Below are 115,056 nucleotides of genomic sequence, written 5' to 3'. Positions count from 1 at the left end.
CTTGCTGGTCACATGCACGGCCGGCGTCGCGCCGCCGTTCCATTGACCGCCGATCGCGCGCTCGATCTGGGCCGCGAGCTGCAGCAGCAGGCCGTCGTCGGCCTGCTTGCCGATCGCCTGGATGCCGAGCGGCAGGCCGTGCTCATTGGTGGCGAGCGGCAGCGAGATCGCCGGGACGCCGCAGAGATTGGCGAGCGGTGTGAACGCGAAGTTGCGCCACAGATTCTCGAACCAGTCGAGCACGTCGGGATTGTCGCTGATGGTCAGGTATTCGGTGGTGCCGATCTTCGGCGTCGGCAGTGCCGTGACCGGCGTCAGGATGATGTCCCAGTCCTCGAAGAACGCGCCGAAGGCGCGCGACGTCGTATTGAACACCGCCTGCATCGCTGCACGCTCGGCGAAGCTGGTGCCCTTGCCCGCTTCCCAGATGCGGATGTTGATCGGCTCGATCAGGTCGGCTGGCGGCCGCTCGAGCTTGCGTGATGCGAGCAGGTTGTTGATGACGATCGCGAAGTTCGAGATGTAGCAGGTGGTTTGCGCCGCGAACGCCTGGCGGTAATCGACGTCGGGCAGCGCGTAGCCGATGTGGTGGCCGAGGCCCTCGAGGATTTTGCCCACACGCTCCAGCTCAGAAGCAATATGCGGCGTGGCGCGGTAGTCGCCCCATTGATGCGACAGCGCAATCCTGAGCTTGCCGGGATCGCGCTTGATCAGCTCGACATAGGGCTCCGGCGTGGTCCAATACGGCATGAACTCGCCGGGCGCGCCGCCGCGGCAATGATCGACGAATGCCGCGGTGTCGCGCACGCTGCGCGACTGGCAGCCCTGGATCGAGACCAGGCCGCTTAGATCCGACAGATGCGGCGCGATCGAAAACACGCCGCGCGAGACCTTCAGCCCGATATTGCCGTTGACGCCGGCGGGAATGCGGATCGAGCCGCCGCCGTCGGTCGCATGCGCGATCGGCACCACGCCGGCGGCGACCATTGCCGCACTCCCGGCCGACGAGCCGCAGGTGGTATAGTCGGTATTCCAGGGGTTGCGCGTGACGTAGACGGCCGGGTTCTCGGCCGAGCTGCAGACGCCGAACTCCGGCGTCGTGGTGCGGCCCATCAGATTGAGGCCGGCCTTGCGCATCTTCGCCGTCAGGTGCGTGTCGGCGGCGGGTCGGTTGCCGCGCATGAACAGCGAGCCCTGCTCCTGCAGCCGTCCGGCCATGGTCGGCCCGAGATCCTTCATCAGGAACGGCAGGCCGGCGAAGGGGCCTGCGAGATTGGCGCCTGCCTTGCCCGGATCTTCCACGGCATCGGCGAAGACTTCGACCACGCCGGACAGCGCGGGATCGACTTTTGCGATTGCCTCGGCGGCCTGCCTTGCCAGCTCCGCCGCCGTCAGCTCGCCGCTGCGAACGCGCGCCGCCAGCGCCATGCCATCATGCCGGGCCCACTCGTCCCAGCTCATCGCCAACGTCATCTGTCTTCCGATCCTTGCGCGCCGACCATCGATGCTACGCGTCCGAACGGTGCGATGATCAGGCGCTGTTCCACTTCCGGCGCCGCGAACCTTAGTTTGCACGAGAGCCAAGTCAATCAGTCGCCCTGCATGCTGCCATACGATCCTATCATGCGGCGCGGCCGACGACCGTCCACAATGAAGCCGACATACGAGCCGTTCCGGAAAACGGGACCGCAGCCCGCGGCGCCGGACGTTGACGCTCGTCAAGGCCAGCGCATGGCGCGCGTGCTTGATGGGGTCATGGATATCCTGACCTTCGGTGCGGCGGGCGCAGCGCTGCTCGTTACGCCCGGCCCAACGAACACGCTGCTCGCCACTGCCGGTGCGAGTCGTGGCGTGCGCGCCTCCGTTCATCTGCTGCTCGCCGAGCTTGCCGGCTATCTGCTCGCGATCGCGACGCTGCGCATCACGCTCGGTCCGCTCGTCGCGACCGCGCCGCTGGTCGGACAGGCTCTTCGTGTCGTGGTCGTGCTCTATCTGCTGCACCTCGCTGCCGCGCTCTGGCGCCACGGCAGCAGCAGCGCAAGCGATGCGGCGCCGGTCACCCTGCGCGGCGTTTTCATCACGACGCTGTTCAATCCAAAGGCCATCATCTTCGCTTTCACCTTGCTGCCGCTGGAAGGCGATGCGGCGAGCCTATGGCCGTTCTTGGTCGTGCTCGGACTCTCGACTGCGACGATCGGAGGAGCCTGGATCGTGCTCGGCGCGACGCTGCGCTGCGGCCTCGGGCATGTCGTGCCGGCGTCGCTCGGCTATCGCTGCAGCGCTGCGGCCCTGGCGCTGCTGGCCTGTGTGATCCTGGCGCCCGCCCTTGGCGCGCTGTGAACGGTTCCGCGTGTTACTGGTGCTGCCAGCGGGCGCGCGCGCAGGCTAGACGACGCGGCCTGCAGCATTCGATTCGGATGCCGCAGGCCGCGTCGCGAAGCTATCAAGGACCTAGTTGAAGGCCATCGGCGCCGCGCTGGCCATCCAGCCGTCCGGCCGCGTGTTGCGGGCGAGCCGCTGGTAGCTCGGCGCACGGGCCTCGCGCGTGACACGAGCCGCCGCGCCGAACATCGCGGAACCGCCATTCGGGTTCACGATCGTGTAGCCGGCGATCGAGCGGGGATGTTCGCGGGTGACGTGGCCGCCGGAATTGCCGTCATGCACATACCAGATGTTGCCGGCGACCTGCTGCTGCAGGATCATGACGTGGCCGGACCGGACGGCAGCCATTCCCGGTGCGGGAGCTGCGCGCGGAAAGCGACGCCAGTTCGATGCCAGATTCAGCTCGGGAACGACCCGGCCGAACGTGTAGAGCGACGCTTCGCAGCCGCAAAAGGCATGCGGACATCCCGATGGGCGGCCGCCGACGACGCGACCTTCGCCGGGAATCGAGGCCATCGCGTTCATGTAGGAGTGGTGACGGTGCGAGTAGTGATGATGATGGTGACGAGGACGCGCCTCGGCTTGAACGGAGAGAGCCAGCAATGCGGCGACGACAATAACAACGCGGTACATTCGGAGGACTCCTGTACGCTGTGAAATCCCCCTGCCGCGCGCCAATCAACGTCCAAACATGTCCTCAAGGTGACCGAATCACCCCTGAGCCATGCAAATGCGGGACGGCGCTGCCCGCTCAGACTGGTTCCAAATCATTCGGAATGATTGACTCTCGACGTCGAGGATGACTCACAACAAATGAATGTTCCGCTTTGGGAAGTTCAGACTACCTACTAACAGCGCGGCGACCGCGGCTGGCCTTCAGTCGTCCTGATAGCTGCAAGGATGCAATCAGGATAAGCAATCAGGACAAGTAACATCCTCCACGCGTGCGGCGCTCTTGGACATTCCGTTCCAGACCACGACAGGAGATCGTCATGATCACGTTCCGCGGCAGCTGCCTCTGCGGCCAGGTCGGCTTCGAGGTCGACGGGCCGTTCGACAAATTCCTCAATTGCCATTGCTCGCGCTGTCGCAAGGCCAGCGGCACGGCGCACTCCTGTGAGGTCATCGTCAAGGCGGCGGCGCTGCGCTGGCTGCGTGGCGAGGCGAACGTCACGCGGTTCGACTTGCCCCGGGCGCGCAGTTTCGCCACCGCCTTCTGCAGCACTTGCGGCAGCCCGATGCCACATCTGACGCGCAGCGGCCGCGAGGCGATCATTCCCGCCGGAGGCTTCGACGAGCCGCTCGGCGCCGTTCCCGATCGCCACGTGCATTGGGCGTCCCGCGCCGACTGGTACGTCGATGGTGATGGGCTGCGCGTCGAGGACTGACGCGATCAAGAATGCCGCTCGTCGGGCGACTCATGCCCCTCACGCCGAGATCGGACAAGCCTGTCGAGGCGTCAGATACGCCCGATCCCCGCTGCGTCCGGAATCCGATTTCACGAGCAAGTTCAGGCTGATTTGGGCTGTCCAGTCCCGGCAGAAAAAATATCCCGCTTGGCAATTTCGGAAAATCATGATTGTTTGTCGCTGTCCCGCCTCATCGACGAGGGGCGCTGCGCGGTCGTCACGAAGCGTGGAGGTGGGATGTGATGGGCGGGCCGGTTTGCAGCGTGGTCATTCGCGCGGACGAACAACATCGGCTCGCACGGTCAAGTCGCGTGGTCCTGATACTCCGATGCCAGTATCAAGCCTGCGCCGGCGCCAACGGCGCCGCGTGGGTGACGGTGACCAGAAAGCCCGGCGCACCGGGGAGAATGCGAAGCAGCCGTTAAAGCCATCGCGCAGGGAGGGCCGGATCGTCCGGCTGGACCTGTGGTACCTGCCGCCTGCATTTTTTGAGCAGGCGGGCCACGGGCCTCAGTCGAGGTCCGGCCTTCCCTGCACCCTCGCTTTGGAGAGGGTGACTGCAAGAGCAATACTCGGACGCGAAAGCGGGTGCGAGGATGAGCTGCCACGCCGGCAAACTTCGTGGCCATCCCGCGCAGCGATGACGCAGTGATAAGGTGACAGGCCCACCGAATACTCCCGTGTCGTCCCCGCGAAAGCGGGAACCCATAAACACCGAAGCCTGCGCTGGACCGAGCTGGAGCCACAGCCGCGCATCATCACAGACGCCGCGGAGTATGGATCCCGGCGTTCGCCGGGAAGACAGCGGAGGATACGGCGAGCGATGACAACGCGGCACGGAAGCCCCTTTCCCATTGACCCCCTTCTCGATTGGCCTATCTCTTCAACACCGCAAAGAAACGGAACTGGATACCCTGATGACCGCACATCCGCGCAACTTCGATGCCGCCATCGATCCCGTCAAGCTCGACCGCCTGGCCGAGGTGGCGGTGAAGGTTGGCCTGCAATTGCAGCCGGGTCAGGATCTGCTGCTGACCGCGCCGTCGGTGGCGCTGCCGCTGGTGCGCAAGGTCGCCGAGCACGCCTACAAGGCCGGTGCGGGAATCGTGACCTCGTTCTTCTCCGACGAGGAGCTGACCTTGGCGCGCTACCGTTTCGGTCATGACAACAGCTTCGATCGCGCCGCCGACTGGCTCTACCAGGGCATGGCCAAGGCATTCTCTGAGAATACGGCGCGGCTCGCCATCGTCGGCGACAATCCGATGCTGCTGTCGGGACAGGATCCGGCCAAGGTGGCACGTGCCAGCAAGGCGAACTCCAAGGCCTACCAGCCGGCGCTGGAGAAGATCACCAATTTCGAGACCAACTGGAACATCATCGCCTATCCGAGCCCGTCCTGGGCCAAGCTGGTTTTCCCGGACGTGCCAGAGGAGGTCGCGGTGGCGAAGCTCGCCGATGCGATCTTCGCCGCGTCGCGCGTCGACCGCGAGGATGCCGTGTCCGCCTGGGAGCGCCACAACGCGGTGCTGCGCGAGCGCACCGGGTGGCTCAACGGCCAGCGCTTCAGCGCGCTGCATTACACCGGACCCGGCATGGACCTGACGATCGGTCTCGCCGACGACCACGAATGGGAGGGCGGCGCCTCGACCGCCAAGAACGGCATCACCTGCAATGCCAACATTCCGACCGAGGAAGTGTTCACGACGCCGCATTGCCGCCGTGTGTCGGGTCACGTCGTCAGCTCCAAGCCGCTGTCCTATCAGGGCACGCTGATCGACAACATCCAGGTCAGGTTCGAGGAGGGCCGCATCGTCGAGGCCAGGGCCTCGAAGGGCGAGGAGGTCCTGAACAAGGTGCTCGACACCGACGAGGGCGCACGCCGGCTTGGCGAGGTCGCGCTGGTGCCGCACTCCTCGCCGATCTCCAAGAGCGGCCTGTTGTTCTACAACACGCTGTTCGACGAGAACGCCGCCTCGCACATCGCGCTCGGCCAGTGCTACTCGAAATGCTTCATCAACGGCACCTCGCTGTCGCCGGAGCAGATCGCCGCCCAGGGCGGCAACCGAAGCCTGATCCACATCGACTGGATGATCGGCGCGGCCGACACCGACATCGACGGCCTCCATGAAGATGGCCGTCGCGTGCCGGTGTTCCGCAAGGGCGAGTGGGCCTGATGCATGACGGGCCGGCGTCACGCGTGCACCGGCCCGAAACGAGCCGCGAGCGATGCTCGCGGCGGTGTCGTCGTCGGCCGAACGTGCCTACTGCTTGGCGCTGCCGGTGGTGGCCTGCACGTCGATCGTGATCCGCTCCGACATGACCGGCTTGTTGTGCGGGATGTGGCTCCAGTCGCCGAGCACGAGCTGCAAGGTGTGCTTGCCCGGCGTGAGATTGACCGAGGCTTCGGTCTGGCCCTTGCCGAAATGCACGTGGCCGGCATCGACCGGGATCGCCTCGTTGAGCGAGTCGCCCTCGAGCGCGGGCGCGTCGATCAGCAGGTGGTGGTGGCCGGTGTTGGGGGCCTCGGTGCCGGACGGGGCAACGCCCATGCCGGACAGGCCGAAGCGGATCAGGACCGGCGAGGAGACGGTGTCGCCGTCCTTCAGGTTGATGAAGTAGGCCTTGGCGTTGTCGGGGGCGGGCGTTTCGCCCGCCATGACGAGGCTGGCGGTTGCAAGGGTGGCGGCGGACAGCTTGAGGGCGAGTGCGAGGCTCAGTCGGCGCATCCTGGGAAATCCTTATCTCTGCGAAGGCGGCAAATCTTTAAAGGCGACGGCACAACTCAGGATGGGCAGGGCGACCAGAGGGAAGCCTGTCCGCATCTTGCGGTGCGGTCAAAGAGTAGATCAGCAGGTTTGGCGAGGCCGCGAACAAATTGCGGCGTTCGCGTGGAGTTTATAGCGCTTGCGTGTTTGTGATGCGACGGCTGGTCGCGGCGATCGGTTCAAATCTTAACGACTTCGGAAAGCAGCCATTAGGTGCAATCGGCTACGGTCGCGGGCTCACGCCGCCGTTCAGCCGGTCATTTCAATCCGATGCATTTGAGGTCCAAGATGTCCCCGTCCTTGATCGAAACCGCCAATCTCGCCGTCGACCTGGCGCCCGCTCCGATCGAGCCGTCCTGGATCATCGAGGGCAGTCCGACCGCGACCTCCTGCACCATCGCGCGCAGCAGCGACGGGCTGGGCTCGACCATCGTCTGGCATTGCACCGAGGGCAAGTTCAACTGGTACTACGATTTCGACGAGACCATCCTGATCCTCGAAGGCGCGATCGTGCTGGAGAGCGATGGGCTCCCGGCGAAACGCTACGGACCGGGCGACGTGATCTTCTTCCGCGACGGCGCGCATGCCAAATGGCATGTCGAGGGCCACGTCAAGAAGCTGGCCTTCTGCCTGAAGACGCAGCCCTACCTGCTCGGCCTCGCGGTGCGGGTCATCAACAAGCTCAAGCGCATGTTCCTGACGCCGGAAGGCCGCCGCGGCACCAGCCTCGCGGGCGCCTGAGCTCATATTGTCCTGAGCATGATCTTCTCCGAAAACCGGCCTCCACTTTTCCGGATCATGCTCTAGACCCCGTCGAGGATGATCACGGTCGGGACCTGTGGCAGCAGCTCGCGCGACATCTTCAAGCTGCGCTCGGCGCGGCGGTCGATCTCGAACTGCTGGCCGATCTTGCGCATGAACTCGTCGAGCGGCGTCGCGAAGCGGTGCATCGGCAGCACCACCGAGGCGCGCAGCCGCCTGGTGATCTCCGAGATGCCGTCGAGCGACATCGTGTAGGTGCCGTCGATCGGCACCATCACCACGTCGAGCCGGCCGATCGCGGCGAAATGCGTCTCGTCGAGCTTGACGTGCAAATGGCCGAGATGGCCGATGCAGAGGCCGGCGACCTCGAAGATGAAGATCGAGTTGCCGTCCTTGATCATGTCGGCGCCGATGGAATCGCTGAAATAGCGGCGGATGTCGGTGGTGATGTTGCGGATCAGCACGTCGCCGATCCGCTCGAAGATCTGGGCCGGCTTGCCGTCGTCGCCCCAGCCGCGCAGCACGTGTGGGATGCGCGGATCGGGCGCCAGCGTGTAATGCGTCGAGTGCGCCCGGTTCATGGTGATCACGTCGGGCAGACGTCCGACTTGATAAGCGCCGCTGTAGTCGGTGGCGATGCGGATGCCCATCGGCGTGTCGATGAAGTAGGTCGAGTGGCCGGCATAGGTGATCGTCACCTCGTTGCCGGCCGCCGCCGTCCGGCGCAAGCTGACGGGCGTGGCGCGCGGCGGGGCGCTGGCCATCGCCAGGCACTCGCTGGTGCGCGGCCCCGATTGTGCCACAGCGGGCGATGCGAACGCGACCAGGACGGCAAGCAGCGAGACCAGCGGGCGCAGCATGGCGGTTCCTCTTCAACAGCGCGTGTGAGTGTAGCGAGGAATCCGGATCAGAACTATCCTCGGCGCGACGTCCGGCTGGACAGGGCGGCGCAACGATGCGGGAGGATGGCATGACGGATCGGGTGTTGCGGCCGCTGCGGGAGATCGATGCAGGCGTGCTCCGCATCGCCTATTTCGAGAGCGGGCCGGCCGTCGGCCCCGTCGTCATCCTGCTGCACGGCTATCCCTACGACATCCACTCCTATGTCGAGGTCGCGCCGCGCCTCGCCGCGCAGGGCTGCCGCGTCATCGTCCCCTATGTGCGCGGCTATGGCCCGACGCGGTTCCGCGACGCATCGACGCCGCGCTCGGGGCAGCAGGCTGCGATTGGCGCCGACCTGATCGCGCTGATGGATGCGCTGGCGATCCCGCGCGCGGTGTTCGCCGGCTATGATTGGGGGGGCCGCGCGGCTTGCGTCGGCGCGGCGCTGTGGCCCGAGCGCTGCGCGGGCCTGGTCTCCGTGAACGGCTATCTGATCCAGGACATTGCGCGGGCATTGGAGCCGGCGCCGGTGCCGCGCGAGTTCGCGTTCTGGTATCAATGGTACTTCCAGACCGAGCGCGGCCGCGCCGGGCTTGCCGCCAACCGCGCCGAGATCGCCCGGCTGCTGTGGCAGCAATGGTCGCCGCACTGGCGCTTCGACGACGCGACCTTCGCGCGCGCGGCGGAGGCGTTCGACAATCCCGATCACGTCGACGTCGTGATCCACAGCTATCGCCATCGCTACGGGCTGGCCGATGGGGATCCGCGCTATCAGGAGCTGGAGCGGCGATTGGCGCGCCAGCCCGTCATCACCGTGCCCACGATCACGCTCGATGGCGACGCCGACGGCGTGATCCCGGCAACGGACGGTCAGGCGCATGCTGCGAAGTTCAGCAACCGGATCGGCCATCGCGTGATCGCGCGGGCCGGCCACAATTTGCCGCAGGAAGAGCCGGCGGCGTTCGCCGCCGCCGTGATGGAGGTGCTGCGCTGAACGCTTCAGGTTCGTGCCGGCCTCAGCTTCCAGGCCGCGAGCAAGAGGCCCGCCGTCATCAGGCCGCAGACGATGGCAGCCTCGGGCAGCGCGAGCGCGAGTGCCGCGGTCGCCGCCCAGCCGATCGAGGAGAACGCCTCGGCAAAGGTCGCCAGCCGCGACGAGGTCTGGCGGCGGCGGAACTGGCTGCGCCGCGCCTGGATCCGGAACCAGAGCTGGATGGCCGTGGAGGAGATGGTCGCGACCAGAACGGCAACGGCCGTGATCATCGCCTGCGCCGGCGCGACCCAGCCGAGCGCGAGCACGAGAGGCGCGAAGATCACCGCGATCGTGATCAGCACGACCTCGACCTTGGCGCGCACGATGCGCGTCGCCGGCAGCGGCGCCGTCGCCACCAGTTCGGGCGCGTCCTCGCCGGAGATGGTGAGCCAGGCGAGGCCGCCCGCGAGCTGGCCCGCCGCCATCACGACGACCGGCGTGATCAGGAACACCGCCTGCGAGCTGTCGGAGTAGCTGCGCCACAGCAGCAGCGCCGGAGGCACCAGATAGAGCAGTTGCATCAGCGTCTGCGAGATCAGCCAGGGATCGCGCCGCAGCAGCATGAACTCCTTGCGCCGCAGCGCCTGCTGCTGCGAGCCGCCCCGAAACGACCTGACGCGTGCGCCGGCGCGGCTGGAGATGCCCTGGGCCGCGGCGCTGATCGCGGTGTCGGCGAAGCGCGGCGAGAACACCATCATGACGACGCCGAGCAACAGCAGGCCTGCGGCCAGCAGGATCAGCAGCGCCTGGCCGTCGCCGAGCGCCGCGCGGGCCGGCAGCCAAAGGATGCTGTCGGGATCGGGCGCGATGGCGGCTGCGGCATCCGAGGTGAGCACGGCGAAGCGCGACAGCGTGCCGTAGGACACGATCGCGGCGATCTGCAGCACGATGACGAAGCCGGCGCCGATCACGGCGGCCAGGATCTGGGCCACCAGCCGCGTTCGCGCCGGGCCAATCAGGCGGAACAGGACGATCGTGATCGCAATGGCGATCGCCGCCGCCGACAGGCCGACGGCCGCGACCACGACGAACGCCGCGAGCCAGCGTGCGCCGCCCTCGATCAGCAGCACGTCGACGAAGGGCGTCGCGAGCAGCAGCGCCATGCTGGTCACGGAGAGCGCGATCGCCGCGATCCGAACGGAGAAGATCTCGGCCAGCCGCACCGGCGACGACATGATGAGATCGAGGTCGGCGCGCGCGTAGAACACGCGGGTGACGGATTCGATCGCCTGCGACAGCATCAGCGCCCAGGACAGCATGATGGTCGCGGTGATGACGATCAGCGCGGTCTTGTCGAGCGGCAGCTCGAGATCGGCGTAGCGGCCGACCACGACCCAGGCCGGCAGATGCATCAGGGCGCCGAACAGCACGAGACCGATGACGGCGGCCCGCGTGCGGCGGCGCCTGCCGGCCGTGATCATGCCGAGCCATTCCCGCCAGGCGAGCCTGAGCTCGTGACGGGCGAACCAGGCGAGCGTCGCCGCCCGCGTCATGCCGCGGACTCGACGTCGACCAGCGCGATGAACAGCTCCTCCAGGCTGGTGTCGGTGCGTCCGTTCTGCTGGCGCAGCTCGGCCAGAGTGCCTTCGGCGACGACGCGCCCGGCGGCGATCACGCCGATCCGGTCGGCCATGCGCTCGGCGACTTCGAGAATGTGCGTGGTCATGATCACCGTGCCGCCGCGGCGGACGCGCTCGGCGAGCAGGCCCTTGACGTGCCGCGCCGACACCGCGTCCAGGCCCGTCAGCGGCTCGTCCAGGATGATCAGCCGCGGGTCGTGGATCAGCGCGCCGGCGAGCGCCACCTTCTGGCGCATGCCCTTGGAAAAGCCTTCGCAGCGCTCGTGCAGATGCGGCTCCAGCCCGAGCGAGGCCAGAAGTTCGGTTGCCGCGTTACTCGAGGTCGCGGGATCGATGCCCCACAGTCCGGCGACGAACTCGAGATATTCGAGCGGCGTGAGCTTGTCGTAGATCATGGGCTCGTCGGAGACCCAGGCCATCACCTGCTTGGCCGCGATCGGGTCGCGCAGCGCATCGATGCCGAAGATCTCGATCCGCCCGGCATCCGGGCGCAGCAGGCCCGCGACCATGCGCAGCGTCGTCGTCTTGCCGGCGCCGTTCGGGCCGACCAGTGCATAGAATTCGCCCGAGCGCACCACGAGGTCGAGTGCATCGACCGCCGGCCGCTCGAAACACTTCGTCAATCCTCGCACGGCGAGGGCGGGGCTGCCTGGGGTCATGACGGCACTATCGCCTCGATCGGTTCGCGTCTGCAATGTGGATGCAACTCGTTGCGGCGCGGTGAACGAGCCGCCGCATCGTGTCCTTCGGTGCCGGCCGGTTCCGTCGGCGCACTGTCCGCATTCCTGCCGTGCTCGTCCCGCGAACTCGGGGCCACGTCTCAAGTTGTGGGCGCGCGGCAACGATGCGGCGATCGTCAATGGTTCACGGAAGCCGTCCCCTCAGGCGACAGCGCTCGGACCTCCGCCATCAGGGGCAAGGCCTGATACCGGGAGATGCCGGTCTCGTCGATCACGAACAACGGCCGCACCTGCCGCGCATCGCTGTCCTGGATCATCGCCATGCGCTGATTGTCGAGCATGAGCCAATGCCCGTCGAGGCGCGCCGCCGCGACGGCATGATCCTCGCCCCGGACGACATCGTGCAGGATCACGATCCGCAGATCGTCGGAGGCAATGCCAGCCATCCGAAGTGCGACGAACTTGGCGATCGCGTAGTCCTCGCAGTCGCCGGCACGGCGTTCGAACGTAGCGAGAGGGGAGGCCCACACGTCCATCTGGCCATATTGAGCGAGATCACTGGCCGGCCGGATGGCCAGATTGACCGCGCGATTGATCTCGCCGAGCCTGGCCCGTCCCGCGCGGAGACGGCCCTGATCGATGATCGCCAGCAGGCTGAGGGCGGCGGGGGAGACGCAGCGCTCGCGGTCGCCGTCGCACAGCGCAAGCTGCACGCGCTCGTCTTCGAGCTTGCGCGCGAGCGCCAACCACTTGTCGCGCAACGCGCCGGCCTCCAGGCCGACCCGCGGCAGGCCGAATGGCTCCGCCGTATCCTCGATGGCGGCTGCAAGCCCCAATGGCTGCGCGACAGGACCGGCGCTCGCTGGGCTGCCGATCCATATGGCGGCGCTGGCGGCCGCGGCCGCCAGCGAGGCGCGCATCAGCGCGAGAAAATTCATGTGACGCCCCGTGCCCGGATCTCGGCCGGCGCGACGCAGCGCCTGACGGAACCGGATGCTTGTTGGGGGTCAGCATGGGTGCGGAGGCTTGGCCTCTGCTTAAAACCGGCAATCCGGCGACCAAATCGCAGGATTTACGCTGAACGTTGTGTTGCTCCGATGCGACAAATCCTAGCGAAAGCTGAGCGAGGGTCGCGAAGGTCAGGAGGGCTCGCGGTGAAGTTGTGCTTCGAACTCAGCCGCAGCTCCTGCCAAATTGATGCAATTCGCCGATTCTTGTTCTCCCACCCGCAGTCCTCCACTTGAAATCCGTTGTCAGGGGTAAGCCGATGCGGATGTTGATGTCGGCAAAGGTATTGGATGGTCTATGAATACTTACAATTACTTTGGCTTTCTGAAGCGAGGTGAATTTTGACTTAGCATGTCTCGGTCGGGGCCAGCTTTAAAGAGGGCGGAAACTCGACAACATCGTAGCGATCCCGCGGAAGCCGCCGTTTTTGGCCACCTGAAGCACAAGCTGAAGGTGGTTCCGCCAGACACTTGCCAGTGATATGCACGCCTTGAGCACTCATTCTTATGTATTCATTAACCATAGTCGGTGGCCCCGTGAATTACGCTGGCAATTCTGACGCCGCGCTTTTCTCCGAAGGCCGGGGCGCCTCTTCGCACGGTCACGTGCGGCTGGAGGCCCCGCATGCCCATGCGCCGACGGACGCCATCGTCGTTCCGGACGCGCATTTTCTGTTCAATGCCGATTTCAAGCGGTCTGGCCTCGACCTGATCCTCTCGTCCGATGGGCGCGAGATGGTGCTGCTGGACTATTTCAAGGGCGAGAAACGGGCGCCGCTGGCGTCGCCCGATGGCGCGCATCTGACCGGCGACCTCGTCAATGCGCTCTCCGGCGCGGTGCAGGTCAGCCAAGCCGGGGCGGCTGCGAACGTGAGCAAGGTCATCGGCCATGTGACCAAGCTGCAGGGCACCGCGACCGTCATCCGCAACGGCGTTTCGATCCTCCTTCACAACGGCGACAACGTCGAGAAGGGCGACGTGGTCCAGTCCGGCTCGGATTCGACGCTCGGCATCACCTTCATCGACGGCACCGTGTTCGGCCTGTCGTCCAATGCGCGGATGGTGCTGAATGAAATGGTGTACGACCCCAACGGGTCGAACAATTCCTCGCTGATCAGCCTCGTTGCCGGCACGATCTCGTTCGTGGCCGGCGAGACCGCCAAGCACGGCGACATGAAGGTCGACACGCCCGTGGCGACCATGGGCATTCGCGGCACCGCCGTGCTGGTCGAGATCGACTTCACGGTGCCGGGGCAGGGCGGTCTGCCCGATGCCAAGTTCCAGGTGCTGGTCGAGCCCGATGGCCGCACCGGCTCCTACGTGCTGTTCGACAAGACGACGCTGCAGCCGATCGCTGTGGTGAATCAGGCCGGGCAGCAGATCCAGATCAGCAACGGAATCGTGAATCAGAGCGCTGTCCCGCTCACGCCAGACATCCAGAAGCTCATCAACGACGTCTTCACGCTGAAGTTCACCGACAATACCAATCCGAAGTCGACAACCCATTTCACCGACATCGGGGTGCCGCAGACGCTGACGCCGCTGACCTTGCCCAATGGCACCAGCGCGACGCCGACCTATCAGGTGACCGACAATACGGGCTCGACCCCCACGACGAGCTCGACGTCCGAGCAGCTGTCGCACATTCCGGGTGCGCCGGAGGTCAGGATTCTCGACGCCGGCGGCCGGCTGACCACGACCTTCGGTCTGGCCGAGCGGGCCGGTCAGACGGGCAACGGCGCCGACCTCGACACCGTCCTCACCCGCGTCAATTTCCTCGACGTCAATAACATCGACCGGCCGACGGTCTCGGTGAGCTTCAAGTCCTATGCGTTCAAGAGCGCGCAGCAGGCCGACGTCACGGCATCGCTGAACGCCCTGCAGTTGCAGGATGTCATGGCGACGGCCGTGAAGATCACGGTGGTGCCGGATCCGACCAACAAGAATTTCGGCTCGGCAATGCTGAGCTACAGTGTTCCCGACAACTACTTCGACTTTCTGGCCGCGGGCGAGATGCTGACGTTGACCTACGTCGTGCGCGTCGACAACAATTTCGCGCCGTCGAACGAGTTTACCGAGGTGCCGATCACGATCACGGTGACCGGCACCAACGACAAGCCCGAGATCACGGCGAACGTCCCGACCATCGCGTTCGAGGGCGGCACCAGCGTGCCCGGCGGGCCGCTCACCTCCGAGGACCCGACCTCCGGCACGCTGACGTTCAAGGATGTCGACCTCACCGACACCCATAGCGTGTCGGCCAAGCTGACCGGCGCGGTTCTTGAAGGCGGCGGCAGCATTCCGCCGGCGCCACTGGCGCTGTTCGAGCAGGCGCTGACGGCATCCCTGGCCTCCGACAGCACCGGCAGCGGCACCGGCAAGATCAACTGGAGCTTCGCCAACCTACCGGTCTATGTCGCCGATTTCATTCCCGCGGGTCAGAAGGTGACGCTCACCTACACGGTGACCGTGACGGACTCGCATGGCGCGACGTCGACCCAGACGATCACGCTGACGATCACCGGCACAGACGATCCGGCCGTGGTCTGGATCGCCACGACCCAGCCCGGCGAAAGCAGCGGCGGCCAGGTTCATCTGTGGAGCGACGGCGCGAACTGGGCAACCGGCCTGGCTCCGACGGCCACCGACGACGTCATCATCATCACCGATCAGCTGCATGGCCTGACACCCGCCTTTCCGGTCACGATCGACGACGATGCCTATGCCAAATCGGTCACGCTGAACGATTTCGGCGGCGGCGCCGTTCCGGAGCTGCACAATTACAGCACGCTGACGATCGCCGGCGCGCTGACGGCCAAGGCCGACTCGCGCATCTACAATTTCTCGGACGCGACGATCAGCGTTGGCGGCTCGGCGCAGATCCTGGAGCAAAGCGAGCTGCACAATGCCGGCACGGTGCTGCTGGCGGGCGGCGGCGTGTTCAGGGCGAACGCCGGCATCTTCAACACCGGAACGATCGAGCTGTCTGGCGGTACGCTGACCGTGCACGGCGACGTCACCAACGGCGGTGAGGACAGCTCCGGCCTCATCCAGATCGACCTGGGCGCGACGCTGACCCTGGAGGGTGGCAGCATCGACGGCGGCGCCATCGTGATCGAGGGCGCGCCGATCGTTCAGAACTTCGGAACGTTGGAGAGCGGCGGGGAGACACCCCAACCTGCCAACGGCCTGCTCGTTCTGAAGGGCGGAGCCGCGATCAGTGATGGCGAGCTGAAAAATTTTGGCTCGATCGAGGTCTCCGGCAGCGGCAACACCCTCTCGGACGAAGCCGTCACGAATGCCGGCCTGATCGATGTCGAGGCCGATGGTGAGCTTACGCTAAACGGCGGCACCAGCATCGATAATGCAGGTGGCAATATCACGGTCGAGGGCTCCGCGACCCTGACGCTATCGCATGCGGATATTACTGGCGGCACGCTGACCAACGAGTCCGGCGGAACGATAGCCCTGACCGGCCACGCCGCGCTGAGCGGCGGCACGCTCGACAATTTCGAGACGATCGCCGTGTCCGGCAGCGGCAACGCGTTCGAGGACGAGACGATCACGAATGCGAACGCCGCCGCCATCACCATTGCGGCGGGCAGCGCGTTGTCTCTGTCCGGCACAAGCATCGCCGGCGGCGCTATCAGCAACGAAGGGACGATCTCCGTCGACGGCGACAGCACGATCGAGGGCAGCGCCGTCGCGGGCGGTACGCTGCTGATCGGCGAGACCGGCGCGTTCGCGGAGATCACGGCCATCCTGACGGTCCAGGGCAGCGCGTCATTGACCGACGTCGATATCGTCATCGGCGACGGCTCGATGCTTCAGGTCGCTGCAGAGGAGAGCGCAACACTGATCGGCGTCAGCGTCGACAACGGCGGCACTGTCCAGGTGGACGACGGCGCGCTGCTGCTGATCGAGGACAGCACGATCACCGGCGGCGATCTCGTCAACCACGGCATCGTGCATGTCGAGACCGCGGCTGCGACCACCTTCGACAACGTTACCATCGATAACACGGACGGTCAGATCATCATCGATGAGGATGGTGAGATGCCGGTGGAATCGATCCTGGTGCTCGACGGGAGCACGACGCTCACCGGCGGCACGTTGGAAATTCGGAGCGTCGGCACGCTGGAGATCGCCGGCAACGATGTGACCCTGTCCGGAATGGACGTCTGGAATTTCGGCGTCTGCACCGTCGACCTCGGTGCGATCCTCGACCTTGCCGATACCAAGGTGAGTCATGACGGCACGCTCTACATCTACGGCACGATCTCCGCGAGCGGGCTGAGCGGCATCGGCGGAACGATCTTCAACTATGGCACGATCGAGATCACGGCGGGCAAGTTCGAGATCGCCGGCGACGTCGAAGGCTCCGGGATCATCAAGGTCGATGCCGGCGCAACGCTGACGGTCGATGGTCACGTGGACCAGACGATCGACTTCGGCAGCGAGGGGAGCAGCGAACTCGTCATCGATGATGCCGGCTTCTCCGCCAAGATCGCCGGCCTCGGCGTCGACGACAAGATCGATCTGCAGACGATCAAGTGGAGCGAGGCGACAACGGCGTCTTACGATGCCGAGACGGGCGTGCTCACCGTCATCGACGGCGAAGGGCACAGCATTGCCCTGACGCTCGAAGGCGACTTCAGCGACTTGCATTTCGCGGGCAGCAATGACGGGCATGACGGAACGCTGATCACGCTGACGGCCGAAGACACGGCGCCTGTGATCGCGGATTCCGGCCGGCCCGGTACAATCACCGAAGCGGCCGCTCAAACAGGGGCGTCCGATCAGCACAGCGTCGCCGGCAGCGTCAAGTTCACCGATGTCGACCTGACCGATCGGCCAACCGCATCGATCGGGGCGCAGAGCGTGACTTGGACTGCGGCCGATCAGCAGAAAGATTTGTCGAGTCAGCTGACGCCGGACCAGATCGCAGCGCTGGAACAGGCGCTGCACTTGAGCCAGGGCGGCAACGCCAACAATGGCAAGGTCGACTGGACTTATGCCATCACCGACGGCTCGCTCGATTTCCTCGGCGCCGGCCAGACCGTCACGGTCACCACCACGGTGACGCTCGACGACCATCAGGGCAAGAGCGCGACCTCGACGATCGTCGTCAACATCACCGGGACCAACGACCTGCCGGTCGTGACGAGCGAGGTGCAGTCGGCCGAAATCGCCGAGCGCGCGGCGATGTCCGGCTCGGATCTGCTCGACACTGTAAGCGGCACGATCGCTTTCGAGGATGCGGACATCACCGATGCGCATGTCTTGAAGGTGACCGGCGTCGCGACCTCCGGCAACGACCACGGGCTGCCGTCGGATCTGTCCGTGCTCAAGAGCTGGCTGTCGCTCGGCTCGCTCACAGAATCCGGCAGTGGTGCGGGATCGCAGGCCTGGACCTTCGCTGCCAATGACAAGGTGTTCGACTATCTCGGTGTCGACGAGCATGTCACGCTGACCTACACGGTCGCGATCGACGACGGTCACGGCGTCGTGGTCGATGTGCCCGTCACCATCACGGTCAACGGCGCAGAGGATGCGCCCGTCATCACAGGTGAAACGAACCCGACGGTCCAGACCGTTATCCTGGCCGAGCAGGCGAGGGTGCTCGCAAGCACCGCCAGCACCAATGCCGAGGGCCTGCCGACCGAAACGTTCGATCGCGTGTCGGCCGGCAACATCTCCGATAACGGGCGCGGCCATGGCAGCTTCTACAGCCAGGCGCTGCACGCGACGTTCACGGCCAGCGGCAATGCGGGGATCGTGCACGGCTCCTCGCCGGTGTCGGCAGCGCCCTACATGGTCGACGGTGTGGACAAGACCAACTATCTCAGCATCGGCAGCCACGCCCAGGAGACCATCACCTTCGACAGCGTCAAGAACAGCTTCGGGCTGTATTGGGGCTCGGTCGACAGCTACAACAGCATCTCCTTCTACAACGGCAACAAGCTGGTCGCCTCCTACTCGGGCAGCGACGTCGCGCCGCTGCTCGCCAATGGCGGACAGACTTCGCTGGCCTCGAATGGCTATGTCGAGTTCCTCGGCCTGTCCCCGTTCAACAAGGTGGTGCTTGCCAGCAGCCAGAATGCGTTCGAGCTCGACAACGTCTCGGCGGGCTACATCCCGGATCAGCCGGTGAAATTGGCGAGCGGCATGTCCGGTACCTTGACGGTGCTCGACAGGGATGTCGGCAACACGCTGACCGCTTCGGTGGTCGAAAATGGCGTGATCAAATACAATGGCTCTCTGAGCCTGCCTTCGAATGCCCACGTCCAGGCGCTGGCCGATGCCCACGCGATCACCTTCGACAGCACGAGCTCCGATGGCGGCTCCGATGTCCTGCACTGGACATATCATCCGGTCGACGTGAACCTGGATTTCCTCAATTCCGGCGACGCGCTGACCATCACCTATCAGGCGAAGGTCAGCGACGGCCACGGCGGCACGGCGACCAAGGCACTGACCGTCACCTTGGCGGGCAATGGTGCATCGACGGTCAACGGCACGGACCAGAGCGACAATTTCGTCAATGTCGGCGGTGGCGTGACGATCTTCGGCAAGGACGGCAACGACACCTTCGTCTTCAACCCGCATTTCGGCAGCGCCACGATCGGCGATTTCAACGTCAACAAGGACATCGTCGAGATCGATCACTCGCTGTTCGCCAGCGTTGCTGCGCTCGTGGCCTCGGCGCAGTCCGCCAATGGCGGCCACGACACGATCATCACCGACGCAGCCCACGATACGCTCACCCTCAAGGGGGTGACGCTTGAGCAGTTCAAGGCGCATCACGACGGTTTTCACCTCGTCTGAGCCCGCGCGTCCGCCGCGCGATGCGGACGGCGGCGTCGCCGAGCGGAACGCGGTCCGGATAACCGGACGACTCGGATCGCCGGCTTCGGCGTGATATCGGATGCTGCATGAAACGATTGAGAGCAGTACCTCGGTGGTTCGCGCGCAAGTTCGGCTATGCGCGCATGATCTGCCTGCTGCTGCTGATCGGCTTCGCGGCGCTACGCGTCGCAGACCCTGCCCTGGTGCAGGAGCTGCGCGTCCGGACCTTCGATAATTTCCAGGTGCTGAGTCCGCGGATCAAGACGCTGCGGCCGGTGACCATCGTCGATATCGACGAGAAGAGTCTCGCGAATCCCAAGCTCGGTCAGTGGCCCTGGCCGCGCACGCGGATCGCCGAGATCATCGACACTCTGACCCGACTCGGCGCCGTGGTAATTGCCTTCGACGTCGTGTTTGCCGAGCCGGACCGGCTCAATCCCGGGCTCGCGGCCGAGACTTTTTCAAATCTCGACGAGCCGACGCGCGAGAAGCTGAGGAAATTGCCATCCAATGACCAGGTGCTCGCCGACGCGCTGAAGCGGTCGCGCGTAGTGCTCGGCGAATCCGGTGGTCCTGAGGCTCGTGCAGGCCTCGACAAGACTTTGCCTGTGACAGGCATCGCGACGCTGGGCCACAGCCAGGATGCAACGCCATTCATGTGGAATTTTCCCGGGCTGCTGCGCAACGTCCCCGTGATCGAGCATGCGGCCGCTGGTCGCGGCCTGTTCACCATCAAACCGGAGCGCGATGGCATCATTCGCCGGGTGCCGATGATCATGCTGGCTCAGGGGGATATCATGCCTTCCCTGAGCTTCGAGATGCTGCGGGTCGCGACCCGCACGGATACGATTCGGATCAGGACTGACAAGAGTGGCATCATCGGTCTTGGTCTGGGTGCTGTACAGATTCCGACCGACGCGAATGGGCAGCTCTGGCTGCACTATGCCGAGAGTGACCCATCGATCTACGTGTCGGCCATTGACGTTCTGGAGGGTCGGGTGCCGCCGGAGAAGATCGCCGGCAAACTGGTGCTGATCGGGCCATCGGCCACCGGCCTGAACGACATCAAGACCACGCCGATTTCTCCGGCCATGCCGGGCGTTGAGGTGCATGCTCAGGTGCTCGAGAGTGCTCTGACCGGTGCGATTCTGACGCCGCCCTATTGGGGACTCCCGGCCGAGTTCTTCGGTGCGCTCCTTCTCGGCCTGCTCGTGATCGTCTTCGCGCCGCAACTCGGCGCCGTCGCTCTAGTGGTGGTCGGGGCGCTGTTCGCGGCCGCTCTGCTCGGGATTTCCTGGTACTTCTACACCCAGCATCGGCTGCTGATCGACTTCACCTATCCGATGCTGTCGACGACGGCGATCTATCTGACGCTGATCTTCGCTAACTTCGTCCGCGAGCAGAACCAGCGTCGGCAGATGCGCTCGGTGTTCGGACAATATCTGTCGCCGGTGCTGGTCGAGCAGCTTGCCCAATCACCGCCGACGCTGGGCGGCGAGGAGCGCGAGATCACGGTGATGTTCTCGGACGTGCGCGGCTTCACCACGATCTCGGAGAGCTACAAGCACGATCCGCAGGGCCTGACACAGCTGATGAACCGCTTCCTCACGCCGCTGACCAACGCGATCATCGCTCGCAAGGGCTATGTCGACAAATACATGGGCGACGCCATCATGGCGTTCTGGAACGCGCCGCTCGCCGACAAGGATCATCAGATAAATGCCTGCGAAGCGGCGCTCGACATGCTCGAGCGGATCGATCAGGTGAACGGCGAACGCGAGCAGGAGGCCGAGCATGGCGGCCACGTCTACATTCCGCTCAAGGTCGGAATCGGCCTCAACACCGGCATCGGCGTGGTCGGCAACATGGGCTCCGACCTGAAGTTCAACTATTCGGCGCTTGGCGACAGCGTAAACCTCGCCTCGCGCCTGGAGGGCCAGACCAAGGAGTACGGCTTTCCGATCATCGTCGGCTCGGCGACTGCGATGGCCGTGAAGGACCAGTTCGCGATTCTCGAGCTCGACTTCATCATGGTCAAGGGTAAGACCGAGCCGGAGGTGATCTACGCCATCGCCGGCCGCGAGGACGTGATGTATTCCGAGCGCTTCCAGTTGCTCCGCAACCTCACCATCGAGATGCTGGCGAGCTATCGCAGCCGCGATTGGGAAGGGGCGCTGGCCGCGATCGAGCGCGGCCGCAAGAGCGACCAGGGACAAGACTTGGCCAAGCTCTATGATCTCTATGACGCACGCATCCGCAACTATCAGGTCAATCCGCCGCCCGAGGATTGGAACGGGGCGTACGCACTGCTGACGAAGTAGCCGGTGCCCCGTTCCCGAGTTCGCATCATATCGCGGCGGCCTCGTTGGCCAGGTTCGGTGCCCGCGCGATGAGTATGCTCATCACTTGCAGACCACATAAGCCGAATAGGGCGGGCAACGCTTGCTGCGCTCTTCCGTGCCGGGGACGGGGCGGGTGGAATGCCGTGGCGGGAGGCTTCGCTTGGCACGCGGCAGCTTGCCCGCATCGTGCTTCGATGACGATGGGACGAAGCGGGTTCCAGGCCCATTGGATGATGTCTGGGCGTCCACCGCCGCGAGCTTGCCGATGAATGCGAGCGACAGGATGACGAGCTTGACCGAACGATAGCGCGCTCCAGTCTGCGGGACTGGTACAAGGATAGCGCAATCGAGCAGGCGTCGAGCGCATTGCGTTTGTTGCGAGGTTGCAACAGGGGGATAAGAAGCAACTTGTGTCATGTGACGTCGATTGCATGAATCTGCGCGAACTTGTAGCATGTCTCTACCGAAGATAGAAAGTGCTGCAGATGGGGGGCATCGATGCAGTCTTCTGAGGACAGGAGTGCGGCTGGTTTGACGCAGGGCAGGCCGGCACGGGGTGCGATCAAGCGTTTCACTCTACCAGTTGCGGGCAGCCTCATCGCTGCTGTGGCTTGTGTGCTCGGGGCCGGCGCGGTGTCGGCCGCGGATCTCCCGGTCAAGGCGCCGCCTCCGCCGGTCTCGCTGTGGGAGTTCGAGGTCGGCGCCCGCTATTTCTACAGTTCGGGCCGCACCCGCTACACGTTGGGCGATCCTTTCGTCGCTGGCCAAACCAATTCTCTGCTGACCTACAAGAATCTCAACAGCCATGCCGGCGAGGGGTTCGCCAGGGCCGATCACAGTCTGGGTTTCTTCGCCAAGGGCTTTGCGGGCGGTGGCAACATCTTCAGCGGCAGGCTCAACGACGAAGACTTCCCGCCAGCCGTCATTCCGTACTCGAATACGGACAGCAGCGTGAACAGCGGCAGGCTTTGGTACGGCACGATCGACGCCGGCTACAATTTCTGGAGGGGGCCGGCGTTCAAGGTCGGCGGCTTCATCGGCTACAACCATTTCTACGAAACCGTCAACGCATACGGATGTATCCAGGTCGCGACCAATCCGTTTATCTGTGGTCTCGATCCTGTTGCGGGGGGCGTGCTGGTGCTCAGCAAGACCGAGAACTGGGATTCGCTCCGTGTCGGGTTGAACGGCGTCTTCAAGCTCGGCCAGAACTGGAACGTCACCCTCGATGGCGCCGTTCTGCCCTACGTCCGGCTGAGCGGATTCGACAATCACTGGCTGCGGCCCGACATCAATCCGCTTCCGCAATCTGGAAATGGCTGGGGCTACCAGCTCGAGGGCATTGTGTCATACGACGTGACGAGAAATTTCAGCGTCGGCGTCGGTGGCCGCTATTGGTACGCCCGGACGACCAGTGGGACCACCCAATTTCCTGGAGTCCCGGGGTCGCCCACGACCTTCAGCTACGAGCGGTACGGCGGCTTTCTCCAGGCCTCCTACAAATTTGACTCGGGCGCCTTCGGGAAATGAAATATTGGCTATCGTGCTGAAGAGAAAGCCCGGCAAAACGCCGGGCTTCCTTCTTTGCGAGCACGACAGCCGCCGGCCCGGTCAGTTATTCCGCCCCGATCGTCGTCAGGTCCTGGAACCAGTGTTGCGCCTGCACGAACTTCTTGACCTTCGGCGATAGCGCGTGCGGATTGGTGTCGTGCACGACCCAGACCAGCACCGCATCGTCGACCACAGCCGCATGCGCCTGCGCGATCAACTCGTCCTGCTTGGCCGGATCGAACGTCTGCTTGGCTTCAGCAATCAGCGCATCGACCTTGGGATTCTTGTAGCCGCCCCAGTTGACGCCAACGGGCGCGATCTGGTCGGAGGCGAAGAAGCGGACGATCGCGTAGAGCGGGTCCGATGTGACATAGGCGATGTTGTTGGCGGTGATGCCGGCGTTCATCTCGTCCGCCGCGCCCTTGCGCCAATGCGTGTACAGCGTCTCCAACTCGACGACCTTGAAGTCGATGTCGATGCCGATCTCCTTGAAGCTCTGCTGCAGATATTCGTTCATCGGCAGCGACAGCATCTGGCCGGTGCCGCCCTGCGCGATGATGAAGGTGGTCTTGAGCGGCTTGTCCTTGGAGTAGCCGGCCTCCTCGACCAGCTTCTTGGCGGCGGCGACATCATATTTCAGCTCGAAGCTCGGCTTGCCGAACCACGGGCTCGACGGGTCGACCTGGCCCTTGGCCGGCTTGGCGAGGCCGTTCATCAGCCCGACGACCTCGTCGCGGTTGATGGCGAGGTTGAGCGCCCTGCGCAGCCGGATGTCGGTCCAGGGCGATCCCGGCAGCACGCTGAGGTGGTAGTTCCAGACATGCGGCGTGACGTTGTCGACGAGCTTCATGCCGGCCGCCTTGAGCTGCGGCACGGCGTCCGGCGCCGGCGTCTCGATCAGGTCGACCTGGCCGGCGAGCAGCGCATTGGTGCGGGTCAGCGCCTCCGGCATCGGCACCAGCACCAGCTTGTCCGTCCTCGGCAGCCGGTCCTTGTTCCAATATTCGGAATTCTTCGTCAGCTCGGCGAGCTCGCGCGGCACCAGCTTGGTCAGCTTGAACGGCCCGGTGCCGGAGGGCTGGCTGGCGAACTTGTCCCAGTCCTTGCCGAGCTTCTCATACTGCGCCGGGCTCGAAATCAGGAACCACAGCATCTGATAGGGAAAGAACGAGTCGACCGTCTTGGTGGTGATCTCGACCGTGGAGTCGTCGATCTTGGCGTAGCTCGCCACCGACGGAAGGCGCGTCTTGACCTGCGCGCTCTGCCGCTTGTCGAACTGCGGTGCCTTATCGTTGAGCACCTTGTCCAGATTCCAGATCACCGCGTCGGCATTGAAGTCGCTGCCGTCGTGGAACTTGACGCCCTTGCGCAGGGTGAAGCGCCACTTGGTCTTGTCGGCGTCATCGACCTTCCACTCGCTGGCGAGGCCCGGGATCAGCTTGCCGGGCTTGTCGGCTGTGCTCATGTCCCACGCGACCAGCGGATCATAGATCGTATAGCCGGTAAACTGATAGGCGCCGGCGCCGCGATCGGGCTGGCCGGTCGTCAGCGGGATGTCGGCCATCGAGATGCCGTAGCGTAGAACGGTTTCGGCCCGCGCCGCGCCGGCCGAGAGGCCGAGCACAAGCGCGGTGGCAAGCAGTGAGTTGAGGATACGCATGCGGGTGAAGCTCCGTGGCAATCGGATCAATTCGATCCGCGAAACTTGCAATCCGGGTGCCAAGCCCCGGTCGTGATCATTTGAGTACAAACGGTTGTGACCTCGCGTCGCAGGGCCGTGCGCGAAGGCACCGCTGGCATAGCCGTTGCATAACGATGCACAGAATTTAGCCAGCTTGATCGGAGATGTTGATCGTGCTTTCGCGTATTGCGACCTCAATGAAGGAACGTGCGGCTGTTGCGGCTGCCATGATGACGACGGTCTCGGCCCTCGCGCTGCCGGCGCAAGCCAGCGCGGAATCCGTGCTGCGCATCGGCATGACTGCGGCGGACATTCCGCGCACGCTCGGCCAGCCCGACCAGGGCTTCGAGGGTAACCGCTTCACCGGCCTCACCATGTATGACGCGTTGACGGCGTGGGACCTGTCGTCGGCGGACAAGCCGAGCGTCGTCATTCCCGGCCTTGCCACCGAATGGAAGGTCGACGACGCCGACAAGACCAAATGGACGTTCAAGCTGCGTCCCGGCGTCACCTTCCATGACGGCGCGCCGTTCAACGCCGATGCCGTGGTGTGGAACGTCGAGAAGGTGCTGAAGCAAGACGCGCCGCAGTTCGATCCGAGCCAGGTCGGCGTCACCGCCTCGCGCATGCCGACGCTGGCGTCTGCGCGCAAGATCGACGACCTCACGGTGGAGCTGACGACCAAGGAGCCGGACAGCTTCCTGCCGATCAACCTCACCAACCTGTTCATGGCGAGCCCGACCAAGTGGCAGAAGCTCTATGAGGCCGCGACCGGCGCCGACGACAAGGCGAAGTCGCAAGCCGCCTGGGCCGCCTTCGCCAAGGACGCCTCTGGCACCGGCCCGTGGAAGATGACCAAGTTCACGCCGCGCGAGCGGCTCGAGCTGTCGAAGAACGAGGCCTATTGGGACAAGGCGCGCGTGCCGAAGTCCGACAAGATGATCCTGCTGCCGATGCCGGAAGCCAATGCGCGCACCGCGGCGCTGCTGTCCGGTCAGGTCGACTGGGTCGAGGCGCCGGCGCCGGATGCGCTGCCCGAGATCAACCAGCGCGGCTTCAAGCTCTACGCCAATGAGCAGCCGCATGTCTGGCCCTGGCAGTTCTCGCGCGTCGACGGCTCGCCGTGGAACGACATCCGCGTCCGCAAGGCCGCCAATCTCTGCATCGATCGCGAAGGCCTGAAGGATGGTCTGCTCGCCGGACTGATGGTGCCGGCGACCGGCACCTTCGAGAAGGGCCATCCCTGGCGCGGCAACGTCACCTTCGAGATCAAGTACGACAAGGCGGCCGCACAGAAGCTGATGCAGGAGGCCGGCTACGGCCCGAACAAGAAGCTCGAGGTCAAGACGCAGACCTCGGCGTCGGGCTCGGGCCAGATGCAACCGCTGCCGATGAACGAATATCTGCAGCAGGCGCTGGCCGAGTGCTATTTCGACGTCAAGCTCGACGTCATCGAGTGGAACACGCTGTTCACCAACTGGCGCCGCGGCGCCAAGGATCCCTCCGCCAACGGCGCCAACGCCACCAACGTCACCTACGCGGCGATGGATCCGTTCTTCGCGCTGGTGCGCTTCCTGCAGTCCTCGATGGCGCCGCCGGTGTCCAACAATTGGGGCTTCATCAATAATCCGAAGTTCGACGAGCTGGTGAAGAAGGCGCGCCAGACCTTCGATCCCACCGAGCGCGACAAGGCGCTCGCGGAGCTGCATGCGGCCTCGGTCGATGATGCGGCGTTCCTTTACGTCGCCCACGACGTCGGCCCGCGCGCCATGAGCCCGAAGGTCAAGGGCGTGGTGCAGCCGAAGAGCTGGTTCATCGACTTCTCGCCGATCTCGGTGGAGCCGTGATCTTGATAGAGGGGTAGTCTCTGCACGTGCGCCGTTGCGCTCCCTCCCCCCTTGTGGGGGAGGGGCGGGGAGGGGGGCCTCCGGCGGCAGTCTTCGCGTGGACCCCCACCCCCGACCCCTCCCCGCAAGGGGGAGGGGAGTCTTCCATCACCACCTTCTCCCGTATGGGTGAAGGAAGAAACAGGTGACTCGTGCTCTCTTATGCTGCCAGGCGGATGGTCTATGCGATTCCGATCATCATCGGCGTCGCGCTCGTCTGCTTCATGCTCGTTCACATCACGCCCGGCGATCCCTTGGTCGCGGTGCTGCCGGCCGACGCGTCGCAGGAGCTCGCGCAGCAGCTCCGCGTCGCCTATGGCTTCGACAAGCCGCTGCCGGTGCAGTTCGGATTGTGGCTGTGGCGCGCGGTCAATGGCGACCTCGGCAACTCCATCGCCACCGGCCGTCCCGTGCTGGCGGAGGTGCTGCGCGCGGTGTCCAACACGGTGACGCTCGCAATCGCCGCCGCCATCATCGGCTTCTCGCTCGGCCTGTTCTTCGGCCTCGTCGCCGGCTATTTCCGCGATACCTGGATCGACAAGGTCGCGACGTCGATCGCGATCGCCGGCGTCTCGGTGCCGCATTACTGGCTCGGCATGGTGCTCGTCATCATCTTCTCGGTCGAGCTGAACTGGCTGCCCGCGGTCGGCGCGGGTCCGTCCGGCTCGGGCGCGTGGTCATGGGACTGGGCGCATATCCGCTTCCTGGTGCTGCCCGCGATCACCACGTCGGTGATCCCGATGGGCATCATCACCCGCACCGTGCGCGCGCTGACGGGCGACATCCTGAGCCAGGATTTCGTCGAGGCGCTGCGCGCCAAGGGGCTGCGCGAGACCCATGTGTTCCGCCATGTGCTGAAGAACGCCGCACCGACGGCGCTGGCGATCATGGGGCTGCAGCTCGGCTACATGCTCGGCGGCTCGATCCTGATCGAGACCGTGTTCTCATGGCCAGGCTCGGGCCTGCTGTTGAACTCGGCGATCTTCCAGCGCGACCTGCCGCTGCTGCAGGGCACGATCCTGGTGCTGGCGATGTTCTTCGTCATCCTCAACCTCGTGGTCGACATCGCGCAGGCCGCGATCGATCCGCGCATCAAGCGAGGCTAGTGCGGTGAGCGTCAGTCCCACGAGCACGATGAACGACGCCTCTCTGCAGGCCGCCCCGGTGGCGAATGCACGCGGCTATTGGGCAACCGTCGGCCGCCGCATCATCAGGGACAAGGTCAGCATGGTCTGCGTCGCGATCCTGCTGCTGATCCTGCTCTCCGCATTGCTCGCGCCCTACCTGCATCTCGCCGACCCCTATCAGGGCTCGATGATCCGCCGTCTGCGCCACATCGGCACGCCGAGCTATCCGCTCGGCACCGACGAGCTCGGCCGCGACATGCTGGCGCGGCTGATCTATGGCGGCCGGCTGTCGCTCTTGATCGGCATCTCGCCGGTGATCCTCGCCTTCGGCATCGGCACCCTGCTCGGCCTCGTCGCCGGCTATGTCGGCGGCTGGGTCAACACCGCGATCATGCGCACCATCGACGTGTTTTACGCCTTCCCCTCGGTGCTGCTGGCGATCGCGATCTCCGGCGCGCTCGGCGCCGGCATCACCAACTCCATCGTCTCCTTGACCATCGTGTTCGTGCCGCAGATCACCCGCGTCGCCGAGAGCGTCACCACGGGTGTGCGCAACCGCGATTTCGTCGAGGCGGCGCGGGCCTCCGGTGCCTCATCGTTCACGATCATGCGCGCGCACATGCTCGGCAACGTGCTCGGGCCGATCTTCGTCTACGCCACTGGCCTGATCTCGGTATCGATGATCCTCGCTGCGGGTCTCTCGTTCCTCGGTCTCGGCACCAAGCCGCCGGAGCCGGAATGGGGCCTGATGCTGAACACGCTCCGCACCGCGATCTACGTCAATCCGTGGGTGGCGGCGCTGCCGGGCGCGATGATTTTTGCTGTCTCCATCTGCTTCAACCTGCTCAGCGACGGCCTGCGCAGCGCCATGGACATCCGGAGCTGATGATCATGAGTGAAGCAACGGCAGTCACCGGCCTGGAGCCGATCGAGGACCTCGGCGGCAAGGCGCAGCCGCTGCTGCGGGTCGATGGTCTCACCAAACATTTCCCGGTGCGTGGCGGCCTGTTCGGCGCACGCAAGACGGTGCGCGCGGTCGATGATGTCTCGTTCGTCATCGGCAAGGGCGAGACCGTCGGCATCGTCGGCGAGTCCGGCTGCGGCAAGTCGACGACGGCGCGGCTTTTGATGCACCTGATGGAGCGGGATGCCGGCGAGATCATCTTCGACGGCCGCCAGGTCGGGCATGAGATGTCACTGCGCGAGCTGCGTCGCGGCATGCAGATGGTGTTCCAGGATTCCTATGCCTCGCTCAATCCGCGGCTGACGATCGAGGAGTCGATCGCGTTCGGGCCGAAGGTGCACGGCATGACCGACATCGCGGCGCGCTCGCTCGCCCGCGAGCTGCTCGGCAAGGTCGGCCTGCGGCCCGAAACCTTCGCCAACCGCTATCCGCACGAAATCTCCGGCGGCCAGCGCCAGCGTGTCAACATTGCGCGGGCGCTGGCGCTGTCGCCGCGGCTCGTCATTCTCGACGAGGCGGTGTCGGCACTCGACAAATCGGTCGAGGCGCAGGTGCTCAACCTGCTGATGGACCTCAAGCGCGAGTTCGGCCTGACCTATCTGTTCATCAGCCACGACCTCAACGTCATCAACTACATCTCCGATCGCGTATTGGTGATGTATCTCGGCGAGGTCGTCGAGCTCGGCCCGGTCGAGCAGGTCTGGGCCAAGCCGGCGCATCCCTATGCACGGGCGCTGCTGGCGGCGATGCCGTCATCCGATCCGGACCGGCGCACCGAGACGCCGCCGCTCTCCGGCGATCCGCCGAATCCGATCGATCCGCCGGCCGGCTGCCGGTTTCATACCCGCTGTCCGTTCGCGGAGGTGCTCTGCTCGAATGTCGCGCCAAGATTGACGGAGCTGGATACAATGGGCCATCAGGCCGCCTGCCACATGGCGATATCAGGTTCGGGACACAGCCGTGCGCCGGCCGCCTGAAGGGCAGACACCAGCAGCGAGAAGCGGAATGACCAGACCCACGCCCCAACAAGTCAGTGCCATCGCGGAGGCCTCCGGGCTGCCCGTCGACAAGGAGGTTGCGACCCGCATCGCCGACTCGATCGGACCGGCCTTCGACAACTTCGCCGCGGTCGCCGGCACCCTGCCGTTCGACCTGGAGCCTGCGAGCTACGTCGTGGCGCAGACGCTGAAGGTGGGCCGATGAGCACCGAACCTTCCTTGATGACCCTGACCGACGTCGCGAAGGCGATCGCTGACAGGAAGCTCTCTTCGGTCGAGGTGACGCGCTCCTGCCTGCACCGCATCGCGCAATGGCAGCCGAAGCTGAACGCCTTCATGGCGATCGAGTCCGAGCCGGCGTTGAAGGCGGCCGCCGAGGCCGATTCCGCCCTGGCCAAGGACGGCCAGAAGGGCCCGCTGCATGGCGTGCCGCTCGCCCACAAGGACATGTACTACGAGGCCGGCCACATCTCGACCTGCGGCTCGCTGATCCGGCGCGACTTCGTGGCGACGACGACGTCGACCGCGCTGCAGCGGCTGAAGGATGCCGGATCGATCCGGCTCGGCACCTTGCAGATGGCCGAGTTCGCCTATGGCCCGACCGGCCACAACGCGCATTACGGTCCGGTGCACAATCCCTGGAAGCTCGGCTACGTCACCGGCGGCTCGTCGTCCGGCTCCGGCTCGGCGGTCGGCGCGCGTCTCACCTTTGCGGCGCTCGGCTCCGACACCGGCGGCTCGATCCGCATGCCCGCGAATTTCTGCGGCGTCACCGGCCTGAAGGTCACCTGGGGCCGCGTCAGCCGCGCCGGTGCGATGCCGCTGTCGCAGTCGCTCGACACGGTCGGACCTCTTGCTCAGACTGCCGAGGATTGCGCGTTGCTGCTCGGGCTGATGGCTGGTCCTGATCCCGAGGATCCGACCGCCAGCGCCGCGCCCGTGCCGGACTATGTCGCGGCCACCCAGGCCTCGATCAAGGGTCTCAGGATCGGCGTGCCCAAGGCGTTCTATGTCGACGACCTCGATCCTGAGGTGGCGCGCTGTCTCGATGCGACGATCGCGGTCCTGAAGACCGAGGGCGCCGATGTGGTTCAGGTCGAGCTGCCGGATCAGCGCCAGCTCACCGCGGCCTGCCAGCTCGTGCTAGCGGTCGAGGCGGCCGCCTTCCACAAGCGCTGGATGATCGAGCGGCCGCAGGACTACGGCCCCCAGGTGCTGATGCGGCTGCAGAACGCGCTGGCCGTCTCCGGCGTCGCCTATCTCGAAGCGCTGCGTTGGCGCGGTGCGGCTCTGGCGGCGCATGTCGCAGCGACGTCAGGCGTCGATGCGGTGGTCGCACCGGTGTCGCCGCTGGTGACACCTTCGATCGTCGAGAGCGACGTTGGCGGCGCGCCGGGTGCGGAGGCCGTGATCCAGCGCATCACCCGCTTCACCCGCCCGGTGAACTATCTCGGCCTGCCATCGCTGGCGATCCCGACTGGCTTCACGTCGACGGGTCTTCCGGTCGGCATGCAACTGATCGGCCGCGCGTTCGATGAGGCTACGATCCTGACCATCGGCGCCGCCTTCCAGCGCGCGACTGATTTCCACGCCAGGGTGCCGACGCTGCCATGAGGGAGACCTGTGCATCCCGCTCGATGGTCTCGCCCTCCCCTGGAGGGGGAGGGTCGATTGCGCATGGCATGCGCAATCGGGGTGGGGTGACGGTCTCTCCCCTTCGAAGCGAGTCCATGGAGGGGCTGTCACCCCACCCCGTCTCGCATTCCGCTGCGCTTCATGCGAGCCGGCCCTCCCCCTCCAGGGGAGGGTGGCAGCTCACTTCGCAATTGGCCACGGCGTTCCTGACGGCAAGGTGAGATAGCCTCCCCATGACCAACCTCGTCGAGATCGACAATCTCACCATCCGCTTCACCGGCGAGCGCACCGTGCATGCGGTGAACGACGTCAGCCTGTCGCTCGGCGACGGCGAGGTGCTCGGCCTGCTCGGCGAGTCCGGTTCGGGCAAGAGCGTGACCATGCGGGCGCTGATGCGGCTGTTGCCGAACAAGCGGACGCAGATCTCCGGCAGTGTCAAGGTGCTGGGCCGCGACGTGCTGGCGATGAACGACGAGGAGCTGTCGCAGTTTCGCGGCCGCTCCGTGTCGATGATCTTCCAGGAGCCGGGACTTGCGCTCGATCCGGTCTATACCATCGGCCGGCAGATCGCCGAGACCGTCATGCGGCACGAGGGCAAGAGTTTTGCAGAAGCGCAGGCGCGGGCGCTGGAGATGCTCGACGTCGTCAGGATTCCCTCGGCGAAGCGTCGCCTGGAGTCCTATCCGCACGAGATGTCCGGCGGCATGCGCCAGCGGGCGATGATCGCGCTGGCGCTGGCGTGCCGGCCGAAAGTGCTGCTGGCGGACGAGCCCACCACCGCACTCGACGCCACCGTGCAGATCCAGATCCTGCTGCTGCTGCGCGAACTGCAGCGCGAGTTTGGCATGTCCGTCATCTTCGTCACCCACGACATCGGCGTCGCGATCGAGATCTGCGACCGCCTCGCCGTGATGTATGCCGGAGAGATCGTGGAGCAGGGCAGCTTGCGCGAGATCGTGCGCCAACCCATGCACCCCTACGCGCGCGGCCTACTGGCTTCGACGATCCACGGTGCCAGGCGCGGCGAGCGGCTGCAGACCATTCCCGGCACGCCACCCTCGCTCGACCGGACGCCGCGGAGCTGCTCGTTCGCACCGCGCTGCAGCCTGGCGCAGCCGCGCTGCTCGGAGGCGATGCCGCCGAACATTGCGCTCGGGCCGCGGCGGCTGGCGCGCTGTATCCTGGCCGAGGCGCCGGCAAGTGTGGCGGCGACGTAACGGTTCGCCCGAAACGCGCTACTCACCGGCCGAAACCGTGCATCGCGTGTCGAAGCGTCGCGGCGGCCTCGCTAAGGTGCTGGCACGCGTGGGACCGATCGTCCGCGCCGGATGAGGACTCGCCATGCACGTATCGAACGAAGGTATCCTGGTCATTCTGTTCGTTGGCCTGGTTGCAGGCTGGCTCGCGGGCAAGATCGTGCGCGGCACCGGCTTCGGGCTGGTCGGCGACATCGTCATCGGCGTGCTCGGCGCTTTGGTCGCGAGCCTGATCTTCCCGCGGCTTGGCGTCCGGATCGGGACCGGCCTCGTGTCGGAAATCGTCTATTCCGCGCTCGGCGCCATCATTCTTCTGCTGGTGGTGCGGCTGGTGCGGACCGGCGGGCGGCTCTAGGGCTTGCGATCCGGCGCGGCTGAACGTTTGCACTGCGCCACGCGACATACCCAAGCACATAGCTAATTTACGCTAAAGTGAGCATCGTTGGACGCTCACCGCAGGAATCAGTATATTTCGCCTTGTTTGCCGCCAGTTTGTGCTTTTGATCGGCGGTCATGCAGCTCATTTGATCAATTGAAGAGATGGTGGTGATGGCGGCCGCACCTCACGTGAGGCAATCCGAGCTCAGCGATGCCTTGCGCGGTTGCCGCAGCGCCTTCATCGGCGTTGGGGCGATGAGCTGCATCATCAACCTGCTCTACCTCACCGGCTCGATCTTCATGCTCGAGGTCTACGACCGGGTGCTGCCCAGCCGGTCCGTGCCGACCCTGATCGGCCTGATCATCATCGCCGCCGGGCTTTACGCCGCTCAGGGCGCGCTCGACATGATCCGTAGCCGTATTCTCGGCCGCATCGGCACCGCTCTGGATGAGAGCCTGAACGCGCGGGTGTTCGACACCGTGGTGCGGTTGCCGCTGGCGGCCGGCGGTCGCAACGAAGGGCTGCAGCCGTTGCGCGACCTCGACAACATCAGGAGCTTTCTCGGCAGCCAGGGGCCGGGCGCGTTCTTCGATCTGCCGTGGCTGCCGCTGTATCTGGCGATCTGCTTCGCCTTTCACGTGATGCTCGGCGTCACGGCGCTGGCCGGCGCCATCATCCTCGTCACCCTGACGCTGATCACCGAATTCCTCACCCGCACTCCCGCCAAGGAGGCGATGGGGCTCGCCGCCCGCCGCAATGATCTCGCCACCGCAAGCCGGCGCAACGCGGAGGTGCTGGTCGCGATGGGCATGACCGGGCGCATGCTGTCGCGCTGGAGCGAGACCAACGAGAAATATCTCGCCGGCAACCAGCGCGCCAGCGACGTCGCCGGCGGCCTCGGCGCCATCGCCAAGGTGCTGCGCATGATGCTGCAGTCCGCGGTGCTCGCGGTCGGCGCCTATCTCGTGATCCATCAGGAGGCGACCGCGGGCATCATCATCGCCGGCTCGATCCTGAGCGCGCGGGCGCTGGCGCCGGTCGATCTCGCGATCGCGCATTGGAAGAGCTTCGTTGCCGCGCGCCAGAGCTGGCGCCGTCTCAGCCATCTGTTGCAGACGATGCCGCAGCGACCGGCGCCGACCCTGTTGCAGCCGCCGGTCGGCAAGCTCTCGGTCGAGGCCATCTCGATCGTCGCGCCCGGCGATCAGAAGGCGATCGTGCAGGACGTGAGCTTCGCGCTGTCCGCCGGCAACGGCCTTGGCATCATCGGCCCGAGCGCGTCGGGCAAGTCGTCGCTGGTCCGCGCGCTGGTCGGCGTCTGGCGTCCGGTGCGCGGCCATGTCCGGCTCGACGGCGCGGCGCTCGACCAATGGTCGACGGACGAGCTCGGCCGCCACATCGGCTATCTGCCGCAGGATGTCGAGCTGTTCGGCGGCACCGTGGCGCAGAACATCTGCCGCTTCGATCCGAAAGCCTCCGCTGACGGCATCATCGCCGCCGCCAAGGAGGCCGGCGTGCACGACATGATCATCAAGATGCGCGACGGCTACGATACAGAGATCGGCGAGCAGGGCGCCGCGCTCTCGGCGGGCCAGGCGCAGCGCGTGGCGTTGGCGCGCGCGCTCTATGGCAACCCGTTCCTGATCGTGCTCGACGAGCCCAACTCCAATCTCGACACCGAAGGCGACGAGGCGCTGTCGCGCGCGGTGCGCTCGGCGCGGGCGCGCGGCGCGATCGTGGTCATCGTCGCACACCGGCCGATCGGCATCGAGGCGGTCGATCAGGTCCTGGTCATGAAGGACGGCCGCGCGCAGGCCTTCGGTCCGAAGGAGACGGTGCTGGCGCAGGTGCTTCAGCCGCGCCCGCCGGCACCGATCAAGATCGTCTCGGAGGCCGGAGTGACGAAGTCATGAGCAGTCAGGTCGTCGCTGGTCCTCTTCCGAGGGCGCGCAAGCCGGAGAGCGTGCGCGAGTCGATCCGGCGTCACCTGCTGGTCGGCATGGGCGTCGTCGTTGCAGTCGCCGGCGGGCTCGGCGGCTGGGCCGCGACGCAGCAGATTTCCGGCGCGTTGATCGCGCCGGGCCAGATCGTGGTCGAATCCAACGTCAAGAAGGTGCAGCATCCGACCGGCGGTGTGGTCGGCGAGCTCAGGGCGCGCGACGGCGACGTCGTCAAGTCCGGCGACATCGTTGTCAGGTTGGACGACACCGTGACCAAGGCGAGCCTCGCCATCGTCACCAAGAATCTCGACGCGCTGCAGGCGCGCGCCGCCCGGCTCGAGGCGGAGCAGCGCGGCTGGGCCAAGATCCTGTTCCCGCCGCAGCTGCTGCAGCGGTTGAGCGATCCCGACGTCAACAGCCTGCTCGCCTCCGAGACCAAGCTGTTCGAGGTCCGCGTCAACGGCCGCGTCGGGCAGAAGGCGCAGCTGCGCGAGCGCGTCACCCAGCTGAACGAGGAGATCGAGGGCCTCTCGGCGCAGGTCAGCGCCAAGGACCAGGAGATCGCGCTGGTGCAGAAGGAGCTCGATGGCGTGCGCCAGCTGTATGAGCAGCATCTGGTGCAGCTGTCGCGCCTGACCGCCCTGGAGCGCGACGCCGCCCGCCTCAATGGCGAGCGCGCGCAGTTCATCGCGGCCCGCGCCCAGGCCAAGGGCAAGATCAGCGAGACCGAGCTGCAGATCATCCAGGTCGACAAGGACATGGTGAGCGAGGTGTCCAAGGACCTGCGCGAGACCACCGACAAGATCGGCGAGTTTGTCGAGCGCAAGGTCACCGCCGAGGACCAGCTGCGCCGCGTCGACATCCGCGCGCCGCAGGACGGCATGGTGCTGCAGTCGACCGTCCACACCGTGGGCGGCGTCATCACCGCGGGCGACGCCATCATGCTGATCGTGCCGCAGAGCGACGACCTCCAGGTCGAAGCCAAGGTCAATCCGCAGGACATCGACAAGCTGCAGGTCGGCCAGAAGACCTTGCTGCGGCTCTCCGCCTTCAACCAGCGCACCACGCCGGAATTGAATGGCGTCGTCAGCCGCGTCTCGCCCGACGTCACCACCGACCAGCGCACCGGCCAGAGCTATTACACCATCCGCGTCTCGATGCCGCCGGAGGAGATCGCCCGGCTCGGCGACGTCAAGCTGATTCCGGGCATGCCGGTCGAAGCCTTCGTCCAGACCGGCGACCGCACCGTGATCTCCTACCTGATGAAGCCGCTGCACGACCAGCTGATGCGTGCGTTCCGGGAGAAGTGAGGCAAGGGCGACACGCCGCTGCTTCGAGACCATTGGCGCTGCCCCAAACTCAGTGTCATCCCCGCGAACGCGGGGATCCATAACCACCGGCGGACATTGGCTTGCGTCGCAGGTTCAACGCGCAGCGTGCCCCAAGCGGGATCACGCGGTATGGGTCCCGGGTCGGCGCATCGGCCGCGCTGCCGCGCCGCCGCTGCTTGCCCGGGGACGACACCGGAGCACTTACTGTTCGAGCTTCGCGAGCAACAGCTCCAGCGCGCTTTTCGCGAACAGCTGCATGTTGGCAAAGCGGTCGCTGCGGCCGCTCTCCAGGGTGACCACAGCGGTCGCGGGGCCGGCCACCGCGAAACAGGCATGGCCAGCGGCGTCGCCATAGCGGTTACCGGTCGGGCCGGCCGCGCCGGTCTCCGACAAGCCCCAATCGGTCGCAAAGCGTGTCCTGATCTGCCGCGCCAGCAGCTCCGCATAAGGCTCCGACGCCGAGCGAATGCCCTTCATCGCCTCGTCCGGAATGTCCATCAGCACGCGGCGGGCGTCGCGCGTATAGACCACGGCGCCGCCGAGGAAATAGGCGGAGGCGCCGGGCACCGCGAGCAGCGCCGCCGCGATCAGGCCGCCGGCGGAGGACTCCGCAACGGCAATGGTCTGCTTGTTGGCGATCAGCCGCGCCGCGACCTTCTCGGCGACAGCGATGAGGTGCTGCATGGCGGTCATCCTTCGGCAGCGTCGACACCCGCTGCCGCCGGCTGCTGTTCATTCCTCACCATCATGCGCCGAAAGCGCGCGCCAAGGAAGGCGCAGCCCCTCGCAGCGATCACGCAATGACCGGCTCGCGCGCCGCGACGGCCTGGCGGCCGCCGCGATAGACGGTCATCGCTGCGATGATACCGAGCACGGCGGCGCACATCAGCCAGTAGCCGGGCGAGGCCTTGTCGCCGGTCTTGTTGATGAGCCAGGTCGAGACCGCCGGTGTCGCGGTGCCGAACAGGCCGGCCGCCAGCGCAAAGGCGATCGAGAAGCAGGTGGTGCGGACATGCGCAGGCACGATCTCGACCAGGCAGCCCAGCATGGTGCCGCTGTAGACGCCGAAATAGAACGAGAACAGCATTTCGACCGCGAGCAGCTTGCCGAAGCTCGGCGCCGCCGCGAGCCAGTGCAAGGCGGGATAGGCGGTCAGCAACGCCAGAGCCGCGATGGTCACCAGCACCGGCTTGCGTCCGATCCGATCCGACACCGCGCCGCCAACCGGATTCCATAAGAAGTTGGTCACGGCGACCAGCAAAGTGACGAGCAGTGAATCCGCCGCCGACAGCTTCAGTTCCTTGCCGAAACCGGGACCGTAGACGGTGATGAAGTAGAACATCGTCGTGGTCAGCACCGCGATCATCATGCCGAGGATCACGATGCGCCAGTTCTCCAGCGCCGAGGCGAACACTTCGCGCGCGGTCGGGTGCTTCTTCATGGCGAGGAAGGCCGGCGTCTCCTCCAGCGTGCGGCGCAGGAAGAAGATCAGCGGAATGATCAGGCAACCGATGAAGAACGGGATGCGCCAGCCCCAGGCCGCCACCATGTCCGCCGGCATGGCCTGGTTGAGCACATAGCCGATGACCGACGCGACGAAGATCGCGACCTGCTGGCTGGACGACTGGAACGAGGTGTAGAGGCCGCGATTGCCGGGCGTGGAGATCTCGGACAGATAGACCGACACGCCGCCGAGCTCGACGCCGGCCGAGAAGCCCTGCAACAGCCGCCCGAGCAGCACGATGATCGGGGCCGCGATGCCGATCGTCGCATAGGTCGGGCAGAACGCGATGACAACGGTGCCGACCGCCATGATGCCGAGCGTCACGATCAGGCCCTGGCGCCGGCCGATCTTGTCGACATAGGCACCGAGCACGATCGCGCCGACCGGCCGCATCAGGGCGCCGAGCCAGAACACGCCATAGGCGTTCAGCAGAGATGCAGTCTCGTTCTCCGATGGGAAGAACGCCTTGGCGATGATCGGGGCATAGAACCCGAACAGGAAGAAGTCGAACTGCTCGAGGAAATTGCCGCTGGTGGCGCGCAGGATCGCGCCGATGCGCGAATGGATCGTAGCCGGCTGCGGGATTGACGTTGAGGACACGCGGGGAAACTCCTACCGTCGAGAGGCTCGTGCGGAGGATTTCTACGCCGGCCGAGGGGAAAGGTGCGACAATCTGCCACACCAGGCCCTGGCGGCCAATAGCTTTGCGCTCAAGGCGCCCTAGGCCTGAACAGAATTGCCGGCGGCCGACTTCTGCTGCGTTGCATCCTTCAGCCATTGCCGGAACGCCTTCAGCTTCGGCGGATCGGTTCGTCCCTCCGGGGTCACCAGATAGAACCCGGCGTCGCTCGGCAGCGCCATCTTGAACGGCACCACCAGCCGGCCCTTGGCGATGTCGTCCTGGACGTAGGCTGTGCGGCCGATCGCGACGCCGAGCCCGTCGATCGCAGCCTGGACGGTCATCAGCGACAGGTCGAAGCTCAGCCGGCCCTGCCTCGACATCTCCACCGGCAGACCCGCCGCGGTCAGCCAGAGCCGCCAGTCGTCGTCATAGCCGCCGCTCGCCTGCAGCAGCGTGTGATGCGCGAGGTCCTCCGGACAGCGTAGCGGCTTGTCGCCCTGCAGCAGCGCCGGACTGCACACCGGAAACAGCTCGTCGGCCATCAGCCATTCGGCCCGAACGCCCGGCCAGTGGCCGCGGCCATAGCGGATCGCAGCGTCGACGTCGTCCTTGCGGAAGTCGACCAGGGTGGTCGAGGTCGTGATCCGCACGTCGATGCCGGGATGGGCTTCCTGGAATGCCGTCAGCCGCGGCAGCAGCCATTTGGCGGCCAGCGAGGCGATGGTGGAGACCGTCAGCACCTTGGCGTTGTCCTTGCGCACCAGCCGCTCGGTCGCCAGCCGGAGATCGTCGAACGCCGCCCGCACCAGCGGGAGATAGTCGCGGGCCTGCGGCGTCAACGCCAAGCTTCGGTTCTGGCGGACGAAAAGGCGCAGCCCGAGCTCATCCTCCAGGCGCTTGATCTGATGGCTGATCGCGGTCTGCGTCACGTTCAGTTCGGAGGCCGCGCGGGTGAAGCTCAGATGCCGCGCCGCGGCCTCGAACGCCCGCAATCCATTCAGCGACGGCAGCCGGGTCACTCAGGGTCTCCCGTTTACATGACGTTATATCATCCGAAGCGGTAGTAAATGTCGTTTGTAGATGAAAGGCAAGCCTCCGATAGTGCACGCTCAGTGCAATACAGGAGGCTTTCATGTCATTCTACGTCTCCTCGTCAATGACGAAACATCATACTCCCGGCTTCTGGTCGGGGGTGGCCGAGCTGCTCGCCGCCTGGCGCCTCCGCTACCGCACACGGCACGAGCTGGCGCAATGGTCGGAGCGCGACCTGCACGACCTCGGCCTGTCCCGTAGCGATATCGCCGCCGAGATCGACAAGCCGTTCTGGCGGGGTTGAGCCCCTCACTCGTCCCGCCGCGCCGGCGCCGCTCCGCAAAGGAGGGCGCCGGCAATTTGATCTCCGCCGGAGTCCGTCATGCCGACGTCCGCCGTTGCCGATTTTGCCGCCGCATCCAACGCCATTCACACCCGGCGTGGCGAGGAGGTGCGGCTGCGCTTCGTGACATCGGCTGATGCCGAGGCGCTGCAGACCTATGTGCGCTCCTTGAGCCCGCGCTCGCGTCACAAGCGTTTCCTCGGCGCGCTGAGCGAACTGCCTCCGGCTGTGCTCGACGATTTCGTCGCGCTCGGCCGCAACGACCGTTACAGCCTGATCGGCGTGATGGATCACGACGGCGTCGAGAGCATCGTAGCCGAAGCGCGCTACGCGCTCGACCGCGATACCGGCCGCGTCGAGTTCGGCCTGTCGGTGCAGGACCGCTGGCAGGGCCACGGCATCGGCCCGGCGCTGATCGCGAATCTCGAGCACCGTGCGGTTGCGCTCGGCGGCGTCACGCTGTCGGGTGACGCGCTGCGTACCAACGACGTGATGATTGCGCTCGCCAGGAAGTCCGGCTTCGATCTTCGCCAGTATCCCGATGACTGGACCTTGGTGCGGTTCGAGAAGGAGCTGAGGCACCGGTCTACGGAATCGCCAAGCGGTGGCCTGAGGGTAGTGGACCGTGAGCCACGCATCATAGCACATTCATGATATGACGTCCGTCCTGCCACGCGCAGGCGGGGTATCCCATACGCTGCGGTCTGTCCACGTTCCTCTCCGCGAGCTGCGCGTACTGGATCGCCCGGTCAAGCCGGGCGATGACAGTCGTTGTGAGGCGAGCATCGGCAATCGAATGACTACGCCGCGCCTCAAAACATCTCCACCCACGGCCTGAGCTCGATCTCCCAGCTCCAGGCGCTGCGCGGCTGCTGCAGCACGCTCCAATAGCTGGCAGCGATGGCGTCCGGGTCGAGCATCGAGTCCGGGCGCTCGGCGGGCTCCTGCCTTGCCGCACTCCTGATCCCGCCGTCGATGACGAAATGCGCGACGTGGATGCCCTGCGGCGACAGTTCGCGCGCCATGCTCTGGGCGAGGCCACGCAGCGCGAACTTGCCCATCGCGAACGGCGCCGACTGGGCGTAGCCCTTCACGCTGGCGGAGGCGCCGGTGAACAGGATGGCGCCGTGCTTGTTCGGCAGCATGCGCTGTGCCGCCTGCTGCGCCACCAAGAAGCCGCCGAAGGCGCTGACGGCAATCGACTGCTGCACGTCGGCCGGCACGAGATCGGTGAGCGCTCCGCGCGCCCGCGCGCTGGCATTGTAGACCACGAGATCAGGCGCGCCGATCTCGCGCTCGACGATGCCGAACAGCCGCTCGACTTCCTCCGGATTGGTCGCATCGCAGGGGTAGGCGCGGGCGCCGGTCTCGTTGCAGAGCGCGCCGAGCTTCTCGATCTTGCGCGCAGCCAGCGCCACGCGGATCTTCTCGCGCGCGAACAGCCGCGCCAGCGAGGCCGAGAGCCCTTCGCCGGCACCGACGATGAGGGCGATCTTGTAGGCTGGGATGTCCATGGGCAGGTCCTTGGGCCAAAGCGTCCGCAGGAATCAAGCTAATGCACCGGCGGCCGACTTCCTACGGCTCGTCCCCACATTTTTGCCGCGCGCCCTCAGGTGGGGCGCGGCTGCAATCCGGCGAGGCAACCAATCTCCTCCAGCACGACGTCGAGTCGGCTGCGATCGTGCAGGAACGTGTATTTGCCGCGGAGCATGGCCAACGAGCGCGCATGATATTTCTGCGGCTTCTGTGTCCACGTGAAGTCACCCAGCTGCACGCTGAAGACGTCGCGCTGTTCCGCCAGTGCCTGCTCGTTGGCGAGCGTCCACGGCATGAACAGCGCGCCGACCTGGCGGGTCAGGATCGGCATCAAGGTCAGTGACAGTTCCGGCCACAGCTCGAACTCGCCTTCGGCGCGCGGCCATAGCATGCGGTGGATCCAGGCCAGCACATGCGGCGCGCGGCCTTCGATCAGGGCGCCGGCGGTCGGATCGGTCCACAGCTCGTAGAGCTGGCCCCACAGTCCGAAATCGCCGTAGGCCGGACGGTGGCCGAACAGATACGGCCTGACCGAGAGATGTCGTTCGAGCAGGTCGAGCATTTCGGCAAAGCCCTGCTCGATCTGCGGCGCGTTGATCTCGTTCGAGCCGACATACCAGAGCCGCTCGACCATGCGGGCGCGGACTTTATCCGCCACTTTGCCGCACTCGGCCTCGTCCGCCCTGGGGGCGCGGATGCGGGCGATGCGTCCGGCCGAGGCGCGCTGATCGAGATCGCGGGCCCAGCGATAATGGAACATCCACTTGTTGCCCCACTCGTCGCCGAACTCCTCGATCAAGGCCGAGATGAAGCTCGTCAGCGCGTCGCCGGGATGAAGCGTGGGTTGCGGAAAGTCGAGCTCCAGCGCGTCGATGATCGGCGTCGAATCCTGCATCGGCATCTCGTCGGGGCCGACCACCAGCGGAATGATCGGCAGCTTGGCGTGCCGCGCGAACTCCGCCTCGCTTTCCGCATTGCGCAATATCCATTGATGCGGAATGCCCTTGTAACGCAGATACGATCGCACCTTGACCGAATAGGGCGACATCTCCGCCCCGAAGATGCGATAAACCTCCGTCGGCTGATTGGTCATGGATCTGCTCCCGGTTCGGCGCACGCCGCTGCTTGTTGTGTATCCCATCAGGCGCAACCTGTCGAAGAGTCCATCAGAGACTTGCGGAAACGAACGAGGGCTTAACGATCATGCATCAGTTCCTGAAACGCGATGACGTGATGACCGGCGGCGCGAGGCCGGAGTTGCTGGCGCCCGATACCACGGGGCTGAACTTCTATCGCGCCGATCCGGCGCTCACCGATCTCCTGCGCATCCATCTGCCCGAGACGCTGTTTCGGCACCTCGTGCCGCATCTCGACCGTCTCGGCGAGCTCGCCGGCTCCTATCTCGACGAATGCGCCCGCTTGGCTGACCGTCATGGCCCCGTGCTGCACCAGCGCGACCGCTTCGGCCGCGACGTGCAGTGGGTCGAGTATCATCCCGCGTATCGCGAGCTGGAGCGCGCCGCCTTTGGCGAGTTCGGCATTCATGCGATGTCGATCCGCAAGGGCATTCTCGGCTGGCCGAGCAAATATCCCGTCGCGGCAAAGCACGCCTTCACCTTCCTGTTCAACCAGGCGGAGTTCGGTCTGGGCTGTCCGATCAATGTCACCGATGGCTGCGCCAAGCTGCTGGCGAGCTTCGGCAGCGACGGGCTCAAGGCCAAGTACCTCGATGGCCTGACGCAGACCGACATGAGAAAGCTGACCCAGGGTGGCCAGTTCATGACCGAGAAGGAGGGCGGCTCCGATGTCGGCACCTTGACGACGGTCGCCGTCCCGGAGGGCGACCATTGGCGCCTGCATGGCGAGAAATGGTTCTGCTCCAATGCCGATGCGAAAGTGGTGATGCTGCTGGCGCGGCCGCAAGGTGCCGAAGCGGGAACGCGCGGCGTCGGCCTGTTCTTGATGCCGCGCTTCCTCGATGACGGCAGCCAGAACCATTATCGGATCGTGCGCCTCAAGGACAAGCTCGGCACCCGCTCGATGGCCTCGGGCGAGATCAAGCTGGAGGGCGCGATCGCCTATGCGGTCGGGCGGCTCGATCGCGGCTTCGTGCAGATGGCCGAGATGGTCAACTCGTCGCGTCTCTCCAACGGCGTCAAGTCGACTGCGCTGATGCGGCGGGCCTGGCACGACGCGATCACGGTCGCGCGCAACCGCGTGGTGTTCGGAAAACGCATCGTCGACCTGCCGCTCGGGCGTCGGCAATTGATGAAGATCCTGCTCGCGACCGAGCAGGCGCTGTCGATGAGCTTCCTCACCGCCGACGCGCTCGACCGTGCCGAGGCCGGCAGCCAGGAGGCCGCGGCGCTGCTGCGCATCCTGACGCCGACATTGAAGTTCCGTGCCACGCGCGACGCGCGCAAGGTCTGCGGCGATGCCTTGGAGATGCGCGGCGGCATCGGCTATGTCGAGGAGTTCGTCACCGCGCGGCTGCTGCGCGACGCCCATCTCGGCTCGATCTGGGAGGGCACCGGCAACATCGTCGCGCTCGATGCGCTGAAGCGCGCCGTGGGCCGGCACGGTGCGGAGGCCGCGCTGGCAGCCGACCTGCATGCGCGGCTCGACGACAGCGCCGCCGTGCCGCAGGCCTGGCGCGATCAGCTGCATCGACTCGTGGATCGTGCCGTGGGCTTTGCGCGCGAGGTCGCTGGACGCGCCGACAATGAGTCCGAAGCGCGCCGCGCCACCAGCCTGCTGTATCACGTGGCGAGCGCCGTCTCGACGACCTGGGAAAGCGCGCGCATCCACGTGATGCGCGGCGACGCGCGCAGGCTGTTGCTGGCGAAGCTCGTCGTCGCGCACCGGCTGACGCCGTCCGATCCGTTCCGGCTTGCGGAAAATAGGATGGATGATGCGATCGCCACGCTGCTGCTCGGCGAACGTACCGCTGACATGGAGGAGGTTGGCGAACTGCTGTCAGCGGCGTAGGCTTGCCGCGACCAACAACAAACAAGATCGGGAGAACGCCAATGAAAGCCGCCGTGCTGATGGAGGTCAACAAGCCGCTGGTGATCGAGGACATCAGTGTGCCCAAGCCGGGGCCGCGGGAAGTGCTCATCCGCACGGCGGTGGCCGGTCTCTGCCATTCCGACCTGCACTTCATCGAAGGCCTGTATCCGCATCCGCTGCCCGCCGTGCTCGGCCATGAATCGGCTGGGATCGTCGAGCAGGTCGGCGCCGACGTAACCTATGTGAAGCCGGGCGATCATGTCGTCACGTGCTTGTCCGTGTTCTGCGGCACCTGCGACAACTGCACGACGGGCCGCCCGGTGCTGTGCACCGATACGACGGTGAAGATGCCGCCCGGCGCCTCCAACCGGCTGTCATGGGGACGAAGTGAGAAGCTGCACCAGTTTCTCAACCTCTCGTCCTTCGCCGAGCAGATGCTGGTGCACGAGAATGCGATCGTGAAGATCCGCCCGGACATGCCGCTCGACCTCGCGGCGCTGATCGGCTGCGGCGTCATCACCGGCTATGGCGCCGTCGTCAACACGGCGCGGGTGCAGGCCGGCGAGACCGTGGCCGTGATCGGCTGCGGCGGCGTCGGCATGGCTGCGATCAACGGCGCCGAGATCGCGGGCGCGGGCCGTATCATCGCCATCGATACCAATCCGGCCAAGCTGCAGCTTGCGACGAAACTGGGTGCGACTGACATCATCAATCCCGCTGAGGGCGACGTCGTGGCGCAGGTGCGCGAGCTCACCAAGGGCGGCGTGCATCACGCCTTCGAGGTGCTCGGGCGCAAGGAGACCGCCGAGCAGGCCTTCGCGATGCTGGCGCCCGGCGGCACCGCGACCATCGTCGGCATGATCCCGTTCGGCCAGAAGATCGAGCTGCACGGCTTCGACTTCCTGCGCGAGCGCCGCATCCAGGGCTCGTCGATGGGCTCGAACCACTTCCGCGTCGACATGCCCCGTCTCGTTGAGTTCTATCTGCGCGGCAAGCTGCATCTGGAGGACTGGATCTCCGCCAAGCTGAAGCTGTCCGAGATCAACGAGGGCTTTGCCAACATGAAAGCCGGCAAGACGCTGCGCAGCGTGATCATGTTCGACGCGTGAGGTGGGTGGTCGGGTGTGAGGCAGGTGATGAGGTTCGGCGGGTCTGCCTATTAGTTACCCGTCATGCCCGGGCTTGACCCGGGCATCCAGCCTCTCTGGAAGATGGATGGCCGGCCTGGCCATGACGATGTAGGACGACGGCGGAATTTGGCTAGGCGTTGTTGAAGAAGCCCGATCGCGAACTAGTCCGCAAACAGCGGCGGCGGAACGAAGCCGCCGAACTCGCGCTCGATCAGCTCGGCGAGCTTGAGCGGCGTGCGGTCCTCGAAGTACGGGCCGACGATCTGCACCCCGACCGGCAGGCCGTCGGCAAGCCCAAGCGGAATCGCGGTGGCGGGCAGTCCGGGCAAGGTGGCGATGCCCGGCCAGGCGAGCTGATCGGTGTAGCAGTGCTCGACGCCGTCGATGCTGATGCGGCGCTGCTCCTGGTCGGCCGAATGGTCGTGCGGATAGGCCGGCGTCGGCATGATTGGGCAGATCACGGCATCGAAATTCTCGAACAGCGTTCGCCATTGCGCGCGCAGCCGCGCCCGCGCCCCGCCGGCCTGCACCCAGTCGCGATGGCTGAGCGCGATGCCGCGCAGCCGCTCGGCCGCGAGGCTCGCTGCCTCCTTCGGCAATTGCGCGGCCGCGTGGCTGGCGCCGGCGTGGACCTCCGCCGGCATGGTGGCGCCGATGAAGCCGAGCAGCATGCGCATGTAGAGCCGGCTCGATGCGGCGAAGTCCGGCAGCAGCGGGCTCTCCGTCGTGACGCTGACGCCGGCCCGCGCGAGGTCGGCCGCCAGCCGCTCGATCGCGCCGCGCACGGCGCTGTTGGTCGGCAGCAGCGGATCGCTCGCGACCACCAGCACGCGGAAATCCTGCAGGCGACCGTGACGCGGCGGCGGCAGGTCGAGGCGAAACGCCTTGCCGGCTTCGAGCGGGTCGGGGCCTGCGATCACATCGAGCAGCAGCGACAGATCAGCGGCCGAGCGGGCCATCGGGCCGACGACGGCGAGGTCCGCCTCGCCCGGCAGCGGCTGAAACGGCGGTGGCGTGTGGCCGCGCGAGGCCGCGAGGCCGTAGGTCGGCTTGTGCGCGGTGACGCCACAATGAAACGCGGGGACCCGGAGCGAGCCGCCGATATCGGAGCCGAGCGACAGCGAGCCGTAGCCGGCCGCCAGTGCCGCGGCCGATCCGCCGGACGAACCGCCTGGCGTGCGGTCGAGATCGTAGGGATTGTTGGTGGTGCCGTAGATGTCGTTGTAGCTCTGCCAGTCGCCGAGCCCGAGCGGCACGTTGGTCTTGCCGAGCACGATGCCGCCGGCATCCTTCACGCGCGTCACGGTCAGCGCATCCTCGGCCGCGATGAAATCCCTATGCTGCGGAAAACCCCAGGTCGTCGGCAGGCCGGCGACGTTGTAGGATTCCTTCACCGTGAGCGGAAGGCCGAGCAGGGGCCGCCGTTCGCCGCGCGCCAGCGCCGCGTCGGCGACGTCAGCGGCAGCGAGCGCGCGCTCGAAATCGCGCACGCAGACGGCGTTGATCTCGGAGTCATGACGTTCGATGCGGTCGATGGCGAGCCTGGTCAGCTCCACCGACGAGATCTGACGATCTGCCAATGCCTTCGCCGTGTCGACGGCGGTTGCGAACGTCCATTGCGGTGCGGCCAAGGTCGATCCTCCCGGTACGATGTTTGCCGGGAGTCTTATCCGATGCGGATGGCGATCGCTTGACCAAAATTGCGGACTATCCTCTAGCCCGGCAGCATCCGCTGCATGACGCGGTCGCGATAGATGAAGACGTGCGCGATCGCGGCGGCGACGTGAACGACGATCAGGATCAGCAGCAGCCATTCGGATGCCTGGTGCAGCCCGTCGATGGCGCGGTTACCGGCCGGGTTGCGCGCGGCCAGCATCGGCACCGGAAGCAGGAAGAAGAACGACACGCTCCAGCCGCGGAAGGAGGCGAACAGCCAGCCGGTGATGGTGCTCGCCAGCACCATCACATAGAGCATCCAGTGCACGACCTCCGAGCTCAGCCGCTGCCAGGGCGGCAGTGAGCTCTCCGGTGCGACGGGGTGGGTGAGCCGCCAGAAGAAGCGCACCAGGATCAGCGCGAGGATGGTGAGACCGAACGAGATGTGCAGGATCATCGGCGCGCCGGGGGGTGTGTTCGCGTGCAGGTCCGGCATCAGCCAGCCGATCGGATACTGGATGGCGAGCAGCGCCACCGCCAGCCAGTGCAGGATCTTCGCGGGCGTGCCGTAATGCAAGCGTGGCGTCATGACGAGTTTTCCGTTGTGATCGGTCTGGCGCCATCAGCCTCGCGGCTGGACGTTTCGCAAGACGCCGGGGTGCGGATGCTAGGCCGCTCCTATGAGAATTCCGACGCCGAGCACGATGATGCCGCCGAGCACGATCTGGAACACCGCCTGCAGGAACGGCGTGTCCATGTAGCGCGCGCGGATGTAGGCGATCGCCCACAGCTCGAAGAATACGACGAGACTGGCGATCGCGGTCGCAATCCAGAACGCGTTGGTCCAGGAGTCCGGGACGAGATAGGGCATCGTGTGCCCCAATCCGCCGAGCGTGGTCATCGCGCCGCACACGGCGCCACGCAGCCACGGCGAGCCGCGGCCCGTCAGCGAGCCGTCGTCGGACAGCGCCTCGGCAAAGCCCATGCTGATGCCGGCACCGATCGAGGCGGCGAGACCGACCAGGAAGGTCTGGAAGTTCTGATGTGTGGCGAAGGCGGCGGCGAACAGCGGCGCCAGCGTCGAGACCGAGCCGTCCATCAGGCCGGCGAGACCGGGCTGGACATATTGCAGCACGAACACGCGCCGCCGCGTCTCGTCCTCCTTGTGCCGGACGTCCGGGCTGAGGATCTTGTCGGTCAGTTTCGCCGCGACCTTCTCGTGGCCCTTCTCGGCCTCGGCGAGATCGCCGAGCAGCCGGCGCACGCCGACGTCCTTGGCCTGCTCGGCGGCCTTGGCGTAGAAGCGCTCGGCCTCGAACTCCATCGTGCCGACCTCGCGGCGGATGGCGTCGAGCGACAGGTTCTTGGTCAGCCAGATCGGCCGGCGCTGCATGAAGCCCTTGACGTTCTCGCGCCGGATCGGCGGCAGGTTCTTGCCGAAGCGCTCCTCATAGAGCTCGAGCAGCATGTGGCGGTGGCCCTTCTCCTCCTCGGCCATCTGCTCGAACAGCTTGGCCGAATCCGGATAGCGTTCCGCCAGATCCTCCGCGAAGCTCATATAGATGCGGCCGTCTTCCTCTTCGGCAGAGATCGCGATTGCCAGGATCTCGCGCTCGGTGAGGTCGGCGAAGTTCTTCATTCCAAGGTCCCCGGATCTTTCGCTCTCAACATTCGAGTATTTAGAACGTTTCTAAAGTCTATATGGATTTGCTGCACCGCGGTCAAACTCCGGCCGCAGATTGGTCGCGAAACCCTTTCGTGACGTCGCATTCAAGCTCCAGTCATGGAACTGCGAGGATAGTCCGTCGTTCGCGTTCCGCTCAGCCACCTAAGGAGTTCCAATGGATAGCGTCAAATATCGGCTCAACGATCCAGGGTTGGCGCCGCGCCGCACCCGGATGGACATCCCGGGCTGGGCGGGCGAACGCCAGCCACGCGCGAATGGCTCGCATGAGCAGGTCTGGCATTGCGTACCATTCTCGGAAGGTGCGCAATATGGCATCGAGCTGTTTTATCCCTACGACTTCGAGCTGCAGGTCACCACGCGCGACGGCAGGCTGGAGCTGTCCGGCGAATGGGGCGAGCCGCCGAGCCCGAGCCTGCAATGGCCGCCATTCCGCAATTTCGGCGATGCCTTCTACACCTACCAGATCCTGCTCGATCTCAAGGTGCCCAACGGCTTTGCGATCCGGACCGAGCCGCATCCGCGATTCTACACCGACCGCACCGATACCTGCCCGATCGCCGTGCCGGCGCTGGTGCGCGGTTTCTGGCCGATGCTGTTCTTCTGCGTGTTCAAGGCGCCTGCCGAGGGCCGGACCCACATCTTCCGCCCCGGCGAGCCGTTCGCGCAGGTGATCGTGATTCCCGAGGAGGCGAACTTCACCGTCGAGCCGATGAGCCCCGACGAAGCGGCGGAACGCGAGCTGCAGTCACGCCGGATCCATGCCAGCCGGCCGGTCCTCGCCAAGGACACCGAATGGGTGTCGAGCACCGATACGGTGTTCGACGGCACCTACCGCCACCTGCATCGCGCCGCGAAGGAGAAGGCGCGCAAATCGTGAGGACGCCCTGCTGACATGAAAGAGGCGCCGACCTCGCGGCCGGCGCCCCGTCAAACCATCATCGCGATGCGATCAGTAGCGATCGTAGTACCAGTGATGGTGGTGATGATGGTGATGGTGGTGATACCAGCGCCGCGGCGGCACCACGTAGACGCGCGGACCATAGCCGTAGCCATAGCCATAGCCATAGCCGCGCCAGTAGCCATGGTGGTGATGGTGATGATGATGGTGGTGATGGTACCATTGCGCGAGCTGAACCTTCGGCTCGGCCGTCGGCGGTCCCTGCTCGTCGAGTGCTTGAAGCACCTTGGCGGCGTTCGGAATCGGCTCGAGCAGGTCGGCGTAGGAATTGGCCTTCAGGACATCGGTCGGGGCGGGAGCCGCCGACGCCTGCGCCGTGCCGAGCGCGCCGACAGCGGCGACCGCGCCCAACAAGCCTGCGATCTTCTTATCCATAAATCATCTCCTGATGCGCATCGCCCGGATGCAGAAACGTCAACCCCGAATGTTCGTTCCTCGATTCGCCTGATAGTTCGAAACGGCGTCCGAAATCAGGCTGTCAGTCTGTTCAGGAACGTTAACAGGAGCTCATTGACTCGTTCATGTTGCTCCTGCTGCACCCAATGACCGGCGCGATCGATCAGCTCGCACAGCATCATGTTGGTGCACACTCGGGATTGCATCGCCTCAAACACGCCGGGCCGTTGGTAGATGCCCCAGTCTTGCAGGCCCGAGATGAATGCAGACGGAACGTCGATGGTGAGATCCGACCACGTCTGCAATTCAGCGTCGAATAGGCCAGACGTGCCGCAGCGGTACCACTGCAGTCCGCCCTGGAAGCCGTTTCGTTCATATTCGGCGGTGTAGACAGCGAGCTCATGGTCCGGCAGCCAGCGATTCGCCGCGATCGTCGCCGCATCGGGCATCTCCTCGGCGACGGTCCCGGCCATCGTCTTGTCGCGGTCCATCACGTAGTAGGTCGGCAGCTTCGCGAGCTCGCTCGCGCTCCACGCCTGCAGCGGGTAAGGGGCGTTGCCCGCCCAGTCCGCGCTCTTGTGATGGTAATAGGCGCGCAGGAAGTCATGCAGTCCCTGCGGCGCCCGACGCATGTCCGTATTGGCCTGCCGCGTCGCGTAGTACCATTGATAGTGCTTGCGCGGCCGCGGCAGCGCGGCCAGTTCGCGATGCACGGGATCATCCTGCGGCGCGAGCGGATGACCGGCGATGTCGAACGGTGCTGCCGGTGGCCCCGGGAACGGTGCGCTCATCATCACGACCGATCGAAAGACATCAGGGCGGATCACCGCGCACCACGCCGCGACGGGGCTGCCGAAGTCGTGGCCGATGACAGAAGCGACATGGCGATGACCGAATGCATAGACCACGCCGAGCGCATCACGCACCAGATTGGTGAATCGAAACGGCGCGAGATCACCGTCATAGTCGGCGCTCCACCCCGTGGTGCGGCCATAGCCGCGCTGGTCCGGCGCCAGCACGTGGTAGCCGGCGGCGGCCAGCGCCGGCATCACCTTGCGCCAGCTATAGGCCAGCTCGGGAAAGCCGTGTAGCAGCAGCACACAGGGGCGGCCGGGCGTCTCGAAGCCGGCTTCCAGCACGTGCATGCGCAGGCCGTTGATGCCGTCGACGAAGCGCGAGCGGATCGTGGATGGGAGGGGAAGCGGGGGAAGGGACTGGGACATGGCGTGCACTCTCCTCGGGTCGTCCCGGCCAAGCGAGCGAAGCGAGCGCGAGCCGGAATCCATAACCACAGGCGCTCATGTGGCGCCAAGCTGGAGCTTATACCCTTCGCATCATCGGCTGCGGTGGCTATGGGTCCCGGCGCAAGGCCGGGACGACAGCTACCGTTATTGGAGCTATGCCGCGCCCTTCTTCGGCCAGTAGCGTTCGCGCAGGTGGCGCTTGACCAGCTTGCCGGTCGGCGTGCGCGGCAGTTCCGGCTCGAAGTCGATCGAGCGCGGGCATTTGATCGGTGACAGGTGCTTGCGGCAGAACAGGATCAATTGCTCTTCGAGCGCCTTGCCGGCGCGCGCCATGTCGTGCGGCTGCACCACCGCCTTGACCTCCTCGCCCATCTCCTCGTTGGGAACGCCGAACACCGCGACGTCGGCCACCTCCGGGTGGGTGATGAGGACGTCCTCGGTCTCCTGCGGGTAGATGTTCACGCCGCCGGAGATGATCATGTAGGACTTGCGGTCGGTGAGATAGAGGAAGCCGTCGGCATCGAGATAGCCGACATCGCCGAGGGTCGACCAGCCCTTGTCATTATAGGCGCGCTTCGTCTTCTCCGGATCGTTGTGATAGGAGAACACAGGTGCGTCGGCAAAGTAGACCGAGCCGATCTCCCCGATGGGCAGCTCCTGGTCGTCCTCGCCGAGGATCTTGATCTTGCCGACGACGGCACGGCCGACGCTGCCGCGGTGCTCCAGCCACTGCTTCGAGGTGCAGACGGTGACGCCGTTGCCTTCGGAGCCGGCATAATATTCAATCAGGATCGGACCCCACCATTCGATCATCCTGGCCTTGACGTCGACCGGGCAGGGCGCTGCGGCGTGGATCGCACCCTTCAAGGTCGAGACGTCGTAGCGCTTGCGGACGTCCTCCGGCAGCTTGAGCATGCGCACGAACATGGTCGGCACAAGCTGCGATTGCGTGACCCTGTATGTCTCGACGAGCTTCAGGAACTCCTCAGCGTCGAAATGCTCCATGATGATCGAGGTGCCGCCGAGCACTGATACCATCATGTTGAAGCGCAGCGGCGCAGCATGATAGAGCGGTGCCGGCGACAGATAGATGCTGTCGGCGTTCATGCCGCACATGTCGGCGCAGAGCACGCGCAGGAACTGGTTCGGCTGATCGATCGGATTGCCTTCGAAGTCCTTCTTGATGCCCTTCGGCCGTCCCGTCGTGCCCGACGAGTACAGCATGTCATAGCCGGCGACCTGGTCGGCGATCGGCGCCGTCGGCTGGGCACCAGCCTCCTTGTCCCAGGAGCGGAAGCCGGGCTCGGGCTCGTCGACCATGAAGAACAGCGGGCCGTCCGTGCCGCTCACGAGATCGCGGACCTGCTCGGCGCATTTCGGCGAGGTGATGAAGACCTTGGCGCCGCAATCCTTGATGATGTAGGCGATCTCGTCCTTGGTGAGATAGCGGCTGATCGCGGTATAGTAGAGACCGGAACGCTGCGCGGCCCAGGCGATCTCCATGAAGGCCAGCCGGTTCTCCATCAGGAAGGCGATATGGTCGCCGGCTTTCAGGCCCAGCGCACGAAAAAGCTGCGCGCCCTGATTGGAGAGCTCGTCGAGCTCGCGATAGGTGATGGCCTTGCCGCTGCCGGCCATCTGATAGGCGATCTTGTCGGGATGGCTTCGGGCGTGGATGGAGGGGTGGGTCATGAGGGCACACCGCTTGATCAGGATGGCTGTCGTCCCCGCGAAAGCGGAGACCCATAACCACCGAATGAAATTGGGAAGCGAGCTGGAGCTCCAGCTCAGCTCGACCACGAACACGTGGGAGTATGGGTCCCGGCGCAAGGCCGGGACGACACCATTGCTGTAGCGAGGACTACAGCCGCTCCACGATCGTCACGTTCGCCATGCCGCCGCCTTCGCACATCGTCTGCAACCCATAGCGCTTGTTGCGGGCCTTCAGCGCATGCAGCAGCGTGGTCATCAGCTTGGTGCCGGAGCCGCCGAGCGGATGGCCGAGCGCGATGGCGCCGCCATTGACGTTGAGCCTGTCAGGATCCGCGCGGGTTGCCTTCAGCCACGCGGTCGGCACCGATGCGAAGGCCTCGTTGACCTCGTAAAGATCGATGTCGTCGATCGACATGCCCGCCTTCTGCAGCGCGCGCTGCGTCGCCGGCAGCGGCGCCTCCAGCATGATCACGGGGTCGCCGCCCATCATGGTCATGTGGTGGACGCGGGCCAGCGGCTTGACGCCGAGCGACTTCAGGCCGCGCTCGTTGACGACCATGACGCCGGACGCGCCGTCGCAGATCTGGCTGGCCGTGGCCGCCGTCAGCTTGCCGTTCTCGGCGATCAGCTTGACGTTTCTGATGCCGTCGAGGCTGACGTCGAAGCGGATGCCCTCGTCGATGTAGTGGGTGTCGGTCGAGCCGTCGGCACGGGTGATCTCGAGCGGGATGATCTCGTCCTTGAATTGGCCTGCTTGCGTGGCGGCAATCGCGCGCTGATGGCTGTTATAGGCGTATTCGTCGAGCTCATCCTTCGAGAGTCCGTACTTCTCCGCCATCATTTCCGCGCCGGTGAACTGGCTGAACTGGATGTTCGGATAGCGGCTCTCGATGCCAGGGCTCTTGTAGTGCCCGAAGCCGTTCTTCGCCGGAAGCGTGGAGGAGAGACCCATCGGCACCCGGGTCATCGACTCCACGCCGGCGGCGATCACGACATCCATCGCGCCGGACATCACCGCCTGCGCGGCGAAGTGGAGCGCCTGCTGCGACGAGCCGCACTGCCGGTCGATCGAGGTGCCGGGCACGCTCTCCGGCAGCTTCGACGCCAGCACCGCGTTGCGCGCGATGTTGGTGGACTGCTCTCCGGTCTGCATGACGCAGCCCATGATCACGTCCTCGACCTGGTCCGGCGCGGCGCCGGAGCGCTCGACCAGCGTATCCAGCACCTTCGCGGCGAGATCGGCCGGATGCCAGCCGGCCAGACGGCCACCCTTGCGGCCGCCGGCCGTGCGTGCGGCCGCGACGATGTAGGCTTCCGCCATGACGTGTCCTCCCTAGACTTGGTGTTCGTGATTGCGCGCGATTTAAATGCTCCGATGTCGGTTAGTCAATCGATCAATTAACTCTTGAGATCAACTCCGGCTTCGGCTTATCTGCCGCGATCAATTGCGAGATGCGTCTTGGGACCTCAGCTCCAGAACAGCGTGCCGGAAAAGCTTCCCGCGGGACGGAATGCCACCGCGGAGAAGCTGCTGGACGCAGCGAGCGAGCTGATGATTCAGAGGTCCTCGATCGAAATTTCGCTCAGCGACATCGCCCAGAAGTCCGGCGCCAACGCCGCCCTGGTCAAATATCATTTCGGCAACAAGGACGGGCTGCTGTTGGCGCTGCTCGCCCGCGATGCTGCGACCGAGGTCGCCAATCTCGATTATCTGCTGGCCCAGCCGCTTGCGCCGACGGCCAAGCTCAAGCTGCACATCAGCGGCATCATCCGCGCCTATCACCGGTTTCCCTACATGAACCGGCTGATCCACTATCTGCTGCACGAGAGCAGCGCCGAAGCCGCGGATGAAGTGTCGAAGTTCTTCGTCGCGCCGCTGTTGGATTTCCATCGCCGACTGATCGAGGAGGGCGTCGCCAAGGGCGAGTTCCGCGCCGTGGATCCGGTGCTGTTCTATACCAGCCTGATCGGCGCCTGCGATCATCTGTTCTTCGGCCGCCACGCGATGTCGCGCGCGATCGGCGTCGGCCCGGTCACCGATGATGTCTGCCGTCAGTACATCGCCCACATGGAGGCGCTGATCTGCGGCGGAATATTGAAGAGGGCGAATGGCGAATAGGGAGTAGCGAATAGAGGTTCGCCCTATTCGCTACTCACCATTCGCTATTCGCAAACAAAAAACGTCCAAGGAGGAAGCGTATCATGCAGTTGAACAACGTTGCCGTTCTCATCACCGGCGGTGGCTCGGGCCTGGGCGCCGCCACGGCGCGCGCCATGGCTGCCAAGGGCGCCAAGATCGCCGTGCTCGACCAGAGCAAGGAGAATGCGGAGAAGGTTGCCGCCGAGTTGAAGGGCGTCGCCATTCATGCCGACGTGACCGACGAGGAGCAGGTCAAGGCCGGCCTCGCCAAGGCCGAGGCGGCGCATGGCGTCGCCCGCGTGCTGGTCAACTGCGCCGGCATCGGCGGCTCGCAGCGCATCGTCGGCAAGGACGGCGTCTATCCGCTCGCGAAGTTCGCCCGCATCATCAACGTCAACCTGATCGGCACCTTCAACGTGCTGCGGCTGTTCGCCGAGCGCCTCGTCACCGCCGAGCCGATCGGCGAGGAGCGTGGCGTCATCATCAACACGGCCAGCGTCGCGGCCTATGAAGGCCAGATCGGCCAGATCGCCTATTCGGCCTCGAAGGGCGGCGTCGTCGGCCTGACCTTGCCGGCCGCGCGCGACCTCGCCAGCCAGAAGATCCGCGTCAACACCATCGCGCCGGGCCTGTTCCTGACGCCGCTGCTGATGGGCCTGAACGAGGAGGCGCGCAAGAGCCTCGGCGCCCAGGTGCCGCATCCGGCCCGTCTTGGCGACGCCTCGGAATACGGCAACCTCGCCGTCCACATCGTCGAGAACCCGATGCTGAACGGCGAGACCATTCGCCTCGACGGTGCCATCCGCATGGCGCCGCGCTAGCGGCAAGCTCCGCTGTCGTCCCGGCCTTGCGCCGGGACCCATACTCCGCGGCGTCTGAAACAGGCAATCTGACAGACGCCGTAGGTACAACACAAGCCGGTGGCTATGGATCCCGGCGTTCGCCGGGATGTTACTAAGGGTGGAGCGCGCGTCATGTCCCAACCGCTGCTGATCGAGCACGACAATGGTGTCGACCGGGTGACGCTCAATCGTCCGGACAGCCTCAACGCGCTCGATCCGGCGCTGATCGACGCGCTCAATGCCTATTTCGAAAGCCTGCAGCGCAATCGTACCACGCGGGTCGTCGTGCTGAAGGGCGCCGGCAAGAACTTCTGCGCCGGGCTCGATCTGAAAGCCGCGATGCAGCGGCGCGGCGGTGTCAATGAGCCCCCTGGCGTCACCGAGTCGTTGGATTCGCAGCGGCGCATCGCCGATATCGTGATGCTGATGCGGCGCTGTCCGCAGCCGATCATTGCGCTGGTGCAGGGCGCAGCCGCCGGCGGCGGCTTCGCCCTGGCGCTCGCGGCCGACATCCGCATCGCGTCGCGCTCGGCGCGGATGAACTGCGCCTTCATCAAGCTTGGCTTAGGGGGCTGCGACATCGGCACCAGCTACTTCCTGCCGCGCCTCGTCGGCGTCTCCGTCGCGTCTGAGCTCATTCTCACCGGCCGCTTCATCGGCGCCGAGCGCGCGCTCATGGTCGGGCTGGTGTCGGAGATCGTCGAGGACGATATGCTCGAGAGCGCGGCCGTGCCGTTCATCGAGGCGATGATGACCGCATCGCCGGTCGGTCTTCGACTGTCGAAAGAATGCCTCAACATGAGCGTCGATGCGTCGTCGATCGAAGCCGTGATCGCCATGGAGGATCGCAACCAGGTGCTGTGCAGCCGCTCCGAAGATTTCAAGGAAGGTATTCAAGCCTTTCTTGAGAAGCGAAAGCCGGTCTATACCAACCGCTAGATATCAAGATCCGCAAAGGACGATATTTCGGGAGACGCAAAATGGACGGGACGGCAGCGAAGGTGCTGGAGAAGCCGGCATTCCGCAAGGTCAATTGGCTGGCGCGCGACATCGATGTCATCAGGCGCGGTGACGGCGTCATCGTCATCAAGTCGCGCATTCCGCTGCAGGCCTATGAGCCGCATTTGGCGGCGCCGCTCGCCCGCTGGGCCAGGGAGGCGCCGACGCGGACCTGGCTCGCGCAACGCGGCGGGGCCGAGCGGCAGTGGCGCAAGCTGTCCTATGCCGAGGCCAAGCGCACCGTCGACGGGCTGACGCAGGGTCTGCTCAATCTGAAACTCGACGGCCGCCCGGTCGCGATCCTCTCCGGCAATTCGATCGAGCATGCGCTCATCACCATGGCCGCGATGCAGGCCCGTTCGCCGGCCGCTCCGGTGTCGCCGGCCTATTCGTTGATGAGCCATGATCATCTCAAGCTCAAATATCTGTTCGGGCTGGTGAAGCCGGGCGTTGTCATGGTGCAGGACGGCCCGACCTTCGAGAAGGCGCTGAAGGCGCTCGATCTCGACGGCGTCACCGTCATTCATGTCGTGCGTCCGTGCGAGGGCATCCCCAGCGTCAGCTTCGCCGATCTCGCCGCGACGCCGGCGACACCGGAGGTCGAGGCCTCGATCGCGCAGATTACGTCCGAGACCGTCGGCAAGCTGCTGTTCACCTCCGGCTCGACCGGCATGCCGAAGGCCGTCATCAACACGCAAGCGATGATGTGCGCCAATGCGGCGATGATGATGCAGACGCGCCCGCGCGGACCGGAGGCGCCGATCTCCACCGTGCTCGACTGGATGCCATGGAATCACACCATGGGCGGCAATGCGCTGTTCAATCCGCTCTTGATCGAGGGCGGCACGCTCTACATCGACGACGGCCGGCCGATGCCCGGCATGTTCGACGAAACCATCCGGAACCTGCGCGAGGTGTCGCCGACCTATTACGCCAATGTGCCCGCCGGCTATGCGGCGCTGGCGGCGGCGATGGAGAAGGACGACGCGCTGTGCCGCTCCTTCTTCAAGGATCTGGGCATCATGGCCTATGGCGGCGCGCGGCTGCCGGACGATCTGTACGAGCGCATGCAGGCGCTGGCGGTCAAGACCACCGGCGAGCGCATCGTGTTCTACACCGGCTGGGGCTCGACCGAGACGGCGCCGACCTCGACCGGCACCTATTGGAACACGGAGCGGGTCGGGCTCATCGGCCTGCCGTTCCCCGGCGTCGAGCTGAAGATGGTGCCGACCGGCGACAAGTACGAGCTGCGCCTGCGCGGCATCAACGTGATGCCCGGCTATTTCGGCCAGCCCGAGCTGACGAAGAAGGCGTTCGACGAGGAAGGGTTCTACTGCATCGGCGATGCCGGCGTGTTCGTCGATCCCAATGACCCGGCGCAAGGAATCATCTTCGCCGGCCGCGTGGTCGAAGATTTCAAGCTCACGACAGGCACCTTCGTCCATGTCGGCTCGCTGCGGACGGATGCGATCGCAGCCGCAACGCCGGCGATCCACGATGCGCTGGTGACGGGGCAGGACCGCGAATATGTCGGTCTCCTGGCCTGGCCCAATCTGCACGCCTGCCGCCAGTTGGTCGGTGATCCCAATGCGACGTTCGAGGATGTGGTGAAGCATCCTGCCGTGATCGACTGCGTCCGCCGTGGTCTCGAAGCCCATAATAAAGAGTGCGAGGGCGCGACCAGCCGGCGCATCGGCCGCGCCATGTTGATGGTCGAGCCGCCCTCGATCGACGGTCATGAGCTGACCGACAAGGGCTACATCAACCAGCGCGCCGGTCTCGAACGCCGCGCCGCGCTGGTCGAGCGGCTCTATGCGGCCGAGCCCGACAGCGACGTGATCGTGCTGTGATGACGCATTTTGAAACCGTCATTCCGGGGCACTCGCGCAGCGAGTGAACCCGGAATCCAGAGATAAATCAGATCGAGATTCCGGGTTCGATGCTGCGCATCGCCCCGGAATGACGATCAGGAAGCAGGTGAGGCCATGAACTTCGATTTCTCCGACGACCAGAAGCAGCTGCGGGACCAGGCGCGGAAGTTCCTCGCCGAGAAGTGTCCGCCCAAGGCGGTGCGTGTCGTGCTCGACGGCAAGGAGCCGTATGACCGCGCGCTGTGGAAAGGCTTTGCCGAGATGGGCTTCCTCGGCGTCGCCATTCCGGAAGAGTACGGCGGCGCGGGCGCCGGTCATCTCGAGCTCTGTGTGATCGCCGAGGAGGTCGGCCGCGCGCTGGCGCCGGTGCCGTTCTCGTCCACGGTCTATCTCGCGGCGGAGGCGCTGATGCTGGCCGGCAGCGATGCGCAGAAGCAGACCTGGCTGCCGAAAATAGCGAGCGGCGAGGCAATCGGCACGCTGGCGCTGTTCGAGGGCACCGGTAATCCGTCGCCGAAAGCGATCAAGTGTGAGGCCGCCAACGGTGTGCTCAACGGCACCAAGAAGCCGGTCGCCGACGGCGCCATCGCCGATCTCATCATCGTTGCCGCGCGTACCGGCTCGACCGGCCGCGACAGCGACATCTCGCTGTTCCTGGTCGACACCAGGGCGGGCGGTGTCGAAGCGAAGGCGCTGACCAATCTCGATCCGACCCGCGGCCAGGCCGAGCTCACCTTCAAGAACTGCAAGGCGGAGCCGCTCGGCGCGGCCGGCGAGGGCTGGAGCATCATCACCCAGGTGCTCGATCGCGCCGCGGTGCTCACCGCCTTCGAGCAGGTCGGCGGCTCCGACCGCGCGTTGGAGATGGGCCGCGACTACGCGCTCGACCGCATCGCCTTCGGCCGGCCGATCGGCTCGTTCCAGGCGGTCAAGCACATGCTCGCGGACATGTACGTGTCCGCGACCTTGGCGCGCTCGAATTCCTATTACGGCGCCTGGGCGCTCTCGACCAACGCTCCTGAGCTGCCGGAGGCCGCGGCCTCAGCGCGCATCAGCGCGACGCAAGCCTTTCAACACTGCGCCAAGAACAACATCCAGGTTCATGGCGGCATGGGCTTCACCTGGGAGTTCGACTGTCACATGTACTACCGACGCGCCAACGCGCTCGCGCTCGGTCTCGGCAGTCTGTCCTATTGGGAGGACCAGCTGATCGACCGCATGCGCAAGCGCAATGCGGCGTGAGGCAAGGTGAGAACTCGTAGGGTGGGCAAAGCGAAGCGTGCCCACCATCGCGTCATGTGATTGCAACGGTGGGCACGGCGCGCTGCGCCTTTGCCCACCCTACGAAAGCAGGGTTTGACCATGAACTTCGATGACACCCCGCAGGAGGCTGCATTTCGCGCCGAAGCCCGCGCCTGGATCGCGGCCAATGCGCCAAAGCAGTATGAGGACGAGCTGCGCGCCTCCTCGCTCGGCCGCGTCGCGCTGAAGGACGCCAATATCCTCGACGTCGCCAAGGCTTGGCAGAAGAAGAAGGCGGAGGCCGGCTGGGCCTGCCTGCATTGGCCGAAAGACTATGGCGGCCGCGGCGCCTCGCCGATCGAGCGCGTGATCTGGCAGCAGGAGGAAGGGCCGTTCGGTAAGCTCTCCGGCATGTTCATCATCGGCCACGGCATGTGCGGCCCGACCATGATGGCCTACGCTTCCGAGCAGCATAAGCGTGAATATCTGCCGCCGCTCGCGTCGGGAGAGAAGGTCTGGTGCCAGCTGTTCTCCGAGCCGGCCGGCGGCTCCGACGTCGCCGGTTTGCGCACCCGCGCCGAGAAGCGCGGCGACGAATGGGTGATCAACGGCCAGAAGATCTGGACATCCGGCGCGCATTACTCCGACTACGGCATCCTGCTGACGCGCACCGATCCCACGGTGCCGAAACACAAGGGGCTCACCATGTTCTTCCTGGACATGAAGAGCCCGGGCGTCGAGATCAGGCCGATCAAGCAGGCCAGCGGTCACTCCGATTTCAATGAGGTCTATTTCACCGACGTCGTGATCCCGGACTCGCAACGGCTCGGCGCCGTCAATGACGGCTGGAACGTCGCGCTGACAACGCTGATGAACGAGCGGATGTCGATCGGCGCCGGTGTCTCCACCGGTTTCCCGGAGCTGTTCGACTTCTGCTCGAACGTCATGCTCGATGATCGGCCCGCGATCGAGGACCGCAACGTTCGCTCCAGGCTGGCGAACTGGGCGGTGAAGGCGAGCGGACTGAAATACACCAGCATCCGCGCCATCTCGGCGCTGTCGAAGGGCGAGCGGCCGGGACCTGAGAACTCGATCGGCAAACTCGTCGCCGGACCAATGATCCAGGACGTCGCGGCTTACGTGCTGGACCTGCAGGGCGCGGCCGGCGTGCTCAGCGGTCCCGAGGCCGAGCTCGCCGGAAAATTCCAGGCGATGCTGCTGCGCGCGCCCGGCACCCGCGTCGAAGGCGGCACCGACGAGATCATGCGCAACATCATCGCCGAGCGCGTGCTCGGGTTGCCGGGTGACATCCGTGTCGACAAGGACGTGCCGTTCAATCAGGTGCCGACCCGGGGACGAAACTAACACGTGCAGTCGTAGGGCGGGTTAGCGCAGCGTAACCCGCCGTCAGCTCGTACAACGCTGATCAAGTGGCGGGTTACGTCTTCGGCCAACCCGCCCTACGCATCGGGAGTGAGGGTTAGATCATGAATTTCGACGACACCCCGCAGGAAGCCGCTTTTCGCGACACCGCGCGCGCTTGGATCGCGGCCAACGCGCCGAAGGAGCTGGAGGAGGAGCTGGCGAGCTCCTCGCTCGGGCGTATCCGGCTCAAGCATGCCGACATCGTCGAGGTCGGCAAGGCCTGGCAGAAGAAGAAGTCCGCTGCCGGTTGGGCCTGCCTGCACTGGCCGAAGGAGTATGGCGGCCGCGGTGCGACCCCGATCGAGCGCGTGATCTGGCAGCAGGAGGAGGGCGTCTACGGCAAGCTGACGCAGCCGTTCCAGATCGGCGAGGGCATGTGCGGCCCGACCGTGATGGCCTATGGCAGTGAGGACCACAAGCGGCGCCATCTGCCCAAGCTCGCTTCCGGCGAGGAGATCTGGTGCCAGCTGTTCTCCGAGCCGGCGGGCGGCTCCGACGTCGCGGGTCTGCGCACCCGCGCCGAGAAGCGCGGCGACGACTGGCTCATCAACGGCCAGAAAATCTGGACCTCGGGCGCGCACTACTCGGATTTCGGCCTGCTGATCACGCGCACCGATCCCAACGTGCCCAAGCACAAAGGCCTGACGATGTTCTTCCTGGACATGAAGAGCCCGGGCGTCGAGGTCCGCCCGATCAAGCAGGCCAACGGGATGCAGGAGTTCAACGAGGTCTATTTCACCGACGTGGTGATCCCGGACAGCCAGCGGCTCGGCGCGGTCGGCGACGGCTGGAACGTGTCGCTGACCACCTTGATGAACGAGCGCTTGTCGATCGGCGCGCGGCTCGCCACCGGCTTCCCGGAGATGTTCGAGTTCTGCGCCAATCTGATGACCGAGAGCGGACTCGCGATCGACGATCGCGCCACGCGCTCGAAACTGGCGTCGTGGGCGGTCAAGGCCAGCGGGCTGAAATACACGAGCTATCGCGCGATCTCGGCGCTGTCCAAGGGCGAGCGGCCGGGACCTGAGAATTCCATCGGCAAGCTGGTCGCCGGCGTCATGCTGCAGGACATCGCCACCTATGCCATGGATCTCGAAGGCGGCGCCGGCGTGCTGACCGGCGCGGACGAGGCGGTGACGCAGGGCCAGTTTCAGCAGATGCTGCTGACCTCGCCCTCGATGCGCATCGCCGGCGGCACCGACGAGATCCTGCGCAACATCATCGCCGAGCGCGTGCTCGGCCTGCCCGGCGATATCCGTGTCGACAAGGACGTGCCGTTCAACAAGGTGCCGACCAAGGGGCGGAGCTAGTCCACGGCATCACGACGACTGTCATTCCGGGGCAAGGCCGCAGGCCTTGAACCCGGAATCTCGATGTCGGCTTGGGTGTATTCTGAACAATGTCGAGATTCCGGGGGCGACCGCCCCGGAATGACGGGGTGTGGAGGGCGAGCACAACGCGAGCGCCTCCGATCGAACTGTACGGAAGGTTGTCATGTCATCAGCGGCGCCAAAGTCAGAGCAAGATCCCATCACCATTCTCGAAGAGCTGATGGCCGCGCGCTTCTCCTGCCGCAGCTTCCGCGCGGAGCCCGTGTCGCGCGCCACCATCGCGCGCATCCTGGCGGCGGCGCAGAAAACCGCGTCCTGGTGCAACAGCCAGCCCTGGCAGGTCGAGATCACGTCGGGCCCGGCGACCGAGGCTTTCCGGAAGGTGATGTATGCGGCGGCCTCCAGCGGCAAGCCGCCGTCAGGCGACTTCCCGTTTCCGCGCGAATACACCGGCGTCTATCTGGACCGGCGGCGCGAGAGTGGTTTCCAGCTCTACAACGCGCTCGACATCCCGCGCGGCGACAAGGCCGGCTATGCCCGGCAGGCGCTGCAGAACTACAACTTCTTCGGCGCGCCGCATGTGGCGATCATCCACAGCGACGAGGCGCTCGGCACCTACGGCGCGATCGACTGCGGTGGCTACGTCACGAGCTTCATGCTGGCGGCGCAGGCGCTCGGCATCGCCACCGTGCCGCAGGCGGCGCTGGCATTTCATTCCGACGTGGTGCGGCAGCATTTCGGATTAGGTGACGACCGCAAGGTGGTCTGCGGCATCTCGTTCGGTTATCCCGATCTCGGTCACAAGGCGAACTCCTACCGCACCAGCCGCGCCGCGGTTGCCGAGACGGTCCGATTTCACGACGAATAACTTCGCGTCCGTAAGTCGTGCGCGCGTATTTGTTGCCGGCGGAGTTCCGTTTTGCGGGACTCCGGACGGGGCAGGACGACCCACGAGTCCCTTTTTGTAAACCGAGTTTGCTGAACAGGGAGCAGCTCGGGCGGCGGTGCCATGATTTTGCCGAGCTGTCGTCCACGTTCGGCGAGCGCGTTTCGGCAACGATGCTCGCGCTCTCCTGCCCGACCTTCACATCGAAAGCCGCTCTGAAATCAACAGTTTGTCCGCAATCCGCCAATCGAGGCTCACTGCTGCGGGGACCGGAGGGGTGGCGAGGGTCGGTGCAGGAGCGCTAGTGGTTGCTGTTGCTCGATTTGGGCGCGCATTTTTCCCTGAGCTCGTGGGCTTCAAGCAATGATATTGACAAAATCCTCTCCAACATTTTGAGTTGCATTGCCCGAGCGTCAACGATGCAAAATTGTAGTAGCTCGATGATCTTCTCGATTGAAGGTTCAGTCACGGCTCAAAACCTGAAGTGTCAGCGATGGATTCCATGAATACGCCCTCCAACCTTTACGTCCTCGAGGTGGATGAGGCGACGCTCCTTGGTCACCGCCTCTTGAAGGCTTTCCATAAGCTCAGGCTGAAGCGGCACCGGGAACAGCTCATTGCGCTGGCTGAGCGGCTCGTGGAAGATGAAGAAAGATATCCGGCAGGGCCTGGCGGCTGACGTCTTCGAGTCCTTGCCACGTCAGCGTCGGCCGCGTCAGGCCGATCTGCTTGCAGAGTGACTTCCACGTCGTTTCATCGCAGTCGACGAGCACGGCCATTACCGACATCCCATCCATCATGTGAGGTACGCCGAGCGGCCGCGCCTTCCAGCCGCACTTCTCGAACCGCGGCAGCCACCAGGTTTCAAGCACGATCGAAAAGCCGGTCAACCCGATCGAGATGCCGTACTCCATGATCGCAGTCAGCAGCAGCATGTCGATCCGCGGGCCCGCATGCTCGCCGCGGCGCTCGGGGATCACGAAGATGCGCGACAGCTCGTAGACGTCCGGGCGCTGGATCGTGCCGCGCAGATTCAGATACGGGAAGATGTCGCTCATCAGCGTCGGCATCAGCGTTGGCACCGCGCGCATCGAGCCGATCAACTGGCCGTTGTCGATGCAGAACAGATAGACCGAATCCTCGGTGTCGAACTGATCGATCTCGCGCCCGTCGGGACGATCGAGCGCCGTCCACTTGCGCTGCTTGACGTAAATCTCGTGGCGCAGCCGATAATACGGATCGAAATATTTCTCGTACAGAGCGCGATTATCTTTTCGAACGACATGAATCTCAGGCATCGAAACCCCCGGTCGTCTGAATCAAATTGGGGTTTGCAGATTGCCGATGCGCTCGAATTGATCCAGTGGGAGAAACGCCAGATCAGATCGAGATCTCGCCGTTGACAAGAGCGGTCGCAACCGTCGCCGTCTTGTTCTTGGTCGAAAGCTTGCGCTGCGCCTCCTCCAGATGCCAACGGACGTTGCGTTCGGAGACGCCGAGGATACGCGCCGTCTCCCACGCGGTCTTGCCGCGCGCCGCCCAGCTCAGCACCTCGGCCTCGATCCGCGACAGGCGTCGGCTTTGGTTGCTCGCGGCGGAGCGCGCCAATGCGCGCAGCCTGCTGTGCGTGAAGATGCTGATCAGGTGCAGCGCGCCCCGCGCGTCGGGGGCGAGATTCGGATTTTCGCCTGCAAGGCTGACGGCGCCCACGGCATCGTCGTAGTGGATGGGAACGCAGAAGCCTTCGTTCAACCGGAAGTCCTTCGCGCGCATCATCACCTCATGCGCGCCGGGCTCGTCCTCGCGGTTGTAGGGCACCTCCGTCCACGCGAATGGATTCAATGTCGAGATGCAGTGCCGCGGAATCGGATCGCAGCGGTGGAATTGCTCGCGCGCATACATGTCGAACCATTCCCGCGGCCAGCCGTTGGCGAGAATGGTCTGCTGCAGCGATTGGCCCGAGGTTGGCACGCCGGCCATGATGTAGGCGTGAAAGCCCAGGTCGCTGATCATCTTCTCGAACTGGGAGAGCACGCTTGCGCTGGTCTTCGACGCCTCGATCGCATCGACGTACTCCAGAGCTCGTCGTCCCCAATACGCGTCCATCACTTGCATGTGAAAGTCTCCGCCCGCGGTTCAAGCTAGCCACGGACAAAAAGCTGTCAACCGCAAATTGGAGGTTTAGGTCGATAGTTCGTTGAGCGTGTGTCAGAACACCGGCTGGATACAGACGTTTGCATGCAAAATTTATCAGTTCGGAGCGCAGCTGCGCTCAGAATCTTGGCATTCTCTTCTCTGCAAACGATTTCATGCCTTCGCGGATCTCGGCTCCACTCATGCTGTCCTGATGCCTGCGGCGAGCGGCCGCATCGTCGAGGGCTCCGCGGGCAAATTCGTTGATGGCGCGCTTCATGCCGCGCATGGCCGACGGAGCATTGCCGGCCAGAATGGCCGCCAGCCGGTCGACCTCCGCATCGAGCGCATCGGCCGCCACCAAGCCGGTGAGATAGCCGATGCGCAGCATTTCAGCCGCGTTGATCTTCTCCGCCGTCAGGAACAGACGCTTCGCATTGTCGATGCCGAGACGGGAGACGTAGCGCTTGATGCCGTTGGGGTAGTAGTGCAGCCCGAGCCGCGCCGCCGGCATGAACATCTCGCTCGTATCGACCCCGATCCGGAAATCGCAGGCCAGCGCCAGATCGGTCGAACCCCCGTAGACCCCGCCGTTGAGCCGGCAGATCGTTGGCAGAGCGAGGTCCTCCAGCCGGTCGACGACCTCTTCGAATGCCGGGCTGGAAGCCTCGGCCGTATCCGCCGGCGTTGCGCCGATGGCGCCAAGGTCGAAGCCGGCGCTGAAGGCGCGTCCGGTGCCGGTCAGTACCAGCACGCGCAAGGCGGGGTCGGCCTCGACCTGGTCGAACAGCGCCAGCAGCGCGCCGAGATCCTCCGGCTGCAGCCGGTTGAGATGGCGCGGACGGTTGAGCCGAATGGTGGCGCGGGCGCCGTCGATGGTCAGGAGGGGCTTGCTCGGCGCGTCATCGGCCTGGGTGGTCCGTCCGGTCGTCATGTCCTGTTCTCCATGGTTCGGCGCTTGGCCTCGGCATCGATGCTCTGCCCCAGATCGGGGGGGCGTGCCATCAGCACGCGGAAATCGACGAGGTCGAGGACCAGCAGCTTCGACAGCCCGGTCGTGCTGATGTCGGCCGAGCGCAGGTTGTTCCCGAGCAGCGCCATCTCGCCGAAGAACGCGCCCTCGCCGAGCCGGACCTTCTTGCCGGGAAGGTCGACCTCGACCTCGCCGGAGGCGATGAAATACATGCAGTCGCCCGGCTTGCCCTTACGGATCACGATGGCGCGCGGCGGCAGGTCGATGGTGCGCAGCATCTGCGCGACGTCGGCGATCGTGGAGGGCCCGAGGCTGGCGAAGAACGGTACCCTGCTGACCGATTCCCAGGTCTTCAGAAAGTTGTCGCGCCGGGTTTCCGCGGCGAAGGCGGTGGCCAGGATGCCGGTCCACAGGCCGAACACGCCGAGGCCGGAGATCATCACCGTGGCGGCGACCACCCGCCCGAGCGGCGTGATCGGCACCACGTCGCCATAGCCCGTGGTGGTGAGGGTCGCGACGGCCCACCATAGCGCGGACGGGATGGTGCCGAAGGTGGCCGGCTGCTCGTCGTGCTCGAGCGCGTATTCGGCGACCGATCCGAGAAACAGCACCAGCAGGAACAGCACCAGCACCGACAGCAGCGGGCGTGCTTCGACCACGAGCACCCGGCGGAGCTGGCGCAGGCCCGGGACGCCGGGGATCACCTTGAGCACCGCCAGCAGCCACGCGGTGCGTACCTCCGTGCCCGAGGCCAGCGCGACCGGCACGGCAAGGCCGGAGAGCGTGTCCAGCAGCCCCCGGCCCGACATCAGGTAGGCGGCGGCGCGATGCGCCCGCGCCGCCTGCTGAACCCGAACGGCCCATTCGACGACGAAAAAGACAAGGCATCCCCACAGCAGGGCGATGATCCAGCGCCGCCCGGCCTCGTAGGCCGGGTCCATCGTCAACAGCACCATGGCGCTCATGCCGAGCGCCACGGCCACATGGGCCGCTCTGGTCATGTTGCGTCCGGCCAACGCGGTGACGAATGCCGCCAGGGCAGGGTGCTGCGGTTTGGTCATGGGCGGCGGGCGTCAGTCGCTGGTCTCAGAGCCGCAGGAGATCGCGGCGGCGTCAAGGTGCCCCGATCGGGGAAATCCCGTCAACGATGCGGGTCGGTCGGTTGGGCAGCGTCATCCGGCAGGTCCAGCCGTTCTACTTCGAGCGGGGAATTTTTCCGTGCCGGCTCAAATACCGGTTCAAACGTCGTCTGATCGCCGTATATCAGAGGTCGGCATGGACACGCTAAATTAGGCAAAAGGAGGCCGGAACCGAGCGTCCGCCCTCCCGCGTCCCAAGAGTCTGGTTGATCCCGATGGATACCTCACACCTGGTCGAACATGCGGGCGCCGCCGGCAGCCTCTTCGCCTCGATCTTCGTGGTCGCCACGCTGTCGATGCGGACGATGATTCCGCTGCGGGTTTTCGCCATCCTCACCAACATCGTCCTGATCGCGACTGCGGTGCCGATGCACAACTATCCGGTCCTGATCCTGCACGGGGTGCTGCTGCCGCTCAACAGCTACCGGCTCCACCAGATGCTGCAGCTGGTCCGCGACGTGAAGCAGTCGGTCAACAGCGACCTCTCCATGGAATGGCTGAAGCCGTTCATGACCGAGCGCAAATGCGGTCCCGGCGAGGTGCTGTTCTACAAGGACGAGAAGGCCGACAGCATGTACTACATCGTCAGCGGCCGCTTCCGCCTGGTCGAATCCGGTATCGAGCTGCCGGTCGGTGCGATCGTCGGCGAGTTCGGCATGATCTCGCCGTCCAATACGCGCACGCAGACACTGGAATGCGTCGAGGGCGGCCTGATCCTGTCGGTCTCCTACGACCAGGTCGAGCAGCTCTACGTCCAGAACCCCGCCTTCGCCTTCTACTTCCTGCGCCTCGCCAGCGCCCGGCTGTTCCAGAACATCGAAACGCTCGAGCGGCGTCTGGCGCAACAGACCACCGCGCCGGCGCCCGTCGCCAAGCCGGCGTGATCCGGGAGCCTGAAGCCCAGTGAAAAGCGTCCGATCCTCGCTGCGATATCTCTTCGCCGACGTCATCGGCGGCGACGATGGCGAGCCGCCTTTTCTGCCTCAGGGCCTTCCTGACGCCGCCGTGCCGGCGGTGAGCGATGGCATCCATCTGCTGATGGAGTATCAGGGCGCGAGCTACGCGCAGCTCTATGTCGATCGCATCAAGCGGTTCGTGCGCAGATCGAACGTCGATGCCGGCATGCTGTCCGAGATCGCGCAGCTGCTGGCCGCCCGCATGGCCTATGAGGATCCGATCCGGATCGCCCAGCTCAGATTGATCAGCCTCGACATGGGGCGGCGCCCGGGGGGGCGCGAGAGCGACGACGTCAGGAGGTTCCGCCTCGACGAGCTGATCGGTGCGCTGCCGCAAGCCGTGGCGGAATCGTTGCTGGCGGTCTTCGAGCAGATCGGCTGGCTGGGTCGGCGCCGGGTCAAGGTCCGCTTTTCGGTCCGATCGCGGCTCGCCGTTCGCCGCCTCAAGCTGATGGCTGGCCTGCGGCGCTGGCGGCTGCAGTCGGTGCGCTATGGCGAGGAGCGCGCCTGGGCCGAGCGGTGGCTGCACATGATCGCGCGCGCGTTGGACAAGCAGCCTGCGGCGGCGCCCGCCGTGATCGCGACGGCGACCATGATCCAGGGGCAGGGCGACGGCTACCGGCAGGGTCTCGCCGATTGGCATGCCATCATCGATGGCCTGGCCAAGCCCACCTTCGATGGCGTCCTGCCGATCTCGGATCTTGCCTCCGCCATCGCCGAGGCGCGCGCCGTTGCGCTGGCAGAGCCGGGACAGGGGGCGCTGAAGCGGACCATCGCGCAGATCCGGGCGAGGGCGCTCTCAGTGCCGAAGGCCAACGCCGCGGAATGACGCCGCCGCAGCGACGGTTGCCGCGGCGTGGGTAACCTTACCCCCGGCGGGATTGCCGCGAAGGGTAGCAGGGTGCGATTTGAAGTTCCCTTTCGCGTGCAATTCGCTACCGGAGATGTCATAAGCGTCGCATACGCGTCGAATTGGCCGGGTATTCTCATCAGATTGCGCTGAACGCCTCCAGTTCCCCGTGCGTCCAAGGTTGGGTTCCAAGGGTCAGTCGTAGCGAGAGCGTCAGCTTTGTCTTTTCCCTCTTTGTCGTCGCAGGTTCCGGTTGGTGCGCTGGTCGGCTGGATGCTGCTGCTGACCTTCAAGCACATCATTGGCGACTTCGTGCTGCAGAACGCCTGGATGGCCTATGGCAAGGACCAGCGGAAGGGCTGGGCGCTGCCGCTGTTGGTGCACTGCCTGATCCATCTCGCCGTCGCCATGGTCCTGATCCTGATCGTCGCGCCGAGATTCTGGTTCGTCGCCGTGATCGACTTCGCCATTCACATCACCATCGATCGCCTGAAGGGCATCTGCTCGTCGCGGTTCGGCATGAATACCGAGCACCCCTGGTTCTGGACCCTGATCGGCGTCGATCAGGCGCTGCATCACCTCACCGGCTTCGGGCTCTCGATCTTCATGGCCGCGAACGGCTGAGCCCGGCCACGGCGCGTCTCGGCGCGCCGGCCGCGGCAGCCCCCGTGTCAAGCCGGGGGTGGGACGACCGTTCGGTTTGGTTAACCGACCGTTAGCGATTCGCGCTGCATCGTCGCGGCATGGCAATCAAACCGATGCTTCAAAGCCGCGATGCGTTCGAGAGCGATTCGTGCCCGGTCGGCGACGAGCTTCTCGGCGAGCTCTACCGTGCCGACGCCAACGGGCTGCCCGCGCTGGTCGAGAGCGTGTCCGCCGATGTGAGGGCCATGCTGGCGCTGTTCTGCTACAGGCGCACGCATCTTCACCCGCTGGCGATTGCGATTGCATCCACCTGCAGCGAGCAGGACCTGTCGCAGTTCGGCGGCCGGGTCGGATCGGCGCTGTATGCGCAATCCCGCGGGGGCCGGGCGGGTCCGGCCAGCACGACCTCGAGCCGCAAGCCGATCTCGCTGTCGACCAAGCCGCTCTCGGTGATGAAGCCGTTCGAGGACGATCTCGACGACAGCCCCGAGCCGGTCATGGCCTGACTCCCCGTCTTCCTTGCCTTTGGCTCAGGCGAGCACTTGCAGCCCGAACTTGCGCCGGGCCATCGCGCATTCGGCGTCACCGGGCATGCAGGTCCGGCACACCTCGGGGCGGATCGCGTAGATCCGGCACGCGACGGAACGCGCGATTTCGCCATCGAGCGCGCAGCAGCGGTCGCCGTCGCAGCGCATGCCCGACAGCCGCTCGTTGACCAGCTCCGCCGGGATGAGGTCGAGCGCGGCATCTTCCTCGATGGTGAAGCGCGGCCAGTTCGACGAATAGGCGCAGCACGCGCCGCAGCTCTGACAGGGGCTGACGTCAAGGTCATCGGGCATCGGTTCAGACATCCTTGGGAACCTCCCACACCAGGCTGCGCCGCCATTTGGCGCGCAGCGCCTCGCGCCTTTCCGGATATTTGTCGTCGAGATAGTCCGCCTCGACGACACGGTCGGTCCTGAAGCTGCGGAAGTCGTGGCGCAGCTCGCACCAGGCGGCGAGGATGCGGACGGCGTCATGATAGCCGATTGCGATCGGCCAGATCACGCGCTCGCTGTCGCGGCCCTGCTCGTCGCGATAGCGCAACCTGATCTTGCGGCCCTCGTGGATCTGCGAGCGTGTGCGCGCCATGTCGATGTGGTCCGGCTCGCGCATCCACGGCCGCGGGGCGCGACTCGCCGGCTCCAGCACGAACGGCCGCAGCCGCTCCGGCACGGTGTCGGCGATCTTGGCCATCAGGTCCTCCGCCGCGCGCGCCAGCACCGGGTCGGCGTTGACCGCGACCCATTGCGCGCCAAGCACCGCCGCCTCGATCTCGTCCGGCGTCAGCATCAAGGGCGGCAGATCGAAACCTTTCTCCAGGATGTAGCCCATGCCGGCCTCGCCGCGGATCGGCACGCGCTGGCCGATCAGGGTGGCGATGTCGCGATAGATCGTGCGCTTCGAGGTCTCGAGCTCGGCCGCGATCGCGTCCGCCGTCAAGGGGCGGCGCGTGCGTCTCAGCACCTGGATGATCTGGAATAGCCGGTCGGCGCGTCTCATGGTGTGTCCTGCATGGGCGAGCACCCCCGCCGATGCTGACAGGATGCTGGCAGCAGCCCGCCTTTATACCGGGTCAACAACGAGATTGAAGGGGTGATGTCGATGATGATGTTTTATGGCCTTGGCCTTGCCACCACGCTACTGCCGCTGCTGACACCATGGTGGCAGCAGCATGCTCGTAGCGTCCGGCGTCTGCTCAGGAAGTCGGGAGTGCTGTCATGATCACATTGTTCGGTTTGGGCGCGGGCTTCGGCCTGCCGGAGATCAGCCCCTTCGTCACCAAGACGGAGGTGCAATTGAAGATGGCGGGCCTCGCTTTTCGGAAGCAGCGGGCGATGCCGCCGGCGTCGCCGAAGGGGCAACTGCCCTTCATCGACGACGGCGGCGAGCTGATTGCCGATTCGACCTTCATCCGCGCCCATGTCGAGCGCAAATATGGCTTCGACTTCGATCATGGACTCGACGTGCGCCCGCGGGCGCAGGCCTGGGGGTTCGAGCGCATGATCGAGCATCACCTGTATTTCGCGCTGGTCGGAGCGCGCTGGGTCGATCCGGTCAACTTCGCCAAGGGGCCGGCGCATTTCTTCGACGGCGTGCCAGCCGACAAGCGCGAGAAGCTGCGCGAGGACGCGCAGTTTCGCGTCGCCGAGAACTACCTGATCTCCGGGCTCGGCCGCCATGCGCCGGATGAGGACGTCGATCTCGCAGCGCGCTCGCTGCGCGCGCTGTCGGTGCAGCTCGGCGACCGGCCCTATCTGATGGGCGACCGTCCGTGCGGCACCGATGCGACGGCGTTCGCCGTCATCGCCGGCATTCTCACCCCGTTCTTCGAATCTGAGCTGCGCCGGCGCACCGAAGGCTTTGCCAACCTCGTCGCCTATGCCGACCGGATGATGGCGCAATATTACCCCGAGTTCGAGTGGGGCGGGGCAGCCGAGGCGGCGTGAGCTGATCAGTCGAGTCCCACTCACCGTCATTCCGGGGCAAGGCCGCAGGCCTTGAACCCGGAATCTCGATGTCGTCTTGCGTTCGTTGTTAACAATCTCGAGATTCCGGGGTTCAATCGCCAGTGCGCCGCTGCGCACTGGCGGTTGCCCCGGAATGACTAACAAGCCAAAGGCGCGGCCCGCAGCGCGCAGGACCTAGGCGGAGGGCTTGCTCTCGCCCTTCAACTTCGCCAGCTCGGCCTCGAGCTCCGCGATGCGAGCATCGCGAACCGCCAGCGCTTCCGCGACGTCGGCCGCGTCGAACTTCTGCGGGATGTGCTGCGGGCAGTTGGTGTCCCACGCGCTGATCGTGAACAGGATGACGTGCTCGGGCCGCGCCTTGTAGCCCCTCGGCATCAGCGAGGCCGTCAGCGCGGCATCGTCCTCCACCACCCGCGCCGTCCCCCAGATCTTCACCCGGCGGCGATGCGCGTAGTCCATGATGAAGATGTAGGCGTGCGGGTTCTCCGACAGATTGCCCTGGGTGATATATTGCCGGTTGCCGCTGAAGTCGGCGAAGGCCAGCGTGTGGCTGTCCAGCACCTTGAGAAAGCCCTTCGGTCCGCCGCGGTGCTGGATGTAGGGCTGGCCGTCGGCCGAGGCGGTCGCGAGATAGAAGCTCGTGGCCTCGGCGAGGCGGCCGGCGAGATCGGCGTCGACCGCGTGGCGAAAGCCGCGGCTCTGCTCCACATGCGCGTAGCTCTCGCGCGACCCCTTGCGCGTCTGGATCGCCTTCACGGCGGGTGAGAACATGACATCGCCCGGTGCCTCGATGGATGTCTGGGTCATCGCAATGACTCCTTGTCGCTGCGGCAGTGACTGCCGCCATCCCGTCAATATGGTCCCAATCCCCCCGGGAAATAATCTGGCCAGTTGACATTGGATCGTTGCAGATGTTGCAATAATCCCATGGACCGCATCGACGCCATGCAGGCTTTCGTCACCGTCGCCGAGCTGAATGGCTTCGCGCCGGCGGCGCGCCGGCTCAAGCTGTCGCCATCGGCGGTCACCCGTTTGGTCGCCGCGCTCGAATCGCATCTTGGCGTCCGCCTGCTCCAACGGACGACGCGCTCGGTGACGCTGACCGATTCCGGACGACGCTATCTCGAACGCGCTGGCCGCATTCTGGCCGATCTGGCAGAGGCGGAGCGCGCCGCGGAGAGCGAGCGCCTGCAGCCGGTGGGGCGGTTGGTGGTCTCGGCGCCCGTCGGCTTCGGCCGGCTCCATGTCGGTCCTATCATGGCTGCGTATCTGAGCCGCTATGCCGAGGTCGCGGCCGAGCTGCGCCTCGAGGACCGCCAGATCAATCTGGTGGAGGACGGCGTCGACTGTGCCGTTCGTATCGGCCATCTCGGCGATTCGTCGCTCGTGGCCCGCCAGGTCGGCAGCATGCGCCGGATCGTGGTCGGCGCTCCCGCCTACTTCAAGGTCCATGGTGAGCCGCGGATGCCCGAGGCGCTGGCGAAGCACCAGACCATCCAGTTCGGCCCGTCCGACGAATGGCGCTTCGTCAAGGACGGCAGGGAGCTGCGGATTGCGGTCAGCCCGCGGCTCGTCACCAACAATGCCGACGCCGCGATCCAATATGCCGAGGCGGGCGGCGGCGTGACACGGGTGATGGCCTATCAGGCAGCGGACACGCTGCGCGGCGGCCGCCTCAAGCGGGTGCTGGCGAAATACGAGCCGCCGCCGCTCCCGATCCACATCGTGTTTCCGAGCTCCCGCCTGCTCTCCGCCAAAGTGCGCGCCTTCATCGACCTGATCACCGCAACCTGCGACTGGCGCTTCGGCTGAAAGCGACTACAACGCCACACCCCGTCATTCCGGGGCAAGGCCGAAGGCCTTGAACCCGGAATCCCGATGTTGTCTTGCCTCTGTTCTTCATCACCTCGAGATTCCGGGTTCAATCGACAACGCGCAGATGCGCGTTGCCGATTGCCCCGGAATGACGAGTGGATGCGATTGCGCCGACCTTGGTGCGACACTGGTCTTGATGCGAAAGACCGGCGGTTTCGATCACTCCTTCTTCGGCACCACCCGGAAGGTCGCGTTCGCACGCGCGATCACGGCGTCATCGGCCAGCACCAGGCTCTGCACGAAGCAGACGGTGCGCCCGCTCTTGATGACGTCGCTCTCGACGCTGAGCCACTGTCCGGTCCCGGCGCTGCCGATGTAGTCCACCGCGAGGTTGATCGTCACCAGCGACGCCTCCCAGCCAAGCGCCTGGGCGCAGCTATAGCCCATCGCATTGTCGGCCAGCGATGCGATCAGCCCGCCATGGATCAGCCCGCGCGAATTGGTGTGCGGCGTGGCGAGCCGCAGGCCGAGGATGACGGCCTTGTCGGTTTTCTTGGCGTAGAGCGGCTCCCAGGGATCGGTGAACGGGCTCTTGCGGAAATGCAGTTCGAATCCGGCGGGGATGCTGCTCATGCGTGTCTCGATCGTTGCTGGCAATGTCCGCAGTCAACGACATCAGCGCGGATTTTGCACCGCCTACAAAGTTTCAAACGCCTTTTGCGCGGGCGTTTGACGCGTTGCGCATCGGATGCACGGGATGGGCCGCGCGCGATGTCGCCGGGCGTCCGGTGCGGCCCTGCGGCAATTTCGTGGTGCGATACTCCCGCCGTACAATTTCGGGTGCAGGCGAGATCCTTAACGTGTTAATGAAATGGCCATGTGCCTGCAACTTTCGTCTGCCAGACTTGCGCTGGCGGGCGCGATAGGCTCCGCTTGGCGCGTGCACTGGTGGCCGACCTGCCGCCGGCGCTTGCAATGATGCTTATATGCTATAACAATGAAGCAAAGGGCCCTCGAAGGTCCACTGATGGAGGAGACGATCCCGATGAGGAAGACGCTTCTGGCGTTGGCGCTGGCTGCCGGTGTGACCCCCGCGCTCGCGCAGGACAAGACGTTCGAGCTGAAGATTTCGCACTGGGTGCCGGCGAGCCATCCGCTGCAGAAGGCGCTGGAGGATTGGGCGGCGTCGGTGGAGAAGGCCTCGGGCGGCACCATCAAGGGCAAGGTGTTCCCGGCCCAGCAGCTCGGCAAGGCCTTCGACCATTACGACATGGCGCGCGACGGCATCGCCGATGTCACTTATGTGAATCCCGGCTATCAGCCCGGCCGTTTCCCGATCATCGGCGCCGGCGAGTTGCCGTTCCTGATCTCCGACGCCAAGGGGGGCTCGGAAGGTTTGGACGCGTGGTATCGCAAATATGCCGAGAAGGAGATGAAGGACGTCAAGTACTGCCTCGCCTTCGTCCACACGCCGTCGGCTTTCCACACCCGCACCAAGAAGGTCGTCGTGCCCGACGACGTCAAGGGCATGAAGATCCGCCCGGCCGATGCGACGATCGCCAATTTCGTCACCCTGCTCGGCGGCACCAACGTGCAGTCGTCGGCACCGGAAGTGCGCGACATCATCGAGCGCGGCGTCGCTGATGGCGTCACCTTTCCGGCGGGCTCGCTGGTGCTGTTCGGCGTCGACAAGGTCACGAAGTACCACATGGATGCGCCGTTCTACGTGACGACCTTCGTCTTCGTCATGAACAAGGACAAGTACAACCAGATGTCGGCGACGCAGAAGAAGGCGATCGACGACAACTGCAACACGGAAGCCGCCGGCCGGGTCGGCGAGCCCTGGGGCAAGTTCGAGGACGCCGGCGTCGACAAGATCAAGGCCGAGTCCGGCCAGGAGGTCTACAAGCTGACGCCGGAGCAGACCGCTTCGTGGAAGAAGGCCTCCGAGCCGCTCTTCAAGACGTGGGCCGATGGCGTCAAGAAGACCGGCGTCGACGCCGAGGCCGCCATGACCGAGCTGAAGGCCTCGCTCGCCAAGTACAAGGCGCTGGCGCAGTAGCGGTCGAGATCATCGCAGATGCCGCGCCTCCCGCCTCATTCCGATGGATGCGGCAACAGGCGCGCCCTCGACGCGCGCTCCGATCCACCTCGCCCCGCTTGCCTCACCCCAACCCTCTCCCCGCATCCGCCTTCGCTCTTCGAGCTACGGCGGACAAGAGCGGGGCGAGGGGGCCCACCGCCTGCTGAGCAACAGCTCGCGCTCAATCTTCAGGTCTACGACTAAGATCAAACGGGGACGCCATGCAGCGCGCCTTCATGGACCGGATCATCGACGGGATCGAGTGGATCGCCGCGTTCTTCGTCGGCATCGTCGCGCTCGACATCTTCCTGTCGGTGCTGCTCCGCAACACGCTGAACTATTCGATCCCCGATTCCTTCGACATCGGGCGGATGCTGCTCGGCATCCTGATCTTCTGGGGAATCGCCGCGACATCGTACCGCGGCACCCACATCACCGTGGATCTGATCTGGGGCAATGTCGGCCCGCGCTATCAGCGCTGGATCGACATCTTCGCAACGCTGGTGCTGCTGTTCGTCGTCACGGTGCAGACCTGGACCCTGTTCGACAAGGTGCGCGGCACCTATGAGGACAACGTCCTCACCTTCGATCTGCACATGCCGACCTGGCCGTTCTTCGCCATCGCCTGGATCGGCGACGTTTCGGCGGTGCTCCTGATCGCCATCCGGACCTATCGCCTGATTTTCCACCCCGAGGAGATTCATGACCCTCAAGTCAAGCCCACGGAGTAGCGCCGCATGAGCACGGATGCGGTTGCCGTCATCGGCTTCGTTGCGCTGTTTGCGCTGATGCTGCTGCGCGTGCCGGTGGGCATGGCGATGGGGCTCGTCGGCGTGTCCGGCTTCGCCTATCTCGTCAACGGCACGGCGGCGTTGAAGCTGGTCGGCCAGACCTCGATGCGCACGGTCACGGACTACACGTTCGGCGTGATCCCGATGTTCCTGCTGATGGGAACGTTCGTGTCCAACTCGGGCATGAGCCGCGAGCTGTTCCGCGCCGCCAACGGCTTCGTCGGCCATCTGCGCGGAGGGCTCGGCATCGCCACGGTCGCGGCCTGCGGCGGCTTCGCCGCGATCTGCGGCTCGTCGGTGGCGACCGCCGCGACGTTCTCGGCCGTGGCCTATCCGGAGATGCGCCGCTTCGGCTATCCGCAATCCTTCGCCACCGGCGTCATCGCCGCCGGCGGCACCTTGGGCGCGATGCTGCCGCCGTCGACCGTGCTCGCCGTCTACGGCATCATCACCGAGCAGGACATCGGCAAGCTGTTCATCGCCGGCATCATCCCCGGCCTGCTCGCCATGACCATGTACATGATCACCATCACGGTGATCGGCCGCGTCCGGCCGGATTTCCTGCCCAAGGGCGAGGCGCTGCCCTGGAGCGAGCGTATCAAGGGCCTCAAGGGCATCTGGGCGCCGATGCTGCTGTTCCTGTTCGTGATCGGCGGCCTCTACGGTCTCCCCTTCCTGCCGCGCTTCACGCCGACCGAGGCCGGCGGCGTCGGCGCCACCGGCGCGTTCCTGATCGGCGTGTTCACGGGACGGCTGAACAAGGACAAGATCCTGGCCTCGCTGCTGCAGGCCACGCGCACCGCGGCGGCCGTGTTCACGGTGCTGATCGGCGCCTTGATCTTCGGCTACTTCCTGACGGTGACGCAGACGCCGCAGAAGGTGACCGAATTCCTCACCGGTCTAGGCCTCGGGCCCTACGGGGTGCTGGCGCTGATCATGGTGATGTATCTCGTCCTCGGCTGCCTGATGGACGCGATGGCGATGATCATCCTGACCGTGCCGATCATCTTCCCCGTCATCTCCCATCTCGGCTTCGATCCGATCTGGTTCGGCGTTATCATTGTGATGACCGTCGAGCTCGGCCTGATCCATCCGCCGGTCGGCATGAACGTGTTCGTGATCAAGAGCGTGGTGAAGGACGTGTCGTTCTCGACGATCTTCAAGGGCGTGCTGCCGTTCGTCGCGACCGACCTGATCCGGCTGGTGATCCTGATCGCCTTCCCGCTGCTCGCCACCTGGCTGCCGCAACAGATGATGAACCGCTGATGACAGCGCCCATCCTCGACACCCGCTACGTCTTCACCCTCACCGTCATGATCGGCGAGGTGACCTCCGCCGGCGAGACCGGCATCGGCGTGCGCCGGATCATTCCGATCCATGGCGGCGAGGTGAAGGGGCCGGGCCTCGCGGGTGAAGGCATCAGCGGCAAAATCTGCAACTTCGGTGCCGACTTCCAGATCATCCGTCCCAACGAGCTGATCGATCTCGAAGCGAAGTATGCGTTCGAGACCGACGATGGCGCCACCATCTATGTCGAGAACCGCGGCATCCGCTTCGGGCCGGTCGACCTCCTGCAGAAACTCAAGCGCGGCGAGCCCGTGGACCCCAGGCTGATCTACTTCCGCACCCACCCGCGCTTCGAGACCGGCCACGAGAAGTATCGCTGGCTGATGGAGCACGTCTTCATAGGCTCCGCCGCCCGGCATGCCGATCGCGTCGTCATCGACGTGCACGTGGTGCTGTAGGCCGGGCGGCTTGCGTCACGCTTCGTCATAGTGAGGAGCAGAGCGACGAAGCAATCCAGAGTATCTCCTCGCAGGCAGTCTGGATTGCTTCGCGTCGCTCGCAATGACGGTGCGGCGCCAGCTGTTGCTGCAACCACCGCTGTCGTCCCTGCGAACGCAGGGATCCATACCGCGGAATCGATCGGTGAGGCATGACTGCCAGTCATCGTCCCATCGAAGCCGGTGGTTATGGGTCCCTGCGTTCGCAGGGACGACACCGGAATCTGTGGCCGCGGGCTCTCGCCTCATACACCATTGTCGTCCCGGGTAAGCCTCGGCGGCGCGCAGCGCGGTCGAGGCGCCGACCCGGGACGACAGCGCAGCTAGTGGTGGCGCCGTCCGGAAGCCATGGCGTCGAGCAAGAAAATCGGGACGCCCGGATCCCGGGCAGACGTACGACTAATCCTCGTCGTCCCAATCCGAAACCCGGCCGTAGCCGCCGTGGTCGCAATCGCGATAGCGGTGAGCCGGCACGTAACGGTAGCGCTCGTAGCCGTAGCCGTCATACGTGGCGTCGCGGTAGTGGGAGCGGTAGACCGGCGCCGCTTCATACGCTTGCGCTTCCGACGCCAGCGCGCCGCCGATGAGGGCTCCGGCCACCAGGCCGCCGATCAACGCCGCATTGCGTCCGTCATGGGCCTGAGCGGGCGCCGGCGCGGCGAGCAGGGTTGCGGTCACAGCGAGCGCGGCGACGCCGCCTGCGAGAGATGTCTTCAGCGAAACCATGGTCCCCTCCATTGGGAAGTGTAGGGACGTTCTACATCGCGGGCTTTGAAGGCACCCTGAATGCAATGTTGTTGGCCGTTCATCACGGATGTCGCCCCCGGGGGCTTCGGCCTAAGCGGCATCCTCCCAGCATATTCTGATAAAAATAAATATCTTGCGCTTTATCGGAAATTATGGTTCTTTACCGGCATCCCGTCCCAAGCCGAGGGGCGTAGCGCGCGATCGTCACGACACGCGGGGCGGGGAGCGGTGGCCGCGATCATGTCGCAGCGTGTCTACGGGCGCGCGGACGAACGATGTGTCGCGGACGTGAAGTCGCAGCGTCCTGACACCCCGTTGCCGGTGTTACGTTCGCGACGGCGCTAACGCGCCGCGCGGATCATGGTGGCCAACAAGCCGGTGCACCAGGGAGACTGCGTATAAGCGTGAAGACCATCGCGCAGGGAAGGCCGGGCGTTTTCCGGCTGCACCTGTGGTACCTGCCGCCTGCATTTTTTTCTAGCAGGCGGGCCGCAGGCGTCAGCCGACGCCTGGCCTTCCCTGCGCCCTCTGCATTTGAGGGTGAACGTGATCAGCAAGCCCCGGGCGTGATTTCGCCGCGGGAACGCCGGATCATGTCATTTGCCTTTGCGCGCAGGCGGGTCTTACGATGCTGCGCGTGACCGAGCCCCTCGGCGGCTTGTTCTTTTGCATCGCACAACATGATGTCGGACGCCGCTTGTTGACTCCCGCGAAGATCGTTATAAAACATAACTATTCTGAACAGGACACAATCAAGCGATGGGAAACGCCGACACCGCCACGCCAGCGGGCGATCCGTCTCTGCTGCAGATCGAGCAGCAGGGCGCCGTCCTGACGATCGGGCTCAACCGCCCGGCCAAGCGCAATGCGCTGAATGACGGCATCATCCTCGCCATCGGCGATTGCTTCACCAGCCTGCCTGAAGACGTCCGCTGCGTCGTGATCCACGGCATCGGCGACAATTTCTCCTCCGGCCTCGATCTCTCCGAGCTGCGCGAGCGCGACGCGACCGAGGGCCTGGTGCATTCGCAGATGTGGCATCGCGTGTTCGACCGCATCCAGTACTGCCGCGTGCCGGTGATCGCCGCGCTGAAGGGCGCCGTCATCGGCGGCGGCCTCGAGCTCGCCTGCGCCGCGCATATCCGTGTCGCCGAGCCGTCGGCCTACTTCGCGCTGCCCGAGGGCCAGCGCGGCATCTTCGTCGGCGGCGGCGGCTCCGTCAGGTTGCCGCGCCTGATCGGCGTCGCCCGCATGATGGACATGATGCTGACCGGCCGGGTCTATTCGGCGACCGAAGGCTCGTCCTACGGCTTCGCGCAATATCTCGTCGAGGCCGGTGCCTCGATGACCAAGGCGATGGAGCTGGCGGCGAAGATCGCGAACAACGCGCCGCTGACGAATTTCGCGGTGCTGCAGGCGCTGCCGATGATCGCCGAGGCCAATCCGCAGACCGGCCTGCTGATGGAATCGCTGATGGCCACCGTCGCGCAGAGCGACAAGGAGGCCAAAAATCGCATCCGCGCCTTCCTCGATCACAAGACCGCAAAAGTGAAGCCGACGTGACATGACCGCACAAACAATAACAAGCACACAGGGAGGAACGGACAACACGGCGCGCAGCGCCAGTGTTCATCCGTTGCGCGCGATCTCGTTCAACGATCCGGCTGTCACGGTCGACCGCCGCGACGACGGCACCATCTATCTCCGTCCGAAGCAGCCGCTCGGCGACTATCCACCGCGGATCACCGACCGGCTGCATCACTTCGCCAAAGCCACGCCTGAGCGTGTGTTCATGGCCGAGCGCGTCGGCCCGGAGGGCTGGCGCGAGCTGACCTATGCCACGCTGCTGGCGGCGAGCCGGCACATCGCGTCGGGGCTGCTCGCGCGCGGGCTGTCGCCGGACCGGCCGGTGATGATCCTGTCGGGCAATTCGATCGACCATGCGCTGGTCGCGTTCGGCGCGCTCTATGCCGGCGTCCCGTTCTGCCCGGTGTCGCCAGCCTATTCGCTGGTGTCACGCGACTACGGCAAGCTCGCTTATCTGATGAAGCTGCTGACGCCGGGCCTCGTCTTCGTCGACGACGCCGACAAGTTCGCCGACGCGCTCGTCGCCAACGTGCCCGAGGGCACCGAGATCGTGGCGTCGTTCGGCTCGGTGCCGGGCCGCAAGATCACGATGCTCGCCGATCTGATCGCATCGCCGCTGTTCCCCGGCCTCGACGCCGCCCATGACAAGATCGGCCCCGACACGATTGCGAAGTTCCTGCTGACCTCGGGCTCGACCGGCAACCCGAAGGCCGTGATCAACACCCAGCGCATGATCTGCGCCAACCAGGTGATGATCCGCGAGACGCTCGCGTTCCTGAAGGACGAGCCGCCCGTCATCATCGACTGGCTGCCCTGGAATCACACCTTCGGCGGCAACCACAACATCGGGCTGACGCTGTTCAATGGCGGCTCGATGTATCTCGACCAGGGCAAGCCGGTGCCGGGCGGGATCGAGGAGACCGTGCGAAACCTGCGCGAGATCTCGCCGACGGTCTATTTCAACGTCCCCAAGGGCTACGAGTCGCTGCTGCCCTATTTCCGCGAGGACCCGGCGCTGCGGAAGTCCTTCTTCCAGCGGCTGCATGCGATGTTCTTCTCCGGCGCCGCGCTGGCGCCGCATGTCTGGAACGAGCTCGATGAGCTCTCGGTGGCCGAGACCGGCACTCGCGTGCCGATGCTGACGGGCCTCGGCTCGACCGAGACCGCACCGTTCTTCATGTCGGTCAATCCGCGCACCAGCCGCTCCGGCCATGTCGGCCTGCCGGTGTCGGGCAACGAGGCCAAGCTCGTGCCCAACAATGGCAAGATGGAGGTGCGGGCCAAGGGGCCGAACGTGACGCCGGGCTATTGGCGCCTGCCTGAGGTCTCGGCCGCGGCCTTCGATGACGAAGGCTACTACAAGATGGGCGACGCGCTGAAGCCCGTCGATCCCGACGACTTCAATGCCGGCTTCGACTTCGACGGCCGTGTCGCCGAGGACTTCAAGCTGGCGTCCGGCACCTGGGTCTCGGTCGGCCCGTTGCGGGCGCGCTTCGTCGCGGCCTGCGCGCCGCTGGCGCGCGACGTGATCATTGCCGGCATCAACCGCGACGAGATCGCTGCCATCGTCGTGCTCGATCCCGACGGCTGCCGGCTGATCAACGCGACCTTGCCGTTCGACGATCTCGCCGCCACAGCGGCCGATCCGCTGATCATCGAGGCCTTCCGTGAGCGCTTCGCAAAATTCCTGCAGACCGCGACCGGCTCGTCGACGCGCATCACGCGCGCCGTCCTGCTCGGCGTGCCGCTGTCGATCGACAAGGGCGAGGTCACCGACAAGGGATCGATCAACCAGCGCGCCGTGCTGGAGCACCGCAAGGACCTGATCGAACGTATCTACGCCGCGACGCCGGACGACGACATCATCATCGCCGGCTGATCGACGCATCCAAGGGAGAAACGACATGTTGTTGAAGGATCAGGCCGCCATCGTCACCGGCGGCGCTTCCGGCCTCGGGGCCGCCACCGCCCGCAAGCTCGCTGCCCAGGGCGCCAAGGTCGCCGTGTTCGATCTCAATGCCAAGCTGGCCGAGGAGGTCGCCGCCGAGATCAAGGGCGTGGCCGTGGTCTGCGACGTTTCCGATGCCGCCGGCGCGGAAGCCGGCGTCGCCAAGGCGGTCGAGGCGCTCGGCCAGCAGCCGCGCGTGCTGGTGAACTGCGCCGGCATCGGCGTCGCCAAGCGCGTCGTCGGCCGCGACGGTCCGATGCCGCTGGCCGATTTCGAGAAGGTCATCAAGGTCAACCTGATCGGCTCGTTCAACATGCTGCGTCTGGTCACCAACGGCATGACCAAGCTGGAGCCGCAGGCGACCGGCGAGCGTGGTGTCGTCATCAACACCGCCTCGGTCGCGGCCTATGACGGCCAGATCGGACAGTCCGCCTATTCGGCCTCGAAGGGCGGCATTGTCGGCATGACCCTGCCGATCGCGCGTGAGCTCGCACAGTTCGGCATCCGCGTGCTGACCATTGCGCCCGGCCTATTCCTGACGCCGCTGCTCGCCAACCTGCCGCAGGAGGCCCAGGACTCGCTCGCCGCCGCGATCCCGTTCCCTCGCCGCCTCGGTCACGCCGATGAGTTCGCCGCACTTGCGCTGCATATGGTCGAGAACGCCTATCTGAACGGCGAGGTCGTCCGCCTCGACGGCTCGCTGCGCATGGCGCCGAAGTGATTTTCCGTCATTGCGAGCAGCGTAGCGACGACGTATCCGCCGCAGCCCATCGGGCGAAGGCGGAAGCAATCCAGAGTCCCGACCCGGCCCTGGATTGCTTCGCTTCGCTCGCAATGACGGAGAGAGCCGTAGGGTGGGCAAAGCGCAGCGTGCCCACCGGCCCGGAAAATGGTGGGCACGGCGCGTCGCGCCTTTGCCCACCCTACCGACCGTTGTTGTTGGCGTAGCGAGGCTTAATCGATGTTCGTTCACCGCCGCGACGTGCAGATCCAGTGGGGCGACTGCGATCCCGCCAACATCGTCTACTATCCGCGCTATTTCGCGATGTTCGACGATGCGACCTCTGTCATGTTCGAGGCGGCCGGGTTTTCCAAGCAGGACATCGTCCGCCGCTACGGCCTGGTCGGGATCCCCATGGTCGACACCCGCGCCAAGTTCTACATCCCCTCGACCTATGGCGACTGGATCACGATCGAGAGCCGGATCGAGAGCATCAAGCGCTCCTCGTTCGACGTCACCCACAAGGTGTTCAAGGGCGAGGCGCTGGCGCTCGAGGGGTTCGAGACCCGGGTGCTGGTCGGGCGCGATCCGGTTGACCCGGACAAGCTGAAATCGGCGCCTTTTCCAGAGGAGATGCGGGCCAAGTTTCTCGAGGGCTGACGCGCGGCATTGGGTGCGACATGCGGCCGTCTTAAGGATGAATCGTCGTCGTGCTTTGGTCGACTGGTGAGAGGTGATCTTCTCGTGTTCAATGCTATGATCACGTTTGGACACGCATCGGCCGTCCGAGATGGAAGACGCCCCTGTCGGGGCTGGACTGCAAACAGGATCGGCGGATCACGAGCTGAACCGAAAAGATTGAGGGAGGATTTTATGAGGAAGGCCTATCTGGCGGCGGCTGGCGTCATCGCGATGCTGGCATCAGCGCCGGCGCTGGCGCAGACCAGCGAGATCACCATCGGCATCACCACGACCACGACGGGGCCGGGCGCGGCGCTCGGCATCCCCGAGCGCAATGCGCTCGAGTTCGTGCCGAAGGAGATCGGCGGCGTGCCGCTCAAGGTGATCGTGCTCGACGACGGCGGCGATCCGACCACGGCGACGACGAATGCGCGGCGCTTCGTGACGGAGTCGAAAGCCGACATCATCATGGGCTCGGCGCTGACGCCGCCGACCATCGCGGTCTCCAACGTCGCCAATGAAGCCGGCATTCCGCATTTCGGCCTGGCGCCGTTCCCGGTCACGCCCGAGCGCACCAAATGGTCGGTGGTGATGCCGCAGCCGGTGCCGATCATGGGCAAGGTGTTGTACGAGCACATGAGGGCGCACAACATCAAGACCGTCGGCTACATCGGCTACTCCGACTCCTACGGCGATCTCTGGTTCAACGATCTGAAGAACCAGGCGGTGCCGATGGGCATCACGATTGCCGATGAGGAGCGGTTCGCGCGTCCCGATACTTCGGTCACCGGCCAGGTGCTGAAGCTGGTTGCCGCCAATCCGGACGCCATCCTGGTCGGCGCTTCCGGCACCGCGGCGGCGCTGCCGCAGACCGAGTTGCGCGAACGCGGCTATCAGGGCCTGATCTATCAGACCCACGGTGCCGCGAGCATGGACTTCATCCGCATCGCCGGCAAGGCGGCGGAGGGTGTGATCATGGCGTCCGGTCCGGTGATGTCGCCGGAGACGCAGGACGACAGCGCGCTCACCAAGAAGCCGGGCATGGAGCTCAACAAGGCCTATGAGGGCAAATATGGCCCGAACAGCCGCAGCCAGTTCGCCGGCCACTCGTTCGACGCGTTCGAGATCCTCAAGCGCGTGATTCCGGTGGCGCTGAAGACCGCCAAGCCCGGCACGCCGGAGTTCCGCGAGGCCATCCGCCAGGCGCTGCTGACCGAGAAGGACCTGGCGGCCTCGCAGGGCGTCTACAACTTCACCGAAAAGGATCGCTCCGGCCTCGACGACCGCGCCCGCATCATCCTGACCGTGAAGGACGGAAAATACGTCCCGGCGAAGTGAGCTTGCGGGGACCATAGCTTCGATCAGGAAAGGCCGGCTCGGTGAGCCGGCCTTTCGGCCATCAGGACCATGACTTTTAGAGTTTTTGCCGGAAAGCCCGCCATGATCCCTGCGCCCACTGGAGTCACCCGGCTCCACATCATCATCGGCGATCCGATCGCTCAGGTGCGCGCGCCGGCCGGCGTCAGCCAGGCCTTTGCCGATCGCGGCAGCGATGCGATCCTGGTCGCGGTGCAGATTGCGCCGGCCGATCTCGCCGACTTCCTGGCGACGATGACCCGCGTGAAGAATCTCGACGGCATCGTCGCGACCATTCCGCACAAATTCGCCTGCTATCGCGCCTGTGCAACCGCGACCGAGCGCGCGCGTTTCATCGGCGCCGTCAATCTGATGCGCCGCAGCCCGGACGGCGGCTGGCATGGCGACATGGTCGACGGTCTCGGCTTTGTCGGTGCTGCGAAAGCTGGGGGATTTGATCCCAATGGTGCGCGTGCCCTGCAAATCGGCGCGGGTGGTGCCGGCTCGGCGATTGCGCTCGCACTGATCGATTCCGGCGTGCGCGAGCTTGCCATTCACGACAGCGATGCCGGACGCCGCGATGTGCTGATCGCGCGCCTCAACGAGCGGGGCAAAGGCCGCGCCGTTGTCGGCTCGATGAACGCAACAGGCTTCGACATGGTTGCCAACGCCACGCCGGCAGGCATGCAGCCCGGCGATCCTCTGCCGGTCGATATGACGACCGTCAGCCCGTCGGCCTATTGCGGCTGTGTCATCACCCGGCCCGAGGTCTCGCCCTTCATCGCCGCTGCGCGCCAGCGCGGCTGCCTGACGGCGACCGGCACCGACATGTACCGGGCGCTGGAGCGCGTGATGGTCGATTTCCTGCTGTCGAAGGAGGCGCCCTCCTGAAGCAGCGCCTCACCCCATCGACATCAGGCTCAGCTCGCGGCCGTCTCGGCAAAGCCGAGATAGCTCGCCGCCACGCGCTCGTCGGTGGCGATCTCGCTGGCCTTGCCGTTGAGCACGAACTCGCCGAGCTCCATGACATAGGCGCGATCGGCGACGTTCAGCGCGGCCTTGGCGTTCTGCTCGACCAGCAGCACCGAGACGCCTTCCTGGCGCAGCTTGGCGACGATCTCGAAGATGCCGGCGACGATGATCGGCGCGAGGCCCAGGCTCGGCTCGTCCAGCATCAGCATCTTCGGCGCGCCCATCAAGGCACGGCCCATCGCCAGCATCTGCTGCTCGCCGCCGGAGAGCGTGCCGGCGAGCTGCTTGCGCCGCTCCTTCAGCTTCGGAAACAGCGTGTAGACGTGCTCGAAGCCGCGTGCGGCGTGCGCCTTCGACATTCTGAAAGCGCCGAGCTGCAGATTATCCTCGACGTTCATGGTGGCGAACAGCTCGCGATGCTCCGGCACCAGACAGAGACCGCGCGCGACGCGGTCCTCGATCTCCAGCCGGGCCATGTCCTCGCCGAGGAACGCGACGCGGCCCTTCAGCGGAAACACGCCCATGATGGCACTGAGCAGCGTGGTCTTGCCGGCGCCGTTGGCGCCGATGATGGTGACGATCTCGTTCTCGGCGACGGTGAGCGAGACCGAGCGGACCGCCTCGACCTTGCCGTAGGAGACGTGGGCGTCGGTGACTTCCAGCAGCGTGCTCATGCGGTGGCTCCGAGATACGCCTTGATGACCTCGGGATTGGTCTTGATCGCGGCTGGTGTGCCCTCGGCGATCTTGGTGCCGAAATCGAGCACCACGATGCGGTCGGCGAGGTCCATGACAAATCCCATGTCGTGTTCGACCAGCAGCACCGACATGCCGCCGGCGCGGAGGTCGCGCAGCAGCGCGCCGAGGCGCTGCTTCTCCATGTGGCGCAGGCCCGCGGCCGGTTCGTCGAGCAAGAGCAGCATCGGATCGACGCACAGCGCGCGGGCGATCTCGACGATGCGCTGCTGGCCCAACGACAACGAGCCGGCGAGCTGGTGCATCTGGTCGCCGAGCCCGACGCGCTCGATCTGGCGCGCGGCCTCGGCGAGCAGCTTGGCTTCGTCGCCGCGGTCGAGCCGGAACATGCTGGAGAGCGCGCCGGAGTGACCGCGCAGATGCGCGCCGATCGCGACGTTCTCCAGCACCGTCATGTCCGGCACCAGCTTGACGTGCTGGAAGGTGCGGGAAATGCCGAGCTTGACGACGTCCTGCGGCGGGGCGTTGCCGACGGCCTTGCCGAGCACCGCGATGTTGCCGGAGGTCGGCGGCAGCACGCCGGTGATCAGGTTGAAGGTCGTGCTCTTGCCGGCGCCGTTGGGACCGATCAGCGCCACGATTTCGCGGGCCTGGACGTCGAACGAGACGTTGTTGACCGCGACCACGCCGCCGAACTGTTTTCGCGCGTTGTCGACCTGGAGCAGTACGTTTGGAGTCGTCGCAGATCGCTCCCGCGCCGGCAGCTTGACCGACGTGTCCGGCTGCTTGGCAACAGGCTTGAACGGCAGCCGCGCCGTCAGCCACGGCCACAGGCCGGTCGGCGCAAGCTGGAGAAGCGTGACGAGGAGGATGCCGAACACGATGGTCTCGAGCTGGCCCTCGCCATGCAGCAGCAGCGGGAGATAGCTTTGCAGCACCTCCTTCAGCACCACGACGATCGCTGCGCCCAGCACGCCGCCCCAGACATAGCCGGCGCCGCCGACGACGGCGACGAACAGATATTCGATGCCGGCCTGGGCGCCGAACGGCGTCGGGTTCACCGCGCGGGTGAAGTGCGCATAGAGCCAGCCCGAGAGGCCGGCCAGGACGGCCGCGTAGATGAACACCAGGAGCTTGGCGCGAGGCGCGTAGACGCCGAACGCTTCCGCTGCGATGTGACCCCGGCGCAGCGCGCGGATGGCGCGGCCGGTGCGGGAGTCCAGCAGGTTCATCGTCAGCAGCGCGGAGATCAGCACGGCAGCCCAGATCGCGAAATAGATCGTGCCGGGATCGAGCATCTTGAGGCTGCCGATCGACAGCGGCGGGATGCCGGAAATGCCGTCATTGCGGCCGAGGAAGGCGAGCTTGCTGAACAGGTAGTACAGGCCAAGGCCCCAGGCGAGCGTGCCGAGCGGCAGATAGTGGCCGGACAGCCTGACCGTGACGAGGCCGAGCAGCACTGCGGCGAGGCCGGAGACCAGCAGCGACAGCGGCAAGGTCAGCCAGGGCGAGATGCCATACTGCGCCGACAGCACGGCGGTCGTGTAGGCGCCGAAGCCGACAAAGGCCGCCTGGCCGAACGAGGTCAGACCGCCAACGCCGGTCAGCAGCACCAGCCCCATCGCGACCAGCGCCGACAGGCCGATATTGTCGAGCAGCACGATCCAGAACGGCGGCATGCCCGGGATGAACGGAATCGCCGCGACGAGGACGGCAAAGACGATGAGAGGCCAACGCTCGCGCACGGCTCAATCCTTCTCTTCTTCGACCGCGGGCGCGGCGAGCGAACGCAGCAGCAGAACCGGGATCAGCAGCGTGAAGACGATCACTTCCTTGAAGTTCGAGGCATAGAACGAGGAGAATGCCTCGACGATGCCGACCACCAGCGCGGCGACCGCGGTCAGGGGATAGCTGATCAGGCCGCCGATGATCGCGGCGATGAAGCCCTTGAGGCCGATCAGGAAGCCGGTGTCGTAATAGAGCGTCGTGATCGGGACGATCAGGATGCCCGAGAGCGCGCCGATGGTGGAGGCCAGGAGGAACGCGATCTGGCCGGAGAGCGTGGTGCGGATGCCGACGAGGCGGGCGCCGAGCCGGTTGACGGCGGTGGCGCGCAGCGCCTTGCCGTAAAGGGTCAGGCCGAAGAACAGCCAGAGGCCGACGATGAAGGCGACGGTGATGCCGTAGACCGCCATGCCCTGGCCGGTGAAGCGCAGCGAGCCGAGCGTGGCGCTGGCCGTGAGCAGCGTCGGGCCGCGCTGGCCCTCGGCGCCGAAGAACAGCAGGCCAAGGCCCTGCAGCGCCAGATGCACGCCGACCGAGGCGATCAGCAGCACCAGCACCGAGGTGTGCGCGAGTGGCTGGAACACGATCCGATACAACGACAGGCCGATGCTGGCGACGATCAGCAGCGACAGTACGAGGCTGACGCCGGCCGGCATGCGCTGATCGGCGGCCCACATCGTGGCGAGCATGACGACCACCGGGAAGGCGACGTTGAGGCCGAAGGTGCGAAGGATCTTCGGCATGTGCAGCGTCTTGCGCATCGCATAGAGGTCGAAGGCAAAGGCCACCAGGCCGATCACGACGGCAAGCTTCGCGGTCCCCGGCGTTCGGCCGGCCGCGAGCGAGGCATAGGTGAGGGCGCCGTAGGTGACGAATTCGCCCTGCGGGATCAGGATCACCCGGGTGACGGCAAACACCAGCACGAGCGCCAGCCCGAGCAGGGCGTAGATCGCGCCATTGGTAATGCCGTCCTGCAACAGGAACAGCAAGATCGTTGTGTTCAAGACAGGACGCTCCCCCTCGGTGGTGACCGGATGCGGGCGACGCTGTGCGCCGTCCGCAGGTCGGGGCAGTTGAATTCGGCTGCCCGTGTTTGATATGGTGGATAACAATTATCGATTATAATCTCAAGGCCGCTGTTCCGGCTGCGGCATTCGGGACCAGGGATGGAAGCCACTGTGATGAATTCGGCGGATCGTGATGGCCGATAGCGCCAAGCCCGTCGGCAAGAGGGAAGGCCGGAAGGAAGCTGCCGTAGCCGTCGAGGAGACGCAAGCGGTCCAGCTCGGCGAGCTGTCGGATCTGCTTGGCTATGTGCTGAAACGGGCGCAGTTGAAGGTGTTCGAGGACTTCCTGCGCTGCGTCGCGCCGCTGCAACTGACGCCGGCCCAGTTTTCGGTGCTGCTGCTGCTCGACGCCAATCCGGGCCGGAACCAGACCGAGATCGCCAACACCCTGGGCATCCTGCGGCCCAACTTCGTGTCCTTGCTGGACAGCCTGGAGAGCCGCGACCTGTGCGCGCGGGTGCGTTCGGCCAACGACCGGCGCTCGCACATCCTGATGCTGACCGAGAAGGGCCGCGCCGTGCTGGCCCGCGCCAAGAAGCTGGTGGTGTCAAAGCACGAGGCGCGGCTCAACGAGCTGCTCGGACCGGATGGGCGCGAGGCGCTGCTGGCGATGCTGACCAAGATCGCGGAGGAGTTCTGAAGGACGCAGTCGCGCCCCTCAATCGACCAGGATGACCCTGACGTCGTTGACGTTGGTGAGCGTCGGTCCCGTCTGCAGCAGGCCACCGGTCGCGGCGAAGAACGCGGTGGCGTCGTTGTTGGCGAGATAGGCCTGCGGATCCAGCCCCTGCGCCCGCATCGCGGCGATGACCTCGGCATCAACGAGCGCACCGGCCGGATCGGAGGCGCTGCCGCCGCCGCCATCGGCGCCGTCGGTGTCGCCGGCGAGCGCCGCGACGCCCTCCATGTCCTTGAGCAGGTCGGCGAGCGCGAGCGCATATTCCTGGTTCGGGCCGCCGCGGCCCTGGCCGCGCACCGTCACGGTGAGCTCGCCACCGGAGATGATCGCCATGCGGCGGCCGAGCGCGCGGGCCTCCCGCGCCAGCTTGGCGTGATCGGTCGCGACCTCGCGCGCCTCACCTTCGAGGTCGGCGCCGAGATCGAGCACGTCGTAGCCCGCGGCCTTGACGCTGGCCACGGCCGCCGCGAGCGAGCTGGCGGGGCGCGCGATCAGCTCGAACGACGCGCGGGCGAAGGCGGCATCGCCGGGCTTGCAGCTCTCGTTGGCGGCATCATCGAGCGCCCGGGCGATCGCCGGGTCGACCTCGAGCTTGTACTTCGCAACGATCGCGCGGGCATCGGCCAGCGTGGTCGGATCCGGCACCGTCGGCCCCGATGCGATGGCCGAGGGATCGTCATGCGGCACGTCGGAGATCGCCAGCGTCACGATCTCGGCCTTCTGCCCGGCCCGCGCCAGGCGTCCGCCCTTGATGCGCGACAGATGCTTTCGCACCGTGTTCATCTCGCCGATCGGCGCACCCGAGCGCAGCAGCGCACGGGTCAGCTGCTGCTTCTGCGCGAAGCTCACGCCATGGGCCGGCGCAATCCAGTTGGCGGAGCCGCCGCCGGAGATCAGCACCAGCATCAGGTCGTCGGCTTCAGCCGTCGCCGCCAGCTGCAACGTGTCGTCTGCGGCTTTCAGCCCGGCCCCGTCCGGCATTGGGTGGCCGGCTTCGATCACCTTGACCCGCCGGGTCGGCACGCCATGGCCGTGACGGGTGGTCGCAATTCCGGTCAGCCTCGCCGGATCGAACCCGAGCGTGTCCAGGTAATGCCGCTCGGCGGCCACCGCCATGGCCGCGGCGCCCTTGCCTGCGGCGAGGCAGATGATCCGCCCCCGGGGTGCCGCCGGCAGATGCGCCGGAAGCACCACGTCGGGATGCGCCGCGGCGACCGCGGCATCGAAAATGGCGCGCAACAGCGGACGGCGGCCGGTCATGTGGCGCCGCCCGTCTGACGTGCAAAGCCTATTTGAGCTCGCCGCTCATCACGTCGCCGAACAGCTGCCAGCGCTCGCCCTTGAACTGCATCAGCTGCAGTTGCTCGATCGGCTGGAAATCGTCGGGACCCGTGGTCAGCGTGATGCCGGGCAGCAGCCCGCCTTGCGCAAACTGCTTCAGGCTTGCCGCCTGCTTCATGACATTTGCGCGAGTCAATTCGTCGCCGCATCGCTTCAGCACCTCGACCATCGTGGTGGCGATGTTGTAGCCGGTCAGCGCCGACGAATCCACGGGATTGATCTCCGGCAGATATTTGGCGAGCAGCTCCCTGAACGCGCCGAGGCCCGGGTCGTTGGCCCATTGCGGATCGGACGCGTCCTTGGCATAGGCCGCCGAGATCACCCCTTGCGAGTTCTCGACGCCGGCCGGGCGCATCACGGCCGCGGTGGAGGCACTGACGTTCGAGATGATGGTCAGCGGCTTCCAGTTCATCTCGCCGAGCTTCTTGATCGCCTGGGCTCCGGACTTCGGCGTGGTGAACAGCACGACGATGTCGGGGTTGGCCGACTTCATCTTGACGATGTGCGATTCAACCGTGGGTTCGGCGATCTCGTAGCTCTCTTCCAGCACCAGGCGCGACGCATCACCGAGCCCGTCCTTGAGGCCCTTCAGGTAGTCCTTGCCCATGTCGTCGTTCTGGTAGAGCACGGCGATCTTGCCGGCGGGCTGCTGCGCGGTGAGATACTTCGCGTAGATGCGCGCCTCGGACTGGTAGCTCGGCAGCCAGCCCATGGTCCATGGAAATGTCTTGGGCTCATTCCACTTGGTGGCGCCGGTCGCGACGAACAGCTGCGGCACCTTCTTGGAGTTGAGATATTTCTGGATCGCCGTATTGGGCGCGGTTCCGAGCACGCCGAACAGGAACAGCACCTCGTCGCTCTCGACGAGCTTGCGCGCCTGCTCGACCGTCTTCGGCGGCGAATAGGCGTCGTCATAGGAGATGAAGTTGATCTTGCGGCCGTTGATGCCGCCGTCGTCATTGACCTTCTTGAACACGGCCGTCATCGCCTTGCCGACCGAGCCATAGGCCGACGCCGGGCCGCTATAGGGCACGATATTGCCGATCTTGATCTCGGTGTCGCTCGCGCCGGTGTCGTATTTCTTGTCGGCATGGGCGCTGCCGGCAACTGCGCCGGCCAGGGCGAGACCGAGCATGCTGGAGACGGTGCGGCGGGTGAGGGCAGTGGTCACGTGGGGACTCCTTCTCGGCCTTGGAGCTTGGCCTTGTTGTTGGATCCGCCCGCAAGGCGGGCGACTCGTTTCACTCCGGACGAGTCCCCATAGCGCAGCCGCGCGCTCGGCGTAACCGCCGCCGCTGCATGACCGCCTCTCTTTCAACTCCTAGCTTAAGAAATTCTTGGCAAAGACAGCAAAGATGCTTGGAGAGAGCGCCGCCTGCGGCGGGAGGCCGCAGGAGGCGGTTTCAACTGCGTTCCGTCGTTAGCCGCCGACGTCGGCGGAGATCACGTCGCCGAACAGCTCCCACTTCTCGCCCTTGAAGCGCATCAGCTGCAACTGGCTGACGGGTGCGAAGTCGGTCGCCGAGGTGTTGATCGTGATGCCAGGCAGCAGCATCTCGGTGCGGAAGTTGCGCAGGGATGCGGCCTGCTTCATGACGTTCTCGCGGGTGAGGTTGTCGCCGCACTGCTTCAGCACTTGGACCAGCGTCTGCGCGACGCTGTAGCCGACGACCGTTCCGCCGTCGAGCTTGTCGCCATCGGGAAAATCCTTGGACATGAAGTCGAGGAATTGCTTCATCCCGGCATCGTCCTTCCATTGCGGATCGGAGACGTCCTTCAGATAGGCCGCCGAGATGATGTCCTGCGAATTCTCATAGCCAGCCGGCTTCAGGACGCTGCCGACGGAGGCGGAGACGTTGTTGAGGATATGCAGCGTCTTCCAGTCGATCTCCTTGACCTTCTTGATTGCCTGCGCCGCAAATTTCGGCGTGGTGATGTTCACGAATACGTCGGCGCCCGTGGACTTGAGTTTGACAATGTGATTGTCGATCGAGGGTTCGGCGGTCTCGTAGCTCTCCTCCATGACGATCATTGAGGCGGCCTTGGCGCCAAGCCCGTCCTTCAGCCCTTTCAGATAGTCCTTGCCGTAATCATCGTTCTGATACAGCACAGCGATCTTGGCGTCCGGCTTTTCCTTCAGCAGATATTTTGCGTAGATTCGGGATTCGCTCTGGTAGTTGGGCTGCCAGCCCATGGTCCAGGGGAAATCCTTCGGGTCGTTCCACTTGGTGGCGCCGGTGGCGACGAACAGCTGCGGGACCTTCTTCGAGTTCATGTATTTGTGGATTGCCGAGTTCGGCGGCGTGCCCAGCGAATTGAAGATGAACAGCACCTCATCGCTCTCGACCAGCTTGCGTGCCTGTTCGACCGTCTTTGGCGGCGAATAGGCGTCGTCATAAGAGATGAAGTTGATCTTGCGACCGTTGATGCCTCCCTCGGCGTTGATCTTCTTGAAGTAGGCCGCTTCCGTCTTGCCGATGATGCCGTAGGCCGAGGCCGGCCCGCTATAGGGCATGATGTTGCCGATCTTGATCTCGGTGTCGGAGGCGCCGGTGTCGTACTTCTTGTCGGCGGCGATTGCGGAGCTCGAGGCGAAGACGATGGCGGCGGCCGAGGCGAGGGCGGCCCTTCGCGTGATCATCATGGTGCGTTTCTCCCGTGTTGGTTTGGTTGACGTGTCGCGGCCGCCTTGATGGAGGCTCTTGTTACGCCCGGAACTATAGCAGAGCTGCACCGGGGTGGTTGCGACATCACGGCACGGTCCGTGTTTTCGCGGTGCCTGGGCGGTCCATGTCATGTGCAACTGCGAGAGATCGGCGCAATCTCCGCGAGTGAGTGCTCTGCAAGAACAGCCTGAGATAAATGGCTCGATGCCGATCCAGATATGAAAAAGCCCTCCGCGCCGATAGCGCGGAGGGCCAGTGGAGATCGGCACCGCTTTCTGCGGCGATGCGCGATTACTCGATGGCGCCGCTGATCGCCTCGCCGAACAGCTCCCACTTCTCGCCTTTGAACCGCATCATCTGCAATTGCTCGATCGGCGCGAAGTCGGTGGCCGAGGTGTTGATCTTGACGCCCGGCAGCAGCGTGTCGGGCGCGAAGTCCTTCAGGCTCGCGGCCTGCTTCATCACATTGGCGCGGGTGAGGTCGTCACCGCACATCTGCAGCACCTTCACCAGCGTCTGCGCGGCGCCGTAGCCATAGACCGTCGAGCTGTCGAGCTTGTTGGCGTCGGGATAGTGCTGCGCGAGGAAGTCGAAGAACTTCTTCATGCCGGGATCATCGTTCCACTGCGGATCCGCAGCATCCTTGGCATAGGCGGCCGAAAGAATCCCTTGCGAGTTCTCGAAGCCGGCCGGCTTGATCACGCTGCCGACGGAGGCCGACACGTTGACGACGAGATGGGTCGGATGCCAGTCGATCTCGGCGAGCTTCTTGATCGCCTGTGCAGCGAATTTGGGCGTCGTGACGCTAAAGAACACGTCGGCGCCCGAGGCCTTGAGCTTGACGATGTGACCGTCGATCGAGGGCTCTGAGGTCTCGTAGCTCTCTTCCATGACGATCATGGACGCGGCCTTGTCGCCCAGGCCGTCCTTGAGGCCCTTGAGATAGTCCTTGCCGAAATCGTCGTTCTGGAACAGCACCCCGATCTTGGCGCCGGGCTTGTCCTTGAGCAGGTACTTCGCGTAGATGCGGCCCTCGCTCTGGTAGCTCGGCTGCCAGCCCATGGTCCAGGGGAAGTTCTTCGGGTCGTTCCACTTGGTGGCCCCGGTGGCGACGAACAGTTGCGGGATCTTCTTGCCGTTGAGATATTTCTGGATCGCCGAGTTCGACGGCGTGCCGAGCGGGTTGAAGACGAACAGGACCTCATCGCTCTCGACCAGCTTGCGCACCTGCTCGACCGCCTTGGGCGGCGAGTACGCGTCGTCATAGCTGACGAAGTTGATCTTGCGGCCGTTGATGCCGCCCTCGGCGTTGATCTTCTTGAAATACGCCTCCTCGGTCTTTCCGATCACGCCGTAGGCGGACGCCGGCCCGCTATAAGGCATGATGTTGCCGATCTTGATCTCGGTGTCGGAGGCGCCGGTGTCGTATTTCTTCTGGGCGAATGCTCCGCCCGAGGTGAGGGTGATGACCGCCGTCGCGAGCGCGGCGATTCGTAGTTGTTGAATGAGCTGCAAGAGTTCCTCCTTAGTTATTTCTGAGTTTGCCGAGCAGCTGCTGCGCCACCATCGCCACCTGCCGCGAGCCGTGCGGCACGAGGAAGATGACGAGGAACAGCAGCACGCCGAACACCGCGCCGGACAGGCCCTTCGAAATGCTTTCGGCGATATTGGGGACGAAGATGATGAAGGCGGCGCCGACGAACGAGCCGGGCAGCCAGCCGACGCCGCCGACGACCATGCCGAGGAACAGCGAAATCGCGAGCGTAATGGTGTAGCTGTCGGGCGCCACGAACTGCACGGCGATGGCGCCGAGACCGCCGGCGACGCCGGTGATGCCGGCGCTGACGCCGAACGCCAGCGTCTTGTAGGTCGCGACGTCGATGCCCATGGCGGAGGCCGCGATCTCGTTGTCGCGGATCGCCATGAAGGCGCGGCCGGAGCGCGAGCGCAGCAGGTTGACCGAGAACACGTAGATCGCGATCGTGATCGCCAGGGTGAAGTAGTACAGCCACATGTCCTGGGACATAGGCAAGCCGAACGGCGCATCCGGCTTGGTTACCACCAGGCCCTGCACGCCGCCGGTCCATTGCTCGAAGAAGCCGAGCTTGAGGATCTGCGGCATCGCCGTGGCGAGCGCGAAGGTGGCGAGCGCGAGATAGACACCTGACAGTCGCAGCGCCGGCTGGCCGAACAGAAAGCCGAAGCCGAAGCAGATGACGCCGGCGACCGGCAGGGTCAGCGCGTAGTTGACGTTGTACTGCTCCATCAGGATCGCCGAAGTATAGGCGCCGACGGCATAGAACGCGCTGTTGCCGAGCGAGAACTGGCCGGAGCCGCCGGTCAGGATGTTCAGCGCCAGCACGGCCAGTCCGTAGATCAGCAGCATCGTCATCTGGAAGATGATGAAGTTCTTGACGAACAGCGGCACCACCAGGAGCAGCAGCACGATCACGAAGGTCGTACCGGAGCTCAAGGTCATGGCCCGCTTCGGAACGGCCTCGACCGCGGGCGCCTGGGATGTGATGTCCTCGATTGCGCTCATGATCAGACTCGCTTCACGATGCTGCGGCCGAACAGGCCGGCGGGCTTGATGACCAGGACGGAGATGATGAGGGCCAGCGCGATCGGCAGCTTCATCTCGTTGCCGACATGCGGGATGTAGGTTCCGGCGAGATTCTCGAAGATGCCGACCAGGAAGCCGCCGAGCACCGCGCCGAACGGGCTGGTGAGGCCGCCGAGCACGGCCGCGGCGAACCCGTAGATCAGGACGCCGCCCATCATGTTGGGCTCGAGGAAGACCACCGGCGCGATCAGCATGCCGGCGATCGAGCCGATCGCCGCCGCCATGCCCCAGCCGAGCGCGATCATCCAGGACGTGTTGATGCCGACCAGCCGCGCCGACTCGGGCACCGCCGCCGCCGCGCGCATCGCAAGCCCGACCCTGGTGTACTGGAAGAAGAAGTACAGGCCGATCAGCAGCAGCAAGGTGATGCCGATCATGCCGGCCTGATGCGTCGAGATCAGCTGGCTGCCCAGGAACGGCGACGATCCGAACGGTGTCGGATACTGCTTGATGGTGAAGTCCCAGGTCAGTCCGGCAAAGGAGTTGATGATCGAGTACAGCGCGATGAAGCCCGCGACCTGGGTCAGGATCGGCGCCTTGGTGAGCGGCTTGAACAGCACGCGCTCGATCGCGATGCCGCCGGCAAAGGAGAAGGCCAGCGTCACCACGAAGGCAACCCAGTAGGGCAGGCCCCATTGCATTAGCTGCCAGGAGATGAAGGTCGAAAACATCGCCATCTCGCCTTGCGCGAAGTTGAGATGGTCGATCGCCTGGTAGATCATCACGACCGCGAGCGCCATGCAGGCGTAGATCGCACCCGTCGCAATGCCGGCCAGGACCTGGTTGGTGAACAGCTCCATTGTCCCGCCTCCGTTAGTAGCCCAGATAGGATTTGCGGACGTTCTCGTCGTTCGCGATGTCCGAGGCGACACCCGACATGACGATGCGGCCGGTCTCGATCACATAGGCCTGGTCGGCGAGCTCCAGCGCGAGCTGCGCGTTCTGCTCGACGACGAGGATCGATACCTTTTCCTCGCGGTTGATCTTGCCGAGGATGCCGAAGAGGTCGCGGACCACCAGCGGCGCGAGGCCGAACGACGGCTCGTCGAGCAGCATCAACCTGGGACGCAGCATCAACGCCCGCGCCACCGCCAGCATCTGCTGCTCGCCGCCGGACAGGGTGCCGGCCTGCTGGGTGTGGCGCTCCTTCAGCTTCGGGAAGTAGGAATACATCCGCTCGATGTCGGCAACGATGCCGGCCTTGTCGCTGCGGGTGATGGCGCCGAGCTGCAGGTTTTCTTCCACCGTCATGTTGGTGAAGGTGCCGCGGCCCTGCGGCACATGGGCAATGCCGAAGCGCACGATGCTCTCGGTCGATTTGTTGTTGAGCGGCTTGCCCTCGAACTCGATCGCGCCGGTCGAGCGCACCATGTTGCAGATGGCGCGCAGGGTGGTGGTCTTGCCCGCGCCATTGGCGCCGAGCAGGGTCGTCAGCGAGCCTTCGTTGAGGGAGAAGGAGAGGCCGTGCAGGGCCTGGACCTGGCCGTAATAGGCGCGCAGGTCCTTGACGTTGAGCAGCGGCGTCATTGATCCTTGCTCCCGAGATAGGCCTTGATGACGTCGGGATCAGCCTGCACCTGGGCGGGCGTGCCCTCGGCGAGCTTGCGGCCGAAATTCAGCGCCACGACGTGGTCGGCGATCGACATCACCAGTCCCATGTGATGCTCGACCAGCAGCACGGTCACCTTGCGGTCGTCGCGGATGCGCCGGATCAGATCGCCCAGCACATGGACCTCCTCGTGATTGAGGCCGCCGGCGGGCTCGTCGAGCAGCAGGATCTTCGGGTCGGCGGCGAGCGCGCGTGCCAGCTCGACGCGCTTCTGGGTGCCGAACGGCAGCCCGGACACGGTCTTGTGCGCGACCTCCTCGAGGTCGAGATAGGCGAGAATCTCGTGAACCTTGGTGTTGACGGAATTCTCGCTGCGCCGGACCCAGGCCAGACGCAGCGAATCCGAGATGATGTCGCTGGAGGTGCGCGCGTGGGTGCCGACGCGGACGTTGTCGAGCACGGAGAGATTGGGAAACAGCGCGACGTTCTGGAAGGTGCGGCCGATGCCGATCTCGGCGATGCGGTGCGGCGGCCGCTTCAGGATGCTGCGGCCTTCCATCAGGATGTCGCCGGAGCTCGGCTGATAGAGGCGGCTGAGGCAGTTGAACAGGGTGGTCTTGCCGGCGCCGTTCGGGCCGATGAGGCCGAGGATCTGGCCCTGGCGCATGTCGAACGAGACGCCGTTCAGCGCCACGATGCCGCCGAACACGACGCTGACGTCGCGGACGGCGAGCAGCGGATCGTTGGTCTGGGCGAGTTGTGCCTGCGTCATCTCGTCTCGCCCCTCCCGAAATCGTTCAGGTCAGGACGCGGCGCCAGCCGACCGCGATGATGCAGGCTATCTGATACCCTCGGCAACACGGGCAACTTTTCCTCCTGGCTTCGGCTTCTTATTGAGTTCTTTGTTTGATGGGCTGCTTGCTTGATTAGTTGACAGCGCGAGGCCGCCGAGCGCCGCTTCGATGTTCCTTACCATCGCGACGAGACGAGGTCCAATGTCGGTCCGCAAACGCTCTTCCGTGAAGCGGAATGCCGGTGCTCCGCAATTCACGGCGTAGGGACCGGTTCCGTCGTTCAGCCGCAACGCGACGCCGACCGCATGAACGTCGTCCTGCCATTCGCCGGCCGAGATGGTGAAGCCATATTTCGCGACGGTCTCGCCGGCGCGTTCGATGCCGTCGCGGATCTTCGGCCAACGGCTGCCATAATGCTCGCGCATCTCCCGCATCAACGCGGCGCGATCCTCGTCCGGCAGCGCCCAGATGTAGGCGCGGCCCATCGCTGTCGTTGCAATCGGAATGCGCGATCCGACGTCGAGTTGAACGTTGACGACGCCGTGACGGCTCTGGCCGAAATAGATCATGCTGAGCCGGTCGCGGCCGCCGATCGCGACCGCGCCGCCGGTCTCGCGCATCAGCTGCTCGCGGAATGGCTCGGAAAGATGGCGGATGCCGAGGTTGGCGAGCGCGGCATAGCCCAGCGCCAGCGCCGATGGCGCCAATTGGTATTTCTCGAAGCGCGGCACCGGGGTGAGATAGCCGAGCTTGGTGAGCGTGTAAGTCAGGCGCGAGACCGTGGCCTTCGGCAGGTTGGTGCGCGCGGCGATTTCCTGATTGCCCAGCAGGCCGTCATTCGGCCGGAATGCCCGCAGCACGTCCAGGCCGCGCGCCAGCGCGACGACGAAGCTCCGATCGGTCGCTGGTTTCTTCCCTGGGCGTTTCATGTCATCGGCTGTTGATTGATGAGCCTCGTTGACAACGCTCGTGCTTCAAAATAACCCTGGATGTCAAGATGTGGAATTAGATTTCGCACTGCGGAATTGACGTTCAGCAGCGGGTAGACGCAAGCAAGGCTGATACTCTGCGCAAATGAAAAGCCAAGAATTGGCCGGCACGTTAACCGGCCGCAAAGAAACGACATCCCAAGGAGCTTACGCGTGAGCGAAGTGGCAAAGCTTGATCGTCATGACATCATCGGCATCGTCACCATCGACAGTCCGCCCGTCAATGCGCTGAGTGCCGCAGTGCGCGGCGGCATCCTGGACAACGTCAAGGCGGCGATCGCCGATCCCGCGATCAAGGCGATCGTGCTCACCTGCGGCGGGCGCACGTTCATCGCCGGCGCCGATATCACCGAATTCGGCAAGCCGCCGAAGCCGCCGGCGCTCAACGACGTCTTGAGCACGATCGAGAACAGCCCCAAGCCGGTGATTGCCGCCATTCATGGAACGGCCCTGGGCGGTGGTCTCGAAGTGGCGCTCGCCTGTCATTATCGTGTCGCCACCAAGGAGGCGAAGCTCGGCCTGCCCGAGGTGAAGCTCGGCCTGCTGCCGGGCGCGGGCGGCACCCAGCGCCTGCCGCGCGCCGTAGGCCCCGAACTCGCGGTCAAGATGATCGTCGGCGGCGATCCGATCGGTGCGGCGGAGGCGCACAAGGCGGGCCTGATCGAGGAGATCGTCGAGGGGCCGGCATCGGGCGGCGAGGCCTTCGCGCGCAAGGTGGTGGCGGAGAACCGTCCGCTGCGCAAGTTGCGTGACGACGATTCCAAACTGGCGGCCGCCAAGGCCGATCGCTCGATCTTCACCAGTGCAGTGGCGGCGATCACCAAGAAGTCGCGCGGCCTCGAGGCGCCGTTCGCGGCCGCCGACGCGGTCGGCTACGCGATCGACCTGCCGTTCGACGAGGGCCTGAAGAAGGAGCGCGAAGGCTTCCTCAAGCTCCTCACCAGCGACCAGTCCAAGGCGCAGCGCTACGCCTTCTTCGCCGAGCGCGAGGCTGCCAAGATCGCCGGCGTGCCCGAGGGGACCAAGGGCCGCAAGATCGAGCGCGTCGCCATCATCGGGGCCGGCACCATGGGCGGCGGCATCGCGATGTCGTTCGCCAATGCCGGCATCCCGGTCACGCTGATCGAGACCGCCGAGGAGCAGCTCAAGCGCGGCATGGGCATCATGCAGAAGAACTGGGAGGCGACCGCCGCGCGGGGCGGCATCCCGGCCGATGCGCCGGCCAAGCGCATGGCGCTGATTGATGGCAAGGTCGGACTCGAGAACGTCAAGGATGCCGATCTCGTGATCGAGGCGGTGTTCGAGACCATGGCCGTCAAGAAGGAAGTGTTCGGCAAGCTCGATCAATACGCCAAGCCCGGCGCCGTGCTCGCCTCGAACACGTCCTATCTGAACATCGACGCCATCGCCGCAGAGACCAGCCGCCCGCAGGACGTGCTCGGCATGCACTTCTTCTCACCCGCCAACGTGATGAAGCTGTGCGAGATCGTGCGCGCGGAGAAGACCGCGCCGGACGCGCTTGTCACGGCAGTATCGATCGCGCGCAAGATCGCCAAGGTGCCGGCCGTGGTCGGCGTCTGCGACGGCTTCGTCGGCAACCGCATGCTGGCGCAGCGCGGCAAGCAGGCCGAGAAGCTGTTGTTCGAAGGCGCGCTGCCGCAGCAGGTCGACGCCGTCGTCACCAAGTTCGGCATGCCGATGGGCCCGTTCGCGATGGGCGATCTCGCCGGCCTCGACATCGGCTGGCGCTCGCGCAAGGACCGCGGCATCAAGAGCGAGATCGCGGACGCGCTGTGCGAGGCCGGCCGCTTCGGCCAGAAGACCGGCAAGGGCTATTACAAATACGAGGCCGGCTCGCGTGCGCCGCTGCCGGATCCCGATGTCGAGAAGCTGATCGACGAGACGCTGGCCAAGCTCGGCCTCAAGCGGCGCGCGGTCAGCGACGAGGAGATCCTCGAGCGCATGATGTATCCGATGATCAACGAGGGCGCGAAGATCCTCGCCGAGGGCATCGCCGCGCGGCCGTCGGATATCGATGTCGTCTGGCTCTATGGCTATGGCTGGCCGATCTATCGCGGCGGGCCGATGTACTGGGCCGACAGCGTCGGTCTGAAGCACATCGCCGAGCGGCTGGCGTTCTATGCCAAGGAGACCAATGACCCGTCGCTGGAGCCGGCGCCGCTGCTCAAGAAGCTCGCCGACGAAGGCAAGACCTTCGCGTCGCTGGCACAGGGGAAGGCCGCTTGAGGCTTCGCTCTAGCTCCGTGCTCAACTGCGCCCCCCTCCCCCTTGCGGGGAGGGGTTGGGGGTGGGGGTCCACAACGGCAGTCTCGCCTGGGGCCACCCCCCTCCCTGGCCCTCCCCCACAAGGGGGGAGGGAACGGAGAGAGCGGGGCCGCCTTACGGCAAGAAATACAGAGTCCTCATGACCCATCCCGGCGAACAGTTCTATCCCGAAGGCGTCCGCTGGGACGCGCCGATCGCGCGCGGCACCTTGCCGGACCTGTTGGCGCAGGCGGTGAGCGAGTTCGGCGAGCGCGATGCGCTCGAATTCCGCGATCGGCCGGTCACATTCAAGCAGCTCGAAGCGCTTGCCAACCAGGCCGCCGCGGCCTTCCTGCGTGCGGGCTTTGGCAAGGGCGCCTCGATCGCGCTGTTCCTCGGCAACACGCCGGACCATCCGATCAACTTCTTCGGCGCGCTCAAGGCCGGCGCCCGCGTGGTGCACCTGTCGCCGCTCGATGGCGAGATCGCGCTGTCGCACAAGCTCAGCGATTCCGGCGCGCGCATCCTGGTGACGTCGAACCTCAGCGCGCTGCTGCCGACGGCGTTGAAGTTCCTGGAGAAGGGCCTGCTCGATCGGCTGATCGTCTGCGAGGACGACCATTGGGGCAAGGTCGGCACGCCGCAAACGCCGTTGCCGGATAGTCCCGCCGTGATCACCCACCGCGCCTTCGTCGATGGCGCCGTCGCGCCAGCCGCGTGGCCGGCCATCTCGCCCGACGACATCGCCCTGCTGCAATATACCGGCGGCACCACCGGCCTGCCCAAGGGCGCGATGCTGACGCATGGCAATCTCACCTCGGCGGTGTCGATCGCGGAGATCTGGGGTCGCGCGACGCGCGCGAACGGCAATGGTTCCGACCGGGTGATCTGCGTCTTGCCGCTGTTCCACATCTATGCGCTGACGGTGGTGCTGCTGACCTCGCTGCGCCTCGGCAGCCTGATCTCGCTGCACCAGCGCTTCGACTTGGAAGCCGTGATGCGCGACATCGAGGTCAAGCGCGCGACCTATTTTCCCGGCGTGCCGACGATGTGGATCGCGATCGCCAACCTGCCGGATCTCGACACGCGCGACCTGTCGTCGCTGACCAGCGTCGGCTCCGGTGGCGCGCCGCTGCCAGTCGAGGTCGCGCGCATCCTGGAGCGCCGCGTCGGCATGAAGCTGAAGAGCGGCTGGGGCATGACCGAGACCTGCTCGCCCGGCACCGCCCATCCCAAGGGTGGGCCGGACAAGCCCGGCTCGATCGGGATCACGCTGCCCGGCATCGAGATGGACGTCGTGTCGCTCGAGGATCCCGCAAAGGTGCTCGGCGTGAACGAGGTCGGCGAGATCCGGATCAAGGGGCCGAACGTCACCAAGGGCTATTGGAACCGGCCGGAGGAAACGGCGCAGTCGTTCGTCGGCGATCATTTCCTGACCGGCGACATCGGCTATGTCGACGCCGACGGTTTCTACTTCCTGGTCGACCGCAAGAAGGACATGATCATCTCCGGCGGCTTCAACGTCTATCCGCAGATGATCGAGCAGGCGATCTACACCCATCCGGCGGTGCAGGAGGTCATCGTGATCGGCATTCCCGACGCCTATCGCGGCGAGGCGGCCAAGGCCTTCATCAAGCTGCGCGACGGCGCAGCACCGTTCCCGGTCGAGGATCTCCGCGCCTTCCTCACCGGCAAGCTCGGCAAGCACGAGCTGCCGGCGGCGGTCGAGTTTGTCGACGAGCTGCCGCGCACGCCGGTCGGCAAGCTGTCGCGTCACGAACTGCGCCAGCAGCAATCACCCACGTCTCACAGCAAACATCAGTAACAACAACAGGAGGTCCGCCCATGACCGATGCCGTCATCGTTTCCACCGCCCGCACGCCAATCGGCAAGGCCTATCGCGGCGCGCTCAACGCCACTGGCGGCGCCACCTTGCTCGGCCACGCCATCGGCGAGGCGGTCAAGCGCGCCAAGGTCGATCCGGCCGAGGTCGAGGATGTCGTGATGGGCGCGGCCCTGCAGCAGGGCTCGACCGGCGGCAACATCGCGCGCAAGGCGCTGCTGCGCGCCGGCCTGCCGGTGTCGGTCGGCGGCACCACGATCGACCGCCAATGCGCCTCCGGCCTGCAGGCGATCGCGCTCGCGGCGCGCTCGGTGATCTTCGACGGCGTCGAGATCGCCGTCGGCGGCGGCGGCGAGTCGATCTCGCTGGTCCAGAACGACAAGATGAACGCCTTCCAGGCGACCGATCCGGCGCTGCTCGAGATCAAGGGCGACGTCTACATGCCGATGATCGACACCGCCGAGATCGTCGCTAAACGCTACGGCATCTCGCGCGAGCGGCAGGACGAATATGCGCTGGAGAGCCAGCGCCGCACCGCGGCCGCGCAGCAGGGCGGCAAGTTCAACGACGAACTGGCGCCGATCACCACCAAGATGGCGGTGACCGACAAGGCCACCGGCAACATCTCGTTCAAGGACGTGACCTTCTCGCAGGACGAAGGTCCGCGTCCGGAGACGACCGCCGAAGGTCTCGCCGGCCTCAAGGCCGTGCGCGGCGACGGCTTCTCGATCACGGCCGGCAACGCCAGCCAGCTCTCCGACGGCGCCTCGGCCTGCGTGATCATGAGCGACGCCAACGCCGCCAAGCGCGGCCTGCAGCCGCTCGGCATCTTCCGCGGCTTCGTTGCGCATGGCTGCGAGCCCGACGAGATGGGCATCGGCCCGGTGTTCGCGGTGCCGCGCCTCTTGAAGCGCCACGGCCTCACCGTCGACGACATCGGCCTGTGGGAGCTCAACGAGGCGTTCGCGGTGCAGGTGCTGTACTGCCGCGACAAGCTCGGCATCGACCCCGACAAGATCAACGTCAATGGCGGCGCCATCGCGGTCGGCCATCCCTACGGCATGTCGGGCGCGCGGCTCACGGGCCATGCGCTGATCGAAGGCCGCCGCCGCAAGGCCAAATACGCCGTCGTCACCATGTGCGTCGGCGGCGGCATGGGCGCCGCCGGCCTGTTCGAGGTGCTGCAGTAACTTGATTGTCGTCCCGCGCGAATCTCGCGCGGGATTTTAACAGGTGTCGTCCCGGGCAAGCTTGCGAGCGCGCGAGCGCTCGCAAGTGCAGACCCGGGACCCATACCGCGTGATCTAACTTGGGGCATTCCGTCAGAGGCCCGTGCCCCCAAACGTGAGCCGGTGGATATGGGTCCCTGCGTTCGCAGGGACGACAGCGGAGCAAGACGCGCCAACCGAATACCGAATTGAATAGTCAGGGAGGATCCGATGGATCTTGCATTCACGAAGGAAGAGCAGGCGTTCCGCGAGGAAGTGCGGCAGTTCTTCAGGGACAATGTGCCGCCGGAGACGCGGCGGAAGATGATCGAAGGCCGCCATCTGTCGAAGGACGAGATGGTGACCTGGTGGCGCATCCTCAACAAGAAGGGTTGGGGTGTCTCGCACTGGCCGGAGGAATATGGCGGCACCGGCTGGACCTCCGTGCAGCACTACATCTTCAACGAGGAGCTGCAGGCCTATCCGGCGCCGCAGCCGCTCGCCTTCGGCGTCAGCATGGTTGGCCCCGTCATCTACACCTTCGGCAACGAGGAGCAGAAGAAGAAGTATCTGCCGCGCATCGCCAATGTCGACGACTGGTGGTGCCAGGGCTTCTCCGAGCCGGGCTCGGGCTCCGACCTCGCCTCGCTGAAGACCAAGGCCGAGCGCCGCGGCGACAAGTGGATCATCAACGGCCAGAAGACCTGGACCACCTTGGCTCAGCACGCCGACATGATCTTCTGCCTGTGCCGTACCGATCCCGCGGCGAAGAAGCAGATGGGCATCTCCTTCATCGTCTTCAGCATGAAGTCGAAGGGCGTGACGGTGCGTCCGATCCAGACCATCGACGGCGGCCACGAGGTCAACGAGGTGTTCTTCGACGACGTCGAGGTGCCCATCGAGAACCTGATCGGCGAGGAGAACAAGGGCTGGGACTACGCCAAGTTCCTGCTCGGCAACGAGCGCACGGGGATTGCCCGCGTCGGCGTCTCCAAGGAACGCATCCGCCGCATCAAGGAGCTCGCCGGCAACATCGAATCCGGCGGCCGTCCGGTGCTGGAAGATCCGTCGTTCCGCGAAAAGCTCACGGCCTGCGAGGTCGAGCTGAAGGCGCTGGAACTGACGCAGCTGCGCGTCGTCGCCGATGAGGGCAAGCACGGCAAGGGCAAGCCCAATCCGGCGTCCTCGGTGCTGAAGATCAAGGGCTCGGAGATCCAGCAGACCACGACCGAGCTGCTGATGGAGGTGATCGGCCCGTTTGCCGCGCCGTATGACGTGCACGGCGACGACGACAGCAACGAGACCATGGATTGGACCGCGCAGATCGCGCCGAGCTACTTCAACAACCGCAAGGTCTCGATCTACGGCGGCTCCAACGAGATCCAGCGCAACATCATCGCCAAGGCGGTGCTGGGGCTCTGACATGTGAGCCGCAGCGCCTCGACGACGCACGCTGTCATGGCCGGGCTTGACCCGGCCATCCACGCCGCCCGCACAACGGCACGACGTGGATGCCCGCGACAAGCGCGGGCATGACGGAGAATGGGGATACTGGAGAGTCAACCAATGGATTTTGATCTCACCGAGGAGCAGCGCCTCCTCAAGGACAGCATCGACGGCCTGCTGGCGGATGCCTATGATTTCGACAAGCGCAAGCTGTACATGAAGGAGAAGGGCGGCTGGAGCCAGGCGATGTGGTCCAAGCTCGCCGAGCAGGGCCTGCTTGGGCTGCCGTTCTCCGAGGACGATGGCGGCTTCGGCGCCGGTGGCGTCGAGACCATGATCGTGATGGAGGCGATGGGCCGCGCGCTGGTGCTCGAGCCGTATCTGGCGACCGTGGTGCTCGCTGGCGGCTTCCTGCGTCATGGCGGCTCGGCCGCGCAGAAGGCGGCGCATCTGCCGGGAATCATCGACGGCAGCAAGACGTTTGCCTTCGCCCAGCTCGAGAAGCAGTCGCGCTACGACCTGTTCGATGTCGCCGCCTCGGCGAAGAAGAAGGGCGACGGCTATGTCATCGACGGCGAAAAGTTCGTCGTCCTCAACGGCGAGAACGCCGATACCTTGATCGTCACCGCACGCACCTCAGGCGGCCAGCGCGACAAATCCGGCATCGGCGTGTTCATCGTGCCGGCGGATGCCAAGGGCGTCACCCGCAAGGGCTATCCGACGCAGGACGGCCTGCACGCGGCCGACATCACCTTCACCGGCGTGGAAGTGGGGGCTGACGCCGTGATCGGCGATCCCGCCAACGGCCTGCCGCTGATCGAGCGCGTCGTCGACGAAGCCCGCATCGCGCTGTGCGCCGAGGCGGTCGGCCTGATGGACGAGTCGCTCAAGACCACGGTCGAGTACATCAAGACGCGCAAGCAGTTCGGCGTCGCGATCGGCTCGTTCCAGTCGCTGCAGCACCGCGCCTCCGACATGTTCGTCGCGCTGGAGCAGGCCCGCTCGATGTCGATGTTCGCCACCATGGCCGCCGAGTTCGACGACGCCAAGGAGCGCGCCACATCGATTGCCGCAGCCAAGGTCCAGATCGGCAAATCGGCCAAGTTCGTCGGCCAGCAGTCGATCCAGCTCCATGGCGGCATCGGCATGACCATGGAGGCCAAGATCGGCCACTACTTCAAGCGGCTGTCGATGATCGAGACGACGTTCGGCGACACCGACTACCACATGCGCCGCGTCAGCGAGGCCGGCGGGTTGATCTAAGCGAATGCGTCGTTGCCGGGCTTGGCCCGGCAACCCATCGCTCTCTGAGGTGGATGCGCGGGCCTTCGCCGCGCCGAAGGGGCTTCGGCCCCGCAGGCGGGTCAAGCCCGCGCATGACGGATTTGAGAGAGCTACGTTGCCGGCGTCGACTGGCTCCGTAGCAATTTGATCGTCGAGCCGTCATTGCGAGCGGAGCGAAGCAATCCAGGGCGTCACGCGCAACTCTGGATTGCTTCGTCGCTTCACTCCTCGCAATGACGCGGAGGAAGCAGATATGACCCCCAATCCCTTCGACCTCTCCGGACAGGTCGCCGTCGTCACCGGCTCCAGCCGCGGCATCGGCCGCGCCTCGGCGGAGCTGCTCGCGCAGCTCGGCGCCAAGGTGGTGATCTCCAGCCGCAAGCTTGACGCCTGCGAGGAGGTCGCGAGCGGCATCCGCGCCAACGGCGGCGACGCCCATGTCATCCCCTGCAACATCTCGCGTCGCGCCGAAGTCGACGCGCTGATCGACGGCGCCGTGACGCATTACGGCCAGGTCGACATCCTCGTCTGCAACGCGGCGGTGAACCCGTATTACGGTCCGCTGCTCGACATCACCGACGAGGCCTTCGACAAGATCATGGCCTCCAACGTGAAGAGCAACCTCTGGCTCTGCGCCAAGGCGATCCCGCCGATGGCCGCGCGCGGCAAGGGCTCGGTCATCATCGTCTCCTCGATCGGCGGCCTGCGCGGCTCGACCGTGATCGGCGCCTACGGCATCTCCAAGGCTGCCGACTTTGCGCTGTGCCGCAGTCTCGCCGGCGAATCGGGCCCGCAGGGTGTCCGCATCAATTGCGTCGCGCCCGGCCTGATCAAGACCGACTTCGCCCGCGCGCTATGGGAGGACGAAGCCCGCCTGAAACAGCGCTGCGCCACCACCCCGCTCCGCCGCATCGGTGAGCCACACGAGATCGCCGGCGCGGTCGCCTACCTCGCTTCGGATGCGTCGACCTTCATGACCGGCCAGACCATCGTCGTGGATGGCGGTGTGACCACGGCGGCGGTGTAAGCGTCTCCTGTGTCGAAGCAGCGGCATTGACGGCTGTTTTCACCCTCCCCTGGAGGGGGAGGGTCGCCTCACGTTGAGCGAAGCGAAATGTGAGGCGGGGTGGGCTGATCTCTCCACGAGCACCGCGCCTGTGGCTCACCCCACCCCGTCTCGCATTCCGCTGCGCTTCATGCGAGCCGACCCTCCCCCTCCAGGGGAGGGTGGGCATCCCGCGTGCTGCTCCACCTTGACCTCGCCCGCCTGATCCGCTTGCTTGTCGCCAACGTCGTCAACCTCCCGGGAAGAAACCCCATGTCCTTCGTGCTGGCCATCGATCAGGGCACCACGTCCTCGCGCGCGATCGTGTTCCGCTCCGACATCTCGATCGCCGCGGTGGCGCAGCAGGAATTCCCGCAGCATTTCCCGGCGTCGGGCTGGGTCGAGCACGAGCCGGAGGACATCTGGACCTCGACCGTGATGACCTGCCGCGACGCGCTGACAAAGGCGGGCCTGGCTGCAAAGGACATCGCCGCGATCGGCATCACCAACCAGCGCGAGACCACCGTGGTGTGGGACCGCGCCACCGGCCAGGCGGTGCACCGCGCCATCGTCTGGCAGGACCGCCGCACCGCCGACATCTGCGCGCGGCTCAAGGCGGACGGCCATGAACCGGACGTCAGCGCCAAAACCGGCCTGATCATCGATCCCTATTTCTCCGGCACCAAGGTCGCCTGGATTCTCGACCACGTGCCGGGCGCGCGCGAGCGGGCCGACCGCGGCGAGCTGATGTTCGGCACCGTCGACTGCTACCTGCTGTGGCGCCTGACCGGCGGCAAGGTCCACGCCACCGACGCCACCAACGCCTCGCGCACGCTGCTGTTCAACATCCACACCGGGCAGTGGGACGAGACGCTGTTGAAGCTGCTGCGCGTGCCGCGCTCGATGCTGCCCGAGGTGAAGGACTCCTCCGCCGATTTCGGCACCACCACGCCCGACCTGTTCGGCGGCCCGATCAAGGTCGCGGGCATCGCCGGCGACCAGCAGGCCGCGACCATTGGACAAGCCTGCTTCACGCCGGGCATGATGAAGTCGACCTACGGCACCGGCTGCTTCGCGCTGCTCAACACCGGCGCCACGCCGGTGAAATCGAACAACAAGCTGCTGACGACCATCGCCTATCAGCTCGACGGCGTCAGGACCTACGCGCTCGAAGGCTCGATCTTCGTCGCCGGCTCGGCCGTGCAATGGCTGCGCGACGGCCTCGGCATCATCAAGCATGCCGCGGAAACCGGCCCGCTCGCCGACAAGTCCGACTCGATGCAGTCGGTCTATCTGGTGCCGGCCTTCGTCGGCCTCGGCGCACCCTATTGGAATCCGCGCGTGCGCGGCGCGCTGTTCGGCCTCACCCGCAACACCGGGCCGGCCGAACTCGCGCATGCGACGCTGGAAAGCGTCTGCTACCAGACCTACGATCTGTGGGCCGCGATGCGCGCCGACTGGCCCGATGCCTCCGCGGCCACGATCGTGCTGCGCGTCGATGGCGGCATGACCGCCTCGGACTGGACCATGCAGCGTCTCGCCGACCTGCTCGACGCACCGGTCGACCGTCCCATGATCCAGGAGACCACCGCGCTCGGCGCCGCCTATCTCGCCGGCCTGAATGCGGGCGTCTATCCGGAGCCGGAGAAGTTCGCCGACAATTGGCGGCTCGAGCACCGCTTCCGGCCGGCGATGAGCGCGGCGACCCGGCAGCGCAAGCTCGCCGGCTGGGCCCGTGCCGTGAAGGGCGTGCTGGCGAGCGACGAGGGCGAGTAGGGCGCTCACGTCCCACAGCAGCTAAGCCAGGAACGCAGCAAGGTCGGCATTGACCTGCTTCATGTGGGTCACGAACAGCCCATGCGGGCCGCCGGGATAGACCTTCAGCTCGGCGCCCTTGATGCCCTTGGCGGTCGGCCGTCCCGTCATGTCGAGCGGCGCCGAGACGTCCTTGTCGCCGTGCAGGATCAGCACGGGACGGTCGATCTTCGCAAGCACCGGCCGCAGGTCGGTCGCGATCAGCGCGCGGTTGGTGGCGACCGCGACGGGAATGGGCATCTGGCGCATCATCGCCGCGACCCATTCCATCATCTGCGGCGAGGCGTCCTTCGTGAAGAACGGCAGCTTGTTGTCCTCGATCCATTTCGGAAAGTCGCTCTGCCACGCGGCCCAGCACTGCTCGAAATAGCCGTGGGGCGCGCCGAGCGCATTGTCCGCGGTCTACAGCGGAAACGGCGTCGTCGGTCCGAGCATCGCGATGCGCGAGATGCGTCCCGTGCCGTGCCGCGCGACGTAGTTGAGGATCTCGTTGCAGCCCATGGACATGCCGACCAGCGCGACGTCATCAAGGTCGAGCTGCGCGATGACCTCGGCGATGTCGTCGGCCAGGCGGTCGAGCTCGTAGCCGCTGCCCGGCACGTCGGAGCGTCCATGGCCGCGGCGGTCGAAGGCAATGCAGCGCAGCCCGCGCTGGCTGAGATCGGAGATCTGGTAGGTCCACATCGCGCGGGTCAGCGCCCAGGCATGTACGAACAGCACCGGCCGGCCGCTGCCCCACTCCTCGTGATAGAGCGTCACGCCGTCGCTGCAGCGGATACGCGGGCGCGCCGCGGTCGGCGCGGCGGCGAGGCTCGCTCCCGTCGCCGCGAAGCTGGCTGCTGCCGCGGTCAGCAGCACGTCTCGTCGTTGCATGGGCATGGCTCCTGATGTTGAATGCGCCGACCATGCCGGGACCGCTGTGCGGTTCCAATTACGTCCGGGGTAAGCAAGTTGCCGATCACTCTTCAATCAGGTCGTCTTGAGTGACCATTCCCGACGGATATTTCGACGTCCCGCCCGGCAAGGTCGCGGCCGTGGTGACCTCGCTGGAAATGCTGGCACCGCCAGTGCTGCCGCCCGATCCGATCGGCGACTGGAGCATTCGCCGCGTCGCGCAGCCTGATCTCGACTGGTACCGTGACCTCTATGCCCGCGTCGGCTGGGAGTGGCTGTGGTCGCAGCGCACGCGGATGAGCGATGCGGAGCTTGCCAAGACAGTTCGCGCTGACGGAGTCGAGATCTATACGCTCGTCCATGATGGCGGCGACGAGGGCCTGCTGGAGCTCGACTTCCGCACCAAGAACGATTGCGAGCTGGTGCTGTTCGGCGTCACGTCGAAGCTGATCGGCACCAGCGCCGGCCGCCTGCTGATGAATCACGCACTGCGCCGCGCCTGGGCGCAGCCGCTCACCCGGCTCTGGGTCCACACCTGCAGCTTCGATCATCCGCGCGCGCTCGCGTTCTACCAGCGCTCCGGCTTCCGCCCCTATCGCCGCCAGATCGAGATCGCCCCCGACCCGCGCCTCGACGGCACCCTGCCGCGCGATGTCGCACCGCATGTGCCGCTGCTCGCCTGAACATGGGAGCTGACAACGGCGCCGAACGGCGCTTCAATGCGCCGCACAGGAGGATAACCGATGTTCCTGATCGGCCAATACGACTCGCCTTTCGTCCGTCGCACCGCGATCGCGCTCAGGCTCTACAGCCTGCCGTTCGAGCACAAGCCGTGGTCGACCTTCGGCGACGCCGACAAGATCGCGCCGTACAACCCGCTGCTGCGCGTGCCGGTGCTGGTGCTCGACGACGGCGAGGCGCTGATCGATTCGGTCGCGATCCTCGACCATCTCGACGAGACCGTCGGGCCCGAGCGCGCGATGCTGGCGCGGAGCGGCGCGCTGCGCCGCAGGCAGCTGCATACGATCGCGCTCGCGACTGGCTTGGGCGATAAGGCCGTCAGCCTGATCTATGAGCGCGTGCTGCGCAAGGACCGCCTGGCCCTGTGGGTCGCGCGTTGCGAGACGCAGATCTCGGGCGTGCTGGCGATGCTCGAGGCGGAGCGCGCCGCAATCACGACAGACTACTGGTATGGCGAGCGAATCGGCCATGCCGACATTGCCGTCGCCTGCGTGCTGCGCTTCACACGCGAGGCGCATCCGCATCTGTTCGACGCCACGCGCTATCCGGCGCTGGCCGCGCATGCCGCAAGGTGCGAGGCGCTGCCGCCATTCCAGGAGATCGTCCAGCCGCTGGCCCCGCCGAGCGGGGA

General features: G+C 65.4%; 102 protein-coding genes (2 of these 102 cut by a window edge). 58 read left to right on the top strand and 44 right to left on the bottom strand.

Annotation, left to right across the window (positions count from 1 at the left end; translation table 11 throughout):
* Positions 1-1,473: the 5' portion of an amidase gene (locus QX124_RS10860; protein ID WP_315797130.1), read on the bottom strand. Its footprint begins 3 nt before the window's first position; the window shows 1,473 of its 1,476 coding nt (coding positions 1-1,473); it begins with the start codon at positions 1,471-1,473; its stop codon lies off the left edge, out of view.
* Between the two features lie 282 nt (positions 1,474-1,755).
* Between QX124_RS10860 and QX124_RS10855 the strand changes: the two genes are divergently transcribed.
* Complete coding sequence (locus tag QX124_RS10855) at positions 1,756-2,340, top strand: LysE family transporter (RefSeq protein WP_315753661.1); 585 nt, start codon at positions 1,756-1,758, stop codon at positions 2,338-2,340.
* 111 nt (positions 2,341-2,451) lie between these two features.
* Here QX124_RS10855 and QX124_RS10850 read toward each other — a convergent pair whose 3' ends face one another.
* Positions 2,452-3,015: a hypothetical protein gene (locus QX124_RS10850; protein ID WP_315734861.1), complete on the bottom strand. Its 564-nt coding sequence runs from the start codon at positions 3,013-3,015 to the stop codon at positions 2,452-2,454.
* Between the two features lie 359 nt (positions 3,016-3,374).
* Here QX124_RS10850 and QX124_RS10845 point away from each other — a divergent pair, with 359 nt between their 5' ends.
* Together QX124_RS10845 and QX124_RS10840 are read left to right on the top strand one after the other, a co-directional pair.
* The gene (locus QX124_RS10845) at positions 3,375-3,770 is read left to right on the top strand and encodes a GFA family protein (protein ID WP_315783836.1); all 396 of its coding nucleotides are present in this window, start codon (positions 3,375-3,377) and stop codon (positions 3,768-3,770) included.
* A gap of 938 nt (positions 3,771-4,708) precedes the next feature.
* Entirely contained in the window at positions 4,709-5,965 is a 1,257-nt protein-coding gene (locus QX124_RS10840; RefSeq protein WP_315734857.1) for an aminopeptidase, read from the top strand.
* A gap of 87 nt (positions 5,966-6,052) precedes the next feature.
* Here QX124_RS10840 and QX124_RS10835 read toward each other — a convergent pair whose 3' ends face one another.
* Entirely contained in the window at positions 6,053-6,517 is a 465-nt protein-coding gene (locus QX124_RS10835; RefSeq protein WP_315797129.1) for a DUF4399 domain-containing protein, read from the bottom strand.
* Positions 6,518-6,844: 327 nt separating this feature from the next.
* On the opposite strand from QX124_RS10835, the gene QX124_RS10830 reads away from it, so the two are divergent.
* The gene (locus tag QX124_RS10830) at positions 6,845-7,297 is read left to right on the top strand and encodes a cupin domain-containing protein (RefSeq protein WP_315797128.1); all 453 of its coding nucleotides are present in this window, start codon (positions 6,845-6,847) and stop codon (positions 7,295-7,297) included.
* Positions 7,298-7,359: 62 nt separating this feature from the next.
* On the opposite strand, the gene QX124_RS10825 is transcribed toward QX124_RS10830, so the two are convergent.
* Positions 7,360-8,178 (bottom strand): MBL fold metallo-hydrolase, encoded by an 819-nt coding sequence (locus tag QX124_RS10825; RefSeq protein WP_315797127.1) that lies wholly within the window; start codon positions 8,176-8,178, stop codon positions 7,360-7,362.
* A gap of 110 nt (positions 8,179-8,288) precedes the next feature.
* Between QX124_RS10825 and QX124_RS10820 the strand changes: the two genes are divergently transcribed.
* Positions 8,289-9,194, top strand: a complete 906-nt coding sequence (locus QX124_RS10820; RefSeq protein WP_315797126.1) for an alpha/beta hydrolase — start codon at positions 8,289-8,291, stop codon at positions 9,192-9,194.
* A 5-nt stretch (positions 9,195-9,199) separates the two neighbouring features.
* On the opposite strand, the gene QX124_RS10815 is transcribed toward QX124_RS10820, so the two are convergent.
* From QX124_RS10815 to QX124_RS10805, 3 genes are all read right to left on the bottom strand, one after another.
* A complete protein-coding gene (locus QX124_RS10815; protein ID WP_315797125.1) occupies positions 9,200-10,726 on the bottom strand; it encodes a permease in 1,527 nt (508 codons plus the stop codon).
* Positions 10,723-11,472, bottom strand: a complete 750-nt coding sequence (locus QX124_RS10810) for an ABC transporter ATP-binding protein (RefSeq protein WP_315783831.1) — start codon at positions 11,470-11,472, stop codon at positions 10,723-10,725. The genes QX124_RS10815 and QX124_RS10810 overlap by 4 nt, the downstream gene beginning before the upstream one ends.
* 197 nt (positions 11,473-11,669) lie before the next feature.
* Complete coding sequence (locus tag QX124_RS10805) at positions 11,670-12,431, bottom strand: transglutaminase-like cysteine peptidase (protein ID WP_315797124.1); 762 nt, start codon at positions 12,429-12,431, stop codon at positions 11,670-11,672.
* Positions 12,432-13,037: 606 nt separating this feature from the next.
* Here QX124_RS10805 and QX124_RS10800 point away from each other — a divergent pair.
* Together QX124_RS10800 and QX124_RS10795 are read left to right on the top strand one after the other, a co-directional pair.
* Positions 13,038-19,328, top strand: a complete 6,291-nt coding sequence (locus QX124_RS10800) for a VCBS domain-containing protein (RefSeq protein WP_315797123.1) — start codon at positions 13,038-13,040, stop codon at positions 19,326-19,328.
* Between the two features lie 107 nt (positions 19,329-19,435).
* The gene (locus QX124_RS10795; RefSeq protein WP_315734836.1) at positions 19,436-21,670 is read left to right on the top strand and encodes an adenylate/guanylate cyclase domain-containing protein; all 2,235 of its coding nucleotides are present in this window, start codon (positions 19,436-19,438) and stop codon (positions 21,668-21,670) included.
* Positions 21,671-21,751: 81 nt separating this feature from the next.
* Here QX124_RS10795 and QX124_RS10790 read toward each other — a convergent pair whose 3' ends face one another.
* Complete coding sequence (locus QX124_RS10790) at positions 21,752-22,108, bottom strand: hypothetical protein (protein WP_315734834.1); 357 nt, start codon at positions 22,106-22,108, stop codon at positions 21,752-21,754.
* Between the two features lie 81 nt (positions 22,109-22,189).
* Between QX124_RS10790 and QX124_RS10785 the strand changes: the two genes are divergently transcribed.
* Positions 22,190-23,221 (top strand): hypothetical protein, encoded by a 1,032-nt coding sequence (locus tag QX124_RS10785; RefSeq protein ID WP_315734832.1) that lies wholly within the window; start codon positions 22,190-22,192, stop codon positions 23,219-23,221.
* A gap of 85 nt (positions 23,222-23,306) precedes the next feature.
* Here QX124_RS10785 and QX124_RS10780 read toward each other — a convergent pair whose 3' ends face one another.
* Positions 23,307-24,902: an ABC transporter substrate-binding protein gene (locus QX124_RS10780; protein ID WP_315734830.1), complete on the bottom strand. Its 1,596-nt coding sequence runs from the start codon at positions 24,900-24,902 to the stop codon at positions 23,307-23,309.
* 218 nt (positions 24,903-25,120) lie between these two features.
* Between QX124_RS10780 and QX124_RS10775 the strand changes: the two genes are divergently transcribed.
* The 10 genes from QX124_RS10775 (at position 25,121) to QX124_RS10730 (ending at position 36,418) form a co-directional block, all read left to right on the top strand.
* Positions 25,121-26,770, top strand: a complete 1,650-nt coding sequence (locus QX124_RS10775) for an ABC transporter substrate-binding protein (RefSeq protein ID WP_409997683.1) — start codon at positions 25,121-25,123, stop codon at positions 26,768-26,770.
* 191 nt (positions 26,771-26,961) lie between these two features.
* Complete coding sequence (locus QX124_RS10770) at positions 26,962-27,915, top strand: ABC transporter permease (RefSeq protein ID WP_315797122.1); 954 nt, start codon at positions 26,962-26,964, stop codon at positions 27,913-27,915.
* 28 nt (positions 27,916-27,943) lie between these two features.
* A complete protein-coding gene (locus QX124_RS10765; RefSeq protein WP_315783816.1) occupies positions 27,944-28,822 on the top strand; it encodes an ABC transporter permease in 879 nt (292 codons plus the stop codon).
* A gap of 5 nt (positions 28,823-28,827) precedes the next feature.
* Positions 28,828-29,877 carry an oligopeptide/dipeptide ABC transporter ATP-binding protein gene (locus tag QX124_RS10760; RefSeq protein WP_315797121.1) on the top strand — a complete coding sequence of 350 codons (1,050 nt, stop codon included), beginning with the start codon at positions 28,828-28,830 and terminating at the stop codon, positions 29,875-29,877.
* A 28-nt stretch (positions 29,878-29,905) separates the two neighbouring features.
* Positions 29,906-30,103, top strand: coding sequence for a hypothetical protein (locus QX124_RS10755; RefSeq protein WP_006611297.1), 198 nt, complete (start codon positions 29,906-29,908; stop codon positions 30,101-30,103).
* Entirely contained in the window at positions 30,100-31,512 is a 1,413-nt protein-coding gene (locus QX124_RS10750; protein WP_315797120.1) for an amidase, read from the top strand. Before QX124_RS10755 ends, QX124_RS10750 begins: the two co-directional genes overlap by 4 nt.
* A 254-nt stretch (positions 31,513-31,766) precedes the next feature.
* On the top strand, positions 31,767-32,750 hold the full coding sequence (locus tag QX124_RS10745) for an ABC transporter ATP-binding protein (RefSeq protein WP_315797119.1): 984 nt from the start codon (positions 31,767-31,769) through the stop codon (positions 32,748-32,750).
* Positions 32,751-32,874: 124 nt separating this feature from the next.
* Positions 32,875-33,144 carry a GlsB/YeaQ/YmgE family stress response membrane protein gene (locus QX124_RS10740; RefSeq protein ID WP_315713716.1) on the top strand — a complete coding sequence of 90 codons (270 nt, stop codon included), beginning with the start codon at positions 32,875-32,877 and terminating at the stop codon, positions 33,142-33,144.
* Positions 33,145-33,338: 194 nt separating this feature from the next.
* On the top strand, positions 33,339-35,081 hold the full coding sequence (locus tag QX124_RS10735; RefSeq protein WP_315734816.1) for a type I secretion system permease/ATPase: 1,743 nt from the start codon (positions 33,339-33,341) through the stop codon (positions 35,079-35,081).
* Complete coding sequence (locus tag QX124_RS10730) at positions 35,078-36,418, top strand: HlyD family type I secretion periplasmic adaptor subunit (protein WP_315734814.1); 1,341 nt, start codon at positions 35,078-35,080, stop codon at positions 36,416-36,418. Before QX124_RS10735 ends, QX124_RS10730 begins: the two co-directional genes overlap by 4 nt.
* 222 nt (positions 36,419-36,640) lie before the next feature.
* Here the strand turns inward: QX124_RS10730 and QX124_RS10725 are convergent, their stop codons facing one another.
* From QX124_RS10725 to QX124_RS10715, 3 genes are all read right to left on the bottom strand, one after another.
* Positions 36,641-37,123, bottom strand: coding sequence for a CinA family protein (locus QX124_RS10725; RefSeq protein ID WP_315797118.1), 483 nt, complete (start codon positions 37,121-37,123; stop codon positions 36,641-36,643).
* A gap of 109 nt (positions 37,124-37,232) precedes the next feature.
* Positions 37,233-38,543, bottom strand: a complete 1,311-nt coding sequence (locus QX124_RS10720) for an MFS transporter (protein WP_315775542.1) — start codon at positions 38,541-38,543, stop codon at positions 37,233-37,235.
* 120 nt (positions 38,544-38,663) lie between these two features.
* A complete protein-coding gene (locus QX124_RS10715; protein ID WP_315734808.1) occupies positions 38,664-39,584 on the bottom strand; it encodes a transcriptional regulator GcvA in 921 nt (306 codons plus the stop codon).
* A 113-nt stretch (positions 39,585-39,697) separates the two neighbouring features.
* Between QX124_RS10715 and QX124_RS10710 the strand changes: the two genes are divergently transcribed.
* Complete coding sequence (locus QX124_RS10710; protein ID WP_315734806.1) at positions 39,698-39,901, top strand: DUF1127 domain-containing protein; 204 nt, start codon at positions 39,698-39,700, stop codon at positions 39,899-39,901.
* A 78-nt stretch (positions 39,902-39,979) separates the two neighbouring features.
* Complete coding sequence (locus QX124_RS10705; RefSeq protein WP_315797117.1) at positions 39,980-40,594, top strand: GNAT family N-acetyltransferase; 615 nt, start codon at positions 39,980-39,982, stop codon at positions 40,592-40,594.
* Positions 40,595-40,752: 158 nt separating this feature from the next.
* Here QX124_RS10705 and QX124_RS10700 read toward each other — a convergent pair whose 3' ends face one another.
* Both QX124_RS10700 and QX124_RS10695 read right to left on the bottom strand, forming a co-directional pair.
* Positions 40,753-41,454: an SDR family NAD(P)-dependent oxidoreductase gene (locus tag QX124_RS10700; RefSeq protein ID WP_315734802.1), complete on the bottom strand. Its 702-nt coding sequence runs from the start codon at positions 41,452-41,454 to the stop codon at positions 40,753-40,755.
* Positions 41,455-41,549: 95 nt separating this feature from the next.
* Positions 41,550-42,569, bottom strand: a complete 1,020-nt coding sequence (locus QX124_RS10695; protein WP_315797116.1) for a glutathione S-transferase family protein — start codon at positions 42,567-42,569, stop codon at positions 41,550-41,552.
* Between the two features lie 110 nt (positions 42,570-42,679).
* Here QX124_RS10695 and QX124_RS10690 point away from each other — a divergent pair, with 110 nt between their 5' ends.
* Positions 42,680-44,464 (top strand): acyl-CoA dehydrogenase family protein, encoded by a 1,785-nt coding sequence (locus QX124_RS10690; protein WP_315797115.1) that lies wholly within the window; start codon positions 42,680-42,682, stop codon positions 44,462-44,464.
* Between the two features lie 41 nt (positions 44,465-44,505).
* On the top strand, positions 44,506-45,594 hold the full coding sequence (locus tag QX124_RS10685; RefSeq protein WP_315734796.1) for a Zn-dependent alcohol dehydrogenase: 1,089 nt from the start codon (positions 44,506-44,508) through the stop codon (positions 45,592-45,594).
* Between the two features lie 182 nt (positions 45,595-45,776).
* Here QX124_RS10685 and QX124_RS10680 read toward each other — a convergent pair whose 3' ends face one another.
* From QX124_RS10680 to mbfA, 3 genes are all read right to left on the bottom strand, one after another.
* Entirely contained in the window at positions 45,777-47,246 is a 1,470-nt protein-coding gene (locus tag QX124_RS10680; protein WP_315797114.1) for an amidase, read from the bottom strand.
* Between the two features lie 83 nt (positions 47,247-47,329).
* The gene (locus QX124_RS10675; RefSeq protein WP_315734792.1) at positions 47,330-47,860 is read right to left on the bottom strand and encodes a cytochrome b; all 531 of its coding nucleotides are present in this window, start codon (positions 47,858-47,860) and stop codon (positions 47,330-47,332) included.
* Between the two features lie 78 nt (positions 47,861-47,938).
* A complete protein-coding gene (gene mbfA, locus QX124_RS10670) occupies positions 47,939-48,910 on the bottom strand; it encodes an iron exporter MbfA (protein WP_315713729.1) in 972 nt (323 codons plus the stop codon).
* A gap of 202 nt (positions 48,911-49,112) precedes the next feature.
* Here mbfA and QX124_RS10665 point away from each other — a divergent pair, with 202 nt between their 5' ends.
* A complete protein-coding gene (locus tag QX124_RS10665; protein WP_315797113.1) occupies positions 49,113-49,835 on the top strand; it encodes a hypothetical protein in 723 nt (240 codons plus the stop codon).
* Between the two features lie 72 nt (positions 49,836-49,907).
* Here QX124_RS10665 and QX124_RS10660 read toward each other — a convergent pair whose 3' ends face one another.
* The 4 genes from QX124_RS10660 to QX124_RS10645 form a co-directional block, all read right to left on the bottom strand.
* On the bottom strand, positions 49,908-50,291 hold the full coding sequence (locus QX124_RS10660; RefSeq protein ID WP_315797112.1) for a hypothetical protein: 384 nt from the start codon (positions 50,289-50,291) through the stop codon (positions 49,908-49,910).
* A 95-nt stretch (positions 50,292-50,386) separates the two neighbouring features.
* Complete coding sequence (locus QX124_RS10655) at positions 50,387-51,457, bottom strand: alpha/beta hydrolase (RefSeq protein ID WP_315797165.1); 1,071 nt, start codon at positions 51,455-51,457, stop codon at positions 50,387-50,389.
* A 252-nt stretch (positions 51,458-51,709) separates the two neighbouring features.
* Positions 51,710-53,248 (bottom strand): acyl-CoA synthetase, encoded by a 1,539-nt coding sequence (locus QX124_RS10650; RefSeq protein ID WP_315797111.1) that lies wholly within the window; start codon positions 53,246-53,248, stop codon positions 51,710-51,712.
* A gap of 169 nt (positions 53,249-53,417) precedes the next feature.
* Complete coding sequence (locus QX124_RS10645) at positions 53,418-54,590, bottom strand: acetyl-CoA C-acetyltransferase (protein ID WP_315797110.1); 1,173 nt, start codon at positions 54,588-54,590, stop codon at positions 53,418-53,420.
* A gap of 138 nt (positions 54,591-54,728) precedes the next feature.
* Between QX124_RS10645 and QX124_RS10640 the strand changes: the two genes are divergently transcribed.
* The 8 genes from QX124_RS10640 to QX124_RS10605 all read left to right on the top strand — a co-directional run bounded on the left by QX124_RS10640 (position 54,729) and on the right by QX124_RS10605 (position 63,987).
* Positions 54,729-55,388, top strand: a complete 660-nt coding sequence (locus QX124_RS10640) for a TetR family transcriptional regulator (RefSeq protein ID WP_315753583.1) — start codon at positions 54,729-54,731, stop codon at positions 55,386-55,388.
* Positions 55,389-55,471: 83 nt separating this feature from the next.
* Positions 55,472-56,230 (top strand): SDR family NAD(P)-dependent oxidoreductase, encoded by a 759-nt coding sequence (locus QX124_RS10635; protein ID WP_315783788.1) that lies wholly within the window; start codon positions 55,472-55,474, stop codon positions 56,228-56,230.
* 153 nt (positions 56,231-56,383) lie between these two features.
* Positions 56,384-57,190, top strand: a complete 807-nt coding sequence (locus QX124_RS10630; RefSeq protein WP_315797109.1) for an enoyl-CoA hydratase/isomerase family protein — start codon at positions 56,384-56,386, stop codon at positions 57,188-57,190.
* 41 nt (positions 57,191-57,231) lie between these two features.
* Positions 57,232-59,100, top strand: a complete 1,869-nt coding sequence (locus QX124_RS10625; RefSeq protein WP_315797108.1) for an AMP-binding protein — start codon at positions 57,232-57,234, stop codon at positions 59,098-59,100.
* A 135-nt stretch (positions 59,101-59,235) separates the two neighbouring features.
* On the top strand, positions 59,236-60,363 hold the full coding sequence (locus tag QX124_RS10620; protein WP_315797107.1) for an acyl-CoA dehydrogenase family protein: 1,128 nt from the start codon (positions 59,236-59,238) through the stop codon (positions 60,361-60,363).
* 120 nt (positions 60,364-60,483) lie between these two features.
* On the top strand, positions 60,484-61,728 hold the full coding sequence (locus QX124_RS10615; protein ID WP_315797106.1) for an acyl-CoA dehydrogenase: 1,245 nt from the start codon (positions 60,484-60,486) through the stop codon (positions 61,726-61,728).
* A gap of 122 nt (positions 61,729-61,850) precedes the next feature.
* Positions 61,851-63,098, top strand: coding sequence for an acyl-CoA dehydrogenase (locus QX124_RS10610; RefSeq protein ID WP_315797105.1), 1,248 nt, complete (start codon positions 61,851-61,853; stop codon positions 63,096-63,098).
* Positions 63,099-63,339: 241 nt separating this feature from the next.
* Positions 63,340-63,987 carry a nitroreductase gene (locus QX124_RS10605; protein ID WP_315797164.1) on the top strand — a complete coding sequence of 216 codons (648 nt, stop codon included), beginning with the start codon at positions 63,340-63,342 and terminating at the stop codon, positions 63,985-63,987.
* Positions 63,988-64,619: 632 nt separating this feature from the next.
* Here the strand turns inward: QX124_RS10605 and QX124_RS10600 are convergent.
* The 4 genes from QX124_RS10600 to QX124_RS10585 form a co-directional block, all read right to left on the bottom strand.
* The gene (locus QX124_RS10600) at positions 64,620-65,303 is read right to left on the bottom strand and encodes an acyl-homoserine-lactone synthase (protein WP_315734768.1); all 684 of its coding nucleotides are present in this window, start codon (positions 65,301-65,303) and stop codon (positions 64,620-64,622) included.
* Positions 65,304-65,385: 82 nt separating this feature from the next.
* A complete protein-coding gene (locus QX124_RS10595; RefSeq protein ID WP_315734766.1) occupies positions 65,386-66,120 on the bottom strand; it encodes a LuxR family transcriptional regulator in 735 nt (244 codons plus the stop codon).
* Positions 66,121-66,277: 157 nt separating this feature from the next.
* On the bottom strand, positions 66,278-67,072 hold the full coding sequence (locus QX124_RS10590; protein ID WP_315783778.1) for an enoyl-CoA hydratase/isomerase family protein: 795 nt from the start codon (positions 67,070-67,072) through the stop codon (positions 66,278-66,280).
* The gene (locus QX124_RS10585; RefSeq protein ID WP_315797104.1) at positions 67,069-68,172 is read right to left on the bottom strand and encodes a cyclic nucleotide-gated ion channel; all 1,104 of its coding nucleotides are present in this window, start codon (positions 68,170-68,172) and stop codon (positions 67,069-67,071) included. Before QX124_RS10585 ends, QX124_RS10590 begins: the two co-directional genes overlap by 4 nt.
* Positions 68,173-68,465: 293 nt before the next feature.
* On the opposite strand from QX124_RS10585, the gene QX124_RS10580 reads away from it, so the two are divergent.
* The 4 genes from QX124_RS10580 (at position 68,466) to QX124_RS10565 (ending at position 71,207) form a co-directional block, all read left to right on the top strand.
* Positions 68,466-69,134 carry a cyclic nucleotide-binding domain-containing protein gene (locus QX124_RS10580; protein ID WP_315713745.1) on the top strand — a complete coding sequence of 223 codons (669 nt, stop codon included), beginning with the start codon at positions 68,466-68,468 and terminating at the stop codon, positions 69,132-69,134.
* A 19-nt stretch (positions 69,135-69,153) separates the two neighbouring features.
* A complete protein-coding gene (locus tag QX124_RS10575) occupies positions 69,154-70,035 on the top strand; it encodes a DUF6537 domain-containing protein (RefSeq protein WP_315734759.1) in 882 nt (293 codons plus the stop codon).
* 294 nt (positions 70,036-70,329) lie between these two features.
* The gene (locus tag QX124_RS10570) at positions 70,330-70,680 is read left to right on the top strand and encodes a DUF3307 domain-containing protein (protein ID WP_315735691.1); all 351 of its coding nucleotides are present in this window, start codon (positions 70,330-70,332) and stop codon (positions 70,678-70,680) included.
* 134 nt (positions 70,681-70,814) lie between these two features.
* A complete protein-coding gene (locus QX124_RS10565; RefSeq protein WP_315797163.1) occupies positions 70,815-71,207 on the top strand; it encodes a hypothetical protein in 393 nt (130 codons plus the stop codon).
* Between the two features lie 24 nt (positions 71,208-71,231).
* Here the strand turns inward: QX124_RS10565 and QX124_RS10560 are convergent, their stop codons facing one another.
* Together QX124_RS10560 and QX124_RS10555 are read right to left on the bottom strand one after the other, a co-directional pair.
* Positions 71,232-71,552, bottom strand: coding sequence for a YkgJ family cysteine cluster protein (locus QX124_RS10560; protein ID WP_315734757.1), 321 nt, complete (start codon positions 71,550-71,552; stop codon positions 71,232-71,234).
* Positions 71,545-72,243 (bottom strand): YafY family protein, encoded by a 699-nt coding sequence (locus tag QX124_RS10555; protein WP_315734755.1) that lies wholly within the window; start codon positions 72,241-72,243, stop codon positions 71,545-71,547. The genes QX124_RS10560 and QX124_RS10555 overlap by 8 nt, the downstream gene beginning before the upstream one ends.
* A gap of 218 nt (positions 72,244-72,461) precedes the next feature.
* Here QX124_RS10555 and QX124_RS10550 point away from each other — a divergent pair, with 218 nt between their 5' ends.
* Positions 72,462-73,190: a glutathione S-transferase family protein gene (locus tag QX124_RS10550; RefSeq protein ID WP_315797103.1), complete on the top strand. Its 729-nt coding sequence runs from the start codon at positions 72,462-72,464 to the stop codon at positions 73,188-73,190.
* Between the two features lie 195 nt (positions 73,191-73,385).
* On the opposite strand, the gene QX124_RS10545 is transcribed toward QX124_RS10550, so the two are convergent.
* On the bottom strand, positions 73,386-74,018 hold the full coding sequence (locus QX124_RS10545; protein ID WP_315772639.1) for a pyridoxamine 5'-phosphate oxidase family protein: 633 nt from the start codon (positions 74,016-74,018) through the stop codon (positions 73,386-73,388).
* 120 nt (positions 74,019-74,138) lie between these two features.
* On the opposite strand from QX124_RS10545, the gene QX124_RS10540 reads away from it, so the two are divergent.
* On the top strand, positions 74,139-75,023 hold the full coding sequence (locus QX124_RS10540; protein WP_315797102.1) for a LysR family transcriptional regulator: 885 nt from the start codon (positions 74,139-74,141) through the stop codon (positions 75,021-75,023).
* 222 nt (positions 75,024-75,245) lie between these two features.
* On the opposite strand, the gene QX124_RS10535 is transcribed toward QX124_RS10540, so the two are convergent.
* Positions 75,246-75,659, bottom strand: coding sequence for a PaaI family thioesterase (locus tag QX124_RS10535; protein ID WP_315797101.1), 414 nt, complete (start codon positions 75,657-75,659; stop codon positions 75,246-75,248).
* 412 nt (positions 75,660-76,071) lie between these two features.
* Between QX124_RS10535 and QX124_RS10530 the strand changes: the two genes are divergently transcribed.
* The 4 genes from QX124_RS10530 (at position 76,072) to QX124_RS10515 (ending at position 79,645) form a co-directional block, all read left to right on the top strand.
* Positions 76,072-77,088 carry a TRAP transporter substrate-binding protein gene (locus QX124_RS10530; RefSeq protein WP_315797100.1) on the top strand — a complete coding sequence of 339 codons (1,017 nt, stop codon included), beginning with the start codon at positions 76,072-76,074 and terminating at the stop codon, positions 77,086-77,088.
* 242 nt (positions 77,089-77,330) lie between these two features.
* A complete protein-coding gene (locus tag QX124_RS10525) occupies positions 77,331-77,840 on the top strand; it encodes a TRAP transporter small permease (RefSeq protein WP_315753543.1) in 510 nt (169 codons plus the stop codon).
* Between the two features lie 6 nt (positions 77,841-77,846).
* Positions 77,847-79,166 (top strand): TRAP transporter permease, encoded by a 1,320-nt coding sequence (locus QX124_RS10520; RefSeq protein WP_315734739.1) that lies wholly within the window; start codon positions 77,847-77,849, stop codon positions 79,164-79,166.
* On the top strand, positions 79,166-79,645 hold the full coding sequence (locus QX124_RS10515; protein ID WP_315797099.1) for a DUF3237 domain-containing protein: 480 nt from the start codon (positions 79,166-79,168) through the stop codon (positions 79,643-79,645). The genes QX124_RS10520 and QX124_RS10515 overlap by 1 nt, the downstream gene beginning before the upstream one ends.
* Positions 79,646-80,083: 438 nt before the next feature.
* Here the strand turns inward: QX124_RS10515 and QX124_RS10510 are convergent, their stop codons facing one another.
* Positions 80,084-80,410, bottom strand: a complete 327-nt coding sequence (locus tag QX124_RS10510) for a hypothetical protein (RefSeq protein WP_315797098.1) — start codon at positions 80,408-80,410, stop codon at positions 80,084-80,086.
* Between the two features lie 780 nt (positions 80,411-81,190).
* Between QX124_RS10510 and QX124_RS10505 the strand changes: the two genes are divergently transcribed.
* The 6 genes from QX124_RS10505 to QX124_RS10480 all read left to right on the top strand — a co-directional run bounded on the left by QX124_RS10505 (position 81,191) and on the right by QX124_RS10480 (position 87,615).
* Positions 81,191-81,994 (top strand): crotonase/enoyl-CoA hydratase family protein, encoded by an 804-nt coding sequence (locus QX124_RS10505; RefSeq protein WP_315772634.1) that lies wholly within the window; start codon positions 81,191-81,193, stop codon positions 81,992-81,994.
* A gap of 1 nt (position 81,995) precedes the next feature.
* Complete coding sequence (locus QX124_RS10500; RefSeq protein WP_315797097.1) at positions 81,996-83,897, top strand: feruloyl-CoA synthase; 1,902 nt, start codon at positions 81,996-81,998, stop codon at positions 83,895-83,897.
* A gap of 25 nt (positions 83,898-83,922) precedes the next feature.
* Positions 83,923-84,687, top strand: a complete 765-nt coding sequence (locus tag QX124_RS10495; RefSeq protein WP_315783751.1) for an SDR family NAD(P)-dependent oxidoreductase — start codon at positions 83,923-83,925, stop codon at positions 84,685-84,687.
* A gap of 240 nt (positions 84,688-84,927) precedes the next feature.
* Complete coding sequence (locus QX124_RS10490) at positions 84,928-85,347, top strand: thioesterase family protein (RefSeq protein WP_315753531.1); 420 nt, start codon at positions 84,928-84,930, stop codon at positions 85,345-85,347.
* A gap of 213 nt (positions 85,348-85,560) precedes the next feature.
* Positions 85,561-86,706: an ABC transporter substrate-binding protein gene (locus QX124_RS10485; RefSeq protein ID WP_315775516.1), complete on the top strand. Its 1,146-nt coding sequence runs from the start codon at positions 85,561-85,563 to the stop codon at positions 86,704-86,706.
* Between the two features lie 102 nt (positions 86,707-86,808).
* Positions 86,809-87,615, top strand: coding sequence for a shikimate dehydrogenase (locus QX124_RS10480; RefSeq protein ID WP_315775515.1), 807 nt, complete (start codon positions 86,809-86,811; stop codon positions 87,613-87,615).
* Positions 87,616-87,644: 29 nt separating this feature from the next.
* Here the strand turns inward: QX124_RS10480 and QX124_RS10475 are convergent, their stop codons facing one another.
* The 3 genes from QX124_RS10475 to QX124_RS10465 are packed head-to-tail and all read right to left on the bottom strand — an operon-like array spanning position 87,645 to position 91,180.
* Complete coding sequence (locus tag QX124_RS10475; protein WP_315734720.1) at positions 87,645-88,370, bottom strand: ABC transporter ATP-binding protein; 726 nt, start codon at positions 88,368-88,370, stop codon at positions 87,645-87,647.
* Positions 88,367-90,136: a branched-chain amino acid ABC transporter ATP-binding protein/permease gene (locus tag QX124_RS10470; RefSeq protein ID WP_315797096.1), complete on the bottom strand. Its 1,770-nt coding sequence runs from the start codon at positions 90,134-90,136 to the stop codon at positions 88,367-88,369. Before QX124_RS10470 ends, QX124_RS10475 begins: the two co-directional genes overlap by 4 nt.
* Positions 90,137-90,139: 3 nt before the next feature.
* Positions 90,140-91,180 carry a branched-chain amino acid ABC transporter permease gene (locus tag QX124_RS10465; protein WP_315734716.1) on the bottom strand — a complete coding sequence of 347 codons (1,041 nt, stop codon included), beginning with the start codon at positions 91,178-91,180 and terminating at the stop codon, positions 90,140-90,142.
* Between the two features lie 196 nt (positions 91,181-91,376).
* Here QX124_RS10465 and QX124_RS10460 point away from each other — a divergent pair, with 196 nt between their 5' ends.
* The gene (locus tag QX124_RS10460) at positions 91,377-91,883 is read left to right on the top strand and encodes a MarR family winged helix-turn-helix transcriptional regulator (protein WP_315734713.1); all 507 of its coding nucleotides are present in this window, start codon (positions 91,377-91,379) and stop codon (positions 91,881-91,883) included.
* Between the two features lie 18 nt (positions 91,884-91,901).
* Here the strand turns inward: QX124_RS10460 and QX124_RS10455 are convergent, their stop codons facing one another.
* The 9 genes from QX124_RS10455 to QX124_RS10415 form a co-directional block, all read right to left on the bottom strand.
* The gene (locus QX124_RS10455) at positions 91,902-93,182 is read right to left on the bottom strand and encodes a glycerate kinase (protein WP_315797095.1); all 1,281 of its coding nucleotides are present in this window, start codon (positions 93,180-93,182) and stop codon (positions 91,902-91,904) included.
* 28 nt (positions 93,183-93,210) lie between these two features.
* Positions 93,211-94,434, bottom strand: a complete 1,224-nt coding sequence (locus QX124_RS10450; protein WP_315734709.1) for an ABC transporter substrate-binding protein — start codon at positions 94,432-94,434, stop codon at positions 93,211-93,213.
* A 249-nt stretch (positions 94,435-94,683) separates the two neighbouring features.
* Positions 94,684-95,907 carry an ABC transporter substrate-binding protein gene (locus QX124_RS10445; protein ID WP_315797094.1) on the bottom strand — a complete coding sequence of 408 codons (1,224 nt, stop codon included), beginning with the start codon at positions 95,905-95,907 and terminating at the stop codon, positions 94,684-94,686.
* 313 nt (positions 95,908-96,220) lie between these two features.
* Entirely contained in the window at positions 96,221-97,444 is a 1,224-nt protein-coding gene (locus QX124_RS10440; protein ID WP_315797093.1) for an ABC transporter substrate-binding protein, read from the bottom strand.
* Positions 97,445-97,454: 10 nt separating this feature from the next.
* Positions 97,455-98,471 (bottom strand): branched-chain amino acid ABC transporter permease, encoded by a 1,017-nt coding sequence (locus QX124_RS10435; RefSeq protein ID WP_315797092.1) that lies wholly within the window; start codon positions 98,469-98,471, stop codon positions 97,455-97,457.
* A gap of 2 nt (positions 98,472-98,473) precedes the next feature.
* A complete protein-coding gene (locus QX124_RS10430) occupies positions 98,474-99,352 on the bottom strand; it encodes a branched-chain amino acid ABC transporter permease (RefSeq protein ID WP_315753504.1) in 879 nt (292 codons plus the stop codon).
* A gap of 13 nt (positions 99,353-99,365) precedes the next feature.
* Positions 99,366-100,079, bottom strand: a complete 714-nt coding sequence (locus tag QX124_RS10425) for an ABC transporter ATP-binding protein (RefSeq protein ID WP_315753502.1) — start codon at positions 100,077-100,079, stop codon at positions 99,366-99,368.
* Entirely contained in the window at positions 100,076-100,873 is a 798-nt protein-coding gene (locus QX124_RS10420) for an ABC transporter ATP-binding protein (protein ID WP_315734696.1), read from the bottom strand. Before QX124_RS10420 ends, QX124_RS10425 begins: the two co-directional genes overlap by 4 nt.
* Before the next feature lie 66 nt (positions 100,874-100,939).
* Positions 100,940-101,824, bottom strand: coding sequence for an IclR family transcriptional regulator (locus QX124_RS10415; RefSeq protein WP_315797091.1), 885 nt, complete (start codon positions 101,822-101,824; stop codon positions 100,940-100,942).
* Positions 101,825-102,037: 213 nt separating this feature from the next.
* Here QX124_RS10415 and QX124_RS10410 point away from each other — a divergent pair, with 213 nt between their 5' ends.
* The 7 genes from QX124_RS10410 to glpK all read left to right on the top strand — a co-directional run bounded on the left by QX124_RS10410 (position 102,038) and on the right by glpK (position 112,751).
* Complete coding sequence (locus tag QX124_RS10410) at positions 102,038-104,131, top strand: 3-hydroxyacyl-CoA dehydrogenase NAD-binding domain-containing protein (RefSeq protein ID WP_315797090.1); 2,094 nt, start codon at positions 102,038-102,040, stop codon at positions 104,129-104,131.
* A 178-nt stretch (positions 104,132-104,309) separates the two neighbouring features.
* Positions 104,310-105,974, top strand: coding sequence for a dicarboxylate--CoA ligase PimA (pimA, locus tag QX124_RS10405; protein WP_315797089.1), 1,665 nt, complete (start codon positions 104,310-104,312; stop codon positions 105,972-105,974).
* 20 nt (positions 105,975-105,994) lie between these two features.
* Positions 105,995-107,182, top strand: a complete 1,188-nt coding sequence (locus tag QX124_RS10400) for an acetyl-CoA C-acyltransferase (RefSeq protein ID WP_315734690.1) — start codon at positions 105,995-105,997, stop codon at positions 107,180-107,182.
* Positions 107,183-107,431: 249 nt separating this feature from the next.
* Positions 107,432-108,622: a pimeloyl-CoA dehydrogenase large subunit gene (gene pimC / locus QX124_RS10395; RefSeq protein WP_315797088.1), complete on the top strand. Its 1,191-nt coding sequence runs from the start codon at positions 107,432-107,434 to the stop codon at positions 108,620-108,622.
* 144 nt (positions 108,623-108,766) lie between these two features.
* The gene (gene pimD, locus QX124_RS10390) at positions 108,767-109,909 is read left to right on the top strand and encodes a pimeloyl-CoA dehydrogenase small subunit (RefSeq protein WP_315797087.1); all 1,143 of its coding nucleotides are present in this window, start codon (positions 108,767-108,769) and stop codon (positions 109,907-109,909) included.
* A gap of 274 nt (positions 109,910-110,183) precedes the next feature.
* Complete coding sequence (locus QX124_RS10385) at positions 110,184-110,957, top strand: SDR family oxidoreductase (protein ID WP_315797086.1); 774 nt, start codon at positions 110,184-110,186, stop codon at positions 110,955-110,957.
* Positions 110,958-111,248: 291 nt separating this feature from the next.
* Positions 111,249-112,751 carry a glycerol kinase GlpK gene (glpK, locus tag QX124_RS10380; protein ID WP_315797085.1) on the top strand — a complete coding sequence of 501 codons (1,503 nt, stop codon included), beginning with the start codon at positions 111,249-111,251 and terminating at the stop codon, positions 112,749-112,751.
* 21 nt (positions 112,752-112,772) lie between these two features.
* Here glpK and QX124_RS10375 read toward each other — a convergent pair whose 3' ends face one another.
* The gene (locus QX124_RS10375; protein ID WP_315797084.1) at positions 112,773-113,030 is read right to left on the bottom strand and encodes an alpha/beta hydrolase; all 258 of its coding nucleotides are present in this window, start codon (positions 113,028-113,030) and stop codon (positions 112,773-112,775) included.
* Between QX124_RS10375 and QX124_RS10370 the strand changes: the two genes are divergently transcribed.
* Positions 113,023-113,160 carry a hypothetical protein gene (locus QX124_RS10370; RefSeq protein WP_315797083.1) on the top strand — a complete coding sequence of 46 codons (138 nt, stop codon included), beginning with the start codon at positions 113,023-113,025 and terminating at the stop codon, positions 113,158-113,160. The genes QX124_RS10375 and QX124_RS10370 overlap by 8 nt on opposite strands.
* A 32-nt stretch (positions 113,161-113,192) precedes the next feature.
* Here QX124_RS10370 and QX124_RS10365 read toward each other — a convergent pair whose 3' ends face one another.
* On the bottom strand, positions 113,193-113,663 hold the full coding sequence (locus tag QX124_RS10365) for an alpha/beta fold hydrolase (protein WP_315797082.1): 471 nt from the start codon (positions 113,661-113,663) through the stop codon (positions 113,193-113,195).
* A gap of 110 nt (positions 113,664-113,773) precedes the next feature.
* Here QX124_RS10365 and QX124_RS10360 point away from each other — a divergent pair, with 110 nt between their 5' ends.
* Positions 113,774-114,367, top strand: coding sequence for a GNAT family N-acetyltransferase (locus QX124_RS10360; RefSeq protein WP_315797081.1), 594 nt, complete (start codon positions 113,774-113,776; stop codon positions 114,365-114,367).
* A gap of 60 nt (positions 114,368-114,427) precedes the next feature.
* Positions 114,428-115,056, top strand: partial view of a glutathione S-transferase family protein gene (locus tag QX124_RS10355; protein ID WP_315734674.1) — the 5' portion only. Its footprint extends 4 nt past the window's final position; 629 of the gene's 633 nt are visible here — the first part of the coding sequence; it begins with the start codon at positions 114,428-114,430; the stop codon falls past the right edge of the window.

The organism is Bradyrhizobium sp. SZCCHNRI3043, assembly GCF_032377735.1.
GTDB lineage: Bacteria > Pseudomonadota > Alphaproteobacteria > Rhizobiales > Xanthobacteraceae > Bradyrhizobium.
This window is presented reverse-complemented; position numbering and strand designations above follow the sequence as displayed.

Coding starts and splice junctions, on each gene's coding strand:
- QX124_RS10855 (WP_315753661.1), top strand. CDS start 1,756: ATGGATATCCTGACCTTCGGTGCGGCGGGCGCAGCGCTGCTCGTTACG.
- QX124_RS10850 (WP_315734861.1), bottom strand. CDS start 3,015: ATGTACCGCGTTGTTATTGTCGTCGCCGCATTGCTGGCTCTCTCCGTT.
- QX124_RS10845 (WP_315783836.1), top strand. CDS start 3,375: ATGATCACGTTCCGCGGCAGCTGCCTCTGCGGCCAGGTCGGCTTCGAG.
- QX124_RS10840 (WP_315734857.1), top strand. CDS start 4,709: ATGACCGCACATCCGCGCAACTTCGATGCCGCCATCGATCCCGTCAAG.
- QX124_RS10835 (WP_315797129.1), bottom strand. CDS start 6,517: ATGCGCCGACTGAGCCTCGCACTCGCCCTCAAGCTGTCCGCCGCCACC.
- QX124_RS10830 (WP_315797128.1), top strand. CDS start 6,845: ATGTCCCCGTCCTTGATCGAAACCGCCAATCTCGCCGTCGACCTGGCG.
- QX124_RS10825 (WP_315797127.1), bottom strand. CDS start 8,178: ATGCTGCGCCCGCTGGTCTCGCTGCTTGCCGTCCTGGTCGCGTTCGCA.
- QX124_RS10820 (WP_315797126.1), top strand. CDS start 8,289: ATGACGGATCGGGTGTTGCGGCCGCTGCGGGAGATCGATGCAGGCGTG.
- QX124_RS10815 (WP_315797125.1), bottom strand. CDS start 10,726: ATGACGCGGGCGGCGACGCTCGCCTGGTTCGCCCGTCACGAGCTCAGG.
- QX124_RS10810 (WP_315783831.1), bottom strand. CDS start 11,472: ATGACCCCAGGCAGCCCCGCCCTCGCCGTGCGAGGATTGACGAAGTGT.
- QX124_RS10805 (WP_315797124.1), bottom strand. CDS start 12,431: ATGAATTTTCTCGCGCTGATGCGCGCCTCGCTGGCGGCCGCGGCCGCC.
- QX124_RS10795 (WP_315734836.1), top strand. CDS start 19,436: ATGAAACGATTGAGAGCAGTACCTCGGTGGTTCGCGCGCAAGTTCGGC.
- QX124_RS10790 (WP_315734834.1), bottom strand. CDS start 22,108: ATGACACAAGTTGCTTCTTATCCCCCTGTTGCAACCTCGCAACAAACG.
- QX124_RS10785 (WP_315734832.1), top strand. CDS start 22,190: ATGCAGTCTTCTGAGGACAGGAGTGCGGCTGGTTTGACGCAGGGCAGG.
- QX124_RS10780 (WP_315734830.1), bottom strand. CDS start 24,902: ATGCGTATCCTCAACTCACTGCTTGCCACCGCGCTTGTGCTCGGCCTC.
- QX124_RS10775 (WP_409997683.1), top strand. CDS start 25,121: ATGAAGGAACGTGCGGCTGTTGCGGCTGCCATGATGACGACGGTCTCG.
- QX124_RS10765 (WP_315783816.1), top strand. CDS start 27,944: ATGAACGACGCCTCTCTGCAGGCCGCCCCGGTGGCGAATGCACGCGGC.
- QX124_RS10760 (WP_315797121.1), top strand. CDS start 28,828: ATGAGTGAAGCAACGGCAGTCACCGGCCTGGAGCCGATCGAGGACCTC.
- QX124_RS10755 (WP_006611297.1), top strand. CDS start 29,906: ATGACCAGACCCACGCCCCAACAAGTCAGTGCCATCGCGGAGGCCTCC.
- QX124_RS10750 (WP_315797120.1), top strand. CDS start 30,100: ATGAGCACCGAACCTTCCTTGATGACCCTGACCGACGTCGCGAAGGCG.
- QX124_RS10745 (WP_315797119.1), top strand. CDS start 31,767: ATGACCAACCTCGTCGAGATCGACAATCTCACCATCCGCTTCACCGGC.
- QX124_RS10740 (WP_315713716.1), top strand. CDS start 32,875: ATGCACGTATCGAACGAAGGTATCCTGGTCATTCTGTTCGTTGGCCTG.
- QX124_RS10735 (WP_315734816.1), top strand. CDS start 33,339: ATGGCGGCCGCACCTCACGTGAGGCAATCCGAGCTCAGCGATGCCTTG.
- QX124_RS10730 (WP_315734814.1), top strand. CDS start 35,078: ATGAGCAGTCAGGTCGTCGCTGGTCCTCTTCCGAGGGCGCGCAAGCCG.
- QX124_RS10725 (WP_315797118.1), bottom strand. CDS start 37,123: ATGCAGCACCTCATCGCTGTCGCCGAGAAGGTCGCGGCGCGGCTGATC.
- QX124_RS10710 (WP_315734806.1), top strand. CDS start 39,698: ATGTCATTCTACGTCTCCTCGTCAATGACGAAACATCATACTCCCGGC.
- QX124_RS10705 (WP_315797117.1), top strand. CDS start 39,980: ATGCCGACGTCCGCCGTTGCCGATTTTGCCGCCGCATCCAACGCCATT.
- QX124_RS10700 (WP_315734802.1), bottom strand. CDS start 41,454: ATGGACATCCCAGCCTACAAGATCGCCCTCATCGTCGGTGCCGGCGAA.
- QX124_RS10695 (WP_315797116.1), bottom strand. CDS start 42,569: ATGACCAATCAGCCGACGGAGGTTTATCGCATCTTCGGGGCGGAGATG.
- QX124_RS10690 (WP_315797115.1), top strand. CDS start 42,680: ATGCATCAGTTCCTGAAACGCGATGACGTGATGACCGGCGGCGCGAGG.
- QX124_RS10685 (WP_315734796.1), top strand. CDS start 44,506: ATGAAAGCCGCCGTGCTGATGGAGGTCAACAAGCCGCTGGTGATCGAG.
- QX124_RS10675 (WP_315734792.1), bottom strand. CDS start 47,860: ATGACGCCACGCTTGCATTACGGCACGCCCGCGAAGATCCTGCACTGG.
- mbfA (WP_315713729.1), bottom strand. CDS start 48,910: ATGAAGAACTTCGCCGACCTCACCGAGCGCGAGATCCTGGCAATCGCG.
- QX124_RS10665 (WP_315797113.1), top strand. CDS start 49,113: ATGGATAGCGTCAAATATCGGCTCAACGATCCAGGGTTGGCGCCGCGC.
- QX124_RS10660 (WP_315797112.1), bottom strand. CDS start 50,291: ATGGATAAGAAGATCGCAGGCTTGTTGGGCGCGGTCGCCGCTGTCGGC.
- QX124_RS10655 (WP_315797165.1), bottom strand. CDS start 51,457: ATGCACGTGCTGGAAGCCGGCTTCGAGACGCCCGGCCGCCCCTGTGTG.
- QX124_RS10650 (WP_315797111.1), bottom strand. CDS start 53,248: ATGACCCACCCCTCCATCCACGCCCGAAGCCATCCCGACAAGATCGCC.
- QX124_RS10645 (WP_315797110.1), bottom strand. CDS start 54,590: ATGGCGGAAGCCTACATCGTCGCGGCCGCACGCACGGCCGGCGGCCGC.
- QX124_RS10635 (WP_315783788.1), top strand. CDS start 55,472: ATGCAGTTGAACAACGTTGCCGTTCTCATCACCGGCGGTGGCTCGGGC.
- QX124_RS10630 (WP_315797109.1), top strand. CDS start 56,384: ATGTCCCAACCGCTGCTGATCGAGCACGACAATGGTGTCGACCGGGTG.
- QX124_RS10625 (WP_315797108.1), top strand. CDS start 57,232: ATGGACGGGACGGCAGCGAAGGTGCTGGAGAAGCCGGCATTCCGCAAG.
- QX124_RS10620 (WP_315797107.1), top strand. CDS start 59,236: ATGAACTTCGATTTCTCCGACGACCAGAAGCAGCTGCGGGACCAGGCG.
- QX124_RS10615 (WP_315797106.1), top strand. CDS start 60,484: ATGAACTTCGATGACACCCCGCAGGAGGCTGCATTTCGCGCCGAAGCC.
- QX124_RS10610 (WP_315797105.1), top strand. CDS start 61,851: ATGAATTTCGACGACACCCCGCAGGAAGCCGCTTTTCGCGACACCGCG.
- QX124_RS10605 (WP_315797164.1), top strand. CDS start 63,340: ATGGCCGCGCGCTTCTCCTGCCGCAGCTTCCGCGCGGAGCCCGTGTCG.
- QX124_RS10600 (WP_315734768.1), bottom strand. CDS start 65,303: ATGCCTGAGATTCATGTCGTTCGAAAAGATAATCGCGCTCTGTACGAG.
- QX124_RS10595 (WP_315734766.1), bottom strand. CDS start 66,120: ATGCAAGTGATGGACGCGTATTGGGGACGACGAGCTCTGGAGTACGTC.
- QX124_RS10590 (WP_315783778.1), bottom strand. CDS start 67,072: ATGACGACCGGACGGACCACCCAGGCCGATGACGCGCCGAGCAAGCCC.
- QX124_RS10585 (WP_315797104.1), bottom strand. CDS start 68,172: ATGACCAAACCGCAGCACCCTGCCCTGGCGGCATTCGTCACCGCGTTG.
- QX124_RS10580 (WP_315713745.1), top strand. CDS start 68,466: ATGGATACCTCACACCTGGTCGAACATGCGGGCGCCGCCGGCAGCCTC.
- QX124_RS10570 (WP_315735691.1), top strand. CDS start 70,330: ATGCTGCTGCTGACCTTCAAGCACATCATTGGCGACTTCGTGCTGCAG.
- QX124_RS10565 (WP_315797163.1), top strand. CDS start 70,815: ATGCTTCAAAGCCGCGATGCGTTCGAGAGCGATTCGTGCCCGGTCGGC.
- QX124_RS10560 (WP_315734757.1), bottom strand. CDS start 71,552: ATGTCTGAACCGATGCCCGATGACCTTGACGTCAGCCCCTGTCAGAGC.
- QX124_RS10555 (WP_315734755.1), bottom strand. CDS start 72,243: ATGAGACGCGCCGACCGGCTATTCCAGATCATCCAGGTGCTGAGACGC.
- QX124_RS10550 (WP_315797103.1), top strand. CDS start 72,462: ATGATCACATTGTTCGGTTTGGGCGCGGGCTTCGGCCTGCCGGAGATC.
- QX124_RS10545 (WP_315772639.1), bottom strand. CDS start 74,018: ATGACCCAGACATCCATCGAGGCACCGGGCGATGTCATGTTCTCACCC.
- QX124_RS10540 (WP_315797102.1), top strand. CDS start 74,139: ATGGACCGCATCGACGCCATGCAGGCTTTCGTCACCGTCGCCGAGCTG.
- QX124_RS10535 (WP_315797101.1), bottom strand. CDS start 75,659: ATGAGCAGCATCCCCGCCGGATTCGAACTGCATTTCCGCAAGAGCCCG.
- QX124_RS10530 (WP_315797100.1), top strand. CDS start 76,072: ATGAGGAAGACGCTTCTGGCGTTGGCGCTGGCTGCCGGTGTGACCCCC.
- QX124_RS10525 (WP_315753543.1), top strand. CDS start 77,331: ATGCAGCGCGCCTTCATGGACCGGATCATCGACGGGATCGAGTGGATC.
- QX124_RS10520 (WP_315734739.1), top strand. CDS start 77,847: ATGAGCACGGATGCGGTTGCCGTCATCGGCTTCGTTGCGCTGTTTGCG.
- QX124_RS10515 (WP_315797099.1), top strand. CDS start 79,166: ATGACAGCGCCCATCCTCGACACCCGCTACGTCTTCACCCTCACCGTC.
- QX124_RS10510 (WP_315797098.1), bottom strand. CDS start 80,410: ATGGTTTCGCTGAAGACATCTCTCGCAGGCGGCGTCGCCGCGCTCGCT.
- QX124_RS10505 (WP_315772634.1), top strand. CDS start 81,191: ATGGGAAACGCCGACACCGCCACGCCAGCGGGCGATCCGTCTCTGCTG.
- QX124_RS10500 (WP_315797097.1), top strand. CDS start 81,996: ATGACCGCACAAACAATAACAAGCACACAGGGAGGAACGGACAACACG.
- QX124_RS10495 (WP_315783751.1), top strand. CDS start 83,923: ATGTTGTTGAAGGATCAGGCCGCCATCGTCACCGGCGGCGCTTCCGGC.
- QX124_RS10490 (WP_315753531.1), top strand. CDS start 84,928: ATGTTCGTTCACCGCCGCGACGTGCAGATCCAGTGGGGCGACTGCGAT.
- QX124_RS10485 (WP_315775516.1), top strand. CDS start 85,561: ATGAGGAAGGCCTATCTGGCGGCGGCTGGCGTCATCGCGATGCTGGCA.
- QX124_RS10480 (WP_315775515.1), top strand. CDS start 86,809: ATGATCCCTGCGCCCACTGGAGTCACCCGGCTCCACATCATCATCGGC.
- QX124_RS10475 (WP_315734720.1), bottom strand. CDS start 88,370: ATGAGCACGCTGCTGGAAGTCACCGACGCCCACGTCTCCTACGGCAAG.
- QX124_RS10460 (WP_315734713.1), top strand. CDS start 91,377: ATGGCCGATAGCGCCAAGCCCGTCGGCAAGAGGGAAGGCCGGAAGGAA.
- QX124_RS10455 (WP_315797095.1), bottom strand. CDS start 93,182: ATGACCGGCCGCCGTCCGCTGTTGCGCGCCATTTTCGATGCCGCGGTC.
- QX124_RS10445 (WP_315797094.1), bottom strand. CDS start 95,907: ATGATGATCACGCGAAGGGCCGCCCTCGCCTCGGCCGCCGCCATCGTC.
- QX124_RS10435 (WP_315797092.1), bottom strand. CDS start 98,471: ATGAGCGCAATCGAGGACATCACATCCCAGGCGCCCGCGGTCGAGGCC.
- QX124_RS10430 (WP_315753504.1), bottom strand. CDS start 99,352: ATGGAGCTGTTCACCAACCAGGTCCTGGCCGGCATTGCGACGGGTGCG.
- QX124_RS10425 (WP_315753502.1), bottom strand. CDS start 100,079: ATGACGCCGCTGCTCAACGTCAAGGACCTGCGCGCCTATTACGGCCAG.
- QX124_RS10420 (WP_315734696.1), bottom strand. CDS start 100,873: ATGACGCAGGCACAACTCGCCCAGACCAACGATCCGCTGCTCGCCGTC.
- QX124_RS10415 (WP_315797091.1), bottom strand. CDS start 101,824: ATGAAACGCCCAGGGAAGAAACCAGCGACCGATCGGAGCTTCGTCGTC.
- pimA (WP_315797089.1), top strand. CDS start 104,310: ATGACCCATCCCGGCGAACAGTTCTATCCCGAAGGCGTCCGCTGGGAC.
- QX124_RS10400 (WP_315734690.1), top strand. CDS start 105,995: ATGACCGATGCCGTCATCGTTTCCACCGCCCGCACGCCAATCGGCAAG.
- pimC (WP_315797088.1), top strand. CDS start 107,432: ATGGATCTTGCATTCACGAAGGAAGAGCAGGCGTTCCGCGAGGAAGTG.
- pimD (WP_315797087.1), top strand. CDS start 108,767: ATGGATTTTGATCTCACCGAGGAGCAGCGCCTCCTCAAGGACAGCATC.
- QX124_RS10385 (WP_315797086.1), top strand. CDS start 110,184: ATGACCCCCAATCCCTTCGACCTCTCCGGACAGGTCGCCGTCGTCACC.
- glpK (WP_315797085.1), top strand. CDS start 111,249: ATGTCCTTCGTGCTGGCCATCGATCAGGGCACCACGTCCTCGCGCGCG.
- QX124_RS10370 (WP_315797083.1), top strand. CDS start 113,023: ATGGGCATCTGGCGCATCATCGCCGCGACCCATTCCATCATCTGCGGC.
- QX124_RS10375 (WP_315797084.1), bottom strand. CDS start 113,030: ATGCCCATTCCCGTCGCGGTCGCCACCAACCGCGCGCTGATCGCGACC.
- QX124_RS10365 (WP_315797082.1), bottom strand. CDS start 113,663: ATGCAACGACGAGACGTGCTGCTGACCGCGGCAGCAGCCAGCTTCGCG.